The organism is Herbiconiux flava, assembly GCF_013409865.1.
In the GTDB taxonomy this organism is placed as follows: Bacteria; Actinomycetota; Actinomycetes; order Actinomycetales; family Microbacteriaceae; genus Herbiconiux; species Herbiconiux flava.
Genome location: NZ_JACCBM010000001.1, coordinates 1844998 through 1959595 on the forward strand (window position 1 = coordinate 1844998; position 114598 = coordinate 1959595).

General features: G+C 71.4%; 98 protein-coding genes, 1 tRNA gene and 2 pseudogenes (2 of these 101 running past the window's edge). 75 read left to right on the forward strand and 26 right to left on the reverse strand.

Features of this window, described 5'->3' with window-relative positions; genetic code table 11:
- A protein-coding gene (locus BJ984_RS09005; protein WP_179547731.1) for an FAD-dependent oxidoreductase crosses the window boundary here: on the forward strand, positions 1-354 show its final stretch. 948 nt of this gene lie to the left of the window's left edge; 354 of the gene's 1302 nt are visible here — the last part of the coding sequence; the start codon falls outside the window, past its left edge; the stop codon is at positions 352-354.
- Here BJ984_RS09005 and BJ984_RS09010 read toward each other — a convergent pair.
- Positions 339-2258 (reverse strand): cell wall-binding repeat-containing protein, encoded by a 1920-nt coding sequence (locus BJ984_RS09010; RefSeq protein ID WP_179547732.1) that lies wholly within the window; start codon positions 2256-2258, stop codon positions 339-341. The genes BJ984_RS09005 and BJ984_RS09010 overlap by 16 nt on opposite strands.
- A 162-nt stretch (positions 2259-2420) precedes the next feature.
- Between BJ984_RS09010 and BJ984_RS09015 the strand changes: the two genes are divergently transcribed.
- From BJ984_RS09015 to BJ984_RS09025, 3 genes are all read left to right on the forward strand, one after another.
- Entirely contained in the window at positions 2421-3191 is a 771-nt protein-coding gene (locus BJ984_RS09015; RefSeq protein ID WP_179547733.1) for a hypothetical protein, read from the forward strand.
- A gap of 83 nt (positions 3192-3274) precedes the next feature.
- Positions 3275-3565, forward strand: a complete 291-nt coding sequence (locus BJ984_RS09020) for a hypothetical protein (RefSeq protein WP_179547734.1) — start codon at positions 3275-3277, stop codon at positions 3563-3565.
- An 85-nt stretch (positions 3566-3650) separates the two neighbouring features.
- The gene (locus BJ984_RS09025; protein WP_179547735.1) at positions 3651-5369 is read left to right on the forward strand and encodes an AMP-binding protein; all 1719 of its coding nucleotides are present in this window, start codon (positions 3651-3653) and stop codon (positions 5367-5369) included.
- Here BJ984_RS09025 and BJ984_RS09030 read toward each other — a convergent pair.
- Positions 5366-6265, reverse strand: coding sequence for a ferritin-like domain-containing protein (locus tag BJ984_RS09030; RefSeq protein WP_179547736.1), 900 nt, complete (start codon positions 6263-6265; stop codon positions 5366-5368). The two genes, BJ984_RS09025 and BJ984_RS09030, sit on opposite strands and share 4 nt — an antisense overlap.
- An 85-nt stretch (positions 6266-6350) precedes the next feature.
- Between BJ984_RS09030 and BJ984_RS09035 the strand changes: the two genes are divergently transcribed.
- Both BJ984_RS09035 and BJ984_RS09040 read left to right on the forward strand, forming a co-directional pair.
- Positions 6351-6827 (forward strand): DUF2975 domain-containing protein, encoded by a 477-nt coding sequence (locus BJ984_RS09035; RefSeq protein WP_179547737.1) that lies wholly within the window; start codon positions 6351-6353, stop codon positions 6825-6827.
- Complete coding sequence (locus BJ984_RS09040) at positions 6827-7075, forward strand: helix-turn-helix domain-containing protein (protein WP_179547738.1); 249 nt, start codon at positions 6827-6829, stop codon at positions 7073-7075. The genes BJ984_RS09035 and BJ984_RS09040 overlap by 1 nt, the downstream gene beginning before the upstream one ends.
- Here BJ984_RS09040 and BJ984_RS09045 read toward each other — a convergent pair.
- Positions 7018-8295 (reverse strand): low temperature requirement protein A, encoded by a 1278-nt coding sequence (locus tag BJ984_RS09045; protein ID WP_271206483.1) that lies wholly within the window; start codon positions 8293-8295, stop codon positions 7018-7020. The two genes, BJ984_RS09040 and BJ984_RS09045, sit on opposite strands and share 58 nt — an antisense overlap.
- Positions 8296-8306: 11 nt before the next feature.
- A complete protein-coding gene (locus tag BJ984_RS09050; protein ID WP_179547739.1) occupies positions 8307-8723 on the reverse strand; it encodes a DUF3592 domain-containing protein in 417 nt (138 codons plus the stop codon).
- A 141-nt stretch (positions 8724-8864) separates the two neighbouring features.
- Here BJ984_RS09050 and BJ984_RS09055 point away from each other — a divergent pair, with 141 nt between their 5' ends.
- From BJ984_RS09055 to BJ984_RS09070, 4 genes are read left to right on the forward strand one after another with little or no spacing between them, the layout of a single operon-like run.
- A complete protein-coding gene (locus BJ984_RS09055) occupies positions 8865-10556 on the forward strand; it encodes a cation:proton antiporter (protein WP_218870021.1) in 1692 nt (563 codons plus the stop codon).
- A gap of 60 nt (positions 10557-10616) precedes the next feature.
- Positions 10617-11144: a gamma carbonic anhydrase family protein gene (locus BJ984_RS09060; protein WP_179547740.1), complete on the forward strand. Its 528-nt coding sequence runs from the start codon at positions 10617-10619 to the stop codon at positions 11142-11144.
- A 15-nt stretch (positions 11145-11159) separates the two neighbouring features.
- Positions 11160-12131 (forward strand): ATP-grasp domain-containing protein, encoded by a 972-nt coding sequence (locus tag BJ984_RS09065; RefSeq protein ID WP_179547741.1) that lies wholly within the window; start codon positions 11160-11162, stop codon positions 12129-12131.
- Entirely contained in the window at positions 12131-13177 is a 1047-nt protein-coding gene (locus tag BJ984_RS09070; RefSeq protein ID WP_246306451.1) for an LLM class flavin-dependent oxidoreductase, read from the forward strand. Before BJ984_RS09065 ends, BJ984_RS09070 begins: the two co-directional genes overlap by 1 nt.
- Before the next feature lie 140 nt (positions 13178-13317).
- On the opposite strand, the gene BJ984_RS09075 is transcribed toward BJ984_RS09070, so the two are convergent.
- Positions 13318-15282, reverse strand: coding sequence for a S1 family peptidase (locus BJ984_RS09075; RefSeq protein ID WP_179547742.1), 1965 nt, complete (start codon positions 15280-15282; stop codon positions 13318-13320).
- Between the two features lie 233 nt (positions 15283-15515).
- On the opposite strand from BJ984_RS09075, the gene BJ984_RS09080 reads away from it, so the two are divergent.
- The 3 genes from BJ984_RS09080 to BJ984_RS09090 all read left to right on the forward strand — a co-directional run bounded on the left by BJ984_RS09080 (position 15516) and on the right by BJ984_RS09090 (position 18518).
- Entirely contained in the window at positions 15516-15932 is a 417-nt protein-coding gene (locus tag BJ984_RS09080) for an META domain-containing protein (protein WP_179547743.1), read from the forward strand.
- 73 nt (positions 15933-16005) lie between these two features.
- Positions 16006-17196 (forward strand): acyl-CoA dehydrogenase family protein, encoded by a 1191-nt coding sequence (locus BJ984_RS09085; protein WP_179547744.1) that lies wholly within the window; start codon positions 16006-16008, stop codon positions 17194-17196.
- An 11-nt stretch (positions 17197-17207) separates the two neighbouring features.
- Positions 17208-18518 carry a glycoside hydrolase family 3 N-terminal domain-containing protein gene (locus BJ984_RS09090; RefSeq protein WP_271206484.1) on the forward strand — a complete coding sequence of 437 codons (1311 nt, stop codon included), beginning with the start codon at positions 17208-17210 and terminating at the stop codon, positions 18516-18518.
- Between the two features lie 6 nt (positions 18519-18524).
- On the opposite strand, the gene BJ984_RS09095 is transcribed toward BJ984_RS09090, so the two are convergent.
- A complete protein-coding gene (locus BJ984_RS09095) occupies positions 18525-19550 on the reverse strand; it encodes a DUF4349 domain-containing protein (protein WP_179547745.1) in 1026 nt (341 codons plus the stop codon).
- A gap of 117 nt (positions 19551-19667) precedes the next feature.
- Between BJ984_RS09095 and BJ984_RS09100 the strand changes: the two genes are divergently transcribed.
- The 3 genes from BJ984_RS09100 to BJ984_RS09110 all read left to right on the forward strand — a co-directional run bounded on the left by BJ984_RS09100 (position 19668) and on the right by BJ984_RS09110 (position 22524).
- A complete protein-coding gene (locus BJ984_RS09100) occupies positions 19668-20648 on the forward strand; it encodes an aldo/keto reductase (protein ID WP_173183685.1) in 981 nt (326 codons plus the stop codon).
- A gap of 437 nt (positions 20649-21085) precedes the next feature.
- Positions 21086-22018, forward strand: coding sequence for a DMT family transporter (locus BJ984_RS09105; RefSeq protein WP_271206485.1), 933 nt, complete (start codon positions 21086-21088; stop codon positions 22016-22018).
- Positions 22019-22065: 47 nt separating this feature from the next.
- The gene (locus tag BJ984_RS09110) at positions 22066-22524 is read left to right on the forward strand and encodes an NUDIX hydrolase (protein WP_179547747.1); all 459 of its coding nucleotides are present in this window, start codon (positions 22066-22068) and stop codon (positions 22522-22524) included.
- 147 nt (positions 22525-22671) lie between these two features.
- Here BJ984_RS09110 and BJ984_RS09115 read toward each other — a convergent pair whose 3' ends face one another.
- The 4 genes from BJ984_RS09115 to BJ984_RS09130 form a co-directional block, all read right to left on the reverse strand.
- The gene (locus BJ984_RS09115; protein WP_179547748.1) at positions 22672-23496 is read right to left on the reverse strand and encodes an aldo/keto reductase; all 825 of its coding nucleotides are present in this window, start codon (positions 23494-23496) and stop codon (positions 22672-22674) included.
- A gap of 2 nt (positions 23497-23498) precedes the next feature.
- A complete protein-coding gene (locus tag BJ984_RS09120) occupies positions 23499-24707 on the reverse strand; it encodes an MFS transporter (RefSeq protein WP_179547749.1) in 1209 nt (402 codons plus the stop codon).
- 174 nt (positions 24708-24881) lie between these two features.
- Positions 24882-28964: an ATP-dependent RNA helicase HrpA gene (hrpA, locus tag BJ984_RS09125; RefSeq protein ID WP_179547750.1), complete on the reverse strand. Its 4083-nt coding sequence runs from the start codon at positions 28962-28964 to the stop codon at positions 24882-24884.
- Positions 28965-29027: 63 nt separating this feature from the next.
- Complete coding sequence (locus tag BJ984_RS09130; protein ID WP_179547751.1) at positions 29028-29834, reverse strand: alpha/beta fold hydrolase; 807 nt, start codon at positions 29832-29834, stop codon at positions 29028-29030.
- Positions 29835-29953: 119 nt separating this feature from the next.
- On the opposite strand from BJ984_RS09130, the gene BJ984_RS19070 reads away from it, so the two are divergent.
- The 4 genes from BJ984_RS19070 to BJ984_RS09150 all read left to right on the forward strand — a co-directional run bounded on the left by BJ984_RS19070 (position 29954) and on the right by BJ984_RS09150 (position 34680).
- A complete protein-coding gene (locus BJ984_RS19070; RefSeq protein ID WP_179547752.1) occupies positions 29954-30709 on the forward strand; it encodes a DUF1684 domain-containing protein in 756 nt (251 codons plus the stop codon).
- A 38-nt stretch (positions 30710-30747) separates the two neighbouring features.
- Positions 30748-32709 carry a thioredoxin domain-containing protein gene (locus BJ984_RS09140; protein WP_179547753.1) on the forward strand — a complete coding sequence of 654 codons (1962 nt, stop codon included), beginning with the start codon at positions 30748-30750 and terminating at the stop codon, positions 32707-32709.
- 109 nt (positions 32710-32818) lie between these two features.
- Positions 32819-33868 (forward strand): ATP-binding cassette domain-containing protein, encoded by a 1050-nt coding sequence (locus tag BJ984_RS09145; protein ID WP_179547754.1) that lies wholly within the window; start codon positions 32819-32821, stop codon positions 33866-33868.
- Entirely contained in the window at positions 33865-34680 is an 816-nt protein-coding gene (locus BJ984_RS09150) for an ABC transporter permease (protein ID WP_179547755.1), read from the forward strand. The genes BJ984_RS09145 and BJ984_RS09150 overlap by 4 nt, the downstream gene beginning before the upstream one ends.
- A 3-nt stretch (positions 34681-34683) precedes the next feature.
- Here BJ984_RS09150 and BJ984_RS09155 read toward each other — a convergent pair whose 3' ends face one another.
- The 3 genes from BJ984_RS09155 to BJ984_RS09165 all read right to left on the reverse strand — a co-directional run bounded on the left by BJ984_RS09155 (position 34684) and on the right by BJ984_RS09165 (position 40998).
- The gene (locus BJ984_RS09155) at positions 34684-38031 is read right to left on the reverse strand and encodes an AfsR/SARP family transcriptional regulator (RefSeq protein WP_179547756.1); all 3348 of its coding nucleotides are present in this window, start codon (positions 38029-38031) and stop codon (positions 34684-34686) included.
- Between the two features lie 173 nt (positions 38032-38204).
- A complete protein-coding gene (locus tag BJ984_RS09160; protein ID WP_271206486.1) occupies positions 38205-39251 on the reverse strand; it encodes a YeiH family protein in 1047 nt (348 codons plus the stop codon).
- 1 nt (position 39252) lies between these two features.
- Entirely contained in the window at positions 39253-40998 is a 1746-nt protein-coding gene (locus tag BJ984_RS09165; protein ID WP_271206487.1) for a dolichyl-phosphate-mannose--protein mannosyltransferase, read from the reverse strand.
- A 57-nt stretch (positions 40999-41055) separates the two neighbouring features.
- On the opposite strand from BJ984_RS09165, the gene rsmI reads away from it, so the two are divergent.
- The 12 genes and pseudogenes from rsmI to BJ984_RS09225 all read left to right on the forward strand — a co-directional run bounded on the left by rsmI (position 41056) and on the right by BJ984_RS09225 (position 54810).
- Positions 41056-41877, forward strand: a complete 822-nt coding sequence (gene rsmI / locus BJ984_RS09170) for a 16S rRNA (cytidine(1402)-2'-O)-methyltransferase (protein ID WP_179547757.1) — start codon at positions 41056-41058, stop codon at positions 41875-41877.
- Positions 41878-41972: 95 nt separating this feature from the next.
- Positions 41973-42893: an NADP-dependent oxidoreductase gene (locus tag BJ984_RS09175; protein WP_179547758.1), complete on the forward strand. Its 921-nt coding sequence runs from the start codon at positions 41973-41975 to the stop codon at positions 42891-42893.
- A gap of 108 nt (positions 42894-43001) precedes the next feature.
- Positions 43002-44570 carry a methionine--tRNA ligase gene (metG, locus tag BJ984_RS09180; RefSeq protein WP_179547759.1) on the forward strand — a complete coding sequence of 523 codons (1569 nt, stop codon included), beginning with the start codon at positions 43002-43004 and terminating at the stop codon, positions 44568-44570.
- Positions 44567-45475 (forward strand): TatD family hydrolase, encoded by a 909-nt coding sequence (locus BJ984_RS09185; RefSeq protein ID WP_373877400.1) that lies wholly within the window; start codon positions 44567-44569, stop codon positions 45473-45475. Before metG ends, BJ984_RS09185 begins: the two co-directional genes overlap by 4 nt.
- 92 nt (positions 45476-45567) lie before the next feature.
- Positions 45568-46395, forward strand: a pseudogene (rsmA, locus tag BJ984_RS09190) (16S rRNA (adenine(1518)-N(6)/adenine(1519)-N(6))-dimethyltransferase RsmA); the annotation flags it as partial.
- 329 nt (positions 46396-46724) lie between these two features.
- Positions 46725-47519 carry an alpha/beta hydrolase gene (locus tag BJ984_RS09195; protein WP_179547760.1) on the forward strand — a complete coding sequence of 265 codons (795 nt, stop codon included), beginning with the start codon at positions 46725-46727 and terminating at the stop codon, positions 47517-47519.
- Positions 47520-47780: 261 nt separating this feature from the next.
- Positions 47781-48836, forward strand: coding sequence for a BMP family ABC transporter substrate-binding protein (locus BJ984_RS09200; RefSeq protein ID WP_179547761.1), 1056 nt, complete (start codon positions 47781-47783; stop codon positions 48834-48836).
- A 6-nt stretch (positions 48837-48842) separates the two neighbouring features.
- Entirely contained in the window at positions 48843-50669 is a 1827-nt protein-coding gene (locus tag BJ984_RS09205; RefSeq protein WP_179547762.1) for an ABC transporter ATP-binding protein, read from the forward strand.
- Positions 50666-51814, forward strand: coding sequence for an ABC transporter permease (locus BJ984_RS09210; RefSeq protein ID WP_179547763.1), 1149 nt, complete (start codon positions 50666-50668; stop codon positions 51812-51814). Before BJ984_RS09205 ends, BJ984_RS09210 begins: the two co-directional genes overlap by 4 nt.
- Positions 51814-52716: an ABC transporter permease gene (locus BJ984_RS09215; protein WP_179547764.1), complete on the forward strand. Its 903-nt coding sequence runs from the start codon at positions 51814-51816 to the stop codon at positions 52714-52716. The genes BJ984_RS09210 and BJ984_RS09215 overlap by 1 nt, the downstream gene beginning before the upstream one ends.
- Positions 52717-52800: 84 nt before the next feature.
- Positions 52801-53835, forward strand: coding sequence for a nucleoside hydrolase (locus tag BJ984_RS09220; protein WP_179547765.1), 1035 nt, complete (start codon positions 52801-52803; stop codon positions 53833-53835).
- 36 nt (positions 53836-53871) lie between these two features.
- Complete coding sequence (locus BJ984_RS09225) at positions 53872-54810, forward strand: 4-(cytidine 5'-diphospho)-2-C-methyl-D-erythritol kinase (protein WP_179547766.1); 939 nt, start codon at positions 53872-53874, stop codon at positions 54808-54810.
- 152 nt (positions 54811-54962) lie between these two features.
- Here BJ984_RS09225 and BJ984_RS09230 read toward each other — a convergent pair whose 3' ends face one another.
- Positions 54963-55529, reverse strand: coding sequence for an adenine phosphoribosyltransferase (locus BJ984_RS09230; protein WP_179547767.1), 567 nt, complete (start codon positions 55527-55529; stop codon positions 54963-54965).
- A gap of 35 nt (positions 55530-55564) precedes the next feature.
- On the opposite strand from BJ984_RS09230, the gene BJ984_RS09235 reads away from it, so the two are divergent.
- Positions 55565-56194, forward strand: a complete 630-nt coding sequence (locus tag BJ984_RS09235; RefSeq protein WP_179547768.1) for a Pr6Pr family membrane protein — start codon at positions 55565-55567, stop codon at positions 56192-56194.
- Positions 56195-56377: 183 nt separating this feature from the next.
- Here the strand turns inward: BJ984_RS09235 and BJ984_RS09240 are convergent, their stop codons facing one another.
- Positions 56378-57262, reverse strand: coding sequence for a spermidine synthase (locus tag BJ984_RS09240; RefSeq protein ID WP_179547769.1), 885 nt, complete (start codon positions 57260-57262; stop codon positions 56378-56380).
- Between the two features lie 135 nt (positions 57263-57397).
- On the opposite strand from BJ984_RS09240, the gene BJ984_RS09245 reads away from it, so the two are divergent.
- Positions 57398-59191, forward strand: coding sequence for an ABC-F family ATP-binding cassette domain-containing protein (locus tag BJ984_RS09245; protein ID WP_179547770.1), 1794 nt, complete (start codon positions 57398-57400; stop codon positions 59189-59191).
- 5 nt (positions 59192-59196) lie between these two features.
- Here BJ984_RS09245 and BJ984_RS09250 read toward each other — a convergent pair whose 3' ends face one another.
- The gene (locus BJ984_RS09250) at positions 59197-59775 is read right to left on the reverse strand and encodes a MarR family winged helix-turn-helix transcriptional regulator (protein ID WP_179547771.1); all 579 of its coding nucleotides are present in this window, start codon (positions 59773-59775) and stop codon (positions 59197-59199) included.
- An 83-nt stretch (positions 59776-59858) separates the two neighbouring features.
- Here BJ984_RS09250 and BJ984_RS09255 point away from each other — a divergent pair.
- The 5 genes from BJ984_RS09255 (at position 59859) to ftsY (ending at position 63604) form a co-directional block, all read left to right on the forward strand.
- Positions 59859-59930: transfer RNA gene (locus tag BJ984_RS09255), tRNA-Gln, on the forward strand.
- Positions 59931-59985: 55 nt separating this feature from the next.
- Positions 59986-61458, forward strand: a complete 1473-nt coding sequence (gene glmU, locus BJ984_RS09260; protein ID WP_179547772.1) for a bifunctional UDP-N-acetylglucosamine diphosphorylase/glucosamine-1-phosphate N-acetyltransferase GlmU — start codon at positions 59986-59988, stop codon at positions 61456-61458.
- Positions 61459-62436: a ribose-phosphate diphosphokinase gene (locus BJ984_RS09265; protein WP_179547773.1), complete on the forward strand. Its 978-nt coding sequence runs from the start codon at positions 61459-61461 to the stop codon at positions 62434-62436.
- A 27-nt stretch (positions 62437-62463) separates the two neighbouring features.
- Positions 62464-62736, forward strand: coding sequence for a mycoredoxin (locus BJ984_RS09270; RefSeq protein WP_179547774.1), 273 nt, complete (start codon positions 62464-62466; stop codon positions 62734-62736).
- Positions 62729-63604, forward strand: a complete 876-nt coding sequence (ftsY, locus tag BJ984_RS09275; protein ID WP_179547775.1) for a signal recognition particle-docking protein FtsY — start codon at positions 62729-62731, stop codon at positions 63602-63604. Before BJ984_RS09270 ends, ftsY begins: the two co-directional genes overlap by 8 nt.
- Positions 63605-63627: 23 nt before the next feature.
- Here the strand turns inward: ftsY and BJ984_RS09280 are convergent, their stop codons facing one another.
- From BJ984_RS09280 to BJ984_RS09290, 3 genes are read right to left on the reverse strand one after another with little or no spacing between them, the layout of a single operon-like run.
- Entirely contained in the window at positions 63628-64452 is an 825-nt protein-coding gene (locus BJ984_RS09280) for an alpha/beta fold hydrolase (protein ID WP_179547776.1), read from the reverse strand.
- 9 nt (positions 64453-64461) lie between these two features.
- Positions 64462-65349, reverse strand: a complete 888-nt coding sequence (locus tag BJ984_RS09285) for an LLM class flavin-dependent oxidoreductase (RefSeq protein WP_179547777.1) — start codon at positions 65347-65349, stop codon at positions 64462-64464.
- Between the two features lie 45 nt (positions 65350-65394).
- The gene (locus tag BJ984_RS09290) at positions 65395-66768 is read right to left on the reverse strand and encodes an MFS transporter (protein WP_179547778.1); all 1374 of its coding nucleotides are present in this window, start codon (positions 66766-66768) and stop codon (positions 65395-65397) included.
- A gap of 130 nt (positions 66769-66898) precedes the next feature.
- On the opposite strand from BJ984_RS09290, the gene ffh reads away from it, so the two are divergent.
- Positions 66899-68476, forward strand: coding sequence for a signal recognition particle protein (ffh, locus tag BJ984_RS09295; protein WP_179547779.1), 1578 nt, complete (start codon positions 66899-66901; stop codon positions 68474-68476).
- A 64-nt stretch (positions 68477-68540) separates the two neighbouring features.
- Positions 68541-69350, forward strand: a complete 810-nt coding sequence (locus tag BJ984_RS09300; protein ID WP_179547780.1) for an LLM class F420-dependent oxidoreductase — start codon at positions 68541-68543, stop codon at positions 69348-69350.
- Positions 69351-69445: 95 nt separating this feature from the next.
- On the opposite strand, the gene BJ984_RS09305 is transcribed toward BJ984_RS09300, so the two are convergent.
- Entirely contained in the window at positions 69446-70579 is a 1134-nt protein-coding gene (locus tag BJ984_RS09305) for a glutamate--cysteine ligase (protein WP_179547781.1), read from the reverse strand.
- 177 nt (positions 70580-70756) lie between these two features.
- Here BJ984_RS09305 and rpsP point away from each other — a divergent pair, with 177 nt between their 5' ends.
- From rpsP to trmD, 4 genes are all read left to right on the forward strand, one after another.
- The gene (rpsP, locus tag BJ984_RS09310) at positions 70757-71224 is read left to right on the forward strand and encodes a 30S ribosomal protein S16 (protein ID WP_179547782.1); all 468 of its coding nucleotides are present in this window, start codon (positions 70757-70759) and stop codon (positions 71222-71224) included.
- Between the two features lie 2 nt (positions 71225-71226).
- Entirely contained in the window at positions 71227-71463 is a 237-nt protein-coding gene (locus BJ984_RS09315) for an RNA-binding protein (RefSeq protein ID WP_173183736.1), read from the forward strand.
- Positions 71435-72046, forward strand: a complete 612-nt coding sequence (gene rimM / locus BJ984_RS09320) for a ribosome maturation factor RimM (protein ID WP_179547783.1) — start codon at positions 71435-71437, stop codon at positions 72044-72046. Before BJ984_RS09315 ends, rimM begins: the two co-directional genes overlap by 29 nt.
- Positions 72047-72127: 81 nt before the next feature.
- Complete coding sequence (trmD, locus tag BJ984_RS09325) at positions 72128-72823, forward strand: tRNA (guanosine(37)-N1)-methyltransferase TrmD (protein ID WP_179547784.1); 696 nt, start codon at positions 72128-72130, stop codon at positions 72821-72823.
- Positions 72824-72868: 45 nt separating this feature from the next.
- Here trmD and map read toward each other — a convergent pair whose 3' ends face one another.
- Positions 72869-73639, reverse strand: a complete 771-nt coding sequence (gene map / locus BJ984_RS09330) for a type I methionyl aminopeptidase (protein ID WP_179547785.1) — start codon at positions 73637-73639, stop codon at positions 72869-72871.
- 121 nt (positions 73640-73760) lie between these two features.
- Between map and BJ984_RS09335 the strand changes: the two genes are divergently transcribed.
- From BJ984_RS09335 to BJ984_RS09380, 10 genes are all read left to right on the forward strand, one after another.
- Positions 73761-74282: a hypothetical protein gene (locus BJ984_RS09335; RefSeq protein WP_173183739.1), complete on the forward strand. Its 522-nt coding sequence runs from the start codon at positions 73761-73763 to the stop codon at positions 74280-74282.
- A gap of 155 nt (positions 74283-74437) precedes the next feature.
- Positions 74438-74785, forward strand: coding sequence for a 50S ribosomal protein L19 (gene rplS / locus BJ984_RS09340; RefSeq protein WP_173183740.1), 348 nt, complete (start codon positions 74438-74440; stop codon positions 74783-74785).
- Between the two features lie 87 nt (positions 74786-74872).
- Positions 74873-75736, forward strand: coding sequence for a signal peptidase I (lepB, locus tag BJ984_RS09345; RefSeq protein ID WP_179547786.1), 864 nt, complete (start codon positions 74873-74875; stop codon positions 75734-75736).
- A complete protein-coding gene (locus tag BJ984_RS09350) occupies positions 75733-76584 on the forward strand; it encodes a ribonuclease HII (protein WP_309298945.1) in 852 nt (283 codons plus the stop codon). The genes lepB and BJ984_RS09350 overlap by 4 nt, the downstream gene beginning before the upstream one ends.
- Positions 76585-76604: 20 nt before the next feature.
- Positions 76605-76928 (forward strand): DUF2469 domain-containing protein, encoded by a 324-nt coding sequence (locus BJ984_RS09355; protein ID WP_022898285.1) that lies wholly within the window; start codon positions 76605-76607, stop codon positions 76926-76928.
- A 107-nt stretch (positions 76929-77035) separates the two neighbouring features.
- A complete protein-coding gene (locus tag BJ984_RS09360) occupies positions 77036-77395 on the forward strand; it encodes a YraN family protein (protein ID WP_179547787.1) in 360 nt (119 codons plus the stop codon).
- Positions 77392-78927, forward strand: coding sequence for a YifB family Mg chelatase-like AAA ATPase (locus BJ984_RS09365; protein ID WP_179549403.1), 1536 nt, complete (start codon positions 77392-77394; stop codon positions 78925-78927). The genes BJ984_RS09360 and BJ984_RS09365 overlap by 4 nt, the downstream gene beginning before the upstream one ends.
- A 50-nt stretch (positions 78928-78977) precedes the next feature.
- Positions 78978-80564 (forward strand): DNA-processing protein DprA, encoded by a 1587-nt coding sequence (gene dprA, locus BJ984_RS09370; RefSeq protein WP_179549404.1) that lies wholly within the window; start codon positions 78978-78980, stop codon positions 80562-80564.
- A 222-nt stretch (positions 80565-80786) separates the two neighbouring features.
- Positions 80787-81683: a phosphodiesterase gene (locus BJ984_RS09375; RefSeq protein WP_179547788.1), complete on the forward strand. Its 897-nt coding sequence runs from the start codon at positions 80787-80789 to the stop codon at positions 81681-81683.
- 85 nt (positions 81684-81768) lie between these two features.
- Complete coding sequence (locus BJ984_RS09380) at positions 81769-82686, forward strand: tyrosine recombinase XerC (protein ID WP_179547789.1); 918 nt, start codon at positions 81769-81771, stop codon at positions 82684-82686.
- 64 nt (positions 82687-82750) lie between these two features.
- On the opposite strand, the pseudogene BJ984_RS19215 reads toward BJ984_RS09380, so the two are convergent.
- Positions 82751-83173 (reverse strand): annotated as a pseudogene (locus BJ984_RS19215) (peptidoglycan DD-metalloendopeptidase family protein); the annotation flags it as partial.
- A 175-nt stretch (positions 83174-83348) separates the two neighbouring features.
- Here BJ984_RS19215 and BJ984_RS09390 point away from each other — a divergent pair.
- The 16 genes from BJ984_RS09390 (at position 83349) to BJ984_RS09465 (ending at position 100120) form a co-directional block, all read left to right on the forward strand.
- Complete coding sequence (locus BJ984_RS09390) at positions 83349-84842, forward strand: sugar porter family MFS transporter (protein ID WP_179547790.1); 1494 nt, start codon at positions 83349-83351, stop codon at positions 84840-84842.
- A 193-nt stretch (positions 84843-85035) separates the two neighbouring features.
- Positions 85036-86061 carry a 30S ribosomal protein S2 gene (rpsB, locus tag BJ984_RS09395; RefSeq protein WP_179547791.1) on the forward strand — a complete coding sequence of 342 codons (1026 nt, stop codon included), beginning with the start codon at positions 85036-85038 and terminating at the stop codon, positions 86059-86061.
- A 140-nt stretch (positions 86062-86201) separates the two neighbouring features.
- Positions 86202-87029 (forward strand): translation elongation factor Ts, encoded by an 828-nt coding sequence (tsf, locus tag BJ984_RS09400; RefSeq protein WP_173183747.1) that lies wholly within the window; start codon positions 86202-86204, stop codon positions 87027-87029.
- Between the two features lie 118 nt (positions 87030-87147).
- Complete coding sequence (gene pyrH, locus BJ984_RS09405; protein ID WP_179547792.1) at positions 87148-87870, forward strand: UMP kinase; 723 nt, start codon at positions 87148-87150, stop codon at positions 87868-87870.
- Between the two features lie 47 nt (positions 87871-87917).
- Positions 87918-88472, forward strand: coding sequence for a ribosome recycling factor (gene frr, locus BJ984_RS09410; RefSeq protein WP_173183749.1), 555 nt, complete (start codon positions 87918-87920; stop codon positions 88470-88472).
- A 30-nt stretch (positions 88473-88502) separates the two neighbouring features.
- Positions 88503-89504 carry a phosphatidate cytidylyltransferase gene (locus BJ984_RS09415; protein WP_179547793.1) on the forward strand — a complete coding sequence of 334 codons (1002 nt, stop codon included), beginning with the start codon at positions 88503-88505 and terminating at the stop codon, positions 89502-89504.
- Positions 89505-89532: 28 nt separating this feature from the next.
- Positions 89533-90087, forward strand: a complete 555-nt coding sequence (locus BJ984_RS09420; protein WP_179547794.1) for a DivIVA domain-containing protein — start codon at positions 89533-89535, stop codon at positions 90085-90087.
- A 211-nt stretch (positions 90088-90298) separates the two neighbouring features.
- A complete protein-coding gene (locus BJ984_RS09425; RefSeq protein ID WP_179549405.1) occupies positions 90299-91918 on the forward strand; it encodes an ABC transporter substrate-binding protein in 1620 nt (539 codons plus the stop codon).
- Positions 91919-92038: 120 nt separating this feature from the next.
- Positions 92039-93124 carry an ABC transporter permease gene (locus tag BJ984_RS09430; protein ID WP_173183752.1) on the forward strand — a complete coding sequence of 362 codons (1086 nt, stop codon included), beginning with the start codon at positions 92039-92041 and terminating at the stop codon, positions 93122-93124.
- Positions 93125-93126: 2 nt separating this feature from the next.
- Positions 93127-94158 carry an ABC transporter permease gene (locus tag BJ984_RS09435; RefSeq protein WP_179547795.1) on the forward strand — a complete coding sequence of 344 codons (1032 nt, stop codon included), beginning with the start codon at positions 93127-93129 and terminating at the stop codon, positions 94156-94158.
- Positions 94155-95921 carry a dipeptide ABC transporter ATP-binding protein gene (locus BJ984_RS09440; RefSeq protein WP_179547796.1) on the forward strand — a complete coding sequence of 589 codons (1767 nt, stop codon included), beginning with the start codon at positions 94155-94157 and terminating at the stop codon, positions 95919-95921. Before BJ984_RS09435 ends, BJ984_RS09440 begins: the two co-directional genes overlap by 4 nt.
- A gap of 21 nt (positions 95922-95942) precedes the next feature.
- Positions 95943-96656, forward strand: coding sequence for an aggregation-promoting factor C-terminal-like domain-containing protein (locus BJ984_RS09445; RefSeq protein WP_179547797.1), 714 nt, complete (start codon positions 95943-95945; stop codon positions 96654-96656).
- A gap of 4 nt (positions 96657-96660) precedes the next feature.
- Complete coding sequence (locus tag BJ984_RS09450) at positions 96661-97341, forward strand: aggregation-promoting factor C-terminal-like domain-containing protein (RefSeq protein ID WP_179547798.1); 681 nt, start codon at positions 96661-96663, stop codon at positions 97339-97341.
- 67 nt (positions 97342-97408) lie between these two features.
- Positions 97409-99055, forward strand: a complete 1647-nt coding sequence (locus BJ984_RS09455) for a cation:proton antiporter (protein WP_179547799.1) — start codon at positions 97409-97411, stop codon at positions 99053-99055.
- Between the two features lie 38 nt (positions 99056-99093).
- The gene (locus BJ984_RS09460) at positions 99094-99396 is read left to right on the forward strand and encodes a hypothetical protein (protein ID WP_179547800.1); all 303 of its coding nucleotides are present in this window, start codon (positions 99094-99096) and stop codon (positions 99394-99396) included.
- A 4-nt stretch (positions 99397-99400) separates the two neighbouring features.
- Positions 99401-100120, forward strand: coding sequence for an alpha/beta hydrolase (locus tag BJ984_RS09465; RefSeq protein ID WP_179547801.1), 720 nt, complete (start codon positions 99401-99403; stop codon positions 100118-100120).
- Between the two features lie 28 nt (positions 100121-100148).
- Here BJ984_RS09465 and BJ984_RS09470 read toward each other — a convergent pair whose 3' ends face one another.
- Positions 100149-101204 (reverse strand): AI-2E family transporter, encoded by a 1056-nt coding sequence (locus BJ984_RS09470; protein WP_179547802.1) that lies wholly within the window; start codon positions 101202-101204, stop codon positions 100149-100151.
- Positions 101205-101325: 121 nt separating this feature from the next.
- Between BJ984_RS09470 and BJ984_RS09475 the strand changes: the two genes are divergently transcribed.
- Positions 101326-103137 carry a DUF8094 domain-containing protein gene (locus BJ984_RS09475; protein ID WP_179547803.1) on the forward strand — a complete coding sequence of 604 codons (1812 nt, stop codon included), beginning with the start codon at positions 101326-101328 and terminating at the stop codon, positions 103135-103137.
- Entirely contained in the window at positions 103134-104108 is a 975-nt protein-coding gene (locus BJ984_RS09480; protein WP_179547804.1) for a tetratricopeptide repeat protein, read from the forward strand. The genes BJ984_RS09475 and BJ984_RS09480 overlap by 4 nt, the downstream gene beginning before the upstream one ends.
- Positions 104109-104184: 76 nt before the next feature.
- Here BJ984_RS09480 and glgB read toward each other — a convergent pair whose 3' ends face one another.
- Positions 104185-106404, reverse strand: coding sequence for a 1,4-alpha-glucan branching protein GlgB (gene glgB / locus BJ984_RS09485; protein ID WP_179547805.1), 2220 nt, complete (start codon positions 106402-106404; stop codon positions 104185-104187).
- On the reverse strand, positions 106404-108443 hold the full coding sequence (locus BJ984_RS09490; RefSeq protein ID WP_179547806.1) for an alpha-1,4-glucan--maltose-1-phosphate maltosyltransferase: 2040 nt from the start codon (positions 108441-108443) through the stop codon (positions 106404-106406). The genes glgB and BJ984_RS09490 overlap by 1 nt, the downstream gene beginning before the upstream one ends.
- Before the next feature lie 219 nt (positions 108444-108662).
- Between BJ984_RS09490 and glgP the strand changes: the two genes are divergently transcribed.
- The gene (glgP, locus tag BJ984_RS09495) at positions 108663-111224 is read left to right on the forward strand and encodes an alpha-glucan family phosphorylase (protein WP_179547807.1); all 2562 of its coding nucleotides are present in this window, start codon (positions 108663-108665) and stop codon (positions 111222-111224) included.
- A gap of 31 nt (positions 111225-111255) precedes the next feature.
- Here glgP and BJ984_RS09500 read toward each other — a convergent pair whose 3' ends face one another.
- A complete protein-coding gene (locus BJ984_RS09500) occupies positions 111256-112518 on the reverse strand; it encodes a cysteine desulfurase family protein (protein ID WP_179547808.1) in 1263 nt (420 codons plus the stop codon).
- Positions 112519-112566: 48 nt separating this feature from the next.
- Here BJ984_RS09500 and glgX point away from each other — a divergent pair, with 48 nt between their 5' ends.
- Positions 112567-114598, forward strand: partial view of a glycogen debranching protein GlgX gene (gene glgX / locus BJ984_RS09505; RefSeq protein WP_179547809.1) — the 5' portion only. Its footprint extends 29 nt past the window's final position; 2032 of the gene's 2061 nt are visible here — the first part of the coding sequence; it begins with the start codon at positions 112567-112569; the stop codon falls past the right edge of the window.

The window sequence follows — 114598 nt, forward strand, 5'->3', positions numbered from 1 at the left end:
TACGCGATCCAGGATGCGGTGGCCACCGCCAACGCGCTCGTCACGACCCTGCGCTCGGGCGGGGGCGCCGCGGTCACCGACGCCCAGCTCGCGGCTATCCAGCGCCGCCGGCTGCCGCCGGTGCGCCTGATGCAGGCGCTCCAGCTGCGGGTGCACGCCACGATCGCGAAGCCCGGTGCGGGGCCGCTCCTCGCCACGCCGCCGACGGCACTCCAGCGCGCCGCCCTGTCGCTGCTCGTCCCCGCCCTGCAGGCCGTGGCCCCTCGCCTCATCGGCCGCGGCTTCCGCCCCGAGACGATCTCGCCCGCCCTCCTCGCCGCCCCGCAGCCGTCGGCCGACTACCCGGAAAGGTAATCGGCTAGCTGCTGCTCCACCTTGGTCGAGACTGCTGCGGGGCCGCCGAGCACCACGATGCGATAGGGGCGCAGCCGTCGTAATTCCGCTTCCACGACCGCCGGAACGGCGTCACGTGTGACCAGGAGCACGGGTGACCCCTCCTTGATCGCGACCGCAGACCCCGAGAGCGCATCGGGGAAGTTCTCGCCGGACGCCACGTACGCCGTGAATGTCCCGTCGTGGAACCTCTGAGCCGAGATGTCAGCCGATACGGCGAAACGATCGGCACCCGAGATCCGTGAGGTCGGCGCCAGCTGAGCGGCTTCGTCGTAGACCGGCTCGGCGATCGCGTCGGGACCACCGAGGACGACGATCTCAGTGGGTTGCAGTCGTGCGAGCTCTTTCGCGATCGCGTCGGGGATGCCGTCCTTCTGAACCAGGAGGACCGGGGCCTGGGCTCGGCCGGCCGCCGCCGATCCCGAGAGAGCATCGGGAAAGGTCGCCCCCGATGCGAGGTAGACGATCGACGGGTAGGGATCGAAAGTCGCTGCAGAGATCGCCGCGGAGACGACGAATCGATCAGCCCCGCCGATCCTCGACACGGAGCTGCTGTAGCCCCTGAGCTGCCGTTCGACGTCGCTGCCCACTGCAGCGGTGCCGCCCAGCACGACGATCCGGCGAGGCTTCAATCGCGTGAGCTCATCGGCCACGGGTGTCGGGATGCCGTCCTTCGTCACGAGGAGAACGGGCCCGTTCCGCTTCCCGGCGGCCGCGGAGCCCGACAGCGCGTCGGCGAAGCCCGTGCCGGAGGCGATGAACACTGTCCCAACTCCGGACGAGAAGGAGCCAGCGGACAGGGCGGCCGACACGGCGAACCGATCCGCGCCGCCGACACGATCGACGCTCGGCAATGGGCTCATCTGCGGCTCGAACACCTGCACGGACGATCCGGCGGTGCGTGTGGTCTCGCTCGCGTAGAGGCGCCCTCGGGTGTCCAGGGCGAGCCCGTCGAGAGAATCCTCCGGTGTCGCTCCTTCCAGCCGCAGGTCGTCCGTTCGCAACGCCTGCATGCCGGGGACGCCGATGGTCCCATTGGACAGGTAGAGGGCGTGACGAGGGCAGTCGGCAATCATGTCGTCGGGGATGGTGCCGAGGGGGGAGGAGACGGTAAGTCGTCGGAGCCCGGTGTCGAACTTCTCCACGTGGTATCCGGTGGGGCGATCTGTGATCGTGTAGAGGTCGCCGCCGCATTGAGCCATCATCAGTGCCCGATTCTCGGTCTGAACGGTGGACGATCCACTCGGGAAGATCGTCGTGATGCTGCGATCGATCGTGCTCGCCACGAACGCACGATGAGACGAGCTGTCCACGACGATGTCGACGGGCTCTCGGCCGGTCGGAACCGACCGCGTCTCTCCCGACGGAACCTTGATGACGCTCACGTCGTTCGAGCTGGCGTTGATGACGTAGATCTCGTGGGAGTCGGAGTCGATCGCGAGTCCTGCTGCCCCCGTCCCTCCGGTCGGATACGAAGCGGTGACCGCCCCCATCGTCGGGGAATCCCGATTGACGTCGACGGCGAGCACGACCCTGGGCGCGGATCGATCGAGGGCGTACAAGACGTCACGATCGTCGTCGAGAGCGATCGTCCACGGGTCCGGCGGTCCGGGGCTCAGATAGCCGGCGGCTGTCACCCCCGCGTCGGTCAGGTCGAGCAGGGCGACCTTCCCCGTGCTGCGATCCAGCACGAAGCCGCGGTTCTGCGCTTCGTCGAGCTCCACCCCACCGAGCCCGCCGAAGCTGCTGCCGATTCGCTCCGCGTCGATCTTCACCAGATCGATCTCCCGGGAGTACGCCGAGGCGGATTCGGCCGCGCCGACGAAGATGCCCAGGACGACGAGGGGACACAGCAGGGCTGCCACGGCCCGACGCGAGCTGGAATGGATGGTCATCTATGCCCCTTCGTGATGAGGCGAGAATTTATCATTAAAAGGTCGGCCTGCACAGTGAAAGCACAGAAGGAGTGGCGAGACTGGGAGGAAGCGACGGCGCACGCGGCGCCGACTGAGATCGGAGCGATCAGCATGGGATTCCTCGACCGACTGCTTGGCCGGGAAGAACCGCAGCAGAACCCCGGCTACGGCCAGGGCGGGTACGGGCAGCAGGGCTACGGCCAGCAGCCCCCCGCCGCGCCGGCCGCGTCCGGGCAAGGCGCCCAGGGCGCTCAGCGGAGCGACGACGAGATCGCCGTCGAGCGGTACCGCTACCTCCTGCGCACCGCTCCGCCCGAGACGATCGAGCAGGTGCACGAGGAGGCGTTCACGAAGCTGACGCCCGAGCAGCGGCGCATCCTGTTCACGCAGCTGAGCGAGAACGCGCCCGCCGGCGACCAGCCGAAGGGTGACGACCCGCACTCGCTGGCGCAGTCGGCGACGCGGTCGGAGATCCGCCAGCCGGGCACCATGGAGCGCGCCTTCGCGGGCGCCGGACGCCAGGGCGGCGGCATGGGCGGGGGAGGCGGCATGGGCTTCGGCTCGATGATGGCCTCCTCGATGCTCGGCACGGTGGCTGGTTTCGTGATCGGCTCGGCGCTCGTCAGCGCCTTCCTCCCGCCGGCCGACTTCGACCAGGCCGGCGCCGACGGCGGAGACAACGGCGACGGTGGGGATGCGGGCGCCGACGGTGGCGATGCGGGCGGCGACGCCGGGTCGGGTGCCGACGGGGGCGGCGACGCCGGCTCGGTCGACGCCTCGGGCGGCGACTGGTCGGGCGGCGGTGGCGACTTCGGTGGTGGCGGCGACTTCGGCGGGGGCGACTTCGGCGGCGGCGACTTCGGCGGAGGCTTCGACTTCTAGGGCCCGGCAGCAGGCCCGGCGCGTGTCGAGCGGGACCGGCGGCGCGCGCGGCAGACGGCTGTCGACTGGATAGGGTGAACGGTATGACCGATCTGCGCATCGTCGAGCACGAGCAAGACGACACCGTCACCTACTACGTCGTCACCGACCTGAACCCCGACGACTTCCCCGACGCCCCGTCGCTCGGGCCCTTCGCCACGCGCGCCGAGGCCGAGCAGGCCGTCGTCGACTGGGACGCCGAGCTGATCGCCGACGCCGACACCGACACCGACACCGATCCCGCCGCGAGTGGCGACCCGGCCGCCGCTCCACCCGCTGGCCCGGCCGGCAACGATCCCCTCGGCAACGCCGACGGCCGGCCCGAGCGCGTCTGAGCGCGAAGCGCCGAGCGCCCACGCCGACACCGTCATCACGCCGACACCCCCAGCCGCCCGCAGCGACGCGAACCCAGAACCCCACATGACCACGAACGCCTACGACAGCCGTCCCTGGCTGGCGAGCTACTCGCCCGAGCTCGCCCCCACGATCGGCGAGCGCGAGGTCGACTCCGTCGGCGCGCTCGTCGACGCGACCTGCCGCCGCTACGCCGACCGCCCCGCTTTCTCGAATCTCGGCAAGGTGCTCACCTTCGCCGACGTCGGGCGGCTGAGCGACGCCTTCGCCGCTTTCCTGCTGGATGACCTCGGGCTTTCCAAGGGCGACCGCATCGTCGTGCAGAGCCCCAATCTGCTGCAGTACCCGATCGCGGTCTACGGCGCCCTCAAGGCGGGCCTCGTCGTGGTCGGCGCGAATCCGCTCTACAGCGCCAGCGAGATGAAGAAGGTGTTCGTCGACTCGGGGGCCGTCGCGATCGTGGCGCTCGAGAACTTCGCCGACAAGCTCGAGAAGATCATCGGCGAGACCTCCCTCCAGCACGTCATCCTCACCGAGGTGGGCGACCTGCTCCCGGCACCGAAGCGCGTCGTCACCAACTTCGTCGTGAAGCGGGTGCGCAAGATGGTTCCGCCGCACGGCCTCACCGGCACGATCCCGTTCCGGCAGGCGCTCGCGGCGGGGGAGAAGAGCGCGCGCGGCAGCGGCCGAGCATCCGTCGACCGGCCCGTGGTCGAACCGGGTGACACCGCCCTGCTGCAGTACACGGGCGGCACGACCGGCGGTACCAAGGCCGCCGTGCTCACCCACGCGAACCTGCTCGCGAATCAGGCGCAGATGCTGGCGCCGATGAAGCTGCGCCTGACCCCGGGCGAGGAGACGATCCTCGCCGCGCTGCCGCTCTACCACATCTTCTCGATGACGGTCAATGGCCTGGCCTTCTTCGCCTACGGCGCCCACAACGTGCTCGTCACGAACCCGCGCGAGACCGCCGACCTGGTGAAGACGCTGCAGTCGACGAAGCCGAGCGTCTACATCCTGGTGTCGACGCTCGCGGCGCAGCTGCTCGACGACCCCGCGTTCCGCGCGCTCGACTTCTCGGGTCTGAAGCTCGCGGTGGCCGGCGGCATGGCCGTGCGCAGCGCCACCGCCGACGCCTGGCGTGAGGCGACCGGCAGCGACATGCTCGAGGGCTACGGGCTCACCGAGGCCTCGCCGGTGGTCTGCGTGAACCCCACCTGGGAGCATCCGCGGGTCGGCACCATCGGACTGCCGCTGCCGTCGACCGACATCGAGCTGCGCGACGACGACGGCCGGCCGGTCGCGCTGGGCGAGCGCGGCGAGCTGTGCGTGCGGGGGCCGCAGGTGATGTCGGGCTACTGGAACCAGCCCGAGAACAGCGCCGAGGTGCTCGTCGACGGCTGGCTGCGCACCGGCGACGTCGGCACCATGAGCGACGACGGCTTCATCACGATCGTCGACCGCAAGAAGGACATGATCGTGGTCTCGGGCTTCAACGTCTACCCGAGCGAGGTCGAGGAGGTGGCGATGTCCCACCCCAAGGTGAAGGACGCCGGCGCCATCGGCGTGCCCGACGACCGTTCGGGCGAGTCGGTGGTGCTGTTCGTGGTGCCCTCCGACCCGTCGCTCACGACCGATGAGCTGCGCGCCTACTTCAAGGGCGAGCTCGCCGGCTACAAGCGCCCGCACCGCATCGAGTTCCGCGACGAGCTGCCGAAGACGAACGTCGGCAAGGTGCTGCGGCGCGAGCTGAAGGCGCTGCTCGACGAGACGCCCGCGGCCTAGGCGGCCCTCCGCGCGGGTTCCGGATGCGCGGCCGGGCCTTCGGGCTCGTGACGCGAGCCAGCCTCTGCCGACCGGGGGTGGGTGGCGGCCTCGGTGGTCGTGCGATCCCGGGCGGGCTCCGGATGCGCGAGGGCACCCGAACCGGGCCGGGCACGCCGCGCGCCCGAGCCGAAGGCCTCCGCCGCCGCCCGCCGGAAGTGCCGGAGGCCCCGGCCCCAGAAGGCGAGCGGAGTCACGCCGCCCACCCGCAGCGCCGGTCCGTGGTCGATCGCCACGACGGTGGCCGCGCCCACCGCCACGACCCAGGCGGCGGCCGCCGCGAGCATCCGGAGCCCTGCCGGGGTACCCGCGAACCCGAGCTGCAGCTGGGCCACCTGGAAGCGGATGTGCTCGACCTCATCGGTGAGCACGCGCCGCGCGACGCCCCGCTGCACGGGGTCGGCGGAGCGTTCGAGCGCGGCGAAGTACTCCAGCGCCACCGTCTCGGCGACGAGGAAGAGCGTCACCTCGGTGCGGAGGCCTATCAGGCGGCGCAGCTGCACGAACACCGCGTCCGACCAGTGCGCCTCGAGCGGGCCGACGCCGAAACGGCGGAGCGCCCGGCCGAACAGCGCCGAGTGCTTCTGCTCCTCGGCGACGAAGAGCGCCAGGGCGGTGTCGTGGTACGGATCGCCGAGCCGGGCGGCCTTCGACCGGAGCCCCCGGCCCTCTCCGCTCTCGCCGAGCTCGAAGCGCTGGAGCGAGCGGGCGATCGCGGCGATGTGGCTGGCCGGGAGGGGCGAGATCGAGCCCCACTGGATGGTGCGGTCGAGCCGCTCGTGCCGGGCGAGGTTGCCCTCGAAGTACTCCGCCCACTCGGCGAAGGGTCGTTCTCTCGTGCGCTTCTGCTGGGTCATGATCGCTCCTTGCGGTAGTGTTTGAGGCGTTAACATATCGAAGAACGATATGAAACGCACGTCTTTCGATAGATCAGGAGGAATCATGGCCGCGCTGATGCTCGGCGCCCTGAGGGCGCTGCTCGTGCTGCTGTTCGCCGGGGCCGTCGCGGCGCAGGCGGCTGGCTACGCCGTCGCGCGAGCCGTGCTGGGGGAGGATGCCGCGGTCGTCGTGGCGGTGCTCGCCGTCGCCGGGCTGGTCTGCGTCGAGGTCGTGCTGGTGTGCGTCTGGGCGCTCGCCCCGCTGGCCCGCGACGGCCGCATCTTCGAGACCGAGCGGCGCCCCGACCGGTGGGTGCGTGGAGCAGTCGGGGCTCTCGCGATCGGTGCCGGGCTGGCCACGGTCGGGCTCGGCTACCTGCTCGTCAGCGGGGCCGCCTCCACGCCGGCCGGGGCGACGGTCGCCGTGCTCGCGGCCGCCGTCGCCGCGGCAGCGGCCGCGCTGGCGCTCCTCGTCGACGTCATGCGACGGCTGCTGCACCGCGCGACCGGCCTGCACGACGAGCTCGCCGAGGTCGTCTGATGCCGATCGTGATCAACCTCGACGTCGAGCTGGCTAAGAAGAAGATGTCGGTGAGCGACCTCGCGGCGGCCGTCGGCATCACGGTGGCGAACATCTCGATCCTGAAGAACGGGCGGGCGAAGGCCGTGCGCTTCTCGACGCTCGACGCCATCTGCCGGGTGCTGGGCTGCCAGCCCGGCGACATCCTGAGCTACGCGGAGGGGTCGGCCGGCGACGGCGGCACCGACGAGAGCGGCTCCCGACGGTAGAGCACCGTGACGCCGATCACCGCGGCCACCACGACCGCGATCAGCAGCACGACGGCTCCGAGCGAGATCACCGGCGCCGCGAGCGGCAGCAGCAGCACCGCGACGGCGGCCCCGAGCGAGACCGCGGGCGGGATGACCGTCGGCCCGGTCAGCGGCCGGTAGAGCACCCACATCATCACGAAGAACACCGCCACCGGGATGCCGATCGCGTAGCCGACCACGGTGGAGGGCACCTCGAGCTCGTGCCCGATCGACTCGACCGCCACCTCGAGCCCGGCGCCGAGCGCGGCCAGCGCCGCGAACACGAGGTAGTGCCCGTAGCCCCAGAAGTACGAACGCGAGCGGTGCCTCTCGAGCCCCTCGTGCGCCGGCTCGAGGAAGTACACCCACCACAGCCCGAACAGCAGCGCCAGCCCCGAGGCGGCGATCAGCACGAACTCGCCGGTCGCCGCCCCGGCGCTCAGCACGCCCTGCACCGCCGAGCTCGACGCGGCCACCGACTCGCCGAGCAGGATGATCGTGAACAGCGAATAGCGCTCGGCGACGTGATGCGGGTGCCACGTGATCCGCCGCTTGCGCTCCGCGATCAGCGGCACGGCCAGCTCGCAGAGCGCGAGCAGCGCGAACACCGCCACCTGCGCGGGGAACGGCATGTCGTTCAGCACCAGGAGCCGGAAGATCCACAGCGCCTGCACGATCGAGATGCCGACGGCGTAACCGAGGGCGGTGCGGCGGCCGGGCTCGTCCTGCACCGCGGCCCGCAGCCACTGGCCCACCAGTGCCAGGCGCATGATGAAGTAGCCGAGGGTGACCAGCCGCCAGTCCTCGTCGTTGAAGGCTCCGGGCACGCCCGCGGCCAGCACGAGCACCCCGCCCATCTGCAGCATCGTCAGCAGCCGATAGGGCACGTCGTCGGTGTCGTACGCCGAGGCGAACCAGGTGAAGTTCAGCCACGCCAGCCAGATCGCGAAGAACACCATCAGGAAGTTCGGCAGCGCCGTGGAGATGTGGTCCTCGGCCACGGCGTGGGCAAGCTGGGCGACGATCGACGCCACCGCCACGACGAAGGTGAGGTCGAAGAGCAGCTCGAGGGGCGTCGAGACGCGGCCCTCCTCGTGGATGCTGCGGCCGCGCATCCTGAGCACCGGCACGATGCTGCGGCGACGGATGCCCGTGCCCGTGTCGCGGGTGACGCCCTCGCTCACGCGCCCACCGCTCACGCGCCCACCGCTCAGGCCGCCGTCGAGGAGACGATGAGCAGCACGAACTGCAGCACGACCGCGGCCACGCCGATGCCGAGCAGGATCCACCCCGTGGTGCGGAACGCGCGGCCCTCGTGCGACGGGTCGTCGATGCGGCCCACCGCCGGGTCGCGGGGGTTGACGTGCACCGTGACGTCGTCGCCCGGCTCGGGGGAGTGCCCGTGGTCGTCGGAGCAGGGGGCCTCGTAGAGCACGCCGTCCTCGCCCATCCAGCGGTAGACGAGCTCGCCGCCGTCGTCGAGCACGACGACACCCAGGGTCTCGGGCCAGTTGCGGAAGAACGCGCCGCGCACATAGCCCACGACGAGCAGCAGCACGCCGAGGCCGATGCCGATCCAGCTGAACAGCTCGGTGATCAACGAGAGCGCGTCGACCGGATCGTCCATGCTCACATGCTATTGCCTGGGCCCCGACGGGCCGGTCGGCTCGGCGGTGGCGTCGACGCCGGCGTCATCGGTGGTCGCCATGGGTGGGCGTCGTCGGTGGGCATCGGCGGGGGCGTCGTCCGTGCTCGATAGAGTGACCGCATGAACGGCGTGCAGCTCCTCCTGGTGATCGTCGGCGCGATCGCGGTGACCGGCATCGCCCAGCGGCGCGGCCTGCAGCCCGCCCTGGTGATCACCCTCGTGGGCTTCGCGGCCTCGTTCATCCCGGGCTTCACCGGGCTCGAGCTCGACTCCGAGATCATCCTCGGCATCGTGCTGCCCCCGCTGCTCTATTCGGCGGCGCTGAACTTCTCGTTCATCTCGTTCCTGAAGAACCTGCGGCCGATCGTCGGCCTCGGGGTCGGTCTCGTGGTGGTGACGGCACTCGTCGTCGGTGTCTTCGCGTCGTGGGTGGTGCCGGCGCTCACGCTGGGCACGGCCATCGTGCTGGGCGCGATCGTGGCGCCTCCGGATGCGGTGACCGCCGTCGCGATCGGCACGAAGCTCGGCCTGCCGAAGCGGGTGATGTCGATCCTCACGGGCGAGAGCCTCGTCAACGACGCGGCCGCCCTGACGCTGTTCTCCATCGCCGTCTCGGCCGTGGTCGGCACGCACACGTTCATCGACAGCCCCGTGCTGCTGTTCCTCTACAGCGCGGGCGTCGGCATCGGGGTGGGGCTCGTGCTCGGGGGCGTCGCCACGGTCATCCGTCGCTTCCTGAACGACCCGCCGCTCGAGACGGTGCTCGGTCTCATCGTGCCGTTCGCCGCCTACCTGCTGGCCGAGCAGCTGGAGGCCTCCGGGGTGCTCGCGGTGGTGGCCGCGGGCTTCACCATCGGCGCCACCTCGCGCCGGGCGGGCTACGCCACGAGGCTGCAGGAGCGCGACGTCTGGTCGTCGATCGACGTGCTGCTCGAGGCCTTCGTGTTCGCCTACATGGGGCTGCAGCTGCGCTTCGTGATCCAGGACGTGCAGGAGGCGGGCGGCGCCGGCTCGCTCTGGCAGGTCTTCGGGGCGGCGCTGCTGGTGCTCCTCGTGGTGCTGGTGATCCGCCCGGTGTGGGTGTTCGCGTCGTTCGGCCGCAACGTCGTCACCGACCGGCTGATGCGGCGCAAGATGGCGAGCGACGAGCGGATGCGCGCGCGGATCGATCGGGAGAACGCTCTGCGGGCGGCCCGCGGCCGGAAGCCCCGGCAGTTCCCCGTCTTCCTGTCGTGGAAGGAGAGCGTGGTCGTGTCGTGGACCGGCATGCGCGGGGTGGTGACGCTCGCGGCCGCGGCCGGTGTGCCGCTGTCGCTCGCCGACGGCACGCCGTTCCCCGGGCGGCCCGAGATCCAGGCCATCGCCTTCACCGTGGCGGTCGGCACGCTGCTCGTGCAGGGCCTGACGCTGCCCGCGCTCATCCGCTCGCTGAAGCTGAGCGACCCGGCGCAGGACGCGATCGACGAGGAGCAGGCCGCCCACGCGCAGGCGGTGGCCCGCGACGCGTCGAGCGAGGTGTTCGCCGAGTTCGTGCGGAACCCGCCCGCGAGCGTGCCGCCCGAGATGGTGAAGGGCGTGGAGGAGCGGGTGGCGCAGCGCTCCGCGGCGGCCGAGCGCGAGGCCGATCCGGCGACGACGGAGTTCGGGCGCGAGATGGGGGCGCTGCAGCGGCGCGTCATCCGGGCGCAGCGGCTGGCGATCATCCGGGAGCGTGACCGCAACCTGCTCGACGACGAGGCGGCGCGGGAGTTCCTGGCGAAGCTCGACTACCAGGAGGCGGCGATCGAGTCGCGCCTCGGCGACCGCCTCTGAGAGCGCCTCCGTCGCCCGGGTCGATCTGGTCGCTCCGGCCGGGTTGGTAGTGTCCTCGGCATGAGCGGACTGATCATCAGCGTGGGTGGGAAGACACCGGTCGTCGACGCGGAGGCGTGGATCGCGCCGACCGCGACGGTGATCGGGGAGGTGCGGCTGGCCGAGGGGTCGAGCGTGTTCTACGGGGCGGTGCTGCGGGCCGACGGCGACCGGATCGAGCTCGGGCCCGGGTCGAACCTGCAGGACAACGTGGTGGTGCACGTCGACCCCGGGCATCCGGCTCTGATCGGATCGGGCGTGAGCGTCGGCCACAACGCGGTGCTGCACGGCTGCACCATCGAGGACGACAGCCTGATCGGCATGAACGCGACCGTGCTGAACGGGGCCGTGATCGGCACCGGATCGCTCGTGGCCGCGGGGGCCGTGGTGCTGGAGGGCACCGTCGTGCCGCCCGGATCGCTCGTCGCCGGGGTGCCCGGGAAGGTGCGGCGGTCGCTGACCGAGAAGGAGCGGGCGGGCATCCGTCGTAATGCGGCGACTTATCTCGAGCACGTGGAGGCCCACCGGGGCGGCACCGTCGGAGGCTGAATCTAGAGTGGAGGCATGTCCTCTCCGCGTGTGTACGTCATCCACGAGAACCCCGAGTGGTTGCCGCCGCTCGCCGCCGCCTTCGAGGCGGAGGGGGTGCCGCTCGAGGAGATCCTGCTGACGGAGGAGTCGCCGTTCGGCGGCATCGACCTCGCCTCGCCCCCGCCGCCCGGGGTCTACTGGTCGCGCATGAGCGCCTCGGCGCACACCCGCGGCAACACGCACGCCAAGGAGTACACCCGCGCGGTGCTCGCCTGGCTGCAGGCCGGGGGAGCCCGGGTCGTGAACGGCAACCCGGGGGCCTCGTCGGCGTCCGGGCTGCCCGTGATCGACCTCGAGGTGAGCAAGATCGCGCAGCACCTGCTGCTCTCGCAGGCCGGCTTCGACGTGCCCCGCACGGTGGCGGTGTTCGGCCGCACCGGGCTGCCGGCTGCGGCGCGGCAGTTCGGGCTGCCCTTCATCTCCAAGCACAACCAAGGCGGCAAGGGCCTCGGCGTGCGGCGCTTCGACAGCTACGAGGAGTTCGACGCCTACGTCGACGGCCCCGAGTTCGAGGAGCCGATCGACGGCATCACGCTGCTGCAGGAGTACCTCGTGGCGGCGGCGCCGTTCATCACGCGCGCCGAGTTCGTGGGCGGGCGCTTCGTCTACGCCGTGCGGGTCGACACCTCGGCCGGCAGCTTCGAGCTGTGCCCGGCCGACGCCTGCGCGGTGCCCGGGGCGGCGCCGCTGTTCTCGGTGCGGGAGGGGTTCGAGAGCGACCCGCTGGTCTCGCGGTACGAGGCGTTCCTGGCAGCCAACGGCATCGAGATCGCCGGTGTGGAGTTCATGGAGACGCTCGACGGGCGGCGCGTGACCTACGACATCAACACGAACACCAACTACAACCCTGACGTCGAGGCGTCGAGCCCGGTGTCGGGGCCGCGGCGGATCGCGCAGTTCCTGGGTGGGCTGCTGGTCTCGGAGCACGCCGGGGTGAACGCCTGATGGCCGGCATGCGGTTCGGGTACTGGACGCCGGTGTTCGGCGGCTGGCTGCGCAACGTCGACGACGAACAGACGCCGTTCAGCTTCGAGCACGTGAAGCAGATCGCGCAGACGGCCGAGCGCATCGGCTTCGACCTGACGTTGATCGCCGAGCTCAACCTCAACGACATCAAGGGGCAGGAGGGCCCGAGCTTCGACGCGTGGGAGCTCGCGGCGGCCATCGCGGCCGTCACCTCGACGCAGGAGATCATGACGGCGGTGCGGCCCGGCTACCACCTGCCGGCCGTGGCGGCCAAGCGCGCGGCGACCATCGACGAGATCTCGGGCGGGCGCTTCTCGCTCAACGTCGTGTCGGCGTGGTGGGCCGAGGAGGCGCGGCAGTACGGCGGCATCTTCTCGGAGCACGACGACCGGTACAAGCGGAGCCTCGAGTTCGTCTCCATCCTGAAGGGGCTGTGGGCCGAGACGCCGTTCAGCTTCGACGGGGAGTACTACTCGCTGTCCGGAACGTACCTCTCGCCGAAGCCGCGCCGGGCGCCGATCGTGTACGCCGGTGGGGAGAGCGAGGGCGGCAAGCAGGCCATCTCGCGCTTCGCCGACGCCTACGTCACGCACGGCGGCACCCCCGAGGAGCTGCGGGCGAAGGTCGCCGATCTCACCGCGCGTCGGGCTGCGGTGACGGAGGTGCCGTTCCAGTCGTTCGGCATGGCGGCCTACGCCATCGTGCGCGACACCGAGGAGGAGGCGCAGGCCGAGCTCGAGCGCATCACCGACGTGCGCGGGGGAGCGGCGTACGAGTCGTACCAGGACTTCGTCTCGAAGTCGCAGCTCGACACGAAGGTCGACCTGCGCGACTACTCGGTGTCGAACCGTGGGCTGCGGCCCGATCTCGTCGGCACGCCCGATCAGGTGGCGCGGCGGGTGCGGGAGTTCTCCGACGCCGGGGTCGACCTCCTGCTGCTGCAGTTCTCGCCGCACCTGCGGGAGATGGAGCGGTTCGGGGAGCAGGTGATCCCGCGGGTGCGGGAGCTGGAGGCGCGGGGGTAGCTGCGCCTTCCCGTTGTCGCGTTCGAGCGCCCGGTGCCTGATGGTGCCGGGCGTTTCTGCGTGTGGGACGGCTGGGGGCGGGGACGGCAAAGGGGGCGGTGACCGAATGGTCACCGCCCCCTCAGGCGTTCAGCGGGGAGTTACTCCGCGCGTCGTGCCGCGTTGGTGCGACGGGCGACCAGCAGCAGGCCACCGGCGGCCAGCAGCAGCGCGATGCCGCCACCGGCGAGCGGGGCGATCGGTGCGCCGGTGTTGGCGAGCGATCCGTTGCCACCGTTGCCGGCCGGAGCCGGAGCGGGGGTCGGGGTCGTGCCGCCGTTGTCCACCTTGGTCACCGTGATGGTCGACGTGGCGACCGCGCTGGTGGCGCCGTCGATCGTCTGCGTGGCGGTGATGGTGACGGTGCCGGCGTCGAGCTGCTTCGACAGCGCGATCTCCCACGTGCCGTTCTTCACCGTGGCGGTGCCGGCCGGGTTGCCGTTCACCTGGAGGGTGACGGTGGCGCCGTCGATGCCGGTGCCGCTGACCGAGGTCGGGCCGGAGCCGAGGTCGTAGCCGAGGCCCGACTTCGGGTCGGTGATCGCCGGGGCGACCGGGACGACCTTGAAGGAGACGGTCACCGGAGCCGACGAGGAGGCGTTCTCGCGGGTCTGCACGGCGGTGACGCTGTACGAGCCGTAGTCGAGGTCGACATCGGCCGACCAGGTGCCGTTCTGAGCGACCGTGAGGGTCTTCTCGACGTCACCCGACAGGGTCAGGGTCGCGCCGGGCTCACCGGTGCCCGAGATGACGGGAACCGAGGTCTCGACGACCTGGCCGTCGAAGGGCGAGCTGATGACAGCCGGCTCCAGCGGGGCCGGGACGACCTCGACCGAGAACGAGCTGCTCGCGGACTTGTCGAAGCCGCGCTCGGCGCGCACCGTGTAGTCGTAGTCACCAGGGGTGCCCGGTGCGGGGAACGACCACGTGCCGTCGGTGACCTCGACCTCGAAGGGCTCTCCCGAGCCCTGGGTCGCGACCACGGTCGAGCCGGCGGGAGCCGTGCCCGAGATCGCGCGACCGGTGTAGACCTGGCCGCCGTCGGCGGGGGAGGTCAGCGCCGGAGCGTCGAGGTGCAGAGCGACGGTGTAACCACCGGTCAGCGCGAGGCCGGCCTCGAGGTTGGCGCCCCAGACGAAGTCCTCGCCGCTCTGGAGCTTGCCACCGGCGGACAGGACGCCCACCGCGGTCTCGCCCTGGACGAGCGATCCGCCGGAGTCACCGGGGGCCGCGGTCATCAGGCTGCCGAAGCCGTAGACCTGGCGGGGGTTGTTGCCCTCCGCGTCGGTCACGGTCGCCCAGCCGTCGATGGCCTCGATGGTGCCGCTGGTCGAGCCGGTCGTGCGACCGCTCTTCGTGACGGGGCCGAGCTCGGCCTCGCCGACGGAGGAGACGTCGGTCGTCGATGCGGCGAGGTCCTCGCTCGATGCGGTCGACCAGTCGGTGACCTCGGGGAGGAGCTTCAGGTCGTCGTTGGTGACGTCGATCACCGAGATGTCGACGCTCTCGACGTCGCCCTCGGCGCCCGGGCTGTTGTCCGTCCCGCCGAACTGCGAGAAGGCGAGCTCGCCGAGACCGGTGATGATCTGGACGTCGCTGTTGTCGGTGGCGCCGCCACCGGCCGGGTCACCGGTCGGCAGGGTGAGCTGGCTCACGTCGAGCGAGTTGTCGCCCGTGCAGTGTCCGGCCGAGATGACGGCGGGGTCACCCTCGGGCGACCAGCCGCTGAAGCCCACCGAGCAGAGCCCGCCGGACGTGGAGGAGGCGCTCTCGCCCGCGAAGTAGCCGGCGCCGCCGACGACCTCGTCGGTGTCGTAGGCCTGCAGCGGAGCGGTCAGCACGCGCACGGTGACGTTGCTGTTCGACTCGACGAGGAACCGGGCGTCCGGTGCGATCTGGTCGATCGACTCGGTCGTGTACACCACGGGGCCGTTGGCGCCCTTGGCGACGGCCTGGATTCCGTCATCGGCGAGCAGCGTCTGAGCGAAGGCGTCGAACGCCGCGCCCGACACGGGGGCTTCCCCACCCTCGGTCGCGAAGGCGACCTGCCCGAATGCGCCGCTCATGCCGGCGACGGCAACTGTTCCGACCGCGAGATACGCGAGTCTTCTCTTCATCGTCATCTATGACTTCCCCTGGTTCCGTGTACAGACAGGGGGCATAGAACTAGCCCATACATGCGTCATGGAACGGCCCCCTGCCCTCCACCATAGTCAACATCTGTCGGCAGATACAGAGAAAGGTCGCAGAAAGAACCCGGCTTCTTGCCCCGGCGCACCGGAGATGGTCGTATGGGGCCATGACTGCTCGCTCCTTCGTCACCGCCGTGGTGCTCCTCGTCGCCGCCTCCGCACTCTCGGGCTGCGCGTCGTCGCAGAACGCCTCCGGCGACGATTCCGGTGACGCGCAGAGCTCGCCCTCGGCGATGTCCCCGGCCGATCTCGAGGGGGAGTGGCGTGCCGAGGCGCCCGACGAGGCGCGGCTGAGCTTCGACGCCGACGGAGCCGTGCGGGGGACCGACGGCTGCAACGGGGTGAGCGGCACCACGACCGTGTCGGGCGACGAGGTCACGTTCGATCTCGACCTGTCCACGCTGCGGGCGTGCGTGGGAGTGACGACCTCCTTCTCGCAGTTGGGGTCGGCCGTCGTGGAGGGCGACGTGATGATGACGCGCACGGTCGACGGCACCGAGATCGTGCAGCTGCGACGCCAGTAGCTGTCGCCTCCGGCGCTTCGCTCGCCTCCCTCTCGCTGATGGGGCTGTCAGGGGTCGGCGGTAGCGTGGAGGCATGTCCGTGAACCTGCCCGCCGGTGCTGTCGGCGACGTCGCCGCCGAGTCCGTCGTCGACGATGTGCTGCTCGCGCGCATCCGCTCGAGGGCCGCGGTCCACGACCGCGAGAACACGTTCCCGCACGACGATCTGCACGAGCTCCGCGAGGCCGGCTACCTGCGGATGTTCGCGCCGCTCGACCGGGGCGGGCTGGGGTTCGGGCTCGAGCGCGTCGCCCGGGAGCAGACCCGGCTCGCCACGGCGGCGCCGGCCACCGCGCTCGCTCTGAACATGCACCTCGTCTGGACGGGCACGGCCAAGGTGCTGCTCGACCGCGGCGACGACTCGCTGGCCTGGGTGCTCGACGACGCGGTCGCCGGCGAGGTCTTCGCGTTCGGCAACAGCGAGGCGGGCAACGACCTCGTGCTCTTCGGGTCCCGCACGGTCGCGACGCCGCAGCCCGACGGTGGCTACCACTTCACAGGCACGAAGATCTTCACCTCGCTCTCCCCGGTCTGGACACGGCTCGGCGTCTTCGGCCGCGACGACACCGACCCCGAGGCGCCGCTGCTCGTGCACGCCTTCCTCGAGCGGCAGCCGGGGGTCGAGACGCTGTCCGACTGGGACACGCTGGCCATGCGCGCCAGCCAGTCCAACACCACGATCCTCACCGAGGCCGTCGCGCCGGCCTCCCGGGTGTTCCGGCGGCTGCCCGCGGGCCCGAGCGCCGATCCGCTGATCTTCGGCATCTTCGCCAACTTCGAGGTGCTCGTCGCCGCCGTCTACACCGGGCTCAGCCAGCGGGCGCTCGAGCTCGCCGTCGAGGCCGCGCACCGCCGCACGTCGCTCAAGGCGAACGGGCGGCCCTACGCGCACGATCCCGACATCCGCTGGCGCATCGCCTCGGCGGGCATCCAGCACGACGGCATCCCCCCGCAGATCGCGGCGCTCGCCCGGGCGGTCGACGCACTCGAGAACCGCGGTGCGGCGTGGTTCCCGGCGCTCGTCGGCCTCAAGGTGCGGGCCACCGAGAGCGCCCGCGTCGTCGTCGACCACGCGCTGCGGGTCTCGGGCGGCTCGGCCATCGCCTCCTCGAGCGAACTTGGGCGGCTCTACCGCGACGTCATCGCCGGGCTCTTCCATCCCTCCGACGACGAGTCCGCCCACTCCACCGTCGCGAACGCACTGCTCGGGCCCGTGCCCGAATGAGGCGGTCGGTCGTGCCCCGGCGCCGTTCGGCGGCCGGGCGCATCGGGGTGCTGTCGGGCGTGCTGCTCGCGGCGACGCTGGTGGTCTCCGGATGCACGGGGTCGGCGCTGTTCGGCGGCGGCGCGGGTGCGCCGGCCGGTGCGCCGACCGCTGGTGCGACGTCGGGGGCGGGGGGCGGCGGTCCGTCGGGGGTAGCCCCGTCCGGTGGTGCGACGTCGGGGGCGGGCGGCGCCACGGCGGCGGCACCGGAGGGGAGCGGGCGGGTGCGCGGGGAGTTCCCCGTCGTGTCGGAGCGGCAGCGCATCCGTCTGTATGCCGAGGCGCGACTGTCGACCATGACCCTCGAGCAGAAGCTCGCGTCGCTCGTGATGGTGCACGTCGGCGGGGCCGATCCTGCGCCGCTGCAGGCCTATCTCACCGCGAACCAGCCGGCGGGGCTGCTGCTGCTCGGCGACAACGTGCCCGGGTCGAGCGCCCAGGCGTCGGCGTTGACGGATGCGCTGCAGCAGAGTCAGGGCCTCGGCACCCTCGTGGCGATCGACGAGGAGGGCGGGATCGTGGCGCGGCTGGCGGAGGACGGGTATCCGGCGGCGGACACGCTGAAGGCGGCCCCCGTCGCCGCGACGGCCGACGCGTTCGCGCAGCGGGCCGCGCTGCTGGAGTCCACCGGGATGACGGTGAACTTCGGGGTGGTGGCCGACGTGACGGCCGACCCGGGGTCGTTCATCTTCGAGCGGGCGCTCGGCACCGACGCGGCGTCGTCCGCCGAGCGGGTCGCCGCCGCGGTGGGTGCCGAGCGCGGGCACGTGTTCAGCACGCTGAAGCACTTCCCGGGGCACGGGACCGTCTCGGGCGATTCGCACACGTCGATCCCGTCGACCTCCCTGCCGATGGAGCAATGGCGGAGCGACGTCGCGCCGCCGTTCGCCGCGGGGATCGACGCGGGTGCCGAGCTGGTGATGTTCGGGCACCTCGCCTACACCTCGGTGGATGCGCTGCCGGCGTCGCTCTCGCCGGAGTGGCACCGGGTGCTGCGCGAGGAGCTCGGGTTCGAGGGCGTGGCGGTGACCGACGATCTGCTCATGCTGGAGGCGTCGGGTGTGCCGGCCTACGCCGATCGCACGGCCAACGCGATCGCGGCCGTGGCGGCGGGCAACGACGTGCTGCTCTACAACAGCACGGTCGACCTGCCGCCGCTCGTCGCGTCGCTCGCGGCGGCGGTGCGGGCGGGCACGATCCCGGCGTCGCGCGTGGACGATGCGGCGCTGCACGTGCTGACGCTGCGACGCGAGCTCTGGCTGCAGCAGCACCCGGCGCCCTGACCGACGCTAGAGGGTGTCGGGGCGGGGGTGGTCGCTCGGCTCGGAGGGAGCTTCGGCGATGGTCGCAGGAGCAGGAGCAGGAGCAGGAGCAGGAGCAGGAGCAGGAGCAGGAGCAGGCGCTTCGGTCGCGGCTGCGGGGGCGCTCGCGGGCGGGGTCGGACGGCGGGAGCCTCGGCGCACCAGGGCGACGACGAGCAGCACGATCGCTGCGATCACCGCGAGCGGAAGAAGCCACGGGATGAGCACCCCGACGAGCACCAGGAAGCTCGAGGCCGCGGCGGCGAGCGACGCCCAGCCGGCGGCGAGGCCGCTCCAGAAGTCGCCCGGCACGGCCGAGGGCAGCGCGCCCTTCTGCTGCAGGTCGAGCGTCAGCGTCGAGTAGTCGATCTGGTCGGAGAGGTACTGCTTCTGCGACTTCAGGCTGTCGAGCTGCCCCTGCCGGTCGGAGATCGCCGTCTCGAGCTCGATCAGGTCGGCCGTGGTGGCCGCCGAGCCGGCGAGGTCGAGCAGCCGGTCGACCGAGGCCTCGAGCGCCGAGATCTGGGCGTCGAGGTCGCGCACCTGCAGCGTGACGTCGCTGGTGCTGATCGACACCGACTCGACGTCGCCCAGCTCACGCAGCCCGTCGACGGCCTCGTCGACCGAATCGGCCGGAACCCGGATGGTCAGCTGCGAGCTCGCCTGCTGGTCGTCGCTGCCGGCCTGCTGCGAGCGCGAGTCGATGCGGCCGTCGAGCGAGGCGACCAGGGACACGGCGTCGTCGGTCGCGGCGGCGGGGTCGTCGACGGTGATGGTGATCCAGCCGGTGGTGATGACGCTCTGGTCGGACTCGGCCAGCGACTCCGTCGAGCCGTCGGCCGCGACACCGCCCTCCGAGACACCACCCTCCGGCGCCGGCTGGGCGGGGTCGACGCGCTGCCCGTCGACGTAGGGCACGCCATCGGACTGGCTCGACGAGGAGCCGCCCGCCGAGCATCCGGCGAGCACGAGGGCACTGGCGACAGCGGCGGAAGCGAGGATCATTCGTCTCATGACGCTCACGCTAGGGCCGGTTGTCTGAAGGCCGCCTGGGACCACCGTGATGGTTACCCGGTCGTTATCGCGCCCCGTTCACGGGCCGATGTCGGGCGCTCGCGTTAGGGTCGGAGCATGCTCGAACGAACCCTCGGCCGCACCGGCCGCTCCGTCTCCATCATCGGCCTCGGCACCTGGCAGCTCGGCGCCGACTGGGGCGACGTCGACGAGAACGCCGCCCTCGACGTGCTCGCCGCCTCGGTCGATGCCGGCGTCACCTTCTTCGACACGGCCGACGTCTACGGCGACGGGCGCAGCGAGACCATCATCGGCCGCTTCCGCCGCGAGAATCCGGATGCACGGCTCACCGTCGCCACGAAGATGGGCCGCCGAGGCGCCCAAGACCCGGCCGAGTTCACGCTGGCGAACTTCCGCGCCTGGACCGATCGCAGCCGGGCGAACCTCGGAGTCGACACCCTCGACCTGGTGCAGCTGCACTGCCCGCCCACGCCCGTCTTCTCGAGCGACGCCGTCTACGACGCGCTCGACACCCTCGTCGAGGAGGGCGCGATCGCGAACTACGGCGTGAGCGTCGAGACCACCGCCGAGGCGCTCGCCGCGATCGCGCGGCCGGGCACGGCGACGGTGCAGATCATCCTGAACGCGTTCCGGCTGAAGCCGCTCGACGAGGTGCTGCCGGCGGCCCGCGAGGCCGGCGTCGGCATCATCGCCCGGGTTCCGCTGGCCTCGGGGCTGCTGAGCGGCAAGTACACGGTCGACACCACCTTCGCCGAGAACGACCACCGAAACTACAACCGTGACGGCAGCGCCTTCGACGTCGGCGAGACCTTCTCGGGCGTCGACTTCGCCACCGGCGTCGAGGCGGCGCAGGCCTTCGCGGCGGCCCTGCCCTCCGGTGTCGCACCGGCGGCGGCGGCGCTCGCCTGGGTGGCGGCGCAGGACGGGGTCTCGACGGTCATCCCCGGCGCCCGCAACCGTGCCCAGGCCGAGTCGAACGCGGCCGCCGGCTCGCTCGAGCTGCCGCCCACCCTCGACGCCACCGTGCACGAGATCTACGACCGCTCCTTCCGGGCGGCCATCCACGACCGCTGGTAGGGGGCCGCGCCGTCGGGGCGAGGTGTGCCCCTGGTTGTGGGGGTGCTAGGCGCACCCGCGGCCGGTGCTGCTCGGCCTAGCATGGGGTCGCGGCCGGTAGTCGGCGCGCAGCGTGCGACCCGGTCGGGTCGGCGCGTCCACCGCCGGGCCTTCCGGTCACGGGTGTCCTCGCACAGCGGGTGGCGGAACGGCTTGGGGGAGCGATGAGCGGTGCGGGCGGGGCAGCGGGCAGTGCGGGCGCGCCAGCGGGCGGCGCGGGCGGGCCAGCGGGCAGCGCGGGCGGGCCAGCGGGCGGCATGGGAGCGTCGTCGGGTTCGAATCCAGAACCGAAGGCGCGATCGACGCCAGGACCGACGGCGCCATCGACGCCAGGACCGACGGCGCCATCGACGCCAGGACCGACGCCAGGATCGGCGTCGGCAGCGCGTCGAGCGACGGTGATCGCCGTGGTGTCGCTGGTGCTCGCGACCGCTTTCTGGGCGGGCAACAACGTCGTGGGCGTGGTCGCCGTGCGGGAGCTCGACCCGATGAGTCTCGTGCTGCTGCGGTGGTGCCTGGCCCTGGTACCGCTCGTCGTGATCGCGCAGCTCGTCGAGCGGCCGGACTGGCGGGTGCTGCTGCGCAACTGGCGGTGGCTGCTGGCGCAGAGCGTGGCGGGCATCCTGGCGTACTCGCTGCTGCTGTACTCGGCGCTGCTGCACATCGACGCACTGAGCGCCTCGCTGATCAACGCCTTCAACCCGGCGCTGATCAGCATCGCGGCGGTGGTGATCCTGCGGCAGAAGCTGTCGCGCACGGCGGCCATCGGCATCCTGGTGGCGCTGATCGGAGTGCTGATCGTGCTCTCGCGCGGGTCGGTGCTGTCGCTGTTCACCGGCGGTTTCGGGGTGGGCGACGTGCTGATGATCGGCGCCATCCTCGCCTGGACGGCCTATACGCTCCTGCTGCGTCAGGCTCCGCGGATGCCCGCGATCAGCGCCACGGCCGGCCAGGTCGCGATCGCGGTGGTGCTGCTCGCGCCGGTGTCGCTGATCCTCGGCGGCCCGACGTTCCCGCAGACCGATGGCGGCTGGTGGGCCCTGGGGTTCATCGCCGTCTTCCCCTCCGTGCTGTCGTACCTCCTGTGGGGGCGGGCGCTGACGGTCATCCCGCCGGCGCGCGCGGGCGTGTTCCTCAACCTCATCGCGGTCTTCACCGCGATCTTCGTGGTGATCGCCGGGCAGCCGCTCACGCTCGCGCAGGCGATCGGCGGCCTCATCGTGCTCGGCGGAGTCGCCCTCGCCAACAGCGCGGCCTTCCGCCGGGCCCCCGTCGTCGTGGGTACGGCCTCGCCGGTGTCCCGGACGATACCGACGCCCACCGACCCCTAGAACTCCGTTGAGCGGCTGCGGGTCTCCCATTCAGCTACGCTCTCGGGGTGAGTGCTGACGTCGAGACGGTCGTTCACGTCACCCCCGACGCCGCGTGGCTTCCGCGCTTCGGGCGGGCCGAGGTCATCCGGCGGTCCACGCCACCCACGCCGATGTGCGTCGCCAGGCTGCTGATCCGCCGAACCGACCAGGTCTTCTGCGTGACCCGGCCGGACACCGGGCGGCTCGACCTCCCGATGCGCGTGATCGAGCGCGACGATCCGAGCGGCCAGCTCGGGATCACCGCCCTCGCGGAGCAGATCACCGGCGACGGGAGCGGTCTCGTCTTCGTGGGGGCTGTGCGCAACGTGGTCGACTCGCCGTCCGACGACTACGCCTGGCCGACGCCGCTCGCGCACTTCGGGGTGTGGACCTCGGAGAGCCACCCCACCGTCGAAGGCAGTTGGGTGAGCATCGGCAACGACTCCCCACTTCGCGATCGGCACTGGTTCCCGCTCGTCCTGTGACGTCAGGCGATACGCCGCAGTTCGCGCTGCCGGGCACAACCGCCGAGGTGCGACCATGCCGGCCGATAGACCGCCCTCGGCGTCGGGCGGAGGGCGGCGGGTGGAGGGCGGCGGGTGGAGGGCGGCGGGTGGAGGGCAGACAGCGGGTCAGTTGCGGTCGTTCGGGTCGACGCCGGTGCGCTCGCCCGTCTCGAGGGAGGCGATGGCCGCGAGGTCGGACTCGTCGAGGGTGAAGTCGAACACGTCGAGGTTCTCGACGATACGCGCCGGCGTCACCGACTTCGGGATGACCGAGAGACCGAGCTGCACGTGCCAGCGCAGCACGATCTGCGCAGGGCTCCGCCCGTGCTTCGCCGCGAGGCGGGCCAGCACGGGATCGGCGATCAGACCGCCGCGCGCGAGCGGCGACCACGACTGCGTGACCACCCCGTGCGCAGCGTCGAAGGCCCGGAGCGCCGTCTGCGGCAGCCGCGGGTGCAGCTCCACCTGGTTGACGGCGGGGACGATACCGGTCTCCTCGACGATCCGGGTGAGGTGCGAGGGGTGGAAGTTCGCGACGCCGATCGAGCGCACGCGCCCCGAGTCGCGCAGGGCGATCAGCGCCCGCCAGGCCTCGACGTACCGGTCGCGGAGCGGGGCCGGCCAGTGGATCAGGTAGAGGTCGAGGTGGTCGAGGCCGAGCATCCGCATCGACTCGTCGAAGGCGCGCAGGGTCTCGTCGTAGCCGTTGTCGGTGAACCACACCTTCGTGGTGACGAAGACCTCCGAGCGGTCGATTCCGGATGCTCGCACCCCCTCGCCGACGCCCTGCTCGTTGTGGTACATCGAGGCGGTGTCGATCAGGCGGTAACCGTGGCGGAGGGCGAACGAGACGGCGGAGGCGGCCTCGTCGTCGGTCGTCTTGTAGACGCCGAGGCCGAGCTGCGGCATGGCGGCGCCGTCGTTCAGAAGGAGCGTGGGAGAGGCGGTCACGATCAGCCCGTGATCGTCGCGACGGGCTCGGTGTCGGGCAGCGGGCTCGCGTCGCGGCCTCGCAGGTCGGGATGGAACCGCTTGCCGAGCAGCGGCACCAGGAACCCGAGCAGGGCCAGGACCGCCGCCACGAGGAAGGCGCCGACCGCGCCGATGCCGTCGATCAGGAAGCCGGCCAGCGCCGAGCCGACGGCCGCGCCGATCAGCTGGCCGGTGCCGACCCAGCCGTAGGCCTCGGCGGTGTCGCTGAAGCGCACGCTCGCCGAGACGATGGCGAACATCACCGCGAGGGCCGGCGCGATGCCGATGCCCGCGACGAACAGGAAGACCGCCAGCCACCAGATGTTGAGCCAGGCGGCGGCGATGGCCGTGCCGACGAAGACGATCGCCATCCGCCGGGCGAGCGCCCACGGGCCGATCGGCTTGTGGCCGAGCGAGAGCCCGCCGACGAGCGAGCCGACCGCGAAGATCGCCAGCACGATGCCGGCCTCGGCGCCGCCCTCGCCGAAGGTCGAGACGACCCCCGCCTCGATGGCCGCGCAGGCGGCGACGAGCAGGAAGCCGACGACGGTCGCGAGCATCACCGGGGGCTTCTTCAGCACCACACCGAGCTTGCGCTTCGAGCGCGGGATGCGCACCCGGCCCAGCTCGGGGCTGGTGAGGAACCAGATGCCGCCGCCGATCAGGAACGCCACCGCGAGCATGATGCCCCAGACGGTGCCGATCTGGATCGACACGAACGTGACGATGACCGGACCGAGCACCCAGATGATCTCCTGCGCCGACGCGTCGAGCGAGAACAGCGGGGTGAGCTGCGAGGAGTTCACCATCTTCGGGTAGATGGTGCGGACGGCGGGCTGGATGGGCGGGGTGCTGAGCCCCGCGATCAGCGCGATGACCATGTCGGCGGCGATGCCGAGCGGGAAGAGCGCGATGGTCGAGATGGCGAGGGCGCAGATGATCATGGCCGTGAGGATGACCGGGCGCATCCCCCAGCGCCCCATCAGGCGACTCGTCAGCGGCCCCGCGATCGCCTGGCCGATGCTCAGCGCGGCGAGCACGAGACCCGCCACCCCGTAGGAGTCGTAGGTGTGCTCGATGTGCAGCAGGAACGCCAGCGACAGCATCCCGTTCGGGAAACGAGCGGTCAGCTGGGCCGCGATGATGCGCGCGACTCCGCGCGTCTTCAGGAGGTCCCGGTAGCTGCTCATAACTGGGTTAGTTTACTTCCGCGCCGCCGCTCCTGCGGCGCGGGCGGGATGCGATGCCGCCGTCGCGCCCCGCTGCTTCGCGGCGTGGTGCGGCGACGGTATCGCCTGGGTCGTCGAGTAGGGCCTGTTGCGTTCGTCAGGGCGGCAGCGAACAGCGAGAGAGCGGATGCGCGGCTACGGGGCCGCGAGGAGCTTCGTGACGCGTTGGAGGGAGGCGGGCTCGACGGTGCCGAGGGGTTGGGCGAAGAGGCCGACGCGGAGCTCCTCGATCAGCCAGCGGGCGCGCACGAGGCGGGGCGGGGAGTGCGGCGCCAGGGGAATGCGGCCGCCGGCGTCGATCAGGCGGGCCGTCGCGGTCTGCACCTCCGTCATCCAGGCGCGGTCGCGGGCGGGGTTGTCGGGCAGCTTCTCGAGGCGGTAGACGATCGCCGCGAGGTAGCGGGGCAGGTGTCCGAGGCGGGCGAGGCCGGTCGCCGAGACGAAGCCGGGGCGCACCAGGGCGGCCAGCTGCTCGCGGGCGTCGGCGATCGCCGGCAGCAGCGCCATGCTCGTCACCGACTTGATCGCCTTCTCGACGTCGCGCACGCCGCCCAGGATGCGCACGACGGTGGCGACGGTCTGGTCGAGCAGCGGCAGCACGGCCTTCGACAGGCGGTCGCGCACCGCGTCGAACTCCTCCGACGTCCACACCAGGCCGTCGGGGTGCAAGGCGGTCAGCGCCTCGTCGGCGCAGGCCTGCATCGCGTCGTCGAAGAGGGCGTTGACGTTCTGGTACGGGCTCGTCGCGAGCAGCAGCTTCTCGTTCTGGGTGAGGTGCTCCCGCACGTACGAGGCCGGGCTCGGCACGGCGAGCAGCAGCAGACGCCGGATGCCCGCGGGCGTCTCCCGGGCCTGCTCCTCGGGAGTCGCCATCAGGCGGATCGCGACGCCCGCCTTCTCGTCGACGAGGGCCGGGTAGGCGCGGATCACGCCGCCGTGCTGGCGGGTGTCGACGTGGTGGGGGAGCGTTCCGAACGACCAGGAGGTGAGCTGCGACCGCTCGCGGAAGGCGCCGGCGGCATCGCCGGCCGAGGTCGGTGCTCCGGGGCCGCTCGCGGCCGCCACGGCGTCGGGACCCGAGCCGCGTCGGACGCCCTCAGCGGCGCCCCGGACGTCGCCCCGTGGGCTGCCGGCGGGACGAGCATCCGGGACCTGGCGCACCGCGCGCGAGATCGAGGCGCGGGCCGCGTCGGAGAGGGTGCGCTGGAGCTCGACGAGGTCCTTGGAGGCGCCGACGGTGCGTCCGCGCTCGTCGACCACGCGGAAGGTGACGCGGAGGTGCTCGGGGAGCTTCGAGCGGTCGAAGTCGGCTGCGGTGACGGGGGTGTGGGCGAGCTTCGACATCAGGGCGGCGAGGCGGGCGGGGAAGTCGTCTCCGGCATCCTGGCCGAGCTCGTCGAGCAGCCGCCCGGCCCAGTCGGTGGCGGGCACGAAGTTCACGCGCAGCCGCTTCGGCATCGAGCGGATGAGCGCCGTCACGAGATCGCGACGCAGCCCGGGCACCTGCGCCTCGAAGCCCTCGGGCTTCAGTCGCGGCAGCAGCGCGAGCGGCACGGTGGCCGTCACGCCGTCGTCGGCGGCGCCCGGCTCGAAGCGGTACGACAGCGCGAGCCGCTGGTCGCCCTGATGCCACTCGGCCGGGAACTGGCTCTCGTCGACGTCGGGCGCACCCTCGGGCAGCAGCGTCTCGACGGTCATCGTGAGGAGCTCGGGGTCGTCGTGGCGGGCCTTCTTCCACCAGCCCTCGAAGCTGCGCTGCGAGACGACGTCGCGCGGGATGCGGGCCTGGTAGAACTCGAACACGGCCTCGTCGTCGAGCAGGATGTCGCGGCGGCGGCTGCGCTCCTCGAGCTGCTCGAGGTCGCGGCGGAAGGCCCGGTTGGCGCGGTCGAAGGCCTGCTGCGACTCCCACTCGCCCTCGACGAGCGCGTGCCGGATGAAGAGCTCACGGGCGTACTCGGGGTCGATCCGGGCGAACTGCACGCGGCGGTGCACCACGATCGGCACGCCGAACAGGGTGACGCGCTCGTAGGCGACGGCGGCGCCCTGCTTCTTCTCCCAGTGCGGTTCGGAGTAGCTGCGCTTCACGAGGTCGCCCGCCAGGGTCTCGGCCCACCCGGGGTCGATGGCGGCGTTCATCCGCGCGAACAGACGGCTGGTCTCGACGAGCTCGGCGCTCATCACGGCCGCGGGCTGCTTCTTCGCCAGGGCGGAGCCGGGGAAGATCGAGAAGCGGGTCTGGCGGGCGCCGAGGTAGTCGCGCTTGACCTGGTCGCGCAGGCCGATCTGGCTGAGGAGGCCGGACAGGATCGAGCGGTGGATGCCGTCGGGGTTCACGCTCGGCTCGCCGATCTCGAGCCCGAGGGGCTTGGCGAGCTGGCGCAGCTGGCGGTAGACGTCCTGCCACTCGCGGATGCGCAGGTAGTTCAGGAACTCGGCCTTGCAGAGGCGCCGGAACGCGCTCGAGCCGAGCTCGCGCTGCTTCTCCTCGAGGTAGTTCCAGAGATTCAGCAGGGTGAGGAAGTCGCTGGTCTGGTCGGCGAAGCGCGCGTGCAGCTCGTCGGCGCGGCCGCGCTTCTCGAGCGGGCGCTCGCGCGGGTCCTGGATCGTCAGGCCCGCGACGATCGCCAGCACCTCGCGGCTCGTGTTCGTCTGTTTCGACTCGACCACCATGCGGGCGAAGCGGGGTTCGATCGGCAGGCGGGCGAGGTCGCGGCCGATCGCGGTGAGGCGGGGGGCGGGGTCGCGTTTGACGTGGTCGGCTCGAAGAGTCCCCGATTCAGAGGCTGCCGCGGCTCCGTCGGTCTGCCGACCGGCGGGGCTGCCGCCTTTCGCCGTGCTGCGCACGGCGCCCAGCTCAGAAAGCAGATCGAGCCCGTCCTTCACCCCGCGCGAGTCGGGCGGCTGCAGGAACGGGAACGACGCGATGTCACCGAGCCCCAGCGAGATCATCTGCAGGATGACCGCCGCGAGGTTCGTGCGCAGGATCTCCGGGTCGGTGAACTCGGGCCGCCTGGCGTAGTCCTCCTCGGAGTAGAGCCGGATCGCGATGCCGTCGCTCGTTCGCCCGCTCCGCCCCGAGCGCTGGTTCGCGCTGGCCTGCGAGATCGGCTCGATCGGCAGCCGCTGCACCTTCGAGCGCACCGAGTAGCGGCTGATGCGCGCGGTTCCGGCGTCGATGACGTACTTGATGCCCGGCACCGTGAGGCTCGTCTCGGCGACGTTCGTGGCGAGCACCACGCGGCGACGGATGCCCGGGGTGCTGCTTCGCTGGAACACCCGATGCTGCTCGGCGGCGCTCAACCGCCCGTAAAGCGGCAGCACCTCGGTCTGGCCGGCCCCACCGGTCGCGGCGAACTTCCCGCGGAGGGACTCCTCGGCGTCGCGGATCTCGTTCTCGCCGCTGAGGAAGACGAGCACGTCGCCCGGCTTCTCGCGGGCCAGCTCGTCGAGGGCCTCGCCGATGGCCTCGAAGAGGTCCTTGGGTTCGGCGGGGCGGTCGTCGCCCCGTCCGGCTCGGGGCTTGGTGGGGCGGCCGCGCTCGGGGGCTGCGCCCTCGTCGGCGTCGTCGTAGTCGTCGTCGGCCGGGTCGTCGGCGGGAGCATCCGGAGCCAGCGGACGGTAGCGGACCTCGACCGGGAAGGTGCGGCCCGAGACCTCGACGATGGGGGCCGGTGTGCCGTCGGGTTCGGCGAAGTGGCGGGCGAAGCTCTCGGGGTCGATGGTCGCGCTCGTGATGATGAGCTTGAGGTCGGGGCGCCGGGGGAGCAGCTGCTTGAGGTAGCCGAGCAGGAAGTCGATGTTGAGGCTGCGCTCGTGGGCCTCGTCGATGATGATCGTGTCGTAGCGGCTGAGCAGCCGGTCGTGGTTCATCTCGTTCAGCAGGATGCCGTCGGTCATCAGCTTGATGCGCGTCTCCTTGCTCGCGCGGTCGGTGAAGCGCACCTGGTAGCCGACGAGGCCGCCGACCTCCTGGCCGAGCTCCTCGGCGATGCGCTCGGCGATGGTGCGGGCGGCGAGGCGGCGGGGCTGGGTGTGACCGATGTTCTGGCGGCCGAGCTCCAGGCAGATCTTGGGGAGCTGGGTGGTCTTGCCCGATCCGGTCTCGCCGGCGACGATCACGACCTGGTGGGCCTCGATGGCGCGCGCGATGTCGTCCCGCTTCTGGCTGACGGGCAGCTCTGGGGGGAAGACGATGCGCAGGGGGGCGGCAGACATGAGCCCTCCATCGTACCGCCGTGGGGGGGCGGGTCGGGCGCTGGCCGTGCCCCGCCCGGCCCGTCAGGGCAGCGCGCGGGCGAAGGCCACGAGCTCGGCGGCCATCGCGGCCGGCTGCCACGAGTGCATCGCGCCCTCGACGGCCTTCTCCTGCGCGCCCGGGATCGCGGAGGCGATGCGCGCCGCCGCGAGGGGCATCTGGGGGAACGTCTGCGTGCCGTAGACCGCGAGCACCGGCACGTCGATCCCGGGGAAGCCCTCGCCCTCGAGCGCCGCGTTCGCCCACTTCATCGACTGCCCGTCGGCCCGCTCGGTGCGCGCGTTGGCCACGATGGCGGGCCACGCCGGCGACGCCTTCGCGCCGGCGAGGAACTCGGGCGGCATGTCGCGCATGTAGTGCTCCTTCGCCCGCTCGTCCTCGCCCGCGTCGAGCAGCGCCTCGAAGCCGTCGCTCCACTCGGCCGTGTCGGCCGCCGACTCGCTGAGCGGCGCCTCCCAGAGCACGAGCCCGCTCACCGGCAGGCCGCGCACCGTCGCGGCGAGGGCGATCGAGCAGCCCGAGGAGTGGCCGACGAGCACCGCTCGGCCGTCTTCCGACCCCGTGGCCGCCGCGATCGCCGCCCGCACCGCCTCGAGCTCGCGGTCGAGGTCGAGCACGCCCTCGGCGGCGCTCTCGCCGCGCCCCAGCCGGTCGAACACGAGTGTCGACACGCCCTCGGCGGCCACGAGCTGGGCGGTCTCGGTCGTCACGTGGTCGCCCGCCCGCGTCGGGCCGGCCCCGGCGATGAAGACGATCGCGGGCCCGGTGCCCTCGCCGTACCGATCGAACGCGACGGTGTCGCCCGTGCTGCTCTGGGTGAACTCGGTCATGGCGGCCTCCAACGATCTCCGGCTCGCGCCGGCTCCCGGATGCGCGGCGGCGGTGCCGCGACGGCTCCAGTCTCGGGCATCCCGGCTCCGGGGTCCACCGCCGGACGTAGGCTCGACGCGTGACCGACCGGAACACCGACAGCCCCGCCTCCTACCCGTCCGAGTTCGAGCAGGCGCTCGCCTCCTGGCACGAGGCCCGGCTGCGGCTCGTGACAGCCCCGCAGGGCATCGCCGCCCTGGTCGGTACGCACTGGCTCACACCCGGCGCGGAGCCGGTCGCGATCGAGGGGCTCGACGGCACGTGGCGCGTCGAGGACGGCGACATCGTCGGTGACGACCTGACGATCGAGGAGGGCAGCGAGGTGCTCCTCGGGTCCCGCGTGCTGCGGCACTTCCGCCGCGACGACGAGGTGGCGCTGCGGGTTCTCGATGCCGAGGCGCCCACCCGTGCATCCGTCGCCGGCATCGACGCGTACCTGCCCGATGAGGCATGGGTTCTGACCGGGCGCTTCGACGCCGCCGACGAGGGCGCCACGATCGACGTCGAGGAGATCGACGGGTACACCGAGACGAGCACGCTGGCCGGCACGGTGACCGTCACGATCGGCGGTGAGGAGGTCTCGCTGATCGCCACGGGGCCGCTGACCGGCATGCAGGTCGTGTTCGCCGACGCGACGAGCGGCACCGAGAGCTACCGCTTCCGCTTCCTCAAGCTGCGAGCGGATGGCGGCACCGGCCCGATCGAGGTCGACTTCAACCGCGCCTATCTGCCGCCGTGCGCGTTCGCCGACTTCTACGTCTGCCCCCTCCCGCCCGCGCAGAACCGCCTCACGGTGCCCGTGCGCGCGGGCGAGAAGCAGGTCGCCCGCCGCTGACCGTGGTGGCGTCGGCCGGGCGGTGCGAGGGTGGACGCATGACGAATCGACTCGGAGACGCGATCAGCCCGTACCTGCGCTCGCACGCCGACAATCCGGTCGACTGGTACCCGTGGGGCGAGGAGGCGTTCGCCGCTGCCCGCGAGCGGGACGTGCCCGTGCTCGTCTCGATCGGGTACTCGACCTGCCACTGGTGCCACGTGATGGCCCGCGAGAGCTTCAGCGACCCGGCGCTCGCCGCCTACCTGAACGAGCGGTTCGTGGCGATCAAGGTCGATCGGGAGGAGCATCCGGAGGTCGACTCGGCGTACCTCGCCGCCGCCGGGGCGTTCACGCAGAACCTGGGCTGGCCGCTGAACGTCTTCGTCACGCCGTCGGGGCAGGCGTTCCACGCCGGGACGTACTCGCCGCCCGTGCCGGTGGACGGGCATCCGGCGTTCTCGCAGGTGCTCGCCGCGGTCGATGACGCGTGGACCACCCGCCGCGCCGAGGTCGAGCGTTCGGCCGCGGGGCTCGCCGAGATGCTCGCCGAGGGGCAGCAGCGGCTGCGCGGGCGGGGCGCGGTGCCGCTCGAGGAGGGCGACGCGGCACCGGTCTCGGCGTCGCAGCTGACGGCCGTCGTCGCCGAGCTCGGCCAGTACGAGGATGCTCAGCACGGTGGCTTCGGCGGTGCGCCGAAGTTCCCCGTGGCGCCCGTGCTGCGGTTCCTGCTCGAGGTGGCGGCGGATTCCGGCGACGCGGCCACCGAAGCGGGTGCCCTCGCGACGCGCACCCTCCACGCCATGGCGGAGTCGCCGCTGCGCGACCCCGTCGAAGGGGGGTTCTTCCGCTACGCGACCAAGCGCGACTGGAGCGAGCCCCACTACGAGCGGATGCTCTACGACAACGCCCTCCTGCTCGACGCCCTGACCGGGGCGTGGGCGTCGGCCCCGCACGAGCTGTGGGCGCGCGACGCCGCGCTCGGTGTCGCCGGGTTCCTCACCGACGTGATGCAGCTGCCCTCCGGCGGATTCGCCTCGGCCCAGGACTCCGAGAGCACCGTCGACGGCCACCGCGTCGAGGGCGGCTACTACGCGCTCGACGCCGAGGCCCGAGCCCGTCAGACCCCGCCCGCCCTCGACGAGAAGGTGCTCACCGGCTGGAACGGCCTCGCCATCGGCGCGCTCGCCCAGGCCGCCCTCGTCTTCGACCGCCCCGAGCTCGCCCTCGCCGCCCAGCACGCGGCCGACCACCTGCTCGAGGCGCACGTCACCTCGGCCGCCGGGGAACCGCCGCGGCTCCTGCGCGCCTCGATCGACGGCCGCGCGTCCACGGCGGTCGCCACGCTCGAGGACTACGGCATGCTCGCCGAGGGCCTCCTCCGCCTGGCCGCCACCACCGGTTCGGCGCGCTACGCGACGGCGGGCCGGATGCTCGTGGACGCCGTCCTGACGGAGCACCCGACCGGGCCCGTGTTCGCCGTGCCCGGCGGCGGCGACCCGATCCTCGGCGCCCAGGGCCTGGCGAGCGAGCTCGACCCCTCGGAGGGCGCCTACCCCTCCGGCAACTCCGCCGCCGCCTCCGCGGCGCTCCTCCTGCACGCCCTCACGGCCGACGCGCGCTACCGCGCCGCGGCTCTCCGCGCGGTAGCGCCCCTGGCGGCGGACGCCGTCGCGCAGCCGATCGCCTTCGGCGCCACCCTCGATCTCCTCACCCGCCTCTCCCGCCCTGCCGAGCAGCTCGTCCTCGTCACCCCGTCCCCGGCCGACCCCCTCGACCGCGCAGCAGCACCCGACGCCCACGCGGATGCCCGGCCCGACGACCTCGCCGCCCGCGTCCGCACCTGGCGCGGAGCCGTCGTCGCCCGCGCGACCGACGAGCAGGCGCACCTCCTGGCCGCCGCCGGCTTCGAGCTCTTCGCCGACCGCACCACCCGCGCCGGCCTGCCGACGGCCTACCTCTGCCGCGACTTCGTCTGCCGCCTCCCGGTGACCGACCCGGCGGCCCTCGCCCGCGACTGACGAGACGCGTAATCGCACGACACAGCGCGTCAGCGCGCGTCAGCGCCGCGTCGGCGCCGCGTCAGCGCGCCCGGGGAGGGTAGGGGCATCCACTACGAAAGGACGCCCCATGACGTACTCCTCCGACTGGGCCGTCGAGGCCCACGGCCTCGTCAAGGTCTTCGGCGACAACCGGGCGGTCGACGGCGTCGACCTGAGCGTGCGCACGGGAACCGTGTACGGCGTGCTCGGCCCGAACGGCGCCGGCAAGACCACCACGATCCGCATGCTCGCCACCCTGCTGAAGCCCGACGGCGGCGAGGCCACGGTGTTCGGCCACGACATCCGCCGCGAACCCCAGATCGTCCGCCAGCTGATCGGCGTCACCGGTCAGTACGCGAGCGTCGACGAGACCCTCTCCGCCACCGAGAACCTCGTGCTCTTCTCCCGCCTCAACGGGCTCAGCCGAGCGGATGCGCGGCGGAAGTCCACCGAGCTGCTCGAGGAGTTCGGCCTGACCGAGGCCGCGAAGCGTCCCCTGAAGAAGTTCTCGGGCGGCATGCGCCGACGCCTCGACCTGGCGGCGAGCCTGATCTCGCAGCCGCCCCTGATCTTCCTCGACGAGCCCACCACCGGTCTCGACCCGCGCACCCGCGCCCAGATGTGGGACACGATCCGCCGCCTGGTCGCCACCGGATCCACCGTCCTCCTCACCACCCAGTACCTCGACGAGGCCGACCAGCTCGCCGATCGCATCGCGGTGGTCGACCGCGGGATCGTCGTCGCCGAGGGCACGGCGGGGGAGCTGAAGGCGAGCGTCGGCAGCGCCTCTCTGCTGCTGCGCCTGGCCGACCCGGCGGCGCTCGAGCGGGCGCGGCACGCGGTGCTCGACGTGCTCGGCGTCGAGGCGGTGCTCACCCCCGAGGCGGGGCGCATCACCGCGCCGATGAGCGACCCCGACTCGATCACCGACCTGCTCATCCGCCTGCGCGCCGACGGCATCGCCGTCGAGGAGCTCGCCGTGCAGCAGCCCACCCTCGACGAGGTGTTCCTCGCCTTGACCGGCCACACGGCCGGCGACGACGAGGCGGCCGAGCCTGCTGACCCGGCCACCGCATCCGGAACCACCCCCGGCGCGACGAACGGCACCATCACCCCCGAACTGGAGACCACCCGATGAGCACCCTGACCATCACCCCCGGTGCCCAGCGCACCCTCAAGAACCACGTCACCATCGCCCAGACCCTGCGCAACTCGCTCAGCATGGCCGGACGAGGGCTGATCAAGATCCGCCGCACGCCCGAGCAGCTGATCGACGTCACCGTGCAGCCGATCATCTTCACGCTGATGTTCACCTACATCTTCGGCGGGGCGATCGCGGGCAGCATCGCCGACTACCTGCCGCTGCTCATCCCGGGCATCCTCGTGCAGACGGTCATCACGACCAGCGTCGTCACCGGCGTGCAGCTGCGCGAGGACATGGACAAGGGCGTGTTCGACCGCTTCAAGTCCCTGCCGATCGCCCGCATCGCCCCGCTGGCCGGCGCACTGCTGGCCGACACCGTGCGCTACGCGATCGCCACCACGCTGACCTTCGTGATGGGCTTCATCATGGGCTACCGCCCGGGCGGCGGGCTCGGTGCGGTCGTCGTGGCGGGCCTGCTCGTAATCGCCTGCTCCTGGGCCATCAGCTGGATCTTCGCGTTCTTCGGCGTCATCGCCCGAAGCGCCGCCAGCGTGCAGGGCATCTCGTTCCTCGTGCTGTTCCCGCTGACGTTCCTCTCGAACGCCTTCGTGCCGGTCGACACGCTGCCGCCCGCGCTGCAGTGGTTCGTGAACGTGAACCCGGTGTCGCACCTCGTGACGGCGGTGCGCGACCTGGCGAACAGCGCGATGTTCACCTCCGACGCCTGGATCTCGCTCCTCGGCGCCGCGATCATCGTCGCGATCTTCGCGCCCCTCACGGTGCGCGCCTACATGAAGAAGGCCTGAGGTCTAGGCCTGGTCCTTCCGGGCCTGGTCCTTCCAGGCCCACGACCACGGCCCGGGTGTGCGCAGCAGTTCCGCCGCACGCCCGGGTCGTTCGTCGTGCCCGAGCAGGGCGACGGATGCTCGGGCCGACGCCACGGCGTCCTCGCCCACCTCGGCCGCGAAGCGCGCGAACATCGGCGCCCGGTGCAGGCCCGGGTTGTCCTGGCGCGCGCCCATCGTGTCCGCCAGCGCCAGCAGCTCGAGGGCCACGTCCGGGCCGATCGCCTCGACGCCCGCCGACCAGGCCGCGAGGCCCACGAGCGAGGCGCCGAGCACCGGGCGGTCGACGTAGACGCCCTCCGGCCGGAGGCTCGCGAGTGTGCGCGACCGGAGGCGCCGCGCCATCCGGCGGAGCTCCTCCGGCTCCCCGGTGCCGTCGACGACGAGGGCGCCGAGCACGCTCGACAGCGCCATCCGGAACCAGGGCGACGACCGGGCGCGCGGCACGTCGAAGCTCGCGAGCACCCGGCGGTTCTCGTCGGCCGCCTCCTCGAGGAGGCCGCGGGCGCGCAGCACCTCGGCGAGGCCGGCCCGGCCGATCGATGCGACGTCGACGCCGTCGTTCTGCCCGGGGTCGGCGGCCAGCTGCTCGAACAGCGCGGTGGCCTCGTCGAGGGCTCCGACGCCGATGTCGTTCGCGGCGATCACCCACTCGAGCTGCCGCACGTCGTCGCTCGCGCCGACGGCCGTCATGCCCTCGCGCGCCCGCCGCGCCCAGCGCAGCGCCTCGGCGGGTTCGGCGTTCTGGCTGTGCAGCTGGGCGAGCATCTGCGCGGCCATCCCGCCTCCCCAGGTGTCCCCGAGCGAGTCGGCGAGCGAGACGGCCCGCCGCGCCATCGCGATCGCCTCGGCGCTGCGACCGGCGTTCTCGGCGGCGAGGCTCGCGACGAGGCTGCCGATCAGCGCGGTCGGGCGGTCGGGTGAGGAGTGCGCACGGAGGATCGCCGCTTCCAGGCGATCGAGGCGACCGACCTCGAGTGCGACCTCCGCCATGGCGGCCAGCCGCGGTTCGGTCACCGGATGCGCGGCCAGCACCCGGCGCAATCGCGACAGTGCCCGGTACGCCGTGCGCTGCTGTCCGACCAACTGCGTGACGGCGATCAGGACGAGTGACAGCACGGTGCTCCCGGCCCGCTCGGCCGGTGGGTCGTAGTGCCGCACGCTCTCGAACACCGGCGCGGCGAAGGCGAGCACCTCGGAGTGGGCGCCGCGGAGCGACCAGTACCAGGCGAGCAGCGCGAACACCGACACCACGATGTCGGGACGGCCCGCGTCGACCGCGCGGCGCAGCACGTCGATGAGGTTGTCCTCCTCGGCCGCGACCTCCCGGAGGGCCGCCAGCTGGCCGTGCCCGTTCAGCCGCGGCAGCGTGCGCTCGGCGAGTGCGTCGGCCCAGGCGAACAGGGCGCGCTCGACCTCGTCGCGGAGTGCGCCGCGCTCGAGCTGCAGCCGTCCGAACTCACGGACGGTCTCGAGCATCCGGAACCGCAGCCCACCGGGTTCGACGCCCGGGCCACCGCTCGCGGCGTCGGCACCCTGCGCGGCCGCGGGCGCGACCGCGGGTTCGCTCAGGATGACGAGCGACTGGGCCACGAGACCGTCCAGCGCGTCGTCGACCCCGGGTCCGACCACCGCCCGGGCCGCCTCGACGCTGAAGCCGTCCGCGAACTCGGAGAGCCGGGCCAGGGCGCTCTGCTCGTCGGCGCCGAGCAGGTTCCAACTCCACTCGATCACCGCGAGCAGCGTGCGGTGCCGCTCGGGGGCGCTCCGGTCGCCGCCGGTGAGCAAGGCGAAGCGGTTGCCGAGTCGGCGTTCGATCTCGTCGAGCGACATCGAGCGGATGCGCGCCGCCGCGAGCTCGATCGCGAGCGGCAGACCGTCGAGGCGCTCGCAGAGCCGCGCGACGGTGGCCCGGTCGAGGGCGGCGCCGGGGCGGGCGGCGGTGGCTCGGTCGAGGAAGAGCTGCACGGCGGGGTCGTCGGCGCCCGCCACCCCCAGGGGCTGCAGGGCGTACACGCGCTCGCTCGAGATGCTCAGCGGGGTGCGGCTGGTCGCCAGCACGGTCAGCTCGGGCAGCTCGCCGGTGAGGGCCGCCGCCCACTCGGCCGCCGCGTCGATCAGGTGCTCGCAGTTGTCGACGACGAGCAGGGTGCGACGCTCGGCCAGCCGGTCCAGGATGCGCGTGCGGAGGTCGGCGCGCACCCGCTGGTCTCCCATCCGCCGCGCACTGTTGAGCTCCCGGATGCCCAGGGCCGACGCCAGCGCGAACACGACGTCCTCGGCGCTCCGAACACTGGCCAGCTCCACGACGACGACCGCGCCGAACTCCCCGACGGACCGGGCCGCCACCTCGTGCGCCAGCCGCGTCTTGCCGAGGCCGCCCGGCCCGAGGATCGTCGTCACCCGCGCCTGCTCGAGCAGCGCGAGCACGGCCTGCACGGCTCCCTCGCGGCCCACCAGGGCGTTCGGGGCGGCCCGGATTCCGCGGCTGAGCGGCGCGGCTGCGGCGTCCGGTGGGGCCGCCGCCGTCGCCGTCGCGGCCGTAGGCTGCTCCGCGCGGTCGAGCAGCTCGATGTTGAGGGCCTGGAGCTCGGGTGAGGGGCTGGTGCCGAAGGCGTCCTGAACCCGCTCGCGGTACTGCGCGAAGGCAGCGACGGCCTCGGTGCCGCGGCCCTGTCCGTCGAGCGCCCGCATCAGGAGCAGCTGGGCGTGGTCGTCGAAGGGCGCGCGGGCGGCGAGCCGGCGAGCGGCGGTCTCGGCGTCGGCGTCGAGGCCGAGGGCGAGCGCGGCGGCCGCCGCGGTCGAATCGAGCGTCGCGGCCACCTCGTCGGCACCGGCCGCCAGCGCATCGGCGAGCTCGCCCGGATCGAGGTCGGCGCCCGGGGCGCCGCGCCACAGCGCGGTCGCCTCCGCCGCGATCCGGGCCGCGTCCTCGGTGGCTCCTCCGGCGAGAGCCTGAGCCGCCCGCGCCGCCGCCGCTCGCGCTTCACCGAGATCGGTCTCGAAACCCAGCCGGTAGCCCGACGTCGTCGACTCGATCACCCCGTCGCCGAACGCCGAGCGCAGCCGCGACACGAGCGCCTGCAGCGCCCCCCGCGCGGACCGCGGCGGCTCGCCGCCCCACACCTCGTCGATCAGTGCCTCGACGCCGACGGCCCGCGGTGCGGCCAGCGCCAGCACCACGAGAACCGCCTTGGCCCGGCGCCCTGTCGGCTCGACCCACACCCCGTCGCGGCCCACGGCCACCGGCCCGAGCACTCCCACGACCGCACGCGACCCTCCGACGACCGCCGCTGCACCCCGATCGCTCACGCGCACAGCCTACTTTCCCGACCACCCCACCCGACGCGCGCCGCGATCCGCCTCGTGGCACGTCGGCACGGGAGGAGAATGACGGCCATATCCTCCGGGGAGCGCCATCGCCCCGATTCTCCTCCCGTGCCGACGAGCGGCGACGCGTCGGACGGGCAGCGCGACCGCGGGCGTCAGGTGAGCAGCGCGACCGCGCCGAGCGAGAGCGCCGCGATCAGCGCCCACGACACCAGCCCGACGACGAGCGCGCGCCAGCCCGTGCGGGCGAGGCGTGTGAAGCGAATACTCGTGCCGAGCGCGAACAGCGCCACCGCGAAGAGGGCGTTCTGCGCCACGTCGGCGACGTCCAGCAGTGTGGTGGACACGGGCGCCGCGACGAGCGGCAGCAGGAGGGTTCGCACCAGCACCGCCGCGAGGAAGCCCGCGACGAACAGTGGCACGAGCGCGGGGCGGGCGGCCGGGGTGACGGCGGCGCGGGCATCCGCTCGTCTCATCACGAGGGAGACGCCCGCGACCATCGGCGCCAGCGTCAGCACCCGCGTCAGTTTCACGACGACGGCGACGGCGAGCGCCGTGGGGCCGGCGATCTGCGCCGTGGCGACCACCTGGCCGACGTCGTGCACGCTGAGGCCGACCCAGAGGCCGAACTGCTCGGAGGAGAGGCCGAGCGGGAAGCGGAGCGCGGGGAGCACTGCGATCGCGAGCGTGCCGCAGAGGGTGACCAGGGCGACCGGGGTGGCGGTCTCCTCCTCGTCGCTGCGGGTGACCGCGCTGACGGCGCCGATGGCGGAGGCGCCGCAGATCGAGAAGCCCGCCGCGATCAGCACCGGCTGATGACCCGGCAGCCCCAGCAGGCGGCCGAGGCCGAAGGTGGCGATGAAGGTGATCAGCACGATCGCGACGATGGCCAGCACGGTGGGCCAGCCGAGTCCCGCGATGTCGACGAGGCTGAGCTTGAGGCCGAGCAGCACGATGCCGATGCGCAGCAGCCGGCGCGACGACAGCGCGAGCCCCGGCTTCAGCACTCCGTCGAGAAGGCGCTGGGCGGGTGGGACCTGGCCGGTCACGATCCCGAGCACGACTGCGATCGTGAGGAGGGGAACGGCGGGCAGGAGCAGGTGCAGCGCGAAGGCGACGAGCGCAGCGCCGGCAGCGAGCAGGATGCCGGGCAGCACCCTTCGCAGCGGGTCGGGCGCCCGGCCGCCGGGCGATGCGCTCACGTCAGCGCCAGCTCGGCAGCCAGTAGTGCAGGCTGAGGAACCAGGCGGGCACGGGCATCCCGACCCAGACCGGGTAGAACCACGCACTCACCAGCACGCAGATCACGAGGAACGCGCCGACGACGGCCAGCGCCCGGGTGCGCTGCGGCCGCGGATCGGCCCGGGACCCGAGCGCCAGCCCGATCACCATCGTCAATCCGAGGATCATGTAGGGCTCGAACGCGATCGTGTAGAACTGGAACACCGTGCGGCCGGTGTACATCAGCCACGGCAGGTAGCCGGCGACCATGCCCATCAGCACGAGGCCCACCTGCCACTCGCGACGGCGCACCAGGCGGTAGACGAGGTAGAACAGGGCGGCCGTCGCGCACCACCAGATGATGGGGTTGGCGATCGAGGTGATGTTCTCGTAGCAGGTGGTGCCGCCGCAGACGGAGTCGTCGACCTGACTGACGTACATCTGCGTCGGGCGGATGAGGAAGAGCCAGGTCAGCGGGTTCGCCGAGTACGGATGGGGCGAGTTCTCGCCCACGTGGTACTGGTAGATCGCCACCTCGAGGTGCCAGAAGTTCTGCACGGCCAGCGGCACCCAGCTGAGTGCGCCGGTCCATTCGCCGTTCGAGGTCTGCGCCCAGGTGCGGTACATGCCGCCGGTGGTCGCGAACCAGCCGATCCAGGTGGTGAGGTAGGTGACGACGGCGAGCGGCACGAGCAGGATCGCCGTGACCGGGCCCTGCTTGAGCACCGCGGCGCTGAACCAGAACGGCAGCCCCAGCCGGCGGCGGGCGAGGGCGTCGACGACGATCAGGTAGACGCCGAAGGCGGCGAGGAAGTAGAGGCCGCTCCACTTCACCGAGGAGGCGGCGCCGAACGCGACGGCCGCGGCGAGCACCCAGGGGCGCCACCAGATCGCGGGGCCCCAGGTGGGTTCGCCCGCGCGGCCCCGGCCCGACCCGGCTCGGCGTTCTCTTCCCCGCTCCAGTGCTTCGGCCAGCCGCCGCTCGTGCCACGCCCGATCGAGCAGCACCGCCCCGAAGCCGAGCAGCAGGAACAGCGACGACAGCCCGTCGAGGATGCCCACCCGGCTCATCACGATCGCGTGTCCGTCGATCGCCAGCAGGAACCCGGCGATCACACCGAGCAGCGTCGAGCGCGTGAGCTTCACCGCGATCAGCGTCGTCAGCAGCACCAGCAGGATGCCCGCGACCGCGACCGAGATGCGCCACCCCGTCGAGTCGCCCGGGCCGAACAGCTCCATGCCGGCCCCGATGATCCACTTGCCGAGCGGCGGATGCACGGCGAACGAGCCCATCGTCTGGAAGATGTCGGTCTCGCCGGCGTTGAACCGCGTGTCGGCGTCGGCCGGCCAGGTGGCCTCGTAGCCGAGGTTCCAGGTGGTCCAGGCGTCCTTGACGTAGAAGGTCTCGTCGAAGACGAGGCTGTGCGGGTGGCCGAGGTTCACCAGGCGGAGCACGGCGGCGAGGAGGGTGACCGCGATCGGGCCGCCCCAGCGCCAGGCGCGCTCGCGGGCGGGGGTCGCCATGAGCCGGAGCCACCAGTCGTCGAGGCGGGAGCCGGTGGGGACGGGGGGCGCGGGCTGGGCGGGGGCGTCGGCGCTGTCGGCGTCGATGACGGCGGGTGCGGCGCTGGCGGCCAGGGGGGCGGCGTCCGGGGCGGGTGCCGCGTGAGCATCCTGAGCCTCGTGCGCGTGGGGGCGCGGCGCGGTCGTCGGCTCCTCGGTGCTCACCGGGCAATGCTAACGGTGGCGGCCCGGATGCGCCGTGCAGGCTGGGAGACTGGGGGCATGCTGATCCTCGCCGCCACCCCCATCGGCAACCTGAAGGACGCGTCGGCCCGCCTCGTCGAGCTCCTCGAGTCGGCCGAGGTGATCGCCGCCGAGGACACCCGCGTCACCGTCAAGCTGCTGCGCGGCCTCGGCATCGAGAACCGGCCCCGCCTGCTGCCGCTGCACGAGCACAACGAGCGCGAGAAGGCGGCGTCGCTCGTCGAGCTCGCCCGCGAGGGCGACCTCGTGCTGCTCTCGGACGCCGGGATGCCGACCGTCTCCGACCCGGGCTACCTGCTGGTCTCGGCCGCGATCGCCGCGGACGTGCCGGTCACCGTCATCCCCGGCCCCTCCGCCGTGGTCACGGCCCTCGCGCTCTCGGGCCTGCCGACCGACCGCTTCACCTTCGAGGGCTTCCTGCCCCGCAAGCGCGGCGACCGTCTCAGCACGTTCCGGATGCTCGCCCGCGAGCCGCGCACGATGGTGTTCTTCGAGTCGCCGAACCGCCTGGCCGAGTCCCTGATCGACCTGGCCTCGGTGCTCGGTGACGACCGCCGGGTGGCCGTGGTGCGCGAGCTGACGAAGCTCTACGAGGAGGCACGCCGCGGCACCGCGGCCGAGCTCGCGACGTGGGCGGCCGGTGGGGTGAAGGGCGAGATCGTGATCGTGGTCGCCGGGGCCGAGGCGCTCGCCGCCGATCTGCCGACGGCGCTCGCCGAGGTGCAGTCGCTCGTCGCGTCGGGTACGCGCCTCAAGGAGGCCACCGTCGCGGTCGCGGAGGCGACCGGGCTCTCACGGCGTGACCTCTACGAGGCGGCACTGGCGTCGAAGCGGCCCTGAGCTGCGGGGCCATCCACCCCTGGCGGGGCCAACCACCCCTGGCGGGGCCGTCCACCCCCGTGCGGGGCGGGGAGGGACGGGGTAGGCAGGAAGGCATGGCTTCAGCAGTGCGATTCCAGACGTTCGGCGGCACCGAGGTGCTCGAGGTGGTCGACGTCGACCGTCCCGAGCCCGGGCCCGGGGAGGTGCGCGTCGAGATCGTCGCCTCCTCGATCAACCCCGGCGAAGCCGCGATCCGCGAGGGCCGGCTCGAGGACGTCTTCCCCACGACCCTGCCGAGCGGCGAGGGCAGCGACCTCGCCGGACGCGTGCAGTCGACCGGCCCGGGCGTGACCGGTATTGAGGCCGGCGACGAGGTCATCGGCTTCAGCGACCGCCGCGGCGCCCACGCGACCCATGCCGTCGTGCCGGCCGAGAACCTCGTTCCGAAGCCGGCCGGCGTCACCTGGGAGGAGGCCGCCACCCTCTACGTCGCCGGCACCACCGCGGTCGCCGCCGTGCGGGCCGTCGGGATCGCGTCAGGAGAGACCCTCGTCGTCGCGGGCGCGACGGGCGGCGTCGGCCTGTTCGCCGTGCAGCTCGCCCGGCTCGCCGGGGCCCGCGTGATCGGCCTCGCCCGTCGCGACGACCACCCGCTGCTCGAGGACCTCGGTGTCGAGCCCGTCGAGTACGGCGCTGCCGCCCTGGAGCGCCTGCGCGAGCTCGCGCCCGACGGCGTCGACGCCTTCATCGACACGGCGGGCCACGGCTCGGTCGACCTGGCGCTCGCGCTCGGCGTCGCGCCCGAGCGCATCGACACGGTCGCCGACCCGGCCGCTTCCGCGCGGGGCGTGAAGACCGAGGGGAACGCCCAGGGCGGAGGTGCCGCGACCCTGGCCCGGCTCGCCGAGCTCGTCGCCGAGGGCGCGCTGCGCGTCGTGATCGACACCATCTACCCCCTGCAGCGCGTGGCCGAGGCCTACGACCACCTGGCCACGCGGCACGTCGTCGGCAAGATCGTGCTGCGCATGGAGTAGGGCTCCGGATGCCCGCTCCACTCCTCCACATTCTCGGAGGTGTGCGCACCTCTGCACAGCCCGTCACGCGGCCCGGCACGCGCATCCGCCCCCTTTAGGATGGTCAGCATGTCCGCCGGCTCCGCGTTTTACATCACCACGCCGATCTTCTACGTGAACGACGTGCCCCACATCGGGCACGCCTACACCGAGGTCGCCGCCGACGTCCTCGCGCGCTGGCACCGCCAGGCCGGCGACGACACCTGGTTCCTCACGGGCACCGACGAGCACGGGCAGAAGATCCTGCGCACCGCGACCGCCAACGGCGTCACCCCGAAGGAGTGGGCCGACAAGCTCGTGGCCGAGGCGTGGCAGCCGCTGCTCGAGACGATCGACATCTCCAACGACGACTTCATCCGCACCACCGACGAGCGGCACGAGGTCAACGTGCAGCTGTTCCTGCAGCGCCTCTACGACGCGGGCTACATCTACACCGGCGAGTACGAGGGCTACTACTGCGTCGGCTGCGAGGAGTACAAGCAGCTCTCCGACCTGGTCGACGGCACGGGGCAGTACGAGGGGCAGCTGGTCTGCGCCATCCACTCCAAGCCCGTCGAGCTGCTCAAGGAGCGCAACTACTTCTTCCGCATGAGCGACTTCACCCAGCGGCTGCTCGACCTCTACGAGGAGCGGCCCGACTTCGTGCAGCCCGAGAGCGTGCGCAACGAGATCGTCTCGTTCGTGCGCAGAGGGCTCACCGACCTGTCCATCTCGCGGCAGACCTTCGACTGGGGCATCAAGGTGCCGTGGGACGAGTCACACGTCGTCTACGTCTGGTTCGACGCGCTGCTCAACTACGCGACTGCCGCTGGCTACGGCTCCGACGAGGAGAAGTTCGCGCGTCTCTGGCCGGCGACCCACATCGTCGGCAAAGACATCGCCCGCTTCCACGCCGTCATCTGGCCGGCCATGCTGATGGCCGCGGGTCTCGAGGTGCCGAAGCAGGTCTACGGCCACGGCTGGCTGCTGGTCGGCGGCGAGAAGATGTCGAAGTCGAAGCTCACCGGCATCGCGCCCGAGCAGATCACCGACACCTTCGGCTCCGACGCGTTCCGCTACTACTTCATGCGCGCCATCAGCTTCGGGCAAGACGGCTCGTTCTCGTGGGAAGACCTGTCGGCCCGCTACCAGGCCGAGCTCGCCAATGGCTTCGGCAACCTCGCCTCGCGGGTGATCGCGATGGTGAACCGGTACTTCGACGGCGCCGTGCCGGCGGCGGTCGAGGCGTCGGTGACGGATGCGGAGCTCGCGATCCGCGACACCGAGCGTCGCGTCACCGCGGCCGCCGACGAGGCCATCTCGCGCCTGGCCGTGCACGAGGCGCTCGCGCGCATCTGGGAGCTGGTCGACGAGCTGAACGGCTACATCACCGTGCAGGAGCCCTGGGGGCTCGCGAAAGACCCGGCGAACGCCGACCGGCTCGCCACGGTGCTGAGCACGGCGCTCCGCGGCCTCGGCACGCTGGCTGTGCTGCTCTCGCCGGTGGTGCCCGAGGCGGCGGCCAAGCTGTGGACGGCGCTGGCCGGCGCTGGCACCGTGCAGGAGCAGAGCATCCGCACCGCCTACGAATGGCAGGGGGGCGACCGCGTGCAGCCGCTTGAGGCGCTCTTCCCGCGCATCGAGGTGGAGGCGTCGTGAGCTCGCCCGAGCTGCCCGACCACCTGCGCACGCGCGAGCCCTCCGACCGCGGCGACCAGAGCTACCCGCCGCTGCCCGAGGCGCTCGTCGTTCCCGTCTACGACAACCACACGCATCTCGAGATCGCCGACACCTCCGACCCGATCGACTACCGCGAGCACCTCGACCGAGCATCGGCCGTCGGCGTCCGCGGTGTGGTTCAGGTCGGCACCGACCTCGAGACGAGCCGCTGGTCGGCCGAGCAGGCCGCACGGGAGCCCCGCATGCTGGCCGCAGTCGCGCTGCACCCGAACGAGGCGCCCGAGTACGCCGCCGCCGGCGGGCTCGACGCGGCTCTGGCCGAGATCGCCGAGCTGGCGGGCTGGCCGCGTGTGCGCGCCGTCGGCGAGACCGGCCTCGACTTCTACCGCACGGGTGAGGAGGGCCGGGCGGCGCAGTACCGCTCCTTCGAGGCGCACATCGAGATCGCGAAAGAGAACGGCATCGCGCTGCAGATCCACGACCGCGACGCCCACGCCGAGGTCATCGAGACGCTGAAGCGCGTCGGCGCGCCCGAGCGCACCGTGTTCCACTGCTTCTCCGGCGACGCCGAGCTGGCCCGCATCTGCACCGAGAACGGCTGGTACATGTCGTTCGCCGGCAACGTCACGTTCAAGAACGCGCACAACCTCCGCGAGGCCCTCGAGACGGCGCCCCGAGCGCTCCTCCTCGTCGAGACCGACGCTCCGTACCTCACGCCGATGCCCTACCGCGGCCGGCCGAACGCGCCCTACCTCATCCCGCACACCCTGCGTGCGATGGCTGCGCACCTCGGCACCGACGTCTCCATGCTCGCCGCCCAGATCTCCTCGAACACCGAGCTGGTCTACGGCCGCTGGGAGGACGAGCCGGTGCAGGCCTCGTGACCGACCCCGCTTCGCCGGCCGACGCGTCTCCCCGCGCGCCCGACTCGTCCGCCCGTGCGGCCGACTCTGCTTCGGCCACGCCCGCTGCGGCGGTGTCGTTGCTGGGGCCGGCCGAGATCCGCGACCTCGCGGGGCTGCTCGACCTGACGCCCACGAAGAAGCTCGGGCAGAACTTCGTCATCGACGCCAACACCGTGCGCAAGATCGTGCGCGTCGCCAGGGTCGAGGCGGGCGACGTCGTCGTCGAGGTCGGCCCCGGCCTCGGCTCGCTCACCCTCGGCCTCCTTGAGGCGGGCTCCGAGGTCGTCGCCGTCGAGATCGACCACCGCCTCGCCGAGCAGCTGCCGCTGACGGTGTCGCAGCTGGCTCCGGATGCGCGGCTCACGGTGATCCGCGACGACGCACTGCGCATCCGCTCGCTGCCGGGCGACCCCACCCGCCTGGTCGCCAACCTGCCCTACAACGTCTCGGTGCCGGTGCTGCTGCACCTGCTCGAGCACTTCCCGTCGATCCGCTCCGGTGTCGTCATGGTGCAGGCCGAGGTCGGCCACCGCCTCGCCGCCGACCCCGGTTCGAAGGTCTACGGCTCGCCGTCGGTGAAGGCGGCCTGGTACGGCGACTGGCGCACGGCCGGCCAGGTCAGCCGCCAGGTCTTCTGGCCGGTGCCGAACGTCGACTCGGTGCTGGTGGCCTTCGACCGCGTCGGCTCGGGCCTCGACTCGGAGGAGCTGCGCGTGCGCACCTTCGCCCTCGTCGACGCCGCCTTCGGCCAGCGCCGCAAGATGCTCCGCCAGTCCCTCAGCGAGGTGCTCGGTGACTCCCAGCGCGCCACGGCCGTCCTCGAGGCGGCGGGCGTCGCGCCCACCTCCCGCGGCGAGTCCCTCACGGTCCGCGACTTCCTCGCGGTAGCCCGCGCCGCCGCGGCAGCCGAACCTTCCGCCGAGGCCGCGCCCGCCCAACCTCCCGCCGAGGCCGCGCCCGCCGAGCCCCCGCCCGCCCAGCTCGCGCCCGCCGAGGCCGCGCCCGCCGAGCCCGCGCCCGCCGAGGCCGAGCCCGCCCAGCCCGCGCCCGCGCCCGCGCCCGCCCAGGCGGCGTCCGAACCCATCGACGGCGCCCCCTGATCCATCCAGCCGCGCCCGATCCCGCCCGACCGCCGGAGCGCGACCCCGCCCGGGACGGTGGGGTGCGACTCACGTCGCGGGGCGACCCGGAGGTGCCGAACGGCGCCGGGAGGTGGAACGATCGGAGGGTGACGTCGAACGCCGCCTACCCCGTCCAGCTCTCGACCCTGCGCTGGGGGCCGCCCGATGCGCGCCCGGCCGCGCTGCTGCTGCACGGCCTGACCTCGTCCGCCGGCACCTGGTGGCAGGTCGCCGCCGCCCTGGCCGCCGAGGGCTGGTCGGTCACCGCCGCCGACCTCCGCGGGCACGGGGCCTCGCCCCGCACGCTCGGCTACGCCCTCGACGACTACGCGGGTGACGTGCTCACCCTCGCGCCCCCCGGCAACCCGGTGCGCGGCTGGGACCTCGTGATCGGCCACTCCCTCGGCGGCGCCGTCGCGACGGTCGCGGCCGCCCGCCACCACCACTGGGCCCGCGCCCTGCTGCTGCTCGACCCGGTGCTCGACGTGCCCGAGGAGCGCCACGACGCCCTCGTGACCGACCTCGTCGCCGAGCTCGGCGAGCTCGACCCGGCGGCGCTGCTCGCCGCGAATCCACGTTGGCACACCGAGGACGCCACCCAGAAGGCCACCGCCGCCCGGCTCGTCAGCCCCTATGTCGTGGAGCGGACCGTGCGGGACAACGAACGGTGGCAGCTCGAGCCGGTCGCGGCGGGCATCCGCTCGAGGGTGAGGGTGCTGGCCGCCGATCAGGAGCAGGGTGCCTCGTTCACGACCGCCGAGGGGGAGCGGCTGAGCGCGGCATCGCCGACGTTCGACTTCGCCGTCGTCGACGGTGCGGCGCACTCGATCCAGCGCGACGACCCCGAGCGGGTGGTCGCCGAGGCGCTCGCCCTGCACGACGGGCTGCCCGGCGTCCTCTGACACGGCGCGACCACGGCCGAGGCGCGATCACGGCCGAGGCGCGATCACGGCCGAGGCGCGACCACGGCCGAGGCGAGGGCCCGCCAATGGCCCTGGCGTCCAGGGCCCGAGCGTCCACTCCTGCACAGATCGACGATGTGACGAGTGTGTTTCGTTATGTGTCCCGAGCGCAGGTCGGGACGCACCGTCCCGTTAAGATGGAACGCGGCCCCGAGGTGCGGCCGCCCAATCACAGCAGATCCACTTTGTAAGGGGACACCCATGTCGAAATTCGCGCGCCGAGCGGGTGCCGCAGCACTCGCCGTCGGACTCGTCGCATCCGTAGCCGCCTGCTCGAGCGGGGGCGGCGAAGGAGACGGCAGCGGCGACGGCACCGGTGCCACCGACGAGTCGATCATCCTGATCACCCCCACCCCGATCGGGTCGAACAACTTCCTGCAGCTCGCCGCCGACGGCGCCGAGGAGGCCGGCGAGAAGTACGGCGCCAGCGTCGACGTGTACGAGAGCGAAGACCCGACGAGCATCCAGCAGAACATCGACGCCGCCGTGCGCGAGAAGCCGAGCATCATCATCGGCGTCAGCTTCAGCGTGCTCGACCAGATCACCCAGGCCGCCGCCGACTACCCCGACCAGCAGTTCCTGCTGATCGACACCTCGGCCGAGGAGCCCACCGAGAACCTCACCGCCGCCGTGTTCAAGGAGTACGAGGCCACCTACCTCACCGGCGTCGAGGCCGGCCTCCTCAGCGAGAGCGGCAACGTCGGCGTCGTCGCCTCGCTCGACACCCCGTTCCTGCACCGCTGGGTCGACCCGTTCTTCGCGGGCGCCGAGAGCGTCAAGCCCGGCGTGAAGACCGCCGTGCAGTACGTCGGCGGCGACAATCCGTTCGGCGATCAGGCCCGCTCCAAGGCGCAGGCGCAGATCCTCGCCGACGGCGGTGCCGACTACGTGCAGGCTGCGGCGTCCGGCGGCAACCTGGGCGTCTTCGAGGCGGCCTCCGAGGCCGGCTTCAAGGCCTTCGGCGTCGACACGAACCAGTGCCTCGACTCGCCCGGCAACGTCGTCGACAACGCGATCAAGCGCGTCGACGTCGCTCTCGTCAACTCCGTCGGCGACATCCTCGACGGCACCACCGGCGGCTTCACCTCCTACGGCCTGGCCGAGGGCGGCGTCAGCCTCACGGGCCTCGAAGACGGCGTCGCCGACTCGCAGTGCCTCATCGCCGACCACCCCGACGTGATCGAGAAGGTCGCCGCCGTGCGTGACCAGATCGTCTCGGGCGAGATCACGGTGACCGACCCGCTGACCGCCGGCTAGTCCTGCATGGTCTCTAGCGCATCCGATGATGCCGCCGACGCAGCTCGGCCGCCCGCACCCGTCGAGGGAGCGGCCGCGGTCGAGCTGATCGGCATCGGCAAGAGGTTCGGCTCCGTCGTCGCGAACGACGGGGTCGACCTCGTGCTGCGCCGCGGCACCGTGCACGCGGTGATGGGCGAGAACGGCGCCGGCAAGTCGACGCTCATGTCGATGCTGTTCGGGCTGCTCGAGCCTGACTCGGGAGAGATCAGGGTCGACGGGCGCTCGATGCGCTTCGCCGGACCGCTCGACGCGATCGCCGCGGGGCTCGGCATGGTGCACCAGCACTTCCGCCTCTTCGACACGATGAGCGTCGCCGACAACGTCGTCTACGGGGCCGAGCCCCGGCGCCCGGGCGTCTTCGGCCGGGCCTTCGTCGACCGACGGGCAGCGGATGCGCGGGTGCGCGAACTGGCCGCCCGCTACGGTCTCGACACCGACCCCGCGGCCGTCGTGGGCTCGCTGTCGGCCGGGGCGCGGCAGCGCGTCGAGATCCTCAAGGCGCTGCACCGGGACGCCCGCATCCTCATCCTCGACGAACCCACCGCCGTGCTCACGCCGAGCGAGGTCGACAGCCTGTTCGCCGTCATCCGGCGCGCGGCCGACGCGGGCACCACCGTCGTGCTGGTCACGCACAAGATCCACGAGGTGCTCGCCGTCAGCGACGAGGTCACCGTGCTGCGCGACGGCCGGGTCACCGGGCGGTTCGCGACGCGCGACGCCTCGGCGGCCGAGCTGGTGCGGGCGATGACCGGGCGGGCGATCGCCGAGGTCAAGAACCCGGGCACGGGCACGCCGGGCGAGACCGTGCTCGAGGTCGAGGGCCTGTCGGTGTCGGATGGTCGGCGCACCGTCGTGTCCGACGTATCGCTCTCGGTGCGGCGCGGCGAGATCGTCGGCATCGCCGGGGTCTCGGGCAACGGACAGCACGAGCTCGTGGCCGCGGTGCTCGGGACCCTCGGGGTCGCGGCGGGGCACGTGCGCCTGGCCGGCGCCGACGTCACCGGAGCCTCGGTGCGGGATCGGCGTGCGCGGGGGCTCGCCGTCATCCCCGAGGACCGCCGAGGCGAGGGCAGCGCCGTCACCATGACGGTCGCCGAGAACGCGGCGCTCGGCCATCACCGCAGCGCTCCGATCGGGGCGAGCACGGGCATCCGTCGCGGGTGGATGTCGCTGAAGGTCGAACGGTCGCAGGCCCGCGAGCTGATCGCCGACTACGACGTGCGCACCTCGGGGGAGCAGCAGCTGATCGGGTCGCTCTCGGGCGGCAACGCGCAGAAGGTCGTCGTGGCGCGCGAGCTCGCGCACGGGGCGCCCCTGCTGATCGCCGAGCAGCCGACGCAGGGCGTCGACGTCGGGGCGATCGAGGCGATCCACGGGCGGCTGCTCGACTACCGGGCGGCGGGCAACGGCGTCCTGCTGGTCTCGCACGAGATCAGCGAGCTGCTCGCCCTGGCCGACCGGGTGCTCGTGATGTACGGCGGCGCGATCGTCGCCTCGTTCACGGCGGCCGAGGCCACCACCGAGCGCATCGGCGCGGCGATGGCGGGCGCCGCCGCCGCTGATCCGACCGAGGCTTCCGACGCCGCCGATCCCACCTTGACCGCTAACGCCGCCGACGTTCCGGCATCCGGCACCGACGGTGATGAGGCCTCTCGCTCCCACTTCGCAGCGACGTCCCGCGAGGCCGACACCGCCCACGCCGCGTGGGGCCGCGCGCCTCGCGAGACGGGCGACGTCCCCGGCGCCACCGCGCCCGACCCCACCGCGCCCCACGACGGAGACCGCGCATGACCGCCCCACCCGAGACCACCCCCGGCGCGAGCGGCGCCCCCGGCTCGTCCCGCGGGCCCGCGACACCGGCCGCCGGTGACGCGAAGGCGCCGAGCCGCGGCCGCCGCCTCGCCACCGCCGCCCTGCGCCACCCGGCCGTCGTGCCCATCGGCGCCGTCGTGCTCGCCCTGCTGATCGGCGCCGTGATCATCCTCGCGGCCGGCCTCGACCCGATCACCGCCTACACCGCCGTCATCCAGAACTCGCTCGACCCCGGCCAGCTCGACTACACCTTCTCGGTCTGGGCCTTCATCTGCGGCATGGCGCTGGCGGCCGCGATCCCGCTGCGCATGGGCGAGTTCAACCTCGGCGGCAACGGACAGCTCGTGCTCGGCGGCCTCACCGCCACCGTCATCGCGTCGAGCCTGCCGCTGCCCTCGATCGTCCTCATCCCGCTCGCCGTCATCGGTGCGGCGGTCGTCGCGGGCGCCTTCGGAGCGATCTCGGCCCCGCTGGCCACCCGCTTCGGCATCCCGATCATCATCTCGACCCTGCTGCTCAGCCCGGTGGCCGTCGCCGTGGTCAGCTACCTGGTGCGCTTCCCCCTCGGCGAGGCCGGATCTGCGGTCGCCCAGACCACCCGCCTGCCCGAGGGCGCGCGCATGTGGGCGCTCGGCGACCTGTCGTACTCCAACGCCGGCCTCATCATCATCGTGCTGCTGATGGTCGTGTTCTGGGTCGTCGACTCGCGCACCGCCGTCGGCTTCGAGCTCCGCGTGGTCGGCGCGAACCGCCGCTTCGGCGCCTACGGCGGCGTGCGCGTCGGCCGTCTGGCCCTCGGCGCGATGGCTGCCGCCGGTGCCGCCGCGGGCGTGGTCGGCGCCGTGATCGTGATGTCGTCGCCGTTCCGCCTCATCGACGGTGCGCTCATCTCGCCCGGATACACCTTCGCCGGCCTCGCTGCGGCCCTGCTCGCGGGCGGTCGCCCGGCGCTGATCCCGGTCACCGCCATCCTGTTCACCGTGCTTCAGGTCGGCGGCGCCGGCATGGAGCGCTCGGCCGATGTGCCCCGGCAGCTGTCCGACGTGCTGCAGGGCGTCGTGATCGTCGTGCTCGCCCTCCGCACCGTGCTCGACCAGCGGCGCACCGAGAGGAGCTCGGCCTGATGCACGTCTTCGAACTCGGCTTCGTGGCGGCTGTCCTCCTCGCGGCGACGCCCATCCTCTACGCCGCACTCGCCGGAGCGATCTCGGCCCAGGTCGGCGTGTTCAACATCGCCCTCGAGGGCCAGATGCTCTGGGGCGCCTTCGCCGCGGTCGCAGGCAGCTACTACACGGGCAGCGCCTGGGGCGGTGTGCTCACCGCACTCGTCTCGACCGCCCTGTTCTCGGTGGTGCTCGCCGTCGGCGCCGCCCGCTGGCACGCCGACCCCATCATCATCGCGATCGGCACGAACCTCCTCGCAATCGGGCTCACCGGGTTCCTGCTGCGGGTGCTCTTCGACACCTCGGGGTCGTTCTCGCCGCGCGGCCTCGAGGGGCTGCCGAAGATGGCGTTCCTCGCCGACGTCCCGGTGATCGGCCCGATCTTCGCGGGCCAGACGGCGCTCGTGCCGCTCGCCTTCGTGCTCATCGTCGCCGTGGGGCTGTGGCTGAAGCGCTCGGCGGGGGGCCTCCGCCTCCGGGGCGTGGGCGAGCATCCGGATGCCGCCGCCGCCCTCGGCGTGAACGTCGCCTCGTACCAGACCTGGGTCACCATCGCGGGCGGCGCCCTCTGCGGCATCGCCGGCGCCCAGCTGGCCCTCGGCAACGTGACCGTCTTCACCGAGAACATGACCGCCGGCCGCGGCTGGATCGCCGTCGCCGCCGTCATGCTCGTCGCCGGCCGCCCCCTCTGGCTGCCCGTCGCGTGCCTGGGCTTCGGCGCGGCCGAGGCGCTCGGCTTCCGCCTGCAGGGCATCGGCGCCCCTCAGCAGCTCACCGACGCGGCCCCCTACGCGATCACGCTGCTCGTGCTGGTGGCCACCCGCATCCGCTTCGCGAAGCGCGCCTCGCTCACCAGCACCTGATCCACCCGCCCCGTCGCACCGCCACTCGCCCCGCGCAGTGGCCGAGCATCCGCCCCCTCACCTGACCGCACCGAAGGACGCACCATGACCGACGCCCCGGCCACCGCCACCACGCCCGCCCAGGCCACACCCGCCCCGGCCACCGGCACCCCCGCTCGCGAGACCCGCCACATCGTCGTCGACACCGACACCGGCATCGACGACGCGCTCGCCCTGCTCTACCTGGCCGGCCGCGACGACGCCGAGATCTCGGCCATCACGAGCGTCTACGGCAACACCCCCGTCGAGGCGGCGCTGACGAACATCGCCCGCGTGCAGAAGCTCGCCGGCCTCGAGGACGTGCTCGTCGCCCGTGGCGCCGCCGGCCCCATCGACGGCGAGCCGCGCATCGCCGGGCACGTGCACGGCCGCGACGGCCTCGGCGACCTCTGGTCCGACCCGATCGCCCCGAAGAACCTCTCGCCGCTCTCGAGCGCCGAGCTGCTCGTCGAGCTGGGGCGCTCCAAGCCCGGCTACTACGACCTGCTGCCCGTCGGGCCGCTGACGAACCTCGGCCTCGCCCTCGAGATCGAGCCCGAACTGCTGACGCTCTACCGCTCGGTGGTCATCATGGGCGGATCCGGTCCGTTCCCGCCGCTCGGCACCGTGCAGATGGTCGACGCGAACATCCACAACGACGCCGAGGCCGCCCGCCGGGTGTTCGCGGCCCCGCGCCGTCAGCTCGTGATGGTCGGCGTCAACGTCACCGCCCACACGATCGTCGACGAGCAGGCCGTGCAGGCCCTGCACCGCGCCGGCACCGAGTGGGGCACCTTCTCGGCGCAGGTTCTCGAGGCGTACATGGACTTCTACCAGTACTCCTGGGGCCGCCGTGTCTCCCCGGCGCACGACGGGCTCGCGGCGGCGCTGCTGGTGCACCCCGAGTGGATCACCTCGGCCACCATCGGCCCCGTCAACATCACGAGCGACGGCTTCGCCACGCGCGCGCACCTCATGCGCACCGCGACGGGGCTGCCGGTGTCGTGGCAGAGTTCTCCGGCTCCCGACACGGTGGTGGTGCTCGACGTCGACCGCGAGGCGTTCCTCGCCGACTTCGTGCGGGTGCTGTCGGGGCACTGACCGAGGGCGTCTGCGGCGTGGGATAGGTTGGAGGGCATGAACGACCGGGGCGCACCGAAGACCGTGCACGTCCGGGCTCCCGGCAAGATCAACGTGTTCCTCAAGGTCGGTGCGGTGATGTCCGACGGGTACCACGACGTCGCCACCGCCTACCAGGCCGTCTCGCTCTACGAAGACGTCTTCGCCAGCCCAGCGAGCGACTTCTCGGTCGTCTTCGAGGGCGGCCACATCGACACCTCAGGGCTCGAGACCGACGGGTCGAACCTCGCGATCCGGGCGGCGCGCCTGCTCGCCCGGCGGGCCGGCTACCGCGAGGGCGTCTCGCTGCGCATCTCGAAGAACGTGCCGATCGCGGGCGGAATGGGCGGCGGGTCGGCGGATGCTGCGGCCGCCCTTCTGGCCTGCGACACGCTCTGGGGAACCGACCTCGGCCGCGACGAGCTGCACACGCTGGCCGCCGAGCTCGGCGCCGACGTGCCCTTCGCCCTCGCCGGAGGCACGGCCATCGGCACCGGACGCGGCGACCAGCTGAGCCCCGCGCTCGCCAAGGGGCAGTTCCAGTGGGTGCTCGTGCTGCCCGAGCACGGCGTCTCGACGCCTGAGGTCTACCGCGAGCTCGACCGGCACCGCGAGCGCCACGCGCAGGACATCTTCCCGGCCCAGGGCCAGCCCACCGTTGACGCCGACGTGCTGCAGGCGCTGCGGGCGGGTGATCCGCACATGCTCGCGGAGTCGCTGAGCAACGACCTGCAGGCGCCGGCGCTGCACCTGAGCCCGGGGCTCGCCTCGGTGCTCGAGGTGGGGGAGCAGAACGGCGCCCTCGCGGGCATCGTCTCGGGCTCGGGCCCCACCATCGCGTTCCTGGCGGCCGACCTCGACGGCGCCCTCGAACTGCAGATCGCGCTGAGCGCCGCGCGCCACCACGTCGTGCGCGTCACGGGCCCGGTCGCGGGTGCCCGCGTCGTCGCCGACTAGCCCCGCTCGCCCCGCCCCCCGCTGCCGAACGGCGCCCGGGTGGCGGTGAGTCGCGCCAAACCGCCGCCATTTGCCGCGACTCGCCTCAAATCGCGACCTTTTCCCGCGACTCACCGCTGCGCCTCGCGTCGGCGAGGCGAGGGCGGCGGGCGTCAGAGGGCGAGCAGCGCCTTCACGGGGGCCGCGGTCGCGGCGGCGAGCGCCGCGCGGCCGCCGAGCGCCTCGAGCTCGAGCACGACGGCGACTCCCACGACGTCCCACCCCGCGCGCTCCATCAGCCGGATCGTCGCGGCCAGCGTCCCGCCCGTCGCCAGTACGTCGTCGACGATCACCACGCGCGCCCCCGCCGGCAGCGTCGACGGATGCACCTCGAGGCTCGCCGACCCGTACTCCAGCGCGTAGCTCTCGCTCAGCACCTCGCCGGGCAGCTTGCCCGCTTTGCGCACCGCGAGCATCCCGTGACCGGTCGCGACGGCAGCCGCCGCCCCCAGCACGAACCCCCGGGCCTCGACCCCGGCCACCGCGTCGAGAGGGCCGAAGCCCTCCACGAGCGCCGCCGCCACGGTCCGCAGCCCGTCCGCGTCGGCGAACAGCCCCGACAGGTCGCGGAACAGGATCCCCTCCGACGGGAAGTCGGGCGTCTCGGTCATGCCCGAGCGGATGGCCTCCACCACGGCGGGCGAGACGGCAGGGGCGACGGGTGCGTTCTGATCGGGCATCCGTCAATCGTAGAGCCCGTCGCTAGAGTGTGCCCATGCGCAGAGTGTTCGGGGTGATCAGGGTGGTGGCCGCCGGCGTGGTCATCGCGGCCATCGTCGGGCAACTGGTCTACAGCCTCGACGTGGTGCCCGACGTCGCGCACTTCCTGGTGAACTTCTTCAGCTACTTCACGATCCTCTCGAACGCCCTCGCCGCGATCGCTCTGCTCGTCGGTGGCTACTTCTCATTCACCGTGCGCCGCGACCCGGCCTGGTTCAACCTCTCGCTCGCGGCCATCGTGACCTACATGGCGACGACCGGCGTCGTCTACAACCTGCTGCTCCGCAGCATCACGCTCGAGCAGGGGCGCACGCTCGCCTGGTCGAACGAGGTGCTGCACCTGATCGCGCCGATCTACATCGTGCTCGTCTGGATCCTCTCGCCCGGCAAGTCGCCGTTGCGCTGGAGCGCCCTCTGGGCGATCGTCGCGTTCCCGATCGCCTGGGCGGTCTACACGATGATCCGCGGGCCGCTTGTCGGCTGGTACCCGTACCCCTTCCTCGACCCCTCGCAGCCCGGCGGCTACGGCGCGGTCGCGGTGTACGTGCTCGGCATCGCGGGGTTCATCGGCCTGATGGGCTGCGCGGTCGTCGCCCTCAGCCGCACCCGCCTGCTGCGAGGCTGAGCCAGCACCGAGTAGAAAGTGCTCAGACGGATGCTCCGGCGTTCGGCGCTACCGTGTCGGCATCCGGGCAGCGTCGAGGCGAGGTCCCGGCGATCCGAAAGGCATGACATGGGAACGCTTCCTCCCCGCCCGCGCCCGGCCAAGCCGTGACGCCAGGTCCGGCGGTCGTCCGCCGGGCGACCGTCAGGCCCAGCGCGGGTCGTCGATGTCGGGGGAGTCGACGCCATCGGCGTCGGTGAGCACCTTCGCGTCGCCGATCCAGGTGTCGAGGGTGGCGCCGTGCAGCACGAACGGTCTCTCGTCGCCGAAGAGCTCCGGATGCGCGGCCACCGCCACGGCCCCACCGCTCGCCAGCACGACCACGTTGCCGAGCGGCCCGTCCGCGTCGTCGGGGTCGAAGTCGGTCACCACGGCCACGTCGGCGAACACCTTCCGAAGGGTCGCCGCCTGCGCCCGCGCGTACTCGAACGGATGCCCGTCCAGCAGGTTGACCGCCACCAGCCCCTCCGGAGCCGATCGTGCGGCCACGAGCCGGTAGAACTCGAGGCTCGCGACGTGGGCGCGGATCGTAGCGGCGTCCCAGAGATCGACGACCGTCACCTCGGCGCCCTGCCACTCGCGGCCGGCGGTCGTGACGGCGCCTGGGCTTCCACTCGTGCTCGCGTCTGCCTCCGCGAGAGCCCGCGCGTCGCCGAAGGCGATCGCGATGTCCGCCCCCTCCGGCAGCGGCAGTGCGGCCAGCACCGCCTCGCAGAGCTCCCGCTCGAACTCCACCACGAGCTGCGGCGACCCCGGACGCGTCACCGCCACGTACCTCGGCAGCGCCATCGCCCCCGCACCCAGATGCACGGCGAACACCGGAGCGCCGGGCGCCGCGACCGCGTCGATCGCCCGGGCGATGTGCTGCACGTAGGGCCAGGCGAGCAGCCGCGCATCCGTCAACGACACCACCGACTGCGCCACGCCGTCGACGCTCAGCTCGTAGCTCTCGCTCGCGCGGTTCACCCGCTTCAGGGTGGCCTTGCGCCCGTCGAAGGCGAACGAGAACCGGCGGCGATCGGCGAGCATCCGCCCAGCATAGGCGCGCGCCCCTCGACCGCGCCCGGCGTCACCCCGCCGTCGCGCCCCTCGCGCCCCGTGCCCCGCGCCCGTCGCGCCCGAAGGCTGGGCCGGGCTCACATCCGCGCCCTGTACCCTCGACAGGTGGCTCATCTCCTGGGCGCTGAGGCGCTCCATCTCGAATATCCCACCCGAGTCATCTTCGATTCCGTCACCGTCGGCATCAACGAGGGCGACCGCATCGGCATCGTGGGGCGCAACGGCGACGGCAAGTCGACCCTGCTCTCCCTGCTCTCGGGCCGCATCGAAGCCGACAGCGGCCGCGTCACCCGCCGCCGGGGCGTGACCCTCGGCATGCTCGACCAGGCCGACACCGTCGACTCCTCGCTCACCGTGGCCCAGGCCGTCGTGGGCGACCTCGACGAGCACGTCTGGGCGGGCGACCCGAAGGTGCGCGACGTCATCGCAGGCCTGCTCGGCGACATCGACTGGGAGGCCGTCATCGGCACCCTCTCGGGCGGTCAGCGCCGCCGCGTCGCGCTCGCGGCCCTGCTCGTCGGCGACTGGGACGTCGTCTTCCTCGACGAGCCCACCAACCACCTCGACGTCGAGGGCATCGCCTGGCTCGCGGAGCACCTGAAGCGCCGCTGGCCGGCCTCGAGCGGCGGTCTCGCCGTCGTGACGCACGACCGGTGGTTCCTCGACGAGGTCTCCAACCAGACCTGGGAGGTGCACGACCGCATCATCGAGCCTTTCGAGGGCGGCTACGCGGCCTACATCCTCCAGCGTGTCGAGCGCGACCGGATGGCCAGCGCCACCGAGTCCAAGCGCCAGAACCTGATGAAGAAGGAGCTGGCGTGGCTGCGTCGCGGCGCCCCGGCCCGCACCGCGAAGCCCAAGTTCCGCATCGATGCGGCCGAGGCTCTGATCGCCGACGAGCCGCCCATCCGCGACACGGTCTCCCTCACCCAGATGGCCACGGCGCGCCTCGGCAAGGACGTCGTCGACGTGCTCGACGTGAGCGTCTCCTTCGGCGAGAAGAAGGTGCTGGAGGGTGTGGAGTGGCGCATCGCCCCGGGCGAGCGCACGGGCATCCTGGGCGTGAACGGCGCGGGCAAGTCGACGCTGCTCGGTCTCGTCACCGGCGCCGTGAAGCCCACCAGCGGAACCGTCAAGCGCGGAAAGACCGTCAAGATCGCCACCCTCACGCAGCAGCTCGCCGAGCTCGAGGACGTGATGAAGGACCGGGTCAGCGAAGTGATCGGCCGCTACCGCACCTCGTACGTGGCGGGCGGCAAGGAACTCACCCCCGGTCAGCTGCTCGAGCGCCTCGGCTTCACCAGCGCCCAGCTGTCGACCCCCGTGAAAGACCTGTCGGGTGGGCAGAAGCGCCGCCTGCAGCTGCTGCTGATCCTGCTCGACGAGCCGAACGTGCTCATCCTCGACGAGCCGACCAACGACCTCGACACCGACATGCTCGCCGCCCTCGAGGACTTGCTCGACTCCTTCCCGGGCACCCTGCTCGTCGTCTCGCACGACCGGTACCTGCTCGAGCGCGTCACCGACCAGCAGTACGCCGTGCTGAACGGCCGCTTCCGCCACCTGCCGGGCGGCCTCGAGCAGTACCTCACCCTGCGCAAGGCCGGCGAGGGCTCGCTCGAGGTGGGCACGAAGGCGACGGATGCGGGGCACAAGTCGTCCGGACCGGCACTCGCCGGCGCCGAGCTCCGCGCCGCCGAGAAGGAGCGCTCGTCGCTGGAGCGCAAGATCGAGAAGCAGACGCAGCAGATCGACAAGCTGCAGCACCGCCTCGCGGAGCACGACCAGTCCGACTACGTCGGCCTCGGCTCGCTCACGGCTGAGGTGCAGGCGGCCGAGGCGCAGATCGCCGCGCACGAGACGCGCTGGCTGGAGCTCTCGGAGCTCCTGGACGACTGACGGCGCTAGCGTTTCGCAGATCGAGGCGGCGCAGCCGCCTCGGCACTGGCGTCGCGAGATCGCGATGCGATCTCCCCAGCTCCAGCGTGCATGTCGAGCGAGAGGCGCCGGAGGAGCGCCGCGAGGCGCTCCTGGTCGGCCTTCGTGAGACCCGCGAGCAGCTCGGTCTCGGCCGCGACGAGGTGCGAGATGGCACCGTCGACGCGGTCACGGCCCTCGCCGGTCATCCGCACCCGCACCCCGCGGCCGTCGTTCGGGTCGGTGCGCCGCTCGACGAGCCCGCGCCTGACCATGCCGTCGATGCGGTTCGTCATCGTGCCGCTAGAGACATAGGTCTGCTCGAGCAGCGCCTTCGGGCTGAGCTCGTGCGGGCTGCCGGCGCGGCGGAGCGCGGCGAGCACGTCGAACTCCCACGACTCCAGGTCGACGGTGGCGAACGAGGCGCGGCGGGTCTTCTCGAGCTGCTTCGCGAGCCGGGAGACCCGGGAGAGGATCTTCAGCGGCGAGAAATCGAGGTCGGGATGCTCGCGCATCCACGCGTCGACAATCTCGTCGACGGTGTCCCGGGTCGGCCTGCTGCTCATCCCCTCATTATCCCCAAGCCGCGCCCGGCGTGACGTGGCGTGTCTGGCAGACTGGACTACTGCACCGGGGGAGACCGCGGTGGTCCGCCTTGGTGTAATGGCAGCACGACAGCCTTTGGAGCTGTTAGGTCTGGGTTCGAATCCCGGAGGCGGAGCACATCGGCCTAGCGGCCGACGTGCTCCAGCACTGCGACGAAGGAGACCCTGAAGATGCCCGACCAGAACCTCGCCATCATCGTCCTTGCGGCAGGCCAGGGTACCCGCATGAAGTCGTCCCTCCCGAAGATCCTGCACGAGATCGCGGGCGTGCCGCTGATCGGCCACGTGCTCGCCACCGCCGGTCAGTTGGATGCCGCCCACACGCTCACGGTGGTGCGCCACGAGCGCGACCGCGTCGTCGAGGTCATCGAGGACCACTTCCCGTCGGCCATCGTGGTCGAGCAGGACGAGGTGCCGGGCACCGGCCGCGCCGTCGAGCAGGCCGTCCAGGCGCTGCCGGCGGGCTTCGACGGTGACGTGCTCGTCGTCAGCGGCGATGTGCCGCTGCTCGACGCCGACACCCTCACGGGGCTGCTCGCCGAGCACCGCCGCACGGGCGCGGGGGCGACCCTGCTGAGCGCCGAGCTCGACGACCCGACCGGCTACGGCCGCATCGTGCGCAGTGCCGACGGGCTGCTCGACCGCATCGTCGAGCAGAAGGACGCGAGCGACTCCGAGCGCGCCCTCCGCGAGATCAACGCCGGCGTCTACGTCTTCGGCCTCGCGCAGCTGCGCGACATGCTGGCCCAGGTCACCACGGCGAACGCCCAGGGCGAGAAGTACCTCACCGACGTCGTCGGGCTCCTCCGCCGCGCCGGTTCCGACGTGGCCGCCGTCACGGTCTCCGAGCCGTGGATCGTGGCCGGCGTGAACGACCGCGCCCAGCTCTCCGAGGCGGCCGCGAAGCTGAACGCGCTGATCGTGCGGGGCTGGCAGCTCGCGGGTGTCACCGTGATCGACCCGGCGACGACGTGGATCGACCTCAAGGCGAGCCTCGCCGAGGATGTCACCGTGCATCCGGGAACCCAGGTCAAGGGCGCCACCAGCGTCGCCCGCGGCGCCGAGATCGGCCCCGACACCACCCTCGTCGACTGCGAGGTGGGGGAGGGTGCGGTCGTGAAGCGCACCGACGCCACGCTGAGCGTGATCGGCGCGGGCGCATCCGTCGGCCCGTTCGCGTACCTCCGGCCGAACACTGTGCTCGACGCGGGCGGCAAGATCGGCACCTTCGTCGAGACCAAGAACTCGCACATCGGGCAGGGCTCGAAGGTGCCGCACCTGTCCTACATCGGCGACACCGAGGTGGGCGTCGAGTCGAACGTGGGCGCCGGCACGATCACCGCGAACTACGACGGTGTGAACAAGAGCCGCACCCAGGTGGGGTCGCACGTGCGCACCGGGTCGCACAACGTCTTCGTCGCCCCGGTTAGGATTGGGGACGGCGCCTACACGGGTGCCGGAACGGTCGTCCGCAAGGACGTGCCGGCCGGCTCGCTCGCGATCACTGTGGCGCCTCAGAGGAACATGGCCGGCTGGGTCGAGCAGAACCGGGCGGGCACGGCGGCGGCGCAAGCGGCGGCCCGGGCCCACGACGGCGACGGCGAGACCACGACGCAGACCCCAACGCGAACGAGCGGAGAATAGGTGTCCGGAATCAAGGCCAGCGGAGAGAAGTCCCTCCTCGTCGTCTCAGGGCGAGCTCATCCGCAACTGGCCGAGGACATCGCGGCCGAACTCGACACCACCCTCGTCGACACCGAGGCCCGCACCTTCGCCAATGGCGAGCTCTACATCCGCTACGGCGAGAGCGTGCGAGGGGCGGATGCGTTCGTCATCCAGTCGCACACGGCTCCGATCAACGAGTGGCTGATGGAGCAGCTCATCATGGTCGACGCGTTGAAGCGGGCCTCCGCCAAGCGCATCACCGTGGTCGCGCCGTTCTATCCCTACGCCCGTCAGGACAAGAAGGGCCGCGGGCGCGAGCCGATCTCGGCCCGCCTCGTGGCCGACCTGTTCAAGGCCGCCGGCGCCGACCGCATCATGTCGGTCGACCTGCACGCCGCGCAGATCCAGGGCTTCTTTGACGGCCCCGTCGACCACCTCTTCGCCATGCCCGTGCTGATGGAGCACATGCGCAAGGTGCTCGACCCCGCGACCCTCACGGTCGTCAGCCCCGACATGGGCCGCGTGCGCGTCGCCGACATCTGGAGCGACAAGCTCGGCGTCCCCCTCGCGATCATCCACAAGCGCCGCGACCCGCGGGTGCCGAACCAGGTCAGCGTGCACGAGATCGTGGGCGACGTGGCCGGCCGCGTCTGCCTGCTGGTCGACGACCTGATCGACACCGGCCGCACCATCGTGGCCGCCGCCGAGGCGCTGAAGGCCAACGGCGCCACCGGCGTCGTGGTCGCGGCGACGCACGCCGTGTTCAGCGACCCGGCCTCGACCATCCTGCAGTCGGAGTTCATCGACCAGGTCGTCGTCACCGACACCCTGCCGATCCCCGTCGAGAAGCACTGGGACAGGCTGACCATCCTGCCGATCGCCCCGCTGATCGCGAGGGCCATCAGCGAGGTGTTCTCCGACGGCTCGGTCACCACGATGTTCGACGGCGACGCCTGAGGCCTGGGCCGGGCTTAAACTGAATCCATGAGCATCGCCTCGATCGACACCTACACGCCCGCCGCGGGCTCCGTCACCATGTTCTCCACCGGCTGGTGCGGGTACTGCAAGCGTCTAAAGAGCCAGCTCGACGCGCAGGGCATCGCCTACACCGAGGTGAACATCGAGGAGGTCGATGGCACGGCCGAGCTGGTCGCCTCGGTGAACGGCGGCAACCAGACGGTTCCGACGTTGATCTTCCCCGACGGCTCGACGGCCACCAACCCGTCGGCGCGCGAGGTGTCCGAGCGCATTGGCTGATCGCACTCCCTGGTCGCTCTCGGGCGCCCTGCGCGGGATGTTCCAGAAGCGCACCATCGACGACGAGACCTGGGACGACCTCGAGACCGCCCTGCTGAAGGCCGACTTCGGCCCCACCGTCACCGAGCAGGTCGTCGACGAGCTGCGCGCCAACGTGCAGCGCTACAACACCACCGATCCCAAAGATCTGCAGCGGATGCTCCGCGAGGCCATGGAGGAACGGCTCTCCAAGTACGACCCGACCCTGAAGCTCACCGAACGTCCGGCCGTCGTGCTCGTGGTCGGCGTCAACGGCGTCGGCAAGACGACGACCATCGGCAAGTTCGCCAAATTCCTGAAGACGTACCAGCGCACCGTCGTGGTCGGAGCGGCCGACACCTTCCGCGCCGCCGCCGTCGAGCAGCTCGCGACCTGGGCCGAGCGTGCCGGGGCCGACATCGTGCGTCCGCAGCACGAGGGACAGGATCCGGCGTCCGTCGCCTTCCAGACCATCGAGAAGGCCAAGGCGAACGGCACCGAGATCGTCATCATCGACACGGCCGGCCGGCTGCAGACCAAGGGCGGGCTGATGGATGAGCTCGGCAAGATCCGCCGCGTCATCGAGAAGCAGGCGCCGGTCTCCGAGGTGCTGCTGGTGCTCGACGCGACCACGGGCCAGAACGGTCTCGCGCAGGCCGACGCGTTCATCCAGCACGCGGGCGTCACCGGCCTCGTCATCACGAAGCTCGACGGCTCGGCGAAGGCCGGGTTCGTGCTGGCCGTGCAGGAGAAGACGGGCATCCCGATCAAGCTGATCGGCCAGGGCGAGGGCATCAACGACCTCACGGGCTTCACGCCCCACGTCTTCGCACAGAACCTCGTCGGCTAGCTCGGCGCTGGCCGACCGCTCCGTCAGGCGGGGTGGCGGGCGAGGAAGGCCTGGATCGCCGGGAGTGCGCCCGGGTGGCGCGGGGTGTCCGCGTGGGTGGCGCCGTCGAGGATCGTGAGCTCGGCCGCAGGGAGGGCCACCTGCACGTGTTCGGCCGCGCGGAGGCGGGGGCGGTCGCGGGTGCCGGCGAGCAGCAGGAGCGGCATCGGGAAGCGGGCGATCACCTCGTCGGGGACGGTCGCCTGGCGCTCGGTCTCGCGCATGTAGGCCGCGAGGGCCGGGGCGTCGTTGGCGAGGAAGGCCGTGCGGGTGATCGGGTCGACCGGGCTGCCGGTGGCGTGCTGCCACTCGGCGAGGAAGCCCTCCATGCCGCCGCGCTCGAGGGCGTCGATCGAGCCCTCGAAGAAGACGCGGTCGAAGGTTCCCGCGCCGGTGCCCGGGGCGCCCGCCACGCTGACGAAGCTCGCCAGGCGCTCGGGATGGACGGCGGCGAGCGAGAAGCCGACGCGCGCGCCGAGGGAGTAGCCGAGGTAGTGGGCGCGGGCGATGCCCAGGGCGTCGAGCACCGCGACCACGTCGTCGACGAAGCGGCCCATGTCGTAGGCGGCGGCATCGCGCGGCTTGTCGCTGCGGCCGTGCCCGCGGAGGTCGAGGGTGACGACCGGGCGCGTGGGCGCGAACGCCTTCAGGTAGCCGAAGCCGCGCCAGATCGCCTGCGACAGCGCGGTGCCGTGCACGAGCACGATGGGCAGGGCGATCTGCTCCGTGTCGGCCGCAGCGGAACCGGTCGGCGCCTGGTGCCGGTAGGCGATGCGTGCTCCGTCATGGGGATTGGTCGCGAACTCCACCCCATCACGCTACCCGTGGGTGCCGAAGCGTGACGCCACCTCGAGCAGCACCTCTTCGCGGCCGGCGTAGATGCCCGACTCCCGCGGCCAATGGCTCACGACGTCGGTGAACCCGAGCGAGGCTGCCCGCCCGGCGAGCTCCTCGAAGGCGTCGACGCTCTCGAGCGAGAACGTTCCGCCGCTGTCGAGCGAGAGGTGGCGCGAGAGAGTGGACGGCGAGCGCCCCGCTGCCTCGAGGGCATCGTCGAGCCGCCCGCACTGCTCCGCCACCGCATCCCACCAGGCCGAGCCCGTCGCGCCGTCGCGCCCGGTCGTCACCCAGCCCTGTCCGTACCGCGCCACGAGCGCCAACCCCTTCGGCCCGTTGCCGCCGATGACGAACGGCATGCGCGGCGTCTGCGACGGGGACCCGACCATCCGCGCATCCTGAGCCGTGTAGAACGACCCCGACGCCGAGACGCCGCCCGAGCCGGGCGCCTCGAACCGCAGCAGCTCGTCGAGCAGTGACACGAACTCCGCGAAGCGGTCATGCCGCGCCCGCGGCGGCAGCACCTCGGCGCCGAGCACGGTGGCGTCGAAACCCGTTCCTCCCGAGCCGAGGCCCACGGTCATCCGCCCGCCCGACAGCTCGTCGAGCGACGCCAGCTCCTTAGCGAACGGCACGGGGTGCCGGTAGTTCGGCGAGGCCACGAAGGTGCCGAGCCGGATGCGCGACGTCACCAGCGCGGCCGCCGCCAGCGTCGGCACCGTCGCCCCCCAGGGCTCGTCGGCGAGCGACCGCCACGAGAGGTGGTCGTAGGTGTAGGCGCTGTCGAAGCCCAGTTCCTCCGCGAGCTGCCAGCGGCGCCGCATCTCGGGCCACGGGTACTGGGGGAGGATCACGATGGAGTGGCGCATGCGTCCACTCAAGCAGACGCCCCCGACACCGGGGAGCGGGCGGGCTCAGCCGCGCCGCGCGTCCGCCTCGTCGAGCGAGAGGTCCTCGGCCAGCTCCGCCCGCGGCCTGACCGCCTGGAACGACCCGGTCGCGGTGACGGCCCCGGCCATCCGGTCGCCCTCGCCGTAGACCAGCTGCAGCCGTGCCCTGCGCCCGTGCCCGGTGCGACGGATGCGCGCCCGGCGGTACACCGCCAGCCACAGCACCCCGGCAGCGAAGGCCACGAACCCCGCGACGGCGGCAACCCCGAGCCCCCACCGCGGCCCGAGCGTGTTGGCGACGGCGCCGATCACGGGAGCCCCGATCGGCGTGCCGCCCATCAGGATCGCCATGTACAGCGCCATCACCCGCCCGCGCATGAGCGGATCGGTGCTCGTCTGCACGGTGCCGTTCGCGGTCGTGATCATCACCTGCCCGGCGAACCCGATCAGCACGATGGCCGCCGCGAACGTCACGAGCGAGGGCGCGAGCGCCGCTGCCAGAGCGGCCACCGCGAACAGCCCGCACGACAGGAAAACCAGCCGCACCCGCGGCTTGTCGCGGCTCGCCGAGAGGAGCGCCCCGGCCACCGACCCCACGGCCATCACGGAGGTCAGGATGCCGAAGCCCGCCGAGTCCAGGCCGAACGTGACGGTCGCCATGGTCGAGGTGAAGATCTGGTAGTTGAAGCCGAAGGTGCCCATGATGAACACCACCGCGAAGACGATCAGCAGGTCGGGCCGGCGGCGCACGTAGCGGAAGCCCTCGAGCAGCTGCCCCTTGGCCCGCGGTGCACGGGGCTGCTGCACCAGCCGGTCGCGCCGGATGGCGACGAGCGACGCCAGCACCGCCGCGAACGTGACGGCGTTGAGAAGGAACACCCAGCCCGCGCCGATCCCGGCGACGAGCAGGCCCGCGACGGCCGGCCCGATCGTGCGGGCGGCGTTGAACGAGGCCGAGTTGAGCGCGACCGCGTTGCCGAGGTTCGGCCCGGCCACGAGATCGGAGACGAAGGTCTGGCGCACCGGGGCGTCGACCGCGGCGGCGACGCCGAGCAGCAGGGCGAAGAGGTAGACGATCCAGAGCTGGGCGAGCCCGGCGAGCACGATCACGCCGAGTCCGGCGCCGAGGAGCCCCATGGCGAGCTGCGTCACCATCAGCGTGCGCCGTCGGTCGAGTCGGTCGGCGATGAGGCCCGAGAAGGGCACCAGCAGCAGCTGGGGGAGGAACTGGAGGGCGGTCGTGACGCCGAGGGCCACGGCGTCGTGGTCGCTCAGTTCGGTGAGGACGATCCAGTCCTGGGCGGTGCGCTGCATCCAGGTTCCGACGTTGGAGACGAGGGCCCCGGCGAACCAGATGCGGTAGTCGATGCTGGCGAGGGAGCGGAACATCGCGCTCATGCGTGCACCCCCTCGATCGGCCAACTGTTTATTTTACGTCAACGAATTGCAGGGCGGCTGGGAACGGGGAGCCCGCGTTCGCCCTCAGCGGGACTCCGAGCCGGCCGCGAGCGGTTAAACTAGCCGCACGATGGCTACTTTTGGAAATCTCTCGGACAGGCTCGCCGAAACCTTCAAGAACCTCCGCACGAAGGGCAAGCTGAGCCCGGCCGACGTCGACAGCACGGTGCGCGAGATCCGCCGCGCCCTGCTCGACGCCGACGTCGCGCTCGAGGTCGTCAAGGAGTTCACCGGCAAGGTGCGCGAGCGCGCCCTCGGCGACGAGGTCAACCGCGCCCTGAACCCGGCCCAGCAGGTCGTGCAGATCGTCAACGAGGAGCTCGTGCAGATCCTCGGCGGCCAGCAGCGCCGACTCGAGTTCGCGAAGAAGCCGCCGACCGTGATCATGCTCGCCGGCCTCCAGGGTGCCGGTAAGACGACCCTCGCGGGCAAGCTGGCCCGCTGGCTCGCCAAAGAGAACCACACCCCGATCCTCGTCGCGGCCGACCTCCAGCGCCCCAACGCGGTGAACCAGCTGCAGATCGTCGGCGGCCAGGCCGGCGTGCCGGTCTATGCCCCCGAGCCCGGCAACGGGGTCGGCAACCCGGTGCGCGTGGCGAAGGACTCGATCAAGTACGCGATCGACAAGCAGTACGACACGGTCATCATCGACACGGCCGGCCGCCTCGGCGTCGACGCCGAGATGATGAAGCAGGCGGCCGACATCCGCAAGGCCGTCGACCCCGACGAGGTGCTGTTCGTCATCGACGCGATGATCGGCCAGGATGCGGTGGCCACCGCCCGCGCCTTCCAGGAGGGCGTCGACTTCACCGGCGTCGTGCTGACCAAGCTCGACGGCGACGCCCGAGGCGGTGCCGCGCTGTCCGTGGCGTCGGTCACGGGCCGCCCCATCATCTTCGCCTCGACCGGCGAGACGCTCGACGCCTTCGAGCCCTTCTACCCCGACCGGATGGCCTCGCGCATCCTGGATCTCGGTGACATCCTCTCGCTCATCGAGCAGGCGCAGGGCGCCTTCGACGAGGAGGAGGCCCGCAAGGTCGCCGAGAAGTTCGCGACCGACAGCTTCACGCTCGACGACTTCCTGAAGCAGATGCAGCAGCTGCGCAACGTCGGCTCGATCAAGAAGATGATGAGCATGCTGCCCGGCGCCGGCGGCCTGAAGGAGCAGCTCGACAACTTCGACGAGAAGGAGATCGTGCGCACCGAGGCGATCATCCAGTCGATGACGAAGGCCGAGCGCACCAACCCGAAGCTCCTGAACGGCTCGCGGCGCCTGCGCATCGCGCGCGGTTCCGGCATGACCGTCACCGACGTGAACCAGCTCGTGCAGCGCTTCGAGCAGGCCTCGAAGATGATGAAGACGGTCGCGAAGGGCGGCGTGCCGAACGTGCCCGGCATGGGCCCGGTCCCCGGTGCCGGCTTCGGCGGCGGGCGCGGCAAGCCGCAGGCCAAGAAGAAGAGCGGATCACGCTCGGGCAACCCCGCGAAGCGGGCGGCCGAGAACGCGGCGCGCGCCTCGGGTGAGAAGCCGGCGATCGCGGCGGGCTCGGGCGGCGGTGCCGGTTTCGGCCTCGGCGCCAAGGCCCCGGCGGGCGGTCAGAACCCGAGCCCCGAGGAGCTCGAGGCCCTGCAGCGCTTCCTGCGCTAGGCGGAGCCTCGCGGTCGGTGAGCGGCTAGGCGCCAGGCGGCCTCAGCGTGCCTAAGCTGGCACCATGACGACCACCTCCCGCCCTGTGCGCGTCGGCGTGCAGATCGCTCCCCAGCACGCCTCCTACGCGACCATCCGCGACACCCTCGCCGAGCTCGAAGACCTCGGTGTGGACATCGCCTTCAACTGGGACCACTTCTACCCGCTCTCCGGCGAGCCCGACGGCCTGCACTTCGAGGGCTGGACCATGCTCGCCGCCTGGGCCGAGCAGACCTCCCGCATCGAGTTCGGCCCGCTGGTCACCTGCAACAGCTACCGCAACCCCGACCTGCTGGCCGACATGGCCCGCACGGTCGACCACATCAGCGCCCATGACGGCGACACGGGCCGGCTGATCTTCGGCATCGGCTCGGGCTGGTTCGAGCGTGACTACGACGAGTACGGCTACGAGTTCGGCACGGCCGGTCAGCGACTGGATGCCCTCGCCGAAGCCCTGCCCCGCATCGAGTCGCGCTGGGCGAAGCTCAACCCGGCGCCCACCCGCGACATCCCGGTGCTGATCGGCGGCGGCGGAGAGAAGAAGACCCTCCGCATCGTCGCCCAGCACGCCGACATCTGGCACTCCTTCGCCGACACCGAGACGCTGGAGCGCAAGCTCGGCATCCTCGGCGAGTGGTGCGAGAAGGTCGACCGCCCGATGTCCGAGATCGAGATCTCGGTCGGCACCCGCGGCGCCCGCGGCGACGGCCTGCCCGACATGGACCGGCAGCTCGAGCTCGGCGTCACGCTGTTCACCCTCGGCATCACCGCGCCTGAGCTCGACATGCAGGGCGTGCGCGATCTCGTGGCGTGGCGCGACTCGGTCACGAGCTAGGTCCGGTCGGCCGGCTGGCCGGCGCGAGGGCGGGCGAGTGGGCCGGCCAGGGGCGGGCGGGCCGGCCGGGGCCCGACGCCCTGCAGAGCGGATGCTCAGGCGAGCCCGTGCCGCAGCTCCCGCGTGAGCGACGCCACGACCGCCTTGAGGCTCCCCCCGTTCGCCTCGGCGACCCGCAGCTGCCGCTGGTAGCTCGCGCCGTGCTCGAGGATCAGGTTCACCTGGTCGAGCTCGGCCGCGCAGCCCAGCCGCTCGGCGACCGGGGCGAGCCGCACGAGTTCGCCGGCCACCGCATCCGTCACCAGCTGCTCGTCGCCCGCCGAGTTCAGGATGATCTCGGCGTCCATGCCGTAGCGGGCCGCCCGCCACTTGTTCTCGCGCACGTACCAGGGCTGCATGGTCGGCAGCTCCTCGCCGGCGTCGAGGCGGGCAGACATGTCGTCGACGAGGCACTGGATGAGCGCCGCCACCGCCCCGATCTCCTCGGGGCTCGACAGCCCGTCGCAGGCGCGCATCTCGACCGTGCCCCACTGCGGGCTCGGCCGGATGTCCCAGCGCACCTCCGTGTGGTCGCTGATCACACCGGTGCGCAGCAGGTCGTCGACGTACTCCTCGTAGTTCGCCCAGGCGCCGAACTGGTAGGGCAGCCCGGCGGTCGGCAGCTGCTGGAACATCAGCGCCCGGTTCGAGGCGTACCCCGTGTTCACGCCGCCCCAGAACGGGCTCGAGGCGCTCAGGGCCTGCAGATGGGGGTAGTAGTTCAGCAGCGAGTTGACGATGGGCAGCGCCTTCTCGCGGTCGTCGATGCCGACGTGCACGTGGATGCCCCAGATCATCATGTTGCGCCCCCACCACTGGGTGCGGTCGATGAGCTTGTGGTAGCGCTCCTTGTCGGTGACGGTCTGGTCGAACCACTGCCCGAAGGGGTGCGAGCCGGCGCACATGACCTCGACGTCGAGGGGGTCGGTGATGGCGCGCACCTCGGCGAGCTGGCCCTGCAGGTCGTCCACCGCATCCGCCACCCGGTGGTGCACCCCGCTGACGAGCTCGACCGTGTTGAGCAGCAGTTCGCCGGTGATCCGCGGATGCTCGGAGCCGTCGTCCTGGCGGAGCGCGTCGAGCACATCGGCCGCCACGGAGACCAGATCCCCCGAGCTCTGCTCGACCAGCGCGACCTCCCATTCGATGCCGAGGGTCGAGCGCTCCGAGGGGGCGAAGGAGATCTCCATGCAGGGGCCTTTCCAGAATTACCGCTTTGGGAGCAATCTCTGTCAGAATAGCCAGTCGAGTCTGCCCCCGCCCGACCCTCTAATCAGGCGGAGTGGATTCCCTCAGAGCTTGTGCCGAGTGTGCCCCCACGCTCACGGCCCCCAGTTCGCCCACCTCATAGATCACACAGGAGAATTGTGGCTGTCAAAATCCGTCTGAAGCGTCTCGGCAAGATCCGTGCGCCGTACTACCGCATCGTCGTCGCCGACTCGCGCACCAAGCGCGACGGTCGCGTCATCGAGGAGATCGGTCTGTACCACCCGACCGAGGAGCCCTCGGTCATCAAGGTCGACTCCGAGCGTGCCCAGTACTGGCTCGGCGTCGGCGCCCAGCCGACCGAGCAGGTCGCCGCGCTGCTGAAGCTCACCGGCGACTGGGGCAAGTTCAAGGGCGACAAGGACGCGGTCTCGACCGTGCGCGTCAAGGGCGAGAAGGAGGCCTTCGTCGTCGACGAGAAGAAGAAGCCCGTCCTGAAGCCCAAGGCCGCCGAGCCCAAGGCCGTCGAAGCCGAGGCCGCTGCTGACGCCGAGGCCGCTGCCGCGACCGACGCCGAGGCCAACGAGGTCGCCGTCGAGGCCGCCGAAGACGCTGCGGACAAGGCCTGACCTTGCTCGCTCCCGCTCTCGAGCACCTCGTCAAGGGGATCGTCGACAACCCGGGCGACGTCCGGGTCATCACGAAGAGCTCACCGCGCGGCGAGGTCCTCGAGGTTCGTGTGAACCCCGATGACCTCGGCCGCGTGATCGGTCGTTCCGGTCGCACCGCCAAGGCGCTGCGCACCCTCGTCACCGCTCTGGCCGACGGCCGGCGCGTTCGTGTGGACGTGGTGGACACCGATTACTGAGAACAACAAGACCCAACTGCGAGTCGGTCGTCTCACCAAGGCCCACGGGCTGAAGGGTGCGATCAAGCTGGAGCTGTTCACCGACGACCCGGAACGACGCTTCGTTCCGGGCGCGGTGTTCACCCTCCAGGTGCCCACCTCCTCGCCCTGGCACGGCAAGACCCTCGAGCTCACCGAGCTGCGCATGTACAACGGGCATCCGGTGGGCTTCTTCAAGGGCGTCTCCGACCGCACGGCGGCCGAGGGTCTCGTCAAGGCCATCCTCTGGATCGACCTCGACGAGGCCGACGCGGTCTCCACCGAGCCCGACGCCTGGTACGACCACCAGCTGGTGGGCCTCCGCGTCGAGCGCGACGGTGAGCAGGTCGGTACGGTCAAGCTCGTCGAGCACATGCCGGCCCAAGACCTGCTGATTGTCAAGACGAACGACGGCGCCGAGGTCATGGTGCCGTTCGTCAAGGCGATCGTGCCGTCGGTCGACCTCGCCGCGGGCGTGGTCACGGTCACGCCGCCGACGGGGCTCTTCGAGGAGCTGCCCGACGACGACGACGAGCCGTCGGCGCCCGAGGCCGACGCGGAGTAACGCAAGCCCGACGAGGACCGACCCGCATGCGGTGTCGGTCCTCGTCGTTCGTGGCGATGTCCGCGCGCCTAGGCTTAGGGGATGCGCATCGACGTCGTCACGATCTTCCCCGAGTTCTTCGACGTGCTCGACATCTCGCTGCTCGGCAAGGCCCGCCGCACGGGCATCCTCGAGGTCGTGCCGCACAACCTGCGCGACTTCACCCACGACCGTCACCGCACGGTCGACGACACGCCCTACGGCGGCGGCGCGGGCATGGTCATGAAGCCGGAGCCCTGGGGTGAGGCCCTCGACGAGGTGCTGCCCGAGCATCCGGATGCCCGGCCCGTCGTCATCTTCCCCTCGCCGGCCGGCACCGTGTTCACGCAGGCCATGGCCCGTGAGCTCGCCGGCCGCGACCACCTCGTGTTCGGCTGCGGCCGCTACGAGGGCATCGATCAGCGCGTGTTCGACCACGCGGCGACCCGTGCCGAGGTTCGCCTCGTGTCGATCGGCGACTACGTGCTGAACGGGGGAGAGGTCGCCGTGATGGCGATGATCGAGGCCATCGGCCGGCTCATCCCCGGAGTCGTCGGCAACCCCGAGAGCCTCGTCGAGGAGTCGCACGAGGACGGCCTGCTCGAGTACCCGAGCTACACCAAGCCGGCGTCGTGGCGCGGACTCGACGTGCCGCCCGTGCTGATGAGCGGCAACCACAAGGCCGTCGACGCGTGGCGGCGCGAGCAGCAGCTCGAGCGCACGCGGCGGGTGCGGCCCGACCTGCTGCCGCCCGAATAGCCGCCTGTCGGGCGTTCGCGAGCCGGCGACGGATGCGCGCCGGCGCTAGCTGCGCGCGGTGAGCACGAGCGGCCCGTCCTCCGTGATCGCCACCGTGTGCTCCATGTGGGCGCCGTTCGAGCCGTCGGCGGAGCGGAGGGTCCAGCCGTCCTTGTCGGTGTAGATCTTGTCGGTCGTCTCGAGGAACCAGGGCTCGATCGCGATCACGAGGCCCGCACGCAGGGGAAGCCCGCGGCCGGCGCGGCCCTGGTTCGGCACGTGCGGGTCGCCGTGCATGGTGCGGCCGACGCCGTGCCCGCCGAAGTCGGTGTTCACGCCGTAGCCGGCCGCCGTGGCGACCGCGCCGATCGCCGCCGAGATGTCGCCGAGCCGGTTGCCGGGCTTCGCCTCGGCGATGCCGGCGGCGAGGGCGGCGGTCGTGACCTCGATCAGCGTGGTGTCGGCCGCCGACTTCGGCGTGCCCACCACCACCGAGAGAGCCGAGTCGGAGACCCAGCCGTTCACCGAGGCGGCGAAGTCGAGGCTCAGCAGGTCGCCGCCCTGCAGCGCGTAGTCGTGGGGGAGCCCGTGCAGCACCGCGTCGTTGACGCTCGTGCAGAGCACCTTGCCGAACGGCGAGGCGCCGAACGAGGGGTGATAGTCGATGTAGCAGCTCTCGGCGCCCCGCGCCCGGATCATCTCGTGCGCGATCTGATCGAGCTTCAGCAGGTTGGTGCCGACGGTGGCCCGCTTGGCCAGTTCGGTCAGCACCTCGGCGACGAACGCGCCCGCGGGCCGCATCTGCTCGATCTCGGCGGGGGTCTTGAGCTCGATCATGCGGGTCCTTCCGGGCGGGGCGGTCATCGTTCTGCACCGCGTGGCAGTGCGAAAGCGTTCATGAAGACCCTACCCACCGGGATCACAGCGAACATCCGGAGAGCCTGCATACTCTGGAGTCGTGTTCATCCGACGGGCCTTCTTCTACTGGCAGTTCCCCGCTGCGGTGATCCTCCCCGCGTGGATCCTGGTCGGCTGGGGCGTCTTCGCCGCCACCGGCTGGCAGATCCTCGGGCTGATCGTGGGCGTGATGATGCTCACCGTCGGCATGCTCGCGGTCGCGGGCATCACCTCGGCGCGAAAAGAGGTGCGGGCGCAGAAGGCGGTCTCGTGGCTCGACGTGCTGCTGCTCACGGTGGTGCACGCCCTCGTCATCGCGGTGGGCTTCTTCACCGAGTTCACCGCCCTCCTCGGAACCCTCGCCGTGGTGGCGCTGATCGCCCTGTTCTGGGTGGGCATCGTCGAGCTCGTGGTCGAGACCCGGAAGCGCGTGCGGGCAACGCTCGCCGGCTTCGAGGCGCAGGCCGCGCGGGCGCAGATGCCGCGCACCCCGTCCGCTCCGGGTGCCGTGCGAGCACCCCGCGTCGACGGCGAGTACATCGTGATCGAGACGTCCGACCGAGGGTCGTCACCCCGCGCCTGACCACGGGCTTTGCGCGCATCCGCTCGTCTGTGGCACAATGGACGCTTGTGCCGCGGCCAGGCTCTGCCACAGGGGAGCCACCATCTTTCGGGCACACCATCTACTGACACCGAAGCCGTAGTCGACCTGTGGCGGGTACAGATTGCGAACACACCATGCACATCCTCGATTCTGTCGATGCAGCGTCGCTCAAGAGCGACATCCCCGACTTCCGCGCCGGTGACACCGTCAAGGTGCACGTGAACATCGTCGAAGGTACGCGCTCGCGTATCCAGGTCTTCCAGGGCGTCGTCATCGCCCGCAAGAACGAGGGCGTCCGCGAGACCTTCACGGTCCGCAAGGTCAGCTTCCAGGTGGGCGTCGAGCGCACCTTCCCCGTGCACTCCCCGGTGATCGACCACATCGAGATCGTCACCCGCGGTGACGTGCGCCGCGCGAAGCTGTACTACCTGCGCAACCTCCGTGGCAAGAAGGCCAAGATCAAGGAGAAGCGCTTCGCGTAAGCTGCGCATTCTCTGCGTGCCCGGCACGCGCTGAGAGCTATCCTGAGCTCCCGACCACTACAGTGGTTCGGGAGCTCAGGCGGTTAAATGACAGACACATCAGTGCCCTCGCACGAACGACGCGAAGACACCGCCGGGGGGCGGTCAGCCGGGTCGCAGTCGCGGCGCTCGCGTAGCGCGTGGCTCTTCGCCCGCGACCTCGTGATCATCTTCGTCATCGCGCTGCTGGCGTCGGTGCTGATCAAGACGTTCCTCGTGCGCTCGTTCTACATCCCCTCGGGGTCGATGGAGAACACGCTGCAGGTCGACGACCGCATCCTCGTGAACCAGCTCGAACCGAACCTCATCCCCATCACGCGCGGCGACGTCGTGGTCTTCAAAGACCCGGGTGGCTGGCTGATGCCCACCGTCGAGCAGCCGAAGAATCCGCTCGCCGCGGCGGTCGACTGGGTGCTCGAGGGCGTGGGCCTCGCCGCCGACGACGCCAACGACCACCTGATCAAGCGCGTCATCGGGCTGCCGGGCGACCACGTCGTCTGCTGCAACGCGCTCGGGCAGATGGAGGTCAACGACATCCCGCTCGACGAGAACTCCTACCTCAAGCTGCCCGACGGCGTCTCCGCCGTCTCGCAGGAGCCGTTCGACATCACGGTGCCCGCCGACTCCCTCTGGGTGATGGGCGACAACCGCTACAACTCGGCCGACTCGCGCTTCAACCAGGACAAGCCGGGCAAGGGGTTCGTGCCCGAGGCCAACGTGGTGGGGCGGGCGGTACTGGTGACGTGGCCGATCGACCACTGGGGGTGGCTCGACAACCACGGGAGCGTGTTCAACGGGATCCCGTCGCGCGAGGAGACGGCGGAGCCGCTTTCTGCGCCTTCGTCGCCGGCCTCCTCGTCGTCGTCTGCGGGTGTGGTCGCTGCTCCTGCTCTGCCGGGGGCCGGTCGGTGAGTCCGGTCGCCGATCCGACACTGCGGTTCGAGCGCGAGATCGCGGGGTTGATCAAGCCGCGGCGGCGGGCTGCTGGGTCGCCTTCGTCGTCGTCGTCGTCGTCGGTTCAGGATGCTCCTGCCGACGCCGCTCCCCACAGCGGTCTGATCATCGGCTGCGACGAGGTCGGGCGCGGTGCGCTCGCGGGGCCGGTCGGTGTCGGCGTCAGCGTCATCGACATCCGTTCCACGAAGTCGGTGCCCAAGGGGCTGCGCGACTCGAAGATGCTGTCGGAGCCGCGGCGGGAGGAGCTCGCCCCCATCGCCCGGGCCTGGAGCCTCGCGCACGCCGTCGGGTACGCCTCGGCCTCGGAGATCGACTCGCTCGGGATCAGCGCCTGCCTCGGGCTGGCGGGGAGCCGCGCCCTGGCGTCGCTCATCGCCGACGGCGTCGACGTCTCGGCGGCCACGATCATCCTGGACGGGCAGTGGGACTGGCTGAGTGCCGCCGCTCCGGTGCCGGTCACGGTGCGCACGCGGATCAAGGCCGACCGCGACTGCGCCTCGGTCGCCGCGGCCTCGGTGATCTCGAAGGTCGCGCGGGACCGGATGATGATCGAGCACGCGGCCGAGCATCCGGCATACGGCTGGGAGCGGAACAAGGGCTACGCCAGCGAGGAGCACCGCGACGCGATCGTCTCGCTCGGGGCCTCGCCGCTGCACCGGCACACCTGGCTGTCGCGGATCGTGGGGTCGACCGAGCTGTTCGACCTCGCGGCGCTGTCGGCGCTGGAGGCCGCGCCGATGGCGTCGGTCTCGCCAGCGGGTGCGGGCGGGCATCCGGAACCCGGCGTCGAGTCGGTCGCGTAGCCGCCTAGACTGGAGCCACGATGGACGAAGACGAATTCGAGGACTACGACCGTGAGGTCGAGCTCGCCCTCTACCGCGAGTACCGGGACGTTGTCTCGCAGTTCAAGTACGTGATCGAGACCGAGCGCCGCTTCTACCTCGCCAACGAGGTCGAGCTCGCCCGTCGCGACACGGAGCACGATTTCTACTTCGAGCTGACGATGAACGACGTGTGGGTGTGGGACGTGTACCGCTCCGACCGCTTCGTGAAATCGGTGCGCGTGCTGACCTTCAAAGACGTGAACGTCGAGGAGCTCTCGAGCAAGGACTTCGAGCTGCCCAAGGAGCTGGCGCTCGACGAGTAGGGCTTGTGCTCCTGCACTTGTTCGTTTCTCTCGTGATCCGTCCACAGATTCTCGTGTGACGCGTCTCGCTTCTGCGTTCTTCCGCACCCTTGGTCGCGGAGGTACACATGAAGGCGAAAGACGAACTGGGCCACCGCGGTGAGGGCATCGCGGCCGAGCACCTGACCGGCATCGGCATGCAGGTGGTGCAGCGCAACTGGCGCTGTGCGACCGGTGAGATCGACATCGTGGCGAGCGACGGGCCCACGCTCGTCATCGTCGAGGTGAAGACACGCACCTCGGAGGCCTACGGGCATCCGTTCGAGGCGGTCACGCCCGCGAAGCTCCGACGCCTGCATCTGCTGGCCGCGGCGTACATCGCGGCCGTTCACCCGGGGCGTCGGATGCCGTTCCGCATCGACGTGGTCGGCGTCATCTGGCCGACGCACGGCGAACCGAGCGTGCAGCACCTCCGGGAGGTGCACTGATGGTGGCGCGCACGCTGTCGGTGGCGCTGCTCGGCATGAGCGGGGCCGTCGTCGAGGTCGAGGCGCACATCGCCGACGCGATCCCGGGGTTCCAGCTGATCGGGCTGCCCGACGCAGCGCTGTCGGATGCGAAAGACCGGGTGCGCGCGGCCGCCGCCAACGACGGCTGCGCGCTCCCGGCGAAGAAGATCGTCGTGAACCTCTCGCCGGCGTCGCTGCCGAAGCAGGGGTCGACCTACGACCTCGCCATCGCGGTGGCGGTTCTCGCCGCAGAAGGGGTCATCGCGGCGTCGGCGATCGGCTCGGTGGTGCACCTCGGCGAGCTGAGCCTGGACGGCCGCGTGCGGCCGATGCAGGGCGCGCTGCCCGCGATCGTCGCGGCTCGGGCGGCCGGGTACCGGTGCTTCGTCGTGCCGGCCGGCAACGCCGCCGAGGCGCTGCTCGTGCCCGATGTCGAGATCGTCACGGTCGCCTCCCTGCGGGAGGCCCTCATCCACCACGGTGCCGTGCTCGTGCCGACCTCTGTCGACCCGCTGATGCTCCCCGCGGCTTCCGTGCCGCCGCCGCCCGACGGCGACCTGGCCGACGTGGTGGGCAACGCCGACGCCGTCGAGGCGCTCGTGGTGGCGGCGGCCGGCGGGCACCATCTGCTCATGCTCGGCCCGCCCGGGGCGGGCAAGACGATGCTCGCGCAGCGGTTGCCGGCGCTCCTGCCCGACCTCGACGCGGAGCAGTCGCTCGTCGTCACCTCGGTGTCGTCGCTCGCCGGCCGGCCCTTGAACGGCCTGATCACGCGCCCGCCGCTGGAGAGCCCGCACCACACCTCGTCGGCCGCGGCCCTCGTGGGCGGGGGCTCGAAGGTCATCCGTCCGGGTGCCGCCGCGCGCGCGGCCCACGGCATCCTGTTCCTCGACGAGGCGCCCGAGTTCCCGTCGTCGGTGCTGGATGCGCTGCGGCAGCCGCTCGAGTCGGGCACGATCGTCATCCACCGGGCCAGCACGACGGCGCACTTCCCGGGCCGCTTCCAGCTCGTGCTGGCCGCGAACCCGTGCCCCTGCGGCCAGTACGGTGCGGGTGACGTGCCCTGCACCTGCTCGCCGCTGTCGCGCAGGCGCTACCTCGGCCGCCTCTCGGGCCCGCTGCTCGACCGCGTCGACCTGCAGCTGCGGGTCAACCGCGTCACCACCTCGGCGGTGCGGATGACCGATGACGACCTCCCGCGCACCACCACCGCCTCGGCCCGGGCCCGCGTCGAGAACGCGCGCGCCGTGGCCCGCGCCCGCCTCTCGGGCACGCCGTGGAAGACGAACGCCGAGGTGCCGGGCGCCTGGCTCCGTTCCCGCCCCCGCCGCCTCCCACCCGCCACCTCGGGGCCCATCGACCGCGCCCTCGAACGCGGCACCCTCACGATGCGCGGCTACGACCGCGTGCTCCGTGTCGCCTGGACCCTCGCCGACCTCGACGCCGTGCCGACCCCGACGCCCGACCACGTCGGCTGGGCGCTCTTCCTGCGGAAGTCGGTCTCGGCATGATGCTCTTCGGCCTCGACCGCTCCCTCGTCCTCGCGCTGGCGCGCGCCGTCATGGTGCCGCCGTCCGGCCCCGGCACCCCGCGGCCGTCCGGCCTCGCCACTCAGCGGCCGTCCGGCCCCGCCACCCAGCGGCCGCACGGCCCCGGCACACTGCCGACTGCCGTGCCCGCTGCTCCACTGACCGGTGACGAATGGTCATCGACTCCACCGTCTCCGTCGTCTCCGTCGGATACGTCGGACGACTTCAGCTCGGAGGAGGCCTCTGCCGCACACGTGTTCGCATCGGCTGCCTGGTCGGGCATCGCTGAACCGGGCGACTCGGTCGCCGGCCTCGTCGTGGCGGCGCTCGGGGCCGACCGCGCCCTCACGATGCTCATCGACCGCTCCGAGCCCGCGCAGTGGCTTGCGGCGCTAGGCGCGGAGGGCTCCGATTCCGATCAGGCGGGTGGCGACGTCGGACAGGTGGGCGTGACGGTCGAGGTGATCGCGGCAGCACTCGAGCGGTGGCGACCGAGGGTGGTGTCGCGGGTCGTGGTGGGGTCACTGCGGTCGGCAGCACGGTTCGAGGCGCGGCTGCTCACCCCCGTGCATCCGCTCTGGCCGGAGGGCTGCCGCGACCTCGATCTCCACGCGCCGCACGCGCTCTGGGTGCGGGGGAACGTCCGGGCCGTCGATCATCCGGGCGGTGGCATCGCCATCGTCGGGTCCCGCGACGCCACGAACTACGGCGAGCACGTCGCGATGGAGCTGTCGGCGGGCGTGAGCGACCGCGGCTTCTCGGTCGTCTCCGGCGGCGCCTACGGCATCGACGGCATGGCCCATCGGGCGGCGCTCGTCAGCGGCGGCACCACGGTGGCGCTCCTGGCCGGCGGTGTCGATCGCCTGTACCCGGCGGCCCACCACGACCTGCTGCTCCGCATCGCCGCCCGCGGCGCCCTCGTCTCCGAGCTCCCCTGCGGAGCCTCGCCCACCAAGTGGCGCTTCCTGCAGCGCAACCGCCTCATCGCTGCCATCACCCGCGCGACGGTGGTCGTCGAGGCGGGCCACCGCTCCGGATCCCTCAACACCGCCGGTCACGCTGCAGCCCTCGGCCGGCCCCTCGGGGCCGTCCCCGGCCCGGTCACGAGCGTCACCTCGGCGGGCTGCCACCGCCTCCTCCGCGAGTACGACGCGACCTGCGTCACGACCCCGGCCGACGTCGTCGAACTCGTCCTCGGCCCCACCACCGACCGCCCGTCCCTGCTCGACCCGCCCCCGCCCCGGTCGTCAGGATCGGTGGTGCCCAGCTCGCCCGAGTCAGTGCTGCCCGGGTCGGCTGGTTCACCCATGCGAGCGGGCGCGGTCTCCGATGACGTGAGCCCGGAGGCGCCCGGCGTCACGGATCCGTCGACCACGAGCGGGGACGCGGACACGCCGGCGGCGGAGGCCGCGTCGAGCGGGGCCGGCACATCGGCGGCCGACGACGGTGCCGAGATACGGGTGCTCGACGCGCTCACCCGGAGGTCACGCCGCACGCCGAGTGACGTCGCCGTGCGTGCCGGACTGTCGGTGCGGGCGGTGGAGGCGGCGCTCGGCATCCTGCTGCTCGAGGGCCGCGTCGAGGAGACCGAGACCGGCTGGCGCCGCAGCCGCACCTGACCTTCCCAGCGTCTGAGCCTTGCCGAATGAATGATCTCGCAGCCGGCCCGGTCGCATAGGCGCAGGTGCACCGCGAAAGAAGATTCGGCGGTGGCGCGCCCATAGTGGCCTCGCTACCCACGTGCGGGCGGCGGTGAGGCCGGGGGAGGCGCAGGTGAGGCCGGGGGAGGCGCGGGCGTGGTGGGGGAGGCGGGGGACCGGTGGGGCTGGGAGGATGGGGGCATGGGTCAGTACGGGGTGCCGGAGCACACGATCGTTCATATCAGCGACACGCATTTCCTGGCGGGGGAGCGGGCGCTCTACGGCGCCGTCGACACCGACGCCGGGCTGACGCAGGCACTGCGGCAGTTGGAGGGGTCGGGGATGCAGCCCGAGCTGCTGGTGTTCACGGGGGACATCGCCGACCTGGGGGAGGAGGACGCGTATCGGCGGATCCGGGGGATCGTCGAGCCGGCCGCCGAACGGATGGGCGCGAAGGTTCTGTGGGTGATGGGCAACCACGACGACCGGGCGCGGCTGCGGGTCGAGCTGCTCGATGAGGTGGCCGCGACGGAGCCGGTTGTCGCGAGCATCCGCCTGGGTGGACTGCGGGTCATCGCGCTCGACACGAGCGTGCCCGGGTATCACCACGGGGAGCTGTCGGCCGAGCAGCTGGAGTGGCTGCGGGCCGAGCTGGCCGAGCCGGCTCCCGAGGGGACGGTGCTGGCGCTGCATCATCCGCCGATCCCGACGACGATCCCGCTGATGCCGATCCTCGAGCTGCAGCGGCAGGACGAGCTCGCCGCGGTGATCCGGGGGAGCGACGTGCGAGCGGTGCTCGGCGGGCACCTGCACTACTCGACGCACAGCACGTTCGCGGGGGTGCCGGTGTCGGTGGCCGCGGCCACCTGCTACACGATGGACATGGTGGCGCCGCGGGGACGCCTGGTCGGGCTCGGGGGCGGGCAGTCGTTCTCGATCGTGCAGGTCTACGACGACCGGATCGTGCACTCGATGGTTCCGGTCGGGGAGTTCCCGGTGGTGTCCGGGTTCGACAACGCCTTCGTCGACCGGCTGGCCGAGCTGCCAGCCGACGAGCAGCTCGAGGCCTTCTCGAAGCACGTCGCGCCGCCGGCCTGACGAACCCGGTCGGCCCCGACAGGCGCGGCCGCGGCGGGCGGCGTGGGGAGGGCTGGCGCTGCATGAGGCGGTGCATGCTGGGGGGATGGTCGGGATCGGCGAGGCGCGGGAGGGGTATGCGCGCTACCTGCGGCTCGAGCGGGGGTACTCCGAGCACACCGTCCGCGCCTACGGGGCCGACCTGGGCGATCTGGAGCGGTTCGCCGGAGCGCGCGGAGTGCAGGACGTCGGGCAGCTCGACCTCGAGGTGTACCGCGACTGGCTGTGGGAGGCGTCGCAGCGGGAGCTCGCCAAGGCGACGCTCGCGCGGCGGGCCGCGACCGCCAAGACGTTCTCGGCGTGGCTGCGACAGACCGGGCTGACGGAGGTCGACGCGGCGGTGCGGCTGCGGGCGCCGAAGCCCGACCGGTCGCTGCCCCGGGTGCTGAGCGACGACTCGATGGGCGCGGTGCTGCAGACCCTGCAGGAGCGCGCCGCCGAGGGTGATCCCGGCGCGCTGAGAGACGTCGCCGTCGTCGAGCTGCTGTACGCGTCGGCGCTCCGCGTCTCCGAGCTCGTGGGCATCGACGTCGACGACCTCGACCTCGACCGGCGCACCGTGCGCGTGGTGGGCAAGGGCTCGAAGGAGCGGATCGTGCCCTTCGGCAGACCCGCCCAGCTCGCGCTGAGCGACTACCTCGCGCGGGCGCGCCGGCCGTTGCTGGAGAGAAGTCAGAAGACGCAGAAGGGAGCCCTGTTCCTCGGCTCCCGCGGCGGCCGGCTCGGCACGCGCGCCGTCTACCAGCTCGTGGCCGCGCTGCTCGAGTCGGTGCCGGGGAGCGGGCCCGCGGGCCCGCACGCCCTGCGGCACACGGCGGCGACGCACCTGCTCGACGGGGGTGCCGATCTGAGGGCGGTGCAGGAGATGCTCGGCCACGCGAGCCTCGGCACGACCCAGATCTACACGCACGTGAGCGTGGAGCGGCTGCGGTCGTCGTACAAGGCGGCCCACCCCAGGGCCTGAAGTCGACTGAAGGCAGCAGCACCGCCCGCGGGATGCCGCCGAGCAGCAGTCGCGGGTTGACGTACTCGCCCGCGATCCGCACGCCGAGGTGCAGGCAGTGCGATCCGCAGTGCCCGCCCGATGAGGCCGTGCCGAGAGGCCGGCCGCGGGCGACGGGGGAGCCGACGGTGAGTCCCGGGGCCGCGACGACGGGTTCGAGCGAGGAGCGCACTCCGTCGCCGTGGTCGAGGGCGACGAGCATCCGGTCGCCCACCGTGCCCGCGAAGGCCACGACCCCGTCAGCCGGTGCCAGGACCGTGAGCCCTGGGGAGGCGACCAGGTCGATGCCCCGGTGGCCCGCCCCGTACCGGTGCGGCGGCGCCACGAACTCGCTCGCCACGACGTGCGCGACGAGCGGCCACGACCACCGCGCACCGGGTGACGACGGTGCGAGGGGGAGCGCGAGGAAGCCGAGGACGAGGACCAGCAGCACAGGCATGCCGAGCATCCTGTCGACCGCACGCGGCGGCCACGTGCCCACGACGGTTTCTGCGAACAGAGGAAGCTGCTCCGACAGCTGTGCAGGACGAGACGCCAAGACGCCTGAACCGTGCCAGGATCGGAGGGCGGGTCATGCCGGCCGACGATGTCCGGCACCCGGTACGTGCGAGGGAGTGTGTGTGATGACGAATCAGAGTGCGGGCAGCGGAACCGACCACGCGACCGAGAGGAAGCTCCGTCGCAAGGTGATCGCCCTGTCGATCGCAGCGGCCCTCGGCGGCTTCCTGTTCGGCTTCGACTCCTCCGTGATCAACGGAGCGGTGAAGGCGATCGAGGAGGACTTCGACCTCGGCAGCCTGCCGCTGCTCAGCGGCTTCACGGTGGCGAGCGCGCTGCTCGGCTGCGCGATCGGCGCCTACTTCGCCGGCCGCCTCGCCGACCGCATCGGGCGCATCCCGGTGATGCTCATCGGCGCCGGCCTCTTCCTCGTCTCCTCGATCGGCTCGGGCTTCGCCTTCGCGGTCTGGGACCTCATCGCCTGGCGCGTGATCGGCGGCCTCGGCATCGGCATCGCCAGCGTGATCGCCCCGGCGTACATCGCCGAGATCGCGCCGAAGGCCGTACGCGGCGCCTTGGGCAGCCTGCAGCAGCTCGCCATCACGCTCGGCATCTTCGCGGCGCTGCTCTCCGACACCCTGCTGCAGGGCGCGGCCGGCGGCCCGAACGAGCCGCTCTGGTTCGACCAGGACGCCTGGCGCTGGATGTTCATCGTCTGCGCCATCCCCGCCATCGTCTACGGCGTGCTCGCCTGGCGCCTGCCCGAGTCACCGCGCTACCTCGCCGGCAAGGGCCGCAAGGAGGACGCGCGCAAGGTGCTCGCGAGCGTGGTCCCGGCCAACGAGGTCGACGGCGCGCTCGAGGAGATCGAGACGTCGCTCCGCGAGGACAAGGAGAACGCCCGCACCGCGAGCCTCCGCGGCAAGATGTTCGGTCTGCTGCCCGTGGTCTGGGTGGGCATCCTGCTGTCGATGTTCCAGCAGCTGGTCGGCATCAACGTCATCTTCTACTACAGCACCAGCCTGTGGAGCTCGGTCGGCTTCGACACCTCGAACTCCGGCACCAGCTTCACCATCTCGGTCGTGACGAGCATCATCAACGTGCTGGTGACCTTCGTGGCCATCTTCTTCGTCGACAAGGTGGGCCGCCGCCCGCTGCTGCTCACCGGTTCGGCCGGCATGGTGGTCTCGCTCGGCGTGATGGCCCTGGCGTTCTCGCAGGCCGTCGTCACCGACGGTGCCCCGCAGCTGCCCGGCGCCTGGGGCCCGATCGCGCTGGTCGGCGCGAACCTGTTCGTCATCTTCTTCGGTGCGACGTGGGGCCCGATCGTGTGGGTGCTGCTCGGCGAGATCTTCCCGAACCGCATCCGTGGCCGCGCGCTCGGCATCGCCGCCGCCGCCCAGTGGCTGACGAACTTCGCCATCACCGAGACCTTCCCGGCGCTGTCGAGCTTCTCGCTCGCCTTCACCTACGGGCTCTACACGTTCTTCGCGCTGGTGAGCTTCTTCTTCGTCTTCTTCGCCGTTCCCGAGACGAAGGGCCGCTCGCTCGAGAGCATGGACAGCCTGAAGGTCGTGCGGAAGAACAGCAAGGAAGCGGTCGACGCCCGGAAGGCCTAGCCGCCCGGAACGCACAGCCGGCACGGTGGTATAGTTCTCGGAGCACCCCGCTCGTCGGGGTGACTTCGCGTGCCCTCGAGGCAGCAGCATCCGATCGGTCCCACCGTGAACACGGGCGGGCCGGATGCGCGCCGGGCACCAGGATCCACGGCCATCGTCGTGGAGCAAACCGAGAACAGAAGGAGTACGGCACATGGCCGTCGTCACCATCCGCCAGCTGCTCGACAGCGGCGTGCACTTCGGGCACCAGACCCGCCGCTGGAACCCGAAGATGAAGCGATTCATCTTCACCGAGCGCTCCGGCATCTACATCATCGACCTGCAGCAGTCGCTGGGCTACATCGACAAGGCCTACGACTTCGTCAAGGAGACGGTCGCCCACGGCGGCACCGTGCTCTTCGTCGGCACCAAGAAGCAGGCCCAGGAGTCCATCGCGGAGCAGGCGACCCGCGTCGGCCAGCCCTACGTCAACCAGCGCTGGCTCGGTGGCCTCCTCACCAACTTCCAGACGGTCTCCAAGCGCCTCGCGCGCATGAAGGAGCTGGAAGAGCTCGACTTCGAGGACACCGCGAAGAGCGGCTTCACGAAGAAGGAGCTCCTCATCAAGAAGCGCGAGCTCGACAAGCTGCACAAGTCGCTCGGCGGCATCCGCAACCTGACGAAGACCCCGAGCGCGCTCTGGGTCGTCGACACCAAGAAGGAGCACCTCGCGATCGACGAGGCCAAGAAGCTGGGCATCCCGGTCATCGGCATCCTCGACACGAACTGCGACCCCGACGAGGTGCAGTACCCGATCCCGGGCAACGACGACGCCATCCGCTCCGTCGCGCTGCTGACCCGCATCGTGGCCGACGCCGCGGCCGAGGGCCTCATCCAGCGTCACCAGAAGCCGGAAGAGGGCGACGCCCCCGCCGAGCCGCTGGCCGAGTGGGAGCGCGAGCTGCTCCAGGCCTCCGAGAACCCCCAGGCCGAGGACGAGAAGATCGAGGCCGCCGACGGCGAGATCTCCGGCGAGGTCGACACCGAGGCCGTGGCCGAGGTCATCGCCGCCGAGGTCCCCGTCGAGGAGAACGACGCCGACGCCCAGGCCGAGGCCGACCTCGCCGCGATCACCGACGAGTCGCTCGTGGTCGAGCACCACGTCGAGTCCGACGCCGAGACCGAGGCGAAGATCGAGGCCGAGGCCACCGACGCCGAGAAGCGCCCCGCCGCCGAGTAAGGCCCCTGCCGCCGCGAGCGGCCGGTCGCCGCGAGGCAGCCGGCCGCCCGACGGCGGCCACCGACGACACGTCGAACCACTCATGAACGGCGGGCCGGCCACGAACCGGCCCGCCACATCTCTCAAGGAGTCAGAAACACATGGCAACAATCAGCCTGGCTGATGTCAAGGCGCTGCGCGAGCAGCTCGGCACCGGCATGGTCGACACCAAGAACGCCCTGGTCGAGGCCGACGGCGACATGGAGAAGGCCGTTGAGATCCTCCGCCTCAAGGGTGCGAAGGGCAACGCGAAGCGTGCCGACCGCTCCACCAGCGAGGGCCTCGTGGCCGCTTCGCAGGGCGACGGCGCCGCGACGATGATCGAGCTCGCCTGCGAGACCGACTTCGTGGCGAAGGGCGAGAAGTTCATCGCCCTGGCCGACAAGGTGCTCGCCGCCGCTGCGGCCGCCGGTGCGTCGACCGTCGAGGAGGCCCTCGCGGCCCCCGCCGACGGCAAGACGGTCGCCGACGTCATCAACGACGAGGCCGCCATCCTGGGCGAGAAGATCGAGCTCCGCCGCATCTCGCGGCTCGAGGGCGAGAACTTCGAGATCTACCTGCACAAGACCTCGAAGGACCTGCCCCCGCAGGTCGGCGTGGTCGTGGCGTACACGGGTTCCGACGCCGAGACCGCTCGCTCCATCGCGCAGCACATCTCGTTCGCCGACCCGCAGTACCTCTCCCGTGACGACGTCCCCGCCGACGCCGTCGAGAAGGAGCGAGCGATCGTGACCGAGATCTCGAAGAACGAGGGCAAGCCCGAGGCGGCTCTGCCCAAGATCGTCGAGGGTCGCGTCACCGCGTTCTTCAAGCAGGTCGCCCTGCTCGAGCAGGACTACGCGAAGGACAACAAGCTGTCGGTCTCGAAGGTGCTCGCCGAGGCGGGCATCCAGGTGACCGGTTTCGCCCGATTCAAGGTCGGCGCGTAACACACCACGAGAAGGGCTCGGACCGATCGGTCCGGGCCCTTTTCCACGCCCGCGCGCATTCGGGACCGGGCGGGAGACGATAGCCTGAACACGGGCATGACGAGAGGATGCATGACGGATGAGCGAGCCGGATTCGAAGCGCAGGGTACTACTGAAACTCTCCGGTGAAGCGTTCGGCGGTGGCTCCCTCGGGGTCAACCCCGACGTCGTGTCCGGACTGGCCAGGGAGATCGCGGAGGCGGCCCAGGAGGTCGAGATCGCGATCGTCGTCGGCGGTGGCAACTTCTTCCGAGGCGCCGAGCTGTCGACCCGCGGCATGGACCGCGGGCGCGCCGACTACATGGGCATGCTCGGCACGGTGATGAACGCCCTCGCCCTGCAGGACTTCCTCGAGCAGGCCGGCGCCGAGACACGCGTGCAGTCCGCCATCTCGATGACCCAGGTCGCCGAGCCGTACATCCCGCGTCGCGCCATCCGGCACCTCGAGAAGGGCCGCGTCGTCATCTTCGGCGCCGGCGCCGGGTTGCCGTACTTCTCCACCGACACGGTCTCGGCGCAGCGCGCGCTCGAGATCCACGCCGACGAGGTGCTGGTCGCCAAGAACGGCGTCGACGGCGTCTACTCCGCCGACCCGCGCATCGATCCGGATGCGGTGAAGCTCGAGTTCCTCACGTACAACGAGGCACTCGTGCAGGGTCTCAAGGTCGTCGACTCGACCGCGTTCAGCCTCTGCATGGACAACGGCATGCCGATGCACGTGTTCGGCATGGAGCCCGCGGGCAACGTCGCGAAGGCCATCCGGGGCGAGCGCATCGGCACTCTGGTCGCGACCTCGCACTGAGGCGTCCCACTACACTTGACAGCACAGATCCACTGAAGGAGTTGCCCGTGATCACGGATGTACTGGCAGATGCCACCGAGCGAATGACCAAGGCCGTCGAGGTCACGAAGGACGACTTCTCCAGCGTGCGCACCGGCCGGGCGAACCCCGCGCTGTTCCAGAAGATCCTCGTGTCGTACTACGGAACGCCGACGCCGCTCGAGCAGCTGGCGTCGCTGCAGAACCAAGAGGCGCGCACCCTCCTGGTCACCCCCTACGACAAGAGCGCCCTGCGCGACATCGAGCAGGCCATCCGCGACGTGCCGAACCTCGGCGCACAGCCCAACAACGACGGCACGGTCATCCGGGTCACCCTGCCCGACCTCACCGAGGAGCGCCGCAAGGAGTACGTGAAGATCGTCCGCACCAAGGCCGAGGACGGCAAGGTCTCGATCCGCAACATCCGTCGCAAGGCGAAGGACGACCTCGACGCCCTGAAGAGCGAGGTCGGCGACGACGAGGTGACGCGCGGCGAGAAGGAGCTCGAGCAGGTCACGAAGCGCTACGTAGACGCGATCGACGACGCCCTGAAGCGCAAGGAAGCCGAGCTCCTCGAGGTCTGACCTCGACAGGTCAGACACCGACGGCCTCCGATGAGCCACGAACCCGGCCGGCACCAGCCCGGTCGCCACGAGCCCCGCCCGAGCCGCACGCCGCCCGTGCGCCGCACGCGCACGCTCACGCGCGCCGAGATCCAGGCGCAGGTGCGGGCCCGCAAGGAGCAGTTCGACGAGGCCAACGAGAAGATCACCGCGCGCTCGGGCCGCAACCTCGTCTCGGCCATCCTGATCGGTGTCGTGCTCGCGGGCGTGATGGTCGTCAGCCTCGTGGTCATCAAGGAGCTCTACCTGGTGCTGGCCGTGGTGCTGGTCACCTTCGGCACGCTCGAGCTCGCCACTGCGCTGCGGGCGGCGAAGCTGCACGTCGCGCGCATCCCGACGGTCTTCGCGGGGGTCGCCGTGGTGCCCGCCGCCTACTACTGGGGCGCCACCGGGCAGTGGCTGGTCGCCCTCGCGGGCATGCTCGTGGTCACCCTCTGGCGGCTCGTCGAGGTCGCCGTGCGTCAGCCGCGCAGCCAGGGGCCGCGACCGGATGCACGGGCCCTCCTCAAAGACCTGGGCGCCGGCATCTTCGTGCAGGTCTACGTCTCGTTCCTCGCGAGCATCTCCGTGCTCCTGCTGGCCCAGGAGGGCGGGCAGTGGTGGGTGCTGTCGTTCATCATCGTGGTGGTGCTCGTCGACGTGGGGGCCTACGCCAGCGGTCTGAACTTCGGCAAGCACCCGATGGCCCCGACGATCAGCCCGAAGAAGACCTGGGAGGGTCTCGCGGGTGCCCTGCTGGCGGCCCTCATCGGTGGCGTGCTGCTGTCGATCCTGCTGCTCGGCCAGCCCTGGTGGTTCGGTCTGCTCTTCGGAGCGGTGATCACGTTCACCGCGACCGTGGGCGACCTGTCGGAGTCGCTGCTGAAGCGCGACATCGGCATCAAGGACATGAGCTCCTGGCTGCCCGGGCACGGCGGATTCCTGGATCGGCTCGACTCGATCCTGCCCTCCGCGGCGGCCGCGTACCTGCTCTGGGTGGTCTTCGGATCGTGATCACGACGAAGTTCGGCACAATAGAGCCGTGAGCGCACCGTTTCCCCGCACCCGCAGTTCGAGCCTCGGCTACGACATCGACGAGGTCGACGACTTCTTGGCCAGAGCGCGCGTCGCCTACGACGAGCGCGACCAGGCCGGCGAGTTCACGCTGACCGCCGCGATGGTGCGGCAGACCGCGTTCAGCATGGAGAAGGGCGGCTACGACGCCCGCGCTGTCGACGCCGCGCTCGAGCGGCTCGAGGACGCCTTCGCCCTGCGGGAGCGTGACCAGGCCTACCGGCAGCAGGGCGACGAGGCCTGGTTCGCCGAGGCCCGCGGCCGTGCGGCCGAGATCCTCGCCCGGCTCGAGCGGCCCGACGGCGAGAAGTTCGACCGCGCCGGGTTCCTGCGCCAGGGCTACAACCGACGCGACGTCGACGCCTTCGCCGCCCAGCTCGTGGAGTACTTCCGCTCCGGGGCCGACGTCACGGTCTCCGACGTGCGCACCGCCGTCTTCCGGCCGGGGCGCGGCGGCTACAGCGAGCCGCAGGTCGACGCCGTGCTCGACGCGGTGGTCGACGTCATGCTCGCGGTGCGCTGAGCGCACGAATCTTCAGAATGCGCGCAGAATTCGCGCATCCGGTGGAAGAAATCGCCGCAGATATTTCGATCACGTAAAGAAACCCGTTCAGCCCTGGCCCCCGCTTGGGCGGCGCCCGTTCTTTGTGTTAGCTATGGTGCACAGCACAAGCGGGTCGCACGCGCATCGTCGCGCCTGCCCGCCTACGAAACAGGAAGAGGTAATGCGAGACATGACGCCCGCATCCACGTTCACCCGGCGCTCGCTCACGCTCGTCGCCGGCGGCGCCGCCTTCGCGCTCGCCCTCACCGGCTGCGCCGGCTCGGGCGGCGACTCGTCGAGCTCCGGCGACGCGATCATCGTCGGCACGACCGACAAGGTCACCACGCTCGACCCGGCCGGCTCGTACGACAACGGCTCGTTCGCCGTGATGAACCAGGTCTTCCCGTTCCTCATGAATACCCCCTACGGCAGCCCCGACGTCGAGCCCGACATCGCCGAGAGCGCGGAGTTCACGGCTCCCACCGAGTACACGGTGAAGCTCAAGGAGGGCCTGACCTTCGCGAACGGCAACGAGCTCACCTCGTCCGACGTGAAGTTCAGCTTCGACCGCGACCTCGCGATCGCCGACCCGAACGGGCCGTCGTCGCTGCTCTACAACCTCGACTCGGTCGAGGCTCCCGACGACCTGACCGTCGTGTTCAAGCTGAAGAGCCCCGACGACCAGGTCTTCCCGCAGATCCTGTCGAGCCCCGCCGGCCCGATCGTCGACGAGGAGGTCTTCTCGGCCGACTCGATCACCCCCGACGCCGACATCGTCGAGGGCAAGGCGTTCGCCGGTCAGTACTCGATCGACAGCTACGACTTCAACAACCTGATCTCCTACGTGCCGTTCGACGGCTACCAGGGCGTCCTCCCGCCGGCCGAGTCGCCCGTGCAGGCGAAGTACTACGCCGACTCGTCGAACCTCAAGCTCGACGTGCAGGAGGGCAACATCGACGTGGCGTTCCGCAGCCTCTCGGCCACCGACGTCGACGACCTCTCGGGCAACGACAAGGTGAAGGTCTACGACGGCCCCGGTGGAGAGATCCGCTACATCACCTTCAACTTCAACACCCAGCCCTTCGGTGCCACCACGGCCGAGGCCGACCCGGCGAAGGCCACGGCCGTGCGCCAGGCGGTCGCCGACCTGATCGACCGCGACGAGATCGCCGACCAGGTCTACAAGGGCACCTACACCCCGCTGTACTCCTTCGTGCCCGCCGGTCTGACCGGTGCCACCGAGGTGATGAAGGAGCTCTACGGCGACGGCGACGGCGGCCCCAGCGCCGACAAGGCGAAGGCGACCCTCGAGGCGGTCGGTGTCACCACCCCCGTCGAGCTGAACCTGCAGTACAGCCCCGACCACTACGGCCCCTCCTCGGGCGACGAGTACGCCCTCATCAAGGACCAGCTCGAGTCGTCGGGCCTGTTCACGGTGAACCTGCAGTCGACCGAGTGGGTGCAGTACGCGAAGGACCGCACGGCCGACCTCTACCCGGCGTACCAGCTGGGCTGGTTCCCCGACTACTCCGACGCCGACAACTACCTGACGCCGTTCTTCCTCACCGAGAACTTCCTCGGCAACCACTACGACAACCCGGAGGTGAACGACCTGATCCTGAAGCAGGCGTCCACCCCCGACGCCGCCGAGCGTCAGTCGATCATCGAGGAGATCCAGGCCAAGGAAGCCGTCGACCTGTCGACCGTTCCCTACCTGCAGGGCGCCCAGGTCGCCGTCGCGGGCACGGACGTCGACGGCGTCACGCTCGACGCCTCGTTCAAGTTCCGCTACGCACCCCTCACCAAGTAGAGATACTGGCCAAGGGATAAGACGAACGACGGGCTAGGGTACTTCCTGGCCCATCGCACTGGGGCGACCGGTTCAGCCGGTCGCCCCTCGTGCGCCACCGGCTCCGACTGATTGGCAACGATGACGACAAGTCTGCTTCCGACCGACGCTCCGTCGGTGGTCGCCCCCAAGCCCAAGAGCGCGGGCGGAGGGCTCGGCAGATACCTGCTGATCCGCTTCCTGCTGATCTTCCCCACCATCTTCATCCTGGTCACCCTCGTGTTCCTGCTGATGCGCACCATCGGCGACCCGATCACGGCGGCCCAGGGCGGCCGGCTCACGGCCGAGCAGCTGCAGGAGCGCATCCACGCCGCCGGCTACGACCGCCCCGTCCTGGTGCAGTACTTCGAGTACCTCGGCCAGGTCTTCACCGGCAACTTCGGCAACACCATCTCCGACAACCGCCCGGTCACCGAGGTGCTGCTCACCTACGGAGGCGCCACCCTCGAGCTCGCGTTCTACGCGCTCATCGTCGCGTTCATCGTGGGCATCCCGCTCGGCATGCTGGCGGCCTCCATGCGCGACCGGGTTCCGGATGCCGTGCTGCGCATCTTCGCCATCCTCTGCTACGCGACCCCGGTGTTCTTCGCCGGCCTCCTGCTGAAGCTCGTCTTCTCGGTCTGGCTGCAGTGGCTGCCGGTGGCCGGACGGGCCTCGACCCGCACCGAGCTGTCGATGCAGACGCTGCCGAACAAGACCGGCATCTACCTGATCGACGCGATCATGCTCGGCAACCCGAACGCCATCGGCGACGTGCTCTCGCACGCCGTGCTCCCGGGCATCGCGCTCGGCCTCCTGACCGCCGGCGTCTTCCTCCGCCTGGTGCGCACGAACGTCATCGGCACCCTCGGCACCGACTACGTCGACGCGGCACGCTCACGCGGCGTCAGCGAGTTCCGGCTGGTGCGGAAGCACGCCTACAAGCCGGCGCTCATCCCGATCATCACCGTGATCGGCCTGCAGATCGCCCTGCTGCTCGGCGGCGCGGTGCTGACCGAGACCACCTTCGAGTGGAAGGGACTCGGCTTCCAGCTGGCCGCCTACCTCGCCGCGCGCGACTTCGTGGCGGTGCAGGGCATCGTCGCGCTGCTCGCCGTCTTCGTCGCCGTCACGAACTTCGTCGTCGACGTGATCGCCGCCCTGATCGACCCGAGAGTGAGGTACTGATCATGACGAGCGACGTCATCGCCTCCGTGCCGCCCGTGAAGAACACCCTGCTCGGCCGGCTCCCGGTCGTGAAGCAGCTGCGCCAGAGCGTGGGCCTCCAGCGCGGCATGCTCGTCGCCGGCCTCACGATCACCGGACTGTTCGTGCTGGTCGCGATCTTCGCACCGCTGATCGCTCCCTACGGCTTCGCCCAGCTGCGCGACGCGCAGGGCTCCTTCGGCGCGCAGCAGCCGCCGAGCGCCGCCCACATCATGGGCACCACCGTCGGTGGCTACGACGTGTTCTCGCGTGTGATCTGGGGCGCCCAGACCGCGGTGCTCGTGATCGTGCTCGCCGTGGTGTTCTCGATCATCGCCGGCATCCTGCTCGGCCTCGTCTCGGGCTACCTCGGCGGCTGGCTCGACCGGGTGCTCGTCGTCATCGGCGACGCCATCTACGCGTTCCCCTCGCTGCTGCTCGCGATCGTGCTGTCGATCGTCATCTCGGGCGGGCAGTCGAGCCTCTGGGGCGGCATCCTGGCGGCGGCGCTGTCGATCACCGTGGTGTTCATCCCGCAGTACTACCGCGTCATCCGGGCCGAGACCATCCGCATCAAGGCAGAGCCCTACGTCGAGTCGGCGAAGATGCTCGGGGCGTCGACCTCGCGCATCATGTTCCGGCACGTGCTCCGCAACGCCACCCGCACCCTGCCGATCATCTTCACGCTGAACGCGTCCGAGGCGGTGCTCACCCTGGCGGGCCTCGGCTTCCTGGGCTTCGGCATCGAGCCGTCGGCCGCCGCCGAGTGGGGCTACGACCTGAACAAGGCGCTGTCCGACGTGACGAGCGGCATCTGGTGGACTGCCCTGTACCCCGGCCTCGCCATCGTGCTCTCGGTGCTCGGCATCACCCTGGTGGGCGAGAGCCTGAACGACCTGGCCGACCCGCGCCTTCGCGGCCGCAAGCGCGTGAAGGCGAAGGCGGGCGCCGTGTCGCTCACCGCCGTCGACCAGACCCTGCCCTCCGACGTCGACATCCGCGAGGAGAACGCATGACCGCCACCACCCCGGCCGCGCCGGCCGCCGGCGCCCGGCCCGACACCGTGGTCGACATCGACCGCCTCGGCATCTCCTTCGCCACCGATGCCGGCGCCGTGAAGGCCGTCGACGACGTCAGCCTGACGGTGCACAAGGGGGAGATCGTCGCGATCGTCGGGGAGAGCGGCAGCGGCAAGACCGTGACCGCGAAGTCGATCCTCGGCCTCCTGCCCGGCACCGCCACCGTCAACGGCGCCGTGCTGCTGACGAACCGGGAGGGCACCGGTCGCTCCGACGTCGTGACGCTGTCCAAGCGCGACCTCCGCGCGGTGCGTGGCACCGATGTCGCCATGGTCTTCCAGGAGCCCTCCACGGCACTCAACCCCGTGTACACCGTCGGCTGGCAGATCGCCGAGGGGCTTCGCGCGCACTCCCGCATCTCCCGCTCCGAGGCGAAGGCCCAGGCGATCGAGATCCTCCGCAAGGTCGGCATCCCCGACCCCGAGACCCGGGTCGACTACTACCCGCACCAGTTCTCGGGCGGGCAGAAGCAGCGTGTCGTGATCGCCGCTGCCCTCGTCATGAACCCGGGCCTGATCGTCGCCGACGAGCCGACCACCGCGCTCGACGTGACCGTGCAGGCCGAGATCCTCGACCTGCTGCGGCGCCTCCGCGACGAGTTCGGCACCGCCATCGTGCTGATCACCCACAACATGGGCGTCGTCGCCGACCTCGCCGACCGCGTCGTCGTGATGTATCAGGGCCGGGTCGTCGAGGAGGCGGATGCGCAGACGCTGTTCTCCGCACCGCAGGCCGAGTACACCAAGAAGCTGCTGGGCTCGGTGCCCCGCATCGGGCAAGGGCGGGCGCACACCGAGAGCCGCGCGGCGGACCGGGCCGGTGCGGGTGCCGAGCGCGCATCCGCCGGTCGTGTCGAGAACGCGGTCGTCGAGGCGAGGGATCTCGTGATCGAGTACCCGGGCCGGCTCGGCCGCAAGGGCTTCCGCGCCGTGCAGGGCGTCTCGTTCGCGATCGCACCGGGCGAGGTGCTGGGGCTGGTCGGCGAGAGCGGATCGGGCAAGACGACGATCGGCCGCGCCATCGGCGGGCTCACCCGGGCCACGGGCGGTTCGCTGAAGGTGCTCGACTTCGAGATGGTCGGCTTCTCGGAGCGGCGGTTCAAGCCGCTGCGCGCCGACATCGGCTTCGTCTTCCAGGATCCGGCGGCGAGCTTCAACCCGCTGCTGAGCATCGCGGACGCGGTGGCCGAGCCCCTGATCATCCACGGCCGGGCGTCGAACCCGTCGTCGGCCCGCAAGCGCGTCGACGAGCTGCTCGAGGCCGTGCAGCTGCCGAAGAGCTACGGCGACCGCTTCCCGCACGAGCTGAGCGGCGGCCAGCGTCAGCGCGCCAGTCTCGCCCGGGCGCTGGCACTCGAGCCGAAGCTGCTGATCGCCGACGAGCCGACCTCGGCGCTCGACGTCTCGGTGCAGGCGCGGGTGCTCGAGCTGTTCGCCGAGCTGCAGAAGGAGTTCGGCTTCGCCGCGCTGTTCATCAGCCACGACCTCGCCGTCGTCGACCTGCTGGCCGATCGCATCGCGGTGCTCTATCACGGTGAGCTGGTCGAGGAGGGCACCGGAGCGCAGGTGCTGGACGACCCTCAGCACGAGTACACCCGTCGCCTGATCGCCTCGCTGCCCGTCCCCGACCCGGCCGAGCAGGCCGAGCGCCGCACGGTGCTGGCCGCACTTCGGGCCGAAGCTGGGAACGCACCGGCCTGATGGGCTAAAATCGGACGAATCGTGGCCAAGCACTCCCTGAACGACGATCGCCCGAGAGTCACCCGCTCTCCCGGCGCCGTCGAGCGAACCCCGGTCGGGCCGCAGAAGCCTGCGCGCCGAACGGGTCGCGCGGCGCTGCAGCTGCTCGGGCTCGCCGCGGTCACGGCCTGCGCCTTCGTCACCGTCGTCGCCCCGAACGTGGGGGTCTCCTCGGCGACCGCGTCGTTCTCGGGCGAGTTCGACCAGGGCGCCGTGGGCGTGCAGAACCTCGAGGTCTCGGCCTCGGCGGCCACCGCCCTGATCCGCGACGGCTACACGGTCAAAGACCCGCCGCCCCCGCCGCCGCCGGTCATCGTGGCCGCGCCGGCGCCCGTCGAGAAGTCGGCGAGCTCCGACAGCGGTTGCCCCGACCCGAACGCGGCGGTCGCCGATCCGGCCACCGCTCAGGCGGTCGCCCTCGACCTCGCCGCCGCCCGCGGCTGGACCGGGGCGCAGTACGACGCGCTGATCGCTCTCTGGAGCCGCGAGTCGGGCTGGCGCGTCAACGCCCTGAACGCCTCGAGCTGCGCCTACGGCATCCCGCAGGCCCTGCCCGGCTCGAAGATGGCCTCGGCCGGTGCCGACTGGCTCACCAATCCGGCCACCCAGATCACCTGGGGCCTGAACTACATCCAGGGCCGCTACGGCGACCCGGCCTCCGCCCTCGCCCACTCCGACGCGAACCACTGGTACTGATCCCATGACGCTTCGCCAGACCTCTCCGAACCCCGTCGTCCGCGCCGGGCTGAAGACGCTCGCCTTCGGTGTCGCCGCCTCGTTCGTGCTGCTCTTCGCGGTCAACGCGCACTCGGCCGAGGCGCAGCCCACCGGCACCTTCGGGCCCGAGGTGAGCACCGCATCCGTCGCCGGTCAGACGCTCACCGCGAGCGGCGAGTCGAGTGCGATCGCCCGCGACGGGTACACCGTCACCGATCCGCCTGCGCCCGAGCCCGTGCCGGTTCCCGCCGTGGTGGCCGCGCCGGCGCCGAAGGACGACGACGGTGACGACGAGGCGGGTGCGGCCGCAGCGCCCGCGGCCTCGGCCGGCTGCGAGGCCAACGTCGTGCCGACCCCCGGACCGCCCGCGCCGGGCTCGCTGCAGGACATCGCCTACCAGGCCGTCATCGGCTACGGCTGGGGTGAGCAGAACTACTACTACCTGCTGGCGCTCTGGAACCGCGAGTCGGGCTGGAACCCGGCGGCCCACAACGCCTCCTCGGGTGCCCACGGCATCCCGCAGGCCCTCCCGGGCTCGAAGATGGGGCCGGGCTGGGAGAGCGACCCGAACGTGCAGATCGACTGGGGGCTGCGCTACATCGCCGGCACCTACGGCACCCCGTGCGAGGCCTGGGCGTCGTCGGAGGACCGCGGCTGGTACTGATCCGCCGACACCGCGACCGTCGGCGGCGGTGATCGGGGCGAGGGCCCGGTTTCACTAGGCTGTCGCCATGCGACCTGAGATCATCGGTGTGATCTGCCTGATCATCGTCGTCGGGGTCTCGGTGCTGTCGCCGAAGCTGCGACTCGCGACCCCCATCCTGCTCGTCGTGATCGGGCTCGGCATCTCGGTCATCCCCGGGGTGCCGCCGGTGCACGTGCCCTCGGAGTGGATCCTCGCGGGGGTGCTGCCGCCGCTGCTCTACTCCTCGGCGATCAACCTGCCGCTCGTCGACTTCCGCAAGAACATCGGCTCGATCTCGGTGCTCTCGGTGCTGCTCGTGATCGTCAGCGCGGTCGTCACCGGCTTCCTGCTGTTCATGATCCTGCCCGACCTGAACCTCGCCGGGGCGATCGCCCTCGGGGCGGTGATCAGCCCGACGGATGCGGTGGCGGCCACCTCGATCGGCAAGAAGCTCGGTCTCCCGCCCCGCCTGATCGCGGTGCTCGAGGGCGAGAGCCTCGTGAACGACGCCAGCGCGCTGGTGCTGCTGCGCACGGCCACGGCCGCCTCGGCCGGCACCATCGCCCTCGGCGGCTTCGGGGGAGTGGCCGTCGACTTCGCCTACTCCTCGGTCGTCGCTATCGGCGTCGGCCTCGTGGTCGGCGCGCTCACGGTGTGGGTGCGGTCCCGGCTGCACGACGCGGTGCTGACGACGGCCGTCTCGTTCGTCATCCCGTTCCTCGCCTACATCCCCGCCGAGGCGATCGGCGCCTCCGGGGTGCTGAGCGTGGTCGTCGCCGGTCTCTACACGGGGCACATGGGGGCGAAGCACTTCAGCGCCTCGGTGCGGATCAGCGAGCGGCTGAACTGGCGCACGATCCAGTTCCTGCTCGAGAACGGCGTGTTCCTCCTGATGGGGCTCGAGCTGAAGGACATCGTGGTCGACGCCGTCGGGCGCGACCCGCAGTCGCAGACCCTCAACGCGTGGGAGGCGATCGTCCTCGGCATCGGGGCGGCGCTCGTGCTCTTCCTGATCCGGTTCGCCTTCGTCGGCCCGCTGCTGGCCTACCAGCGGGCGCGGGTGTATCGGCGCGACCCGACCGGGGCCGAGGCAGGCGAGGCCACGGGCTGGAAGGGCGGCCTGGTCCTCAGTTGGGCCGGGATGCGCGGCGTCGTCACCGTGGCCGCCGCCCAGTCGCTCCCCGAGAGCACGCCCTATCGCAGCCAGCTGATCCTGATCGCCTTCACCGTCTCGATCGTGACTCTGCTGCTGCAGGGCGGCACCCTGCCGTGGCTGATCCGGGTGCTGAAGCTGCGCGGGGTCGACGAGGCGGCCGACCATGCCGAGTTCGCGACCCTCGTCGACGAGCTGCGCACGGCCGGCCTGCAGGTGCTCGAGGCGCCCGAGCTGAGCCTGCCGACGGGCGAGCCGGTCGACGAGAGCGTGGTCGACCGGGTGCGCAGCGACGCCGAGCTCCGCAGCGAGTCGGCGTGGGAGCGCGCCCACACCGCAGCGGTGGGCGGCGATTCGGGCGAGTCGGCGCCGCACGAGCAGTACCGGGTGCTGCGCATGGAGGTGCTCCGGGCCGAGCGGGCCGCGCTGCTGGAGGCGCGCGGCCGCGGCGAGTTCGCGTCGCGCATCCTCGTGCGGGCGCAGCTCATGCTCGATCAGGAGGAGTCGCGGCTGCTGCAGTCCGACGGCGAGGGCCACTGATCGACCCGGCCCCGCCCGGGACTTCGTAGACTGGGGTCATGCCCCGCAGCAACCGTCCCCGCCGCAGCGCGGGCGGAGCCGGGGACGACGACGAGCCGGGCCTCGACCGTCTGCTGGCCGGCTGGAAGCGCACCGAGACCCGCCGGGGCATCTCCTGGAACGTGCAGCCGGTCTCGGCCGCCTCGGCGGTCAAGGCCTACGCCTGTCCCGGATGCTCGGTGCCCATCGCCCCCGGAACGGCCCACCTCGTGACCTGGCGCGCCGACGGGGTGATGGGCGACGCCAGCGACCTGGCCGCCCGCCGGCACTGGCACACCCACTGCTGGAGAATCGGAGCCTGACCCTGTGACGACCCACGAGATCCGCTCTTCGACCGAGCTGCCCGCGCGCCGGGAGGACATCGAGCTGCACACCGAGGACGGGCTCACCCTCGTCGGCGAGCTCGCGACGCCGCTCTCGGGCGACCCGGTCGCCACCCTCGTCACCCTGCACCCGCTGCCGACGCATGGCGGCTTCATGGACTCGCACATCCTGCGCAAGGCCTCGAACCGGCTCCCGGCCCTCGCCGACGTCGCTGTGCTCCGCTTCAACCTGCGCGGCGTGAGCTCTCCCCGGGGCACCAGCGAGGGCGCCTTCGACGAGGGCGAGAGGGAGCGGTACGACGTGGCGGCGGCGATGCGCTTCGTCGAGGAGCAGGGACTGCCGCATCCCTGGCTCGTCGGCTGGTCGTTCGGCACCGAGCTCGCGCTGCGCTACGGGGCGCAGTACCCGATCGACGGCGCGATCCTGCTGTCGCCGCCGCTCCATCGGGCAAGCGCCGAGGAGGTCGCCGCCTGGGAGGGCAACGGCAAGCGGCTGGTGGCCGTGGTGCCGGAGCTCGACGACTTCCTGCGTCCGGCGGAGGCCCGGGAGCGGTTCGCGAGCGTGCCGAGCCTCGAGTTCGTCGAGGTCGAGGGCGGCAAGCACCTGTGGGTGGGGGAGCAGCAGACCCGCCGCGTGCTCGATGAGATCGTGGCGCGGGTCAACGCCGCCGCGTACCCGCTGCCGACGACGTACGAGGCCTAGCCGCGCATCCGCTCGCCCCGACGATTCGTCAGCGCTCGTTCTGTATCGGTATGACGACCTGCTTGATGATGAGCAGGATGCTCGCCGCGATCGGGATGGCGATGAGGGCGCCGAGCACCCCGAGCAGAGTACCGCCTGCCAGCGCGGCGATCACGACGATCGAGCCCGGCACCGAGACGGCCCGGTTCATGATCTTGGGGCTCAGAAGGTAGGCCTCGACCTGCATGTAGACGATGTAGTAGATGGCGGCGACCAGGGCCGTCAGGGGCGAGCCGAGGCCCGGGATGAGGCAGACCAGCACGATGATGACCGAGCCCGAGAGCGTTCCGACGAGTGGCACCAGGGAGAGGGCGCCGGCGAGGAACGCGAGGACGGCCGAGAACGGCGCGTTGATGATGTTGAGGAAGATGAAGCTGAGCACTCCGTTGGTGAGCGCGAGCGTGATCTGCCCCACGACGTAGCGGCCGACCGCCCCGGTGACCTGCTCGCTGAGGTCGGCGAAGCGCTCGCGCTTGGTGGCCGGCACCAGCCGGTAGACCGCTCGCTTCATGTGGTTCAGCGAGGCGGTGAAGTACAGGGTCAGGATGAGCACGATGACCGCCCCGAACGCGCCGCTGGCGATGCCGATGCCGACCTGCAGCGCGCCGCCGGCCAGGGCCGTGACGTTGCCCGCGTCGCGGAAGTAGTCGAGGATCGCGTTGTAGACCTCGTTCACGTCGACGAAACCGCCGAGGTTCTCGGTGGCCTGGTCGCGCCACTGCTGGTCGAGCACCTGGTTCAGCAGAGTGGGCATCAGCTCGATCAGCTGGGAGATCTGGTCGACGATGATCGGCACGACCGCGAACACCAGGCCGGTGAAGACGCCGAGCACCGCCACCAGCACGGTCAGGATGGCGAGCCACCGGGGCCAGTGCTTGCGCTCGAGCCAGGAGATGATCGGGTCGAGGCCGAGGGCGATGAACAGGGCGACGCCGATGTAGGTGAGGATCGTGGCGAGCGAGACGACCGCGCCCAGGATGCCGATCCCGACACCCACGCCCAGCGTCGCGACGAGGCCGAGCGTGAAGGCGTTCTGAATCTTCACAGGTGCTCCCTCGAAGGTGGTGTCGGCGACGTGAGCCAATCCTACTTGTCGCCTGAACGCCGCCTGTGCGCCGGGCGGCAGGGGATCGGCTATCTTTTAATGTCTTTGTCAGGAGTCTTCCGTGCGCTTTATCTTCGCCATCTTCGCCTTCATCATCGCGACCGCGCTGATCGGCGTCGGCGTCGCGCAGCGAACCGTGTTCCTGCCGCCGTCCACGGTCGCCTCGACCGTCGCCGTGGCCGACCCCACGCCGTACCTGATGATCGACTCGTCGGCGCTGCTCGCCCATCAGGGCCGCCAGACGCTCGCCCTCACCGGGAGTGACACGGTCTTCGCCGCCTACGGGCGCACCTCCGACGTCGAGGCGTGGCTCGACGGCTCGGCCTACACGGCCATCGACCTCGACGTCGACACCGACGAGATCACGGCGACCCCGGTCGAGGCGAACCCCGATGCGGCCGACAACGTGGCGGCCGGCTCGGCGAACCCGGCCGGCAGCGACCTCTGGCTCGAGGAGTTCACCTCCGACGACGCCATGTACCGCACGCTCAGCCTGCCCGCCGGCTACTCGGTGATCGTCGCCTCCGACGGCACGCAGCCCGCGCCCTCGCAGGTGCGCATCTCCTGGCCCATCCCGAACGCCACCCCGTGGGTCGGCCCGCTGCTGGTCGCCGGCGTGGTGTTCCTGTTCGCCGGGCTCGTGCTGCTCGTGCTCGGCCTCCTGCACATGCGCCGCTCGCAGCGCCCCCGCCGCAAGCCTCCGGCGCTGCCCAAGGGCAAGCGCTTCTCGCCGTCCCGCACGAATGCCATCGAGTCGGGCATGAAGCGCGGCCGGCGCTCGATCGCGCCGCTGATCGCGCTGCCCGTCGCCCTCGCGAGCGTCGTGGCCCTCGGCGGCTGCTCCAGCGACTACTGGCCCCAGGCGGCTCCGGCGACTTCGACGGATGCCGCGACGACGGCCGCCACGCCCGACCCGACGGCGACCCCCGGCGCCGACGGGGCGCTGCCGGCCGACGACGCCGACGACGACTCGCCGACCCCCGCGGTCACCGAGGCGCAGCTCGAGGCGATCGTGGCCGACATCTCCACCGTGGCCGCCGAGGGCGACGCGGCGTCGAGCACCGACGCGCTGTCCACCCGCTTCGAGGGTCCTGCCCTCGACCTGCGCGGCGCGACCTACGCCATCCGAGCCGGCTACCCCGAGTACCCGGCGCCGCAGGCCATCCCGGCCGGCCCGCTGCAGGTCGTGCTGCCGCAGGCGAGCAGCACCTGGCCGAAGACGGTCTTCACCGTCGTGCAGGCTGAGGACACCTCGGTGCCGCCGGTGGCCCTGATGCTCGTGCAGGAGACGCCCCGCGCGAACTACAAGGTCTACTACGAGATCTCGCTGGAGCCCGACACCAGCCTGCCGCCCGTGGCGGCGGCGAGCGTCGGCACCACGCGGCTCGCGCCGGAGACCAAGCTCCTCACGCTCACGCCCGACCAGCTGAAGACGGCGTACGCCGACATCCTGCTGAACGGCGACGCCAGCCAGTACATCGGCGACGTCGACCCCGAGGGCGACACGCTGCGCACGCAGGTCGGCGCCCAGTTCAAGGCCGATCAGAAGGCCGGTTTCTCGACCACCGCTTCGATGGAGTTCGCCTCGGTCGAAGCCCCCGGTCAGGACATCGCGCTGGCGACGAGCGGCTCCGGCGGCCTCGTCGCGGTCAACCTCCGCGAGTCGCAGACCGTGAAGCCGGTCGAGTCGGGTGCGACGGTCAGCCCGACGGGTGCGGTCAAGGCGCTCTCGGGCGTCACCGAGTCGGCCAAGGGCACCGAGGCCGTCTACGACTACCAGCTGCTGTTCTTCATCCCGCCGTCGGGTGACACCAGCCAAGCCGAGCTCCTCGGATTCACGCAGGGGCTCATCCAAGCCAAGGAGCTGCCGTGAGCATGATCCCGCCCTCCGCTGCGAGCCTGCGCGGAGCCGTCGACCTGTCCTCGCTCGTCAACCGCCCTCAGCCGGGAGCCTCGGCGCCGGGCGCGGGGGTCGCGGCGGGCGGAGCATCCGCAGCCCCCGGTGGCACGAGCGGCGCCGGAGGCCTGCTGCAGGAGGCGACCGACGCCACCTTCACGCAGTTCATCGAGCTGTCGAACCAAGTGCCGGTGATCGTCGACCTCCGGGCCGACTGGGCCGAGGCGAGCGTCGAGCTCACCGCTCTGCTCACCCGCATCGTCACCGAGTACGCCGGCCGCCTCGTGCTCGTCGGCATCGACGCGCAGAACAACCCGCAGCTCGCGCAGGCCTTCCAGGCGCAGTCGGTGCCGACCGTCGCCGCGCTGGTCGGCGGCCGCCCCGTGCAGCTGTTCCAGGGCGCGTACCCCGAGGAGGAGGTGCGCGCCGTGCTCGAGCAGGTGCTGCAGCTCGCCGCGCAGAACGGGGTCACCGGCACGATCGACGTCGGCCCGGTCGATCCGGATGCGGTCGCCGAGCCGGTCGAGGAGCCCCTGCCGCCGCACCACGCCGAGGCCTACGACGCCATCGCGCGAGGCGACTACGCCGAGGCGATCCGCGAGTACCAGACGGCCATCGCACAGAACCCGCGCGACGCCCTCGCCGTGGCCGGGCTCGCGCAGGTCAAGCTGCTGGAGCGGCTGCAGGACAAGTCGCTCGACGAGATCCGGTCAGCGGCCGCCGCCGCACCCGACGACCTCGCCGCCCAGATGCTCGTGGCCGACCTCGACGTCTCGGGCGGGCACATCGACGACGCCTTCGACCGCCTGCTGACGCTCTTCCCGGCTCAGGACGCCGACGGCAAGAACGCCGTGCGCACCCGCCTGCTCGAGCTCTTCGAGGTCGTCGGCAACGACGACCCGCGCGTCTCGGCGGCTCGTCGCCGCCTCACGATGCTGCTGTACTGACGCCACCCCGGTCCATCCGTCGAAAAACGCCCTCTCAGGTCATCGAGAGGGCGTTTTTCGACGGGTCGATCCGACCTCAGTCGCGGTGCGGCTTGAGGAAGAGCGCCGCCAGCGGGGGGAGCGTCAGCTCGACCGAGGCCGGGCGGCCCGACCAGGGCACGTACTCCGCCTCGACGGCGCCGTAGTTGCCGACGCCCGATCCGCCGTACTCGACGGCGTCGGTGTTGACGAGCTCGTCCCAGCGGCCGCCGAACGGCAGACCGACGCGGTACGGACCCACAGGGGCGCCCGAGAAGTTCATCAGCACCGCGATCGGGTTGCCCTCGCTGTCCCAGCGGAGGAACGACACGAGGTTCTGCGACGACGATCCGCCGTCGATCCACTCGAAGCCCGCCGGCTCGTTGTCGAGCGCCCAGAGGGCCGGGTTCTCGCGGTAGACCCGGTTCAGGTGTCCGACGAGCGAGAGCAGCTGCTGGTGCACCGGCTGGTCGAGGATCCACCAGTCGAGCCCGCGCTCCTCGCTCCACTCGCTCGGCTGCCCGAACTCCTGGCCCATGAACAGCAGCTGCTTGCCCGGGTGCGCCCACATGAAGCCGAGGTACGCCCGCAGGTTCGCGAGCTTCTGCCAGTGGTCGCCCGGCATCTTGTTCAGCAGCGAGCCCTTGCCGTGCACGACCTCGTCGTGCGAGATCGGCAGCATGAAGTTCTCGCTGAAGGCGTAGATGAACGAGAAGGTGATCTCACCATGGTGGTACATGCGGTACATCGGGTCTTCCGCGATGTAGGCGAGGGTGTCGTGCATCCACCCCATGTTCCACTTCATGCCGAAGCCGAGCCCGCCGCGGCTGGTGGCGTGCGTGACGCCCGGCCACGAGGTCGACTCCTCGGCGATCATCACGATGCCGGGGTACTTGCGGTAGGCGGTGGCGTTCACCTCCTGCAACAGGCTGATGGCCTCGAGGTTCTCGCGCCCGCCGTACTGGTTCGGCAGCCACTCGCCCTCCTTGCGGGAGTAGTCGAGGTAGAGCATGCTCGCCACGGCGTCGACCCGCAGGCCGTCGATGTGGAACTCCTCGAGCCAGTACAGCGCGTTCGCGACGAGGAAGTTGCGCACCTTGCTGTTGCCGAAGTCGAACACGAGCGTGCCCCAGTCGGGCTGCTCGCCGCGGCGCGGGTCGGAGTGCTCGTAGAGAGCCTCGCCGTCGAAGCGGGCGAGCGCCCACTCGTCCTTGGGGAAGTGGCCGGGCACCCAGTCCATCAAGACGCCGAAGCCCGCCTGGTGCAGCCGGTCGATCAGGTAGCGCAGGTCGTCGGGTGAGCCGAAGCGCGAGGTGGGCGCGTAGTAGCCGGTGACCTGGTAGCCCCAGCTGCCGCCGAACGGATGCTCGGCCAGCGGCATGAACTCGACGTGCGTGAAGCCGGTGTGCTCCAGGTAGGGGATGAGCTCGTCGGCGAGGGTGCGGTAGTCCAGCCCGGGCTTCCACGAGCCGAGGTGCATCTCGTAGACGCTCATCGGGTTGACGTGGGGATCGGTGGCCGCGCGGGTGGTCATCCACTCGCCGTCCTGCCAGGTGTACGAGCTCTCGCCGATCACCGAGGCGGTCAGCGGGGGCACCTCGGTGGCGCGGGCCATCGGGTCGGCGCGCTGCACCCACTGGCCGTGCTGGGTCAGGATCTCCCACTTGTAGTTCGAGCCGGCACCGATGCCCGGGATGAACAGCTCCCAGACGCCCGTGCCGCCGAGGCTGCGCATCGCGTGGCGCGTGCCGTCCCAGCCGTTGAAGTCGCCGATCACCCGCACGGCCTTCGCATGCGGCGCCCAGACGGCGAAGGCGGTGCCCTCGGCGTCGGCGTCGACGCCGCGCTTGGTCTCGATGCGCGAGCCGAGCACTTCCCAGAGCTTCTCGTGCCGGCCCTCGCCGATCAGGTGCAGGTCGAGCTCGCCGAGCGTGGGGGAGTAACGGTAGGGGTCGTCGGCCGTCCAGACCGAGCCGTCGTCGTAGCGGGCCTCGATCTCGTAGTCGTTGAGGCCCGTGAGCGTGAAGCCCTGCCAGATGCCGCCCCAGAGGTGGGTGAGCGAGGCGCGGGCGCCGTTCGAGAGCACCGCGCTGACCTCGGTGGCGAACGGGCGCAGCGTGCGGATGACCGTGATCGGGTCGGAGACGCCCGCCGCGTCCACGAGGTGCTGGCCGAGCACCTCGTGGGGGTTGTAGAACGATCCGCTCGCCACCTTGGCGAGCACCTCGTCGGAGAGCTCGGGGAGGGTGAGGGCCGTGGTGCCGTCGGGGGTGGTCATCAGGAGGCTCCGCCTTCGCTGGGTCGGGTGACGTGGAAGATGTGCGCCGGGCGGCTGAACGCGTCGAGCCGCACGTAGTCGTGCTCCGACCACTCCCAGCTGTCGCCGGTGAACAGGTCGGTGACGCCGAAGGTCGAGCCGGCCGGCAGCCCGAGCTCGGCGAGGTCGAGGTGCACGGTCGTCTCGCGCACCGAGTGCGGGTCGAGGTTGACAACGACAAGGATCGTGTCGGCGACGCCGTCGGGGGTGAACTCGGCGTCGATGTGCTTGGAGTAGACGACGATCGCGTCGTCGTCGCTGCCGTGCACCCGCAGGTTCCGCAGCTGGCCGAGGGCCGGGTGCTCGCGGCGGATCGCGTTCAGGCGCGTGATCTGCTGCGCGATCGAGAGGCCGCTCGCCTCGGCCGCGGCGTAGTCGCGCGCCTTGTACTCGTACTTCTCGTTGTCGAGGTTCTCCTCGGCACCGGGCCGGGCGACGTTCTCGATCAGCTCGTAGCCCGAGTAGACGCCCCAGAGCGGAGCGCCGGTGGCAGCGAGCACCGCGCGGATCAGGTAGGCCGGGCGGCCGCCGAACTGCAGGTACTCGGTAAGGATGTCGGGGGTGTTCACGAACAGGTTCGGCCGCATGAAATCGGCGGTCTCCTGCGAGATGGAGGTGAAGAACTCCTCGATCTCGGTGCGCGTGTTGCGCCAGGTGAAGTAGCTGTACGACTGCTGGAACCCGACCTTCGCGAGGCCCTGCATCGGCGCGGGGCGGGTGAAGGCCTCGGCGAGGAAGACGACCTCGGGGTGCGTCGTGTTCACCTCGTGGATGATCCACTCCCAGAAGTCCAGCGGCTTCGTGTGCGGGTTGTCGACCCGGAAGATCTTCACGCCGAGCGCGATCCAGTGCTCCAGGATGCGCAGCGCCTCGGCGCGGATGCCCTCCGGGTCGTTGTCGAAGTTGATCGGGTAGATGTCCTGGTACTTCTTCGGCGGGTTCTCGGCGTAGGCGATCGTGCCGTCGGGCAGGGTGGTGAACCACTCAGGATGCTCGGCCACCCACGGGTGGTCGGGCGACGCCTGGAGCGCGAAGTCCAGCGCCAGCTCGAGGCCGTTGGCGGCGACCTCGGCGGCGAAGTGCTCGAAGTCGCTCTGGGTGCCGAGGTCGGGATGCACGGTGTCGTGACCGCCGGCCGCACCGCCGATCGCCCAGGGCGAGCCCGGGTCTCCGGGCTGCGGGTCGAGGGTGTTGTTGCGCCCCTTGCGGAACGCCTCGCCGATCGGGTGGATGGGCGGCAGGTAGAGCACGTCGAAGCCCATCGCGGCCACCTCGGGCAGGCGCGCCTCCGCACTCCGGAAGGTGCCGCTCGTCCAACTGCCGTCGGCGGCCTGTTCGGCTCCGATCGAGCGCGGGAAGAACTCGTACCAGGCGCCGGCCCCCGCGAGCGTGCGCTCGACGTTCAGGGGCTGCCAGTCGGAATGGGTGACGAGGCTCTCGGCGGGGCGGGCTCGCAGAGCATCCGTCACCCGCGTGCCGAAGGCCGCACCGAGCCGCTCGGCCGGCGGCCCTGCCGTCTCGCCGAGCTGAGCCGAGATCTCGGCGAACATCGTGCGCTCCTCGGCCGGGCGGTGCCCCTCGGTGCTGAGGCGGTGGAACAGCTGCGCGCCGATCGCGAACATCAGCTCGACGTCGATGCCGGCCGCGATCTTGACGCTGGCGTTGTGCTCCCAGGTGGCGTAGTCGTCGCTGTAGCCGCGGATGCGGAAGCGCCAGGCCCCGGGGCTCGTGACCTGAGCGAGGCCGCGCCACTCGTCGTCCCAGCTGTGGGTGCGGGTGAGCGGGCGGTCGATCACGGTGCCGTCGGGGGCCTCGAGCTCGAGGTGCGCGCCGACGGCGTCGTGGCCCTCGCGGAAGACGGTGGCGCCGAACGGGATGACCTCGCCGACGTAGCCCTTCGCGGTGAAGCGGCCGCCGTCGACCGAGGGGAAGACGTTGAGGATGGGGATGCGGCCGACCGCAGGGCGGAAGGCTTCCGCGGACGGGGCTGCCGATGCCACGGCTGCCGGCTCAGCGGTCGCGAGGGGCACCGCCGGTGGCGCCTCGGCCTTCGTGCGGGCCTTGGAGGCGGGGGTCGTTGCGGGACGTTTCCGAGTAGCTGCCACATGTCAGACCCTACCGAGAAAGGGTGGGCCTGCAACGGCCTGTTCACGTCGGCGTCGCCCCTCGGCCCTATGCTTGCCGGGATCGAGGACCCATCGTTCGAAGGAGGGCGTCGCGTGAGAGCGATCCGCAGGTTCACCGTCCGTTCCGTACTGCCCGAGGCGCTGTCGGCGCTCGGCGAACTCGCCGCGAACCTGCGCTGGGCGTGGCACCAGCCGACCCAGCAGATCTTCGCCCACATCTCGCCCGACGACTGGCGCTCGACGCAGGGCGACCCGGTGGCGCTGCTCGGCGCGGTGCGGCCCGAGCGGCTCGAGCAGCTCGCCCAGGACCAGGGCTTCGTGGCGTGGGCGAACAGCCTGCGCGACGACCTGAACGCCTACCTCGGCGAGCCGCGCTGGTACCAGGGCCTCGAGGGCCCGCGGCCGCGGTCGATCGGCTACTTCTCGCCGGAGTTCGGCATCGCCGCCGCGCTGCCGCAGTACTCGGGCGGCCTCGGCATCCTGGCCGGCGACCACCTGAAGGCGGCCTCCGACCTCGGGGTGCCGATCATCGGCGTCGGGCTGTTCTACCGCTCGGGCTACTTCCGGCAGGCCATCTCCCGTGACGGCTGGCAGGAGGAGAGCTACCCGGTGCTCGACCCCGACGGCCTTCCGCTCTCGGTGCTGCGCCTCGCCGACGGCACCCCCGCGCAGATCGTGCTCGCCCTGCCCGACGACCGGGCCCTGTACGCCCGCATCTGGCAGGCGCAGGTCGGCCGCGTGCGCCTGCTGATGCTCGACACCGACATCCCCGACAACGACGACGCGCTGCGCAGCGTGACCGACCGCCTCTACGGCGGCGGCGGCGAGCATCGCCTGCTGCAGGAGCTGCTGCTCGGCATCGGCGGCGTGCGCGCTCTCGAAGTCGTCTCCGAGCTCACCGACCAGCCGATGCCCGAGGTGTACCACACCAACGAGGGGCACGCGGGGTTCCTCGGCCTCGAGCGCATCTCGACCCTGATCGGCAACGGCCTCTCCTTCGACGAGGCCCTGCAGGTCGTGCGTGCGGGCACCGTCTTCACCACGCACACCCCGGTGCCGGCCGGCATCGACCGCTTCGACCGCGGTCTCGTCGAGCGCTACTTCTCCACCGACATGCTGCCGGGGCTCGACGTGCCGTCGGCGCTGTCGCTCGGCGCGGAGGACTACGAGGGCGGTTCGCCCGAGGTGTTCAACATGGCGGTGCTCGGGCTCCGGCTCGGGCAGCGCACGAACGGCGTCTCGGTGCTGCACGGGGCCGTCTCGCGCGGCATGTTCAGCGGCCTGTGGCCGGGCTTCGACCGCGACGACGTGCCGATCACCTCGGTGACCAACGGCGTGCACGCTCCGACCTGGACCGACCCGCTGCTGCAGGAGCTCGCCCGCACGAAGCTCGGCACGGGCGACACCACGGTCGCCGACTGGCGCTCCGACGCGGTCACCGACGGCGAGCTCTGGGCGGTGCGCGGCGACATGCGCCGCCAGCTCGTGCACGACGCCCGCCGTCGGGTCACCGAGGCCTGGCGCGAGCAGAACCCCGACTCGATCCCGCCGGCCTGGTTCCAGAGCCTGCTCGACCCGTCCGTGCTGACCATCGGCTTCGCCCGGCGCGTGCCGACCTACAAGCGGCTCACGCTGATGCTGCACGACCCCGCTCGGCTGAAGGCGATCCTGCTGAACCCCGAGCGTCCGGTGCAGTTCGTGATCGCGGGCAAGTCGCATCCGGCCGACGACGAGGGCAAGCGGCTGATCCAGAAGCTCGTGCAGTTCGCGAGCGACCCCGAGGTGCGCACGCACATCGTCTTCCTGCCGAACTACGACATCGGCATGGCGCAGCTGCTCTACCCGGGCACCGACGTGTGGCTGAACAACCCGCTGCGGCCGCTCGAGGCCTGCGGCACCTCGGGGATGAAGGCGGCGCTGAACGGCGGGCTGAACCTCTCGATCCTCGACGGCTGGTGGAACGAGTACTTCGACGGCGAGAACGGCTGGGCCATCCCCACCGCCGACTCCGCGGGCGACTCCGCGGAGCGTGACGCCCTCGAGGCCGAGGCGCTCTACGACCTGCTCGAGAACCAGGTCGCGCCGCGGTTCTACGACCGCGACGGCGACGGCGTGCCGCAGCACTGGCTGCAGAGCATCCGGCACACCCTCGCCACGCTCTCACCCGAGCTGAGCGCCGAGCGGATGGTGCGCGAGTACGTCACGCGCCTGTACATCCCGGCGGCCGCGGCCGAACGTGTGATGACCGCCGACGACCACTCGGAGGCCCGCGCGCTCGCCGCGTGGAAGGAGCGCGTGCGCGCCGCCTGGCCGGACGTCTCGGTCGTGCACGTCGAGTCGGGCGGGCTCGACGACACCCCGCAGGTCGGCGACGAGCTGCACGTTCGGGCGCACGTCCAGCTGGGCGGGCTCGCGCCGTCCGACGTGGCGGTCGAGGTCGTCTACGGGCACGCTGTGCACGGCGACGAGCTCGCCGAGACGCACGCGGTCGAGCTGGCTGCGGCGCCCCCCTCGGCCGACTCCTCGGAGCTGGTCTACTCGGGCACGGTGCAGCTCGGCCGCGCGGGCTCGTTCGGCTACACGGTCCGAATCGTGCCGAAGAACGCCGACCTGGCCTCGCCGGCCGAGCTGGGCCTCATCGCGGTCGCCCACTAGCCCCCGCGCGTCGGGTCGTGCCGTCTCGGGGTCAGGCGAATGCGGTCGGGGCGGGTGTCCTCGTCGAGTGGCCCGCCCGGCGGGCCGAGGCGTAGGCGGCGGGGAGGGCGGCGACGAGCGCGTCGACCTCCTCGGCCGTGGTGCCGTGGCCGAGGGTGAAGCGCAGGGCGCCGCGCGCCTCGTCGGAGGGGATGCCCATCGCGAGCAGCACGTGCGAGATCTCGGGCACACCGGCCTGGCAGGCCGAACCGGTCGAGACCGAGAAACCGGCGAGGTCGAGCAGGAACAGCAGCGAGTCGCCGTCGCAGCCGGGGAACGTCAGGTGGGCGTTGCCGGGCAGGCGACCCGCGGGGGAGGGGTCGCCCCGCAGCACGGCCTCCGGCACGGCCGACCGGATGCCCGCCACGAGCCGATCCCGCAGCGCCGCGAGCTCCGCCACGAACCCACTTGCCGCAACCAGTGGCGACTCGCGCCCACTTGCCGCACGTTGTGTCAGGTCGCCCCCACTTGACGCAAGGTGTGTCAGGTCGGCCGCAGCGGAGGTGGCGGCGGCCGCGAAGGCGAGCGCGCCCGCCACGTCCTGGGTGCCCGAGCGCACGCGCTGCTGGCTGCCGCCGTGGATCAGCGGCTCCACCTCCCACGCCCGCGCCAGCACCAGTGCCCCGACCCCCACCGGCCCGCCGATCTTGTGGGCCGAGACGCTGAGTGCCGCCGCCCCCACCGCATCGAACGCGATCGGCAGGTACCCGTAGGCCGCCACGGCGTCGACGTGCACGGGCACTCCGGATGCCCGGGCCACCGCCACGAGCGCCGCCACGTCGTTGATCGTGCCCACCTCGTTGTTCGCCCAGAGCAGGCTGACGAGGGCCACGTCGTCGCCGTACCTCTGCAGCGCCGAGGACAGCACCGACGGCTGGAGGCGGCCCAGCGCATCCACCGGCATCGTCACGACCTCGGCCCCCTCGTGCGACGCCAGCCACTCGACAGCGTCGACCGTCGCGTGGTGCTCCCCGCCCGGCACGAGCACGACCCGGCGCGGCGCGCGCTTCCAGAACAGCCCCTTCACGCCGAGGTTGATCGACTCGGTGCCGCCCGAGGTGAGGATGACCTCGACGGGCTCGGCCCCGAGCGACACCGCGATCGCCTCGCGCGCCTCCTCGAGCATCCGCTTCGCCTGCTGGCCCTGGCTGTGGATCGACGAGGGATTGCCCACCACCCCGAGCGCGTCGACGTAGGCCGCGCGGGCTGTGGGGAGCATCGGCGTGGTGGCGGCGTGGTCGAGGTAGACAGGCATGATGAGGGGATTTCAGTGGGCGAACCGGCTGTGACTACTCTAAGTCGCATGACTGCGGCCGACCCCCTCGCCCGGCTGGGCGTTCGCCAGACCTCGCACGGCGGAGAGCTGAGGGTCTGGTCGTCGACGGCGACGAGCATCGACCTGCTGCTCTACGACCGCAAAGACCCGAACTGGGTCTACAAGACGGTGCCGCTCGAGCGCGACGACGCGTCGAACGTCTGGAGCGCCCGCACCCGCAGCCTCGCCCCCGGCCGCCGCTACACGCTGCGCGTGAACGGCCCCGACGGCCCGCAGAACGCCTTCGACCCGAGTCTCGCCCTGATCGACCCCTACGCCCGCGGGCTGGTGCGCTCCGGCCGCGAGCAGTGGCGGAGCGTCGTCGTCGACGAGGAGTTCGACTGGCACGGCGTCACCAAGCCGAACACCCCGCTCGATCACACCGTCATCTACGAGGCGCACGTGAAGGGGCTCTCGAAGCTCAACCCGCGCATCCCCGAGCACCTGCGCGGCACCTACGCGGGTCTCGCCCACGACACCTCGATCGGCTATCTGAAGAGCCTCGGCGTCACCGCCGTGGAGCTGCTGCCGGTGCACGCCTTCGTCTCCGAGCAACGGCTGCAGAAGCAGGGCCTCACGAACTACTGGGGCTACAACACCCTCGGCTTCTTCGCCCCGCACTCGCTCTACGCCTCGCGCGCCGCCCAGGCCGAAGGGCCCGCGGCGGTGCTGCGCGAGTTCAAGGGCATGGTCAAGCTGCTGCACGAGGCGGGGCTCGAGGTCATCCTCGACGTGGTCTACAACCACACCGCCGAAGAGGGGCGGATGGGCCCGACCACCAGCTTCCGCGGCATCGACAACGCCGCGTACTACCGGCAGACGGCGCGGGGCGACTACGTCGACGTCACGGGCTGCGGCAACTCGATCAACACCGCGACGCCGGCCGTGTCGCGGTTGATCCTCGACTCGCTGAAGTACTGGGCGAACGACGTGCAGGTCGACGGGTTCCGCTTCGACCTGGCGGCCACGCTCGGGCGGAACGGCGACCACTACTACGACCACGAGCATCCGCTGATCACCGGCATCGTCGGCGACCCCGAGCTCGCCGACGTGAAGATGATCGCCGAGCCGTGGGACGTCGGGATGGGCGGCTGGCAGACCGGCAACTTCCCCAAGGGCTGGTCGGAGTGGAACGACCGCTACCGCGACCGCATGCGCAAGTTCTGGCTGCGCGACATCAAGTCGATCCGCGAGAACGGCAACCCGGGCGACGGGGTCGGGATGCTCGCCACGCGCATCGCCGGATCGTCGAACACCTTCGCGCAGGCCAGGGGCCCCCTCGCCTCGGTCGACTTCGTGACGGCCCACGACGGATTCACCCTCGCCGACCTGACGGCCTACAACGTCAAGCACAATGTGGGAAACGGGGAGTCGAACCGCGACGGCACCGACAACAACATGTCGTACAACCACGGCATCGAGGGCCCGACCACCTCGCGGTCCGTCGAGCAGGCCAGGCGGCGCGCGATGCGCAACCTGATGGGCACGCTGCTGCTCTCGGCCGGCGTGCCGATGATCACCGCCGGCGACGAGTTCGGGCGCAGCCAGAAGGGCAACAACAACGCCTACTGCCACGACAGCGAGCTGACCTGGCTGTCGTGGGACAGGCGCACCTGGCAGAAGGACCTGTGGCGCACCACCCAGCATCTGCTGCGGATGCGGCGGGAGAACCCGGCCCTGCGGCCCGTGCGCTACGGCGTGTTCGGCGAGCGCACGCCGGGGTCGAGCCAGATGGACTGGTACGACGCCGCGGGGGAGTCGATGTCGATCGCCGACTGGAACTCGCCCGAGAACCGCACGCTGCAGTACGTGGCGGCGTCGACGCCCGAGCACGAGCCGCTGAACCGCATCCTCACGGTGATCCACGGGGTGGAGTCGCCGATCTCGGTGACGCTGCCGGTGCACGAGGGGGTCGTCGGGTACGAGCTGCTCTGGGACTCGTCGAACGAGGTGCTGCCGGCGGGGCACGAGCTGCCGCGGGTCGCGCCGGGGGCGGCGGTCGCGGTGGCGGCGGCGTCGC

Excerpts from the sequence above, each read along its gene's own strand:
- BJ984_RS09015 (WP_179547733.1), top strand. The coding sequence starts at position 2,421 with ATGGGATTCCTCGACCGACTGCTTGGCCGGGAAGAACCGCAGCAGAAC.
- BJ984_RS09020 (WP_179547734.1), top strand. The coding sequence starts at position 3,275 with ATGACCGATCTGCGCATCGTCGAGCACGAGCAAGACGACACCGTCACC.
- BJ984_RS09025 (WP_179547735.1), top strand. The coding sequence starts at position 3,651 with ATGACCACGAACGCCTACGACAGCCGTCCCTGGCTGGCGAGCTACTCG.
- BJ984_RS09030 (WP_179547736.1), bottom strand. The coding sequence starts at position 6,265 with ATGACCCAGCAGAAGCGCACGAGAGAACGACCCTTCGCCGAGTGGGCG.
- BJ984_RS09035 (WP_179547737.1), top strand. The coding sequence starts at position 6,351 with ATGGCCGCGCTGATGCTCGGCGCCCTGAGGGCGCTGCTCGTGCTGCTG.
- BJ984_RS09040 (WP_179547738.1), top strand. The coding sequence starts at position 6,827 with ATGCCGATCGTGATCAACCTCGACGTCGAGCTGGCTAAGAAGAAGATG.
- BJ984_RS09050 (WP_179547739.1), bottom strand. The coding sequence starts at position 8,723 with ATGGACGATCCGGTCGACGCGCTCTCGTTGATCACCGAGCTGTTCAGC.
- BJ984_RS09055 (WP_218870021.1), top strand. The coding sequence starts at position 8,865 with ATGAACGGCGTGCAGCTCCTCCTGGTGATCGTCGGCGCGATCGCGGTG.
- BJ984_RS09060 (WP_179547740.1), top strand. The coding sequence starts at position 10,617 with ATGAGCGGACTGATCATCAGCGTGGGTGGGAAGACACCGGTCGTCGAC.
- BJ984_RS09065 (WP_179547741.1), top strand. The coding sequence starts at position 11,160 with ATGTCCTCTCCGCGTGTGTACGTCATCCACGAGAACCCCGAGTGGTTG.
- BJ984_RS09070 (WP_246306451.1), top strand. The coding sequence starts at position 12,131 with ATGGCCGGCATGCGGTTCGGGTACTGGACGCCGGTGTTCGGCGGCTGG.
- BJ984_RS09075 (WP_179547742.1), bottom strand. The coding sequence starts at position 15,282 with ATGAGCGGCGCATTCGGGCAGGTCGCCTTCGCGACCGAGGGTGGGGAA.
- BJ984_RS09080 (WP_179547743.1), top strand. The coding sequence starts at position 15,516 with ATGACTGCTCGCTCCTTCGTCACCGCCGTGGTGCTCCTCGTCGCCGCC.
- BJ984_RS09085 (WP_179547744.1), top strand. The coding sequence starts at position 16,006 with ATGTCCGTGAACCTGCCCGCCGGTGCTGTCGGCGACGTCGCCGCCGAG.
- BJ984_RS09095 (WP_179547745.1), bottom strand. The coding sequence starts at position 19,550 with ATGAGACGAATGATCCTCGCTTCCGCCGCTGTCGCCAGTGCCCTCGTG.
- BJ984_RS09100 (WP_173183685.1), top strand. The coding sequence starts at position 19,668 with ATGCTCGAACGAACCCTCGGCCGCACCGGCCGCTCCGTCTCCATCATC.
- BJ984_RS09120 (WP_179547749.1), bottom strand. The coding sequence starts at position 24,707 with ATGAGCAGCTACCGGGACCTCCTGAAGACGCGCGGAGTCGCGCGCATC.
- hrpA (WP_179547750.1), bottom strand. The coding sequence starts at position 28,964 with ATGTCTGCCGCCCCCCTGCGCATCGTCTTCCCCCCAGAGCTGCCCGTC.
- BJ984_RS09130 (WP_179547751.1), bottom strand. The coding sequence starts at position 29,834 with ATGACCGAGTTCACCCAGAGCAGCACGGGCGACACCGTCGCGTTCGAT.
- BJ984_RS09140 (WP_179547753.1), top strand. The coding sequence starts at position 30,748 with ATGACGAATCGACTCGGAGACGCGATCAGCCCGTACCTGCGCTCGCAC.
- BJ984_RS09145 (WP_179547754.1), top strand. The coding sequence starts at position 32,819 with ATGACGTACTCCTCCGACTGGGCCGTCGAGGCCCACGGCCTCGTCAAG.
- BJ984_RS09150 (WP_179547755.1), top strand. The coding sequence starts at position 33,865 with ATGAGCACCCTGACCATCACCCCCGGTGCCCAGCGCACCCTCAAGAAC.
- rsmI (WP_179547757.1), top strand. The coding sequence starts at position 41,056 with ATGCTGATCCTCGCCGCCACCCCCATCGGCAACCTGAAGGACGCGTCG.
- BJ984_RS09175 (WP_179547758.1), top strand. The coding sequence starts at position 41,973 with ATGGCTTCAGCAGTGCGATTCCAGACGTTCGGCGGCACCGAGGTGCTC.
- metG (WP_179547759.1), top strand. The coding sequence starts at position 43,002 with ATGTCCGCCGGCTCCGCGTTTTACATCACCACGCCGATCTTCTACGTG.
- BJ984_RS09200 (WP_179547761.1), top strand. The coding sequence starts at position 47,781 with ATGTCGAAATTCGCGCGCCGAGCGGGTGCCGCAGCACTCGCCGTCGGA.
- BJ984_RS09205 (WP_179547762.1), top strand. The coding sequence starts at position 48,843 with ATGGTCTCTAGCGCATCCGATGATGCCGCCGACGCAGCTCGGCCGCCC.
- BJ984_RS09210 (WP_179547763.1), top strand. The coding sequence starts at position 50,666 with ATGACCGCCCCACCCGAGACCACCCCCGGCGCGAGCGGCGCCCCCGGC.
- BJ984_RS09215 (WP_179547764.1), top strand. The coding sequence starts at position 51,814 with ATGCACGTCTTCGAACTCGGCTTCGTGGCGGCTGTCCTCCTCGCGGCG.
- BJ984_RS09220 (WP_179547765.1), top strand. The coding sequence starts at position 52,801 with ATGACCGACGCCCCGGCCACCGCCACCACGCCCGCCCAGGCCACACCC.
- BJ984_RS09225 (WP_179547766.1), top strand. The coding sequence starts at position 53,872 with ATGAACGACCGGGGCGCACCGAAGACCGTGCACGTCCGGGCTCCCGGC.
- BJ984_RS09230 (WP_179547767.1), bottom strand. The coding sequence starts at position 55,529 with ATGCCCGATCAGAACGCACCCGTCGCCCCTGCCGTCTCGCCCGCCGTG.
- BJ984_RS09235 (WP_179547768.1), top strand. The coding sequence starts at position 55,565 with ATGCGCAGAGTGTTCGGGGTGATCAGGGTGGTGGCCGCCGGCGTGGTC.
- BJ984_RS09240 (WP_179547769.1), bottom strand. The coding sequence starts at position 57,262 with ATGCTCGCCGATCGCCGCCGGTTCTCGTTCGCCTTCGACGGGCGCAAG.
- BJ984_RS09250 (WP_179547771.1), bottom strand. The coding sequence starts at position 59,775 with ATGAGCAGCAGGCCGACCCGGGACACCGTCGACGAGATTGTCGACGCG.
- glmU (WP_179547772.1), top strand. The coding sequence starts at position 59,986 with ATGCCCGACCAGAACCTCGCCATCATCGTCCTTGCGGCAGGCCAGGGT.
- BJ984_RS09270 (WP_179547774.1), top strand. The coding sequence starts at position 62,464 with ATGAGCATCGCCTCGATCGACACCTACACGCCCGCCGCGGGCTCCGTC.
- BJ984_RS09285 (WP_179547777.1), bottom strand. The coding sequence starts at position 65,349 with ATGCGCCACTCCATCGTGATCCTCCCCCAGTACCCGTGGCCCGAGATG.
- BJ984_RS09290 (WP_179547778.1), bottom strand. The coding sequence starts at position 66,768 with ATGAGCGCGATGTTCCGCTCCCTCGCCAGCATCGACTACCGCATCTGG.
- ffh (WP_179547779.1), top strand. The coding sequence starts at position 66,899 with ATGGCTACTTTTGGAAATCTCTCGGACAGGCTCGCCGAAACCTTCAAG.
- BJ984_RS09300 (WP_179547780.1), top strand. The coding sequence starts at position 68,541 with ATGACGACCACCTCCCGCCCTGTGCGCGTCGGCGTGCAGATCGCTCCC.
- BJ984_RS09305 (WP_179547781.1), bottom strand. The coding sequence starts at position 70,579 with ATGGAGATCTCCTTCGCCCCCTCGGAGCGCTCGACCCTCGGCATCGAA.
- trmD (WP_179547784.1), top strand. The coding sequence starts at position 72,128 with ATGCGCATCGACGTCGTCACGATCTTCCCCGAGTTCTTCGACGTGCTC.
- map (WP_179547785.1), bottom strand. The coding sequence starts at position 73,639 with ATGATCGAGCTCAAGACCCCCGCCGAGATCGAGCAGATGCGGCCCGCG.
- rplS (WP_173183740.1), top strand. The coding sequence starts at position 74,438 with ATGCACATCCTCGATTCTGTCGATGCAGCGTCGCTCAAGAGCGACATC.
- lepB (WP_179547786.1), top strand. The coding sequence starts at position 74,873 with ATGACAGACACATCAGTGCCCTCGCACGAACGACGCGAAGACACCGCC.
- BJ984_RS09355 (WP_022898285.1), top strand. The coding sequence starts at position 76,605 with ATGGACGAAGACGAATTCGAGGACTACGACCGTGAGGTCGAGCTCGCC.
- BJ984_RS09360 (WP_179547787.1), top strand. The coding sequence starts at position 77,036 with ATGAAGGCGAAAGACGAACTGGGCCACCGCGGTGAGGGCATCGCGGCC.
- dprA (WP_179549404.1), top strand. The coding sequence starts at position 78,978 with ATGGTGCCGCCGTCCGGCCCCGGCACCCCGCGGCCGTCCGGCCTCGCC.
- BJ984_RS09375 (WP_179547788.1), top strand. The coding sequence starts at position 80,787 with ATGGGTCAGTACGGGGTGCCGGAGCACACGATCGTTCATATCAGCGAC.
- BJ984_RS09380 (WP_179547789.1), top strand. The coding sequence starts at position 81,769 with ATGGTCGGGATCGGCGAGGCGCGGGAGGGGTATGCGCGCTACCTGCGG.
- BJ984_RS09390 (WP_179547790.1), top strand. The coding sequence starts at position 83,349 with ATGACGAATCAGAGTGCGGGCAGCGGAACCGACCACGCGACCGAGAGG.
- rpsB (WP_179547791.1), top strand. The coding sequence starts at position 85,036 with ATGGCCGTCGTCACCATCCGCCAGCTGCTCGACAGCGGCGTGCACTTC.
- tsf (WP_173183747.1), top strand. The coding sequence starts at position 86,202 with ATGGCAACAATCAGCCTGGCTGATGTCAAGGCGCTGCGCGAGCAGCTC.
- pyrH (WP_179547792.1), top strand. The coding sequence starts at position 87,148 with ATGAGCGAGCCGGATTCGAAGCGCAGGGTACTACTGAAACTCTCCGGT.
- BJ984_RS09415 (WP_179547793.1), top strand. The coding sequence starts at position 88,503 with ATGAGCCACGAACCCGGCCGGCACCAGCCCGGTCGCCACGAGCCCCGC.
- BJ984_RS09425 (WP_179549405.1), top strand. The coding sequence starts at position 90,299 with ATGACGCCCGCATCCACGTTCACCCGGCGCTCGCTCACGCTCGTCGCC.
- BJ984_RS09430 (WP_173183752.1), top strand. The coding sequence starts at position 92,039 with ATGACGACAAGTCTGCTTCCGACCGACGCTCCGTCGGTGGTCGCCCCC.
- BJ984_RS09435 (WP_179547795.1), top strand. The coding sequence starts at position 93,127 with ATGACGAGCGACGTCATCGCCTCCGTGCCGCCCGTGAAGAACACCCTG.
- BJ984_RS09440 (WP_179547796.1), top strand. The coding sequence starts at position 94,155 with ATGACCGCCACCACCCCGGCCGCGCCGGCCGCCGGCGCCCGGCCCGAC.
- BJ984_RS09450 (WP_179547798.1), top strand. The coding sequence starts at position 96,661 with ATGACGCTTCGCCAGACCTCTCCGAACCCCGTCGTCCGCGCCGGGCTG.
- BJ984_RS09455 (WP_179547799.1), top strand. The coding sequence starts at position 97,409 with ATGCGACCTGAGATCATCGGTGTGATCTGCCTGATCATCGTCGTCGGG.
- BJ984_RS09460 (WP_179547800.1), top strand. The coding sequence starts at position 99,094 with ATGCCCCGCAGCAACCGTCCCCGCCGCAGCGCGGGCGGAGCCGGGGAC.
- glgB (WP_179547805.1), bottom strand. The coding sequence starts at position 106,404 with ATGACCACCCCCGACGGCACCACGGCCCTCACCCTCCCCGAGCTCTCC.
- BJ984_RS09500 (WP_179547808.1), bottom strand. The coding sequence starts at position 112,518 with ATGCCTGTCTACCTCGACCACGCCGCCACCACGCCGATGCTCCCCACA.